A 114990-nucleotide genomic window follows, 5' to 3' on the forward strand; every position below is an offset into this window, starting at 1 on the left:
TCGTCCGGACCGGGCACCAGGCCGAGGTCGGCGACCGGCGGGTCGTCGGGGTGGGCGAACAGGTCGACGTGCCGGCCGGCCAGCTCCTCCGCCGTCCGGCCGGTGAGGGCGCACAGCCTCGGGTTGGCCACCAGGATGTGCCCGTCGAGGTCGACCAGGGCCTTGGGGATCGGCGCGGACAGGAACAGGGCCTGGAACAGCTGGCCGCGATCGGCGAGGAGCGTGTCGATGGCCCGCATGCGCTGCCCGACGGCGCTGCCGGTCGCGGCGGGCGTCCGAGGCGTCTCGGAGGCAGGAAGGCTCACTCCCACAGGGTCACCCATCGTGGGCGTGAAGTGACGGAACCGGGTCACGGAGAGTCGTGATCGTGCCGTCACACGCTGTTAGTTCTCGACGCGGGTTCGGCGGGTTGTGCCAAGTGGCGGGGACCGGCCCGTCACATCCCGCTCCCGCGGTCGCTCGGGGCCGTGCGCTGCTCCGTCGTCCGTGCCTGGGCGAGAGGGCAGTTGTGGTCGCCCGCCACGGCGTGTCCCCCCGTGTCGGCGACCACAACTGCACTGTCGCCGGCGGCGGCACCCGGGAACAGGCGGTGCGCGCGCTGCGCTTCCCCCCGCGTGGAGAAGAAGATCGGATTCCTGTCCTTCGGGCACTGGCAGCCCATCCCCGGGTCGCAGGTGCGCACCGGTCGGGACGCGCTGGTGCAGAGCGTGGAGCTGGCCGTCGCCGCCGAGGAGCTCGGCGTGGACGGCGCCTCCGTGCGGGTGCACCACTTCGCCCGGCAGCTGGCCTCGCCGTTCCCCCTGCTGGCCGCGATGGCCGCCCGCACCCACCGGATCGAGATCGGCACCGGCGTCGTCGACATGCGCTACGAGAACCCGCTGTACATGGCCGAGGAGGCCGCGGCGACCGACCTGCTCTCCGACGGCCGGCTGCAGCTGGGCATCAGCCGCGGCTCACCGGAGACGGCGTTGCGCGGCTCCGAGGCGTTCGGCTACGTGCCGCCGGAGGGGGTGAGCGACGCCGACCTCGCGCGCGACAAGACGGCGCTCTTCCTCGCCGCGATCGAGGGGCGGACCGTCGTCGACGCCGATCCCGGTATGACGGGAGGAGCCCGCGGCCGGCTGGCGGTCCAGCCGCAGTCGGAGGGGCTGCGCGACCGCATCTGGTGGGGGTCGGGCACCCGGGCGACGGCGGAGTGGACGGCGCAGCAGGGGATGAACCTGATGAGCTCGACGCTGCTGGTCGAGGACACCGGGGTGCCGTTCGACGAGCTGCAGGCCGAGCAGATCGCCCGCTTCCGGGCCGCGTGGGCGCAGGCCGGGTGGGAGCGCGAGCCGCGGGTCTCGGTCAGCCGCAGCGTGCTGCCGATCGTGAGCGACGAGGACCGCGCCTACTTCGGCGGCGAGCGCTCCGGTCAGGACCAGGTCGGCGTCCTCGAGGGCGTGCGGGCCCGGTTCGGGAAGAGCTACGCGGGCGAGCCCGACCAGCTGGCCGAGGAGCTGTCCAAGGACGCCGCCGTGCGCGATGCCGACACCCTGCTGATCACCGTCCCCAACATGCTGGGCGTCGACTACAACGCGCGGCTGCTGGAGAACATCGTGCAGCACGTCGCGCCCGCGATCGGCTGGGTGCACCCCGACCAGCGCTGACGACGACTCAGCCGCGGAGGTCGAACCCGAGGTCGAGCACCGGGGCGCTGTGGGTGAGCGCGCCGACGGCGAGGTAGTCGACGCCGGTCGCCGCCACCTCGTGCGCCCGGTCCAGGGACAGCCCGCCGCTGGCCTCCAGCCGGACACCGGACCCGCGCACGAGCTCCACCGCCGTCCGGGTGTCGGCGAGCGGGAAGTTGTCCAGCAGCACCAGCTCGACACCGGCCGCGATCGCCTCGCGCACCTGGTCGAGCGTGTCGCACTCGACCTCCAGGGTGACCCCCGGCGCGGCGGCCCGCACCGCGTCCACGGCGGCCCGGATCCCGCCGGCCGCGGCGACGTGGTTGTCCTTGACCAGGGCGGCGTCCCCGAGCGCCATCCGGTGGTTGACCCCGCCCCCGCACCGGACGGCGTACTTCTCCAGCGCCCGCAGCCCGGGCGTGGTCTTGCGGGTGTCGCGGACGGCGGCGTCCGTGCCGTCGACGGCGTCGACCCACCGGCGGGTCAGCGTGGCGATCCCGGAGAGGTGGCTGATCAGGTTCAGCGCGGTGCGCTCCGCGGTGAGCAGTGCCCGGGTCGGACCGGCCACGGTCAGCACCGGCTTCCCGGGTTCCGCGGCCGTCCCGTCACCGGCGCGGAGATCGACCTCGACGTCCGGCCCGCCGACCAGCTCGAACACCGCCGCGGCCACCGGCACCCCGGCCAGCACACCGGGTGTCCGCGGCACGACGTCACCGGTCGTCCGGGAGTCCGCCGGCACGGTGGAGTTCGTGGTGACGTCGGGGCCGAGCGCCAGGTCCTCGTCGAGCGCGCGGCGGATGACCCGCACCACCTCGGCCGGGTCCAGCCCGGCCACGGCGAGCGCGGCTGCCAGGGCGGGGCGCAGCGCGCCGTCGCCGGTCACGCCACCACCTGCGCCGCCGCGAGCAGCCGGACCGGCTCCGTGCGGGTGTGCACGGAGCCGCTCCGGTCGAGCCGGTGCACCAGGCGGACCTGCCAGTCGGGGCGGGTCTCCGGGGCGTCGAGGCGGCGGTGGCAGCCCCGGCTCTCGGTCCGTGCCAGGGCGGCGGCGGTCAGCAGGGTGGCCACGGTGTGCAGCGCCGTCGTCTCGACCGTCGCGGCGTCCAGGGCGGCTCCGGGGATGAGCCGGGGGAGTCCGCCGAGGAGGCCGGCCAGCTCGGCGAGGCCGTCTGCGTCCCGGACGACGCCGGCGTGCCGCGTGGTGGCGGCGGTGATCTCCGCGCGGGCCGCCGGGTCGACCGCGTCGACCGGGCCGCGCGGCGGCACCGGTGCTGCCGCGGCCGGCAGGTCCTCGGCCAGCAGCGCGGCGCAGCGCCGGGCCGCGACGAGGCCCTCCGTGATGGAGTTGGACGCCAGTCGGTTGGCACCCTGCACGCCGGTGCAGGCCACCTCGCCGACGGCGTACAGGCCCGGCACCGTCGTCCGCCCGTCCAGGTCGGCGACCACCCCGCCGCAGGCGTAGTGCGCCGCCGGCGCGACCGGCACCGGCTCGCGGGTCAGGTCGAACCCGGCCGCTGCGCAGGCGGCGGTGATCCCGGGGAAGCGCCGGGCGACGAAGTCCGCACCCAGGTGCGAGGCGTCCAGGAAGACGGAGTCCGCGCCGGTGGCCCGGAGGGAGGCGGCGATCGTCGCCGAGACGACGTCGCGCGGGGCGAGGTCGGCCAGCGGGTGCGCCCCGAGCATGATCCGCCGTCCGTCCGCGTCGACCAGCACGGCGCCCTCGCCGCGCACCGCTTCGGAGACGAGCACCTGCTGGCCCGCGGCGCCGGGCCCGGTCCACAGCACGGTGGGGTGGAACTGCACCATCTCGACGTCGGCGACCTCGGCGCCGGCCCGCAGCGCCAGGGCGAGCCCGTCGCCGGTGGCGCCCGCCGGGTTGGAGCTCGCGGCGTAGAGCTGGCCGTACCCGCCGGTCGCCAGGACGACGGCCCGCGCGTGCAGGTCCCCGGCGTCGACGAGCGCGCCGTCGGAGATCCGCGCGACCCGCAGGCCGGCGACCCGGCCGTCCGCGCTGAGCAGCGCGTCGAGGGCCGCGGTGTGCTCGAGCACCTCGATGCCGCGCACCCGCAGCGCGTCGCCGAGCGTCCGGGTCACCTCGGCGCCGCTGGCGTCACCCCCGGCGTGCACGATCCGGTCGCGGCTGTGCCCGCCCTCCCGCGTCAGGGCCGGACGGCCGGTCCGGTCCAGGTCGAGCCGGGCACCGAGCCCCTGCAGGTGCGCCACGGCGGCCGGCGCCTCGGCCACCAGGGTGCGCACGGCCTCCTCGTCGCAGAGGCCGGCGCCGGCGACCAGGGTGTCGTGCACGTGCAGCTCCGGGTCGTCGTCGGCGCCGAGCACTGCGGCGAGGCCGCCCTGGGCCCAGGTGGTGCTGCCGTCGCCGAGCGCGCCCTTGGTCACGACGGTGACTGCACGCCCGGCGTCGGCCAGCGCCACCGCCGTCATCAGCCCGGCGGCTCCGCTGCCGACCACGACGACGTCGGTGCCGCGGGTCCAGCCCGCCACCGGGAGCGGCAGCGCCGGGACGACGCGGGCAAGGTTCGTCGACACGTCACTCGCCGACCGGCGACGGCGTGCCGATGGCGACCATGGCCTCGACCGCCGCACGGGCCCGCGCGGCGATCTCCGGGTCGACGGTCACCTCGTCGCGGCCCTCGCGGAGGGCGCGCAGCAGCTTCTCCGGCGTCGACATCTTCATGTAGGGGCAGGCCGCGCGGGAGTTGACCGGCTCGAACGAGGTGCCCGGGTTGGCCTGGCGCAGCTGGTGCAGCATGCCGATCTCGGTGGCGACCAGGACGCGCTTCGCCGTCGTCCGGCGGGCCTCGTCGAGCATCCCGCCGGTGGAGAGGATGTGCACCCGTTCGGTGGGCAGCTGGCCGTCGGACACCATCCACAGCGCGCTGGTGGCGCAACCGCACTCGGGGTGCACGAGCAGCTCGGCGTCCGGGGCAGCCTCGACGCTGGCCCGGAGGTCGGTGGGGGAGATGCCCGCGTGGACGTGGCACTCGCCCATCCAGATGCGCATGTTCTGCCGGCCGGTGACCCGCTGGACGTGCGCGCCGAGGAACTGGTCGGGCAGGAACAGCACCTCGCGGTCGGCCGGGACGGATTCGACGACCTCGACGGCGTTGGACGACGTGCAGCAGATGTCGGTCTCGGCCTTCACCTCGGCCGAGGTGTTCACGTAGGAGACGACGACGGCGCCGGGGTGCTCGGCCTTCCACGCCCGGAGCTGGTCGGCGGTGATGGTGTCGGCCAGGGAGCAGCCGGCGTTCGCGTCGGGCACCAGCACGGTCTTCTCCGGCGCGAGGATCTTGGCGGTCTCGGCCATGAAGTGCACGCCGGCGAAGACGATGGTGCTCGCCTCGCTGGCGGCCGCGCGGCGGGAGAGGGCGAGCGAGTCGCCCACGTGGTCGGCGACGTCCTGGATCTCCGGGGCCTGGTAGTTGTGCGCCAGGACGACGGCGTCGCGCTCGGCGGCGAGCCGGCGGACCTCGTCACGCCAGGCATCCCACTGGTCCGGCGACCAGCTCGGAGCGGCAGGGGCGTTCAGCGTTGCGGTCACCGGGACCTCCGGAGGAGTGGGTTTCATACTCACAGTCGAAAACCTGTGGGACAGACCCTAGCATTCCCGTCGTGCCCTCCGTGTGGTCCTCGCCGGACCGACCCGCCTACCCGCACCACGCGCTCGCCGCGGTCCTGCAGGTCCGGACGGCGCGGGTGCACGTGATGCTGTGGCGGCGGGCGAACGAGCCGTTCGCCGGTACCTGGGCGCTGCCCGGCGGACCGCTGCTGCCCGACGAGCGCCTGGGCACCTCGATCGCCCGTCAGCTGGCGAGCAAGGTCGAGGTGCACCAGCTCGCCCACCTGGAGCAGCTGGAGACGCGCAGCGATCCCGACCGCGACCCCCGCGGGCGGACGGTGGCCACCGCCTACCTCGGCCTGGTGCCCTCCCACCTGGACCCGCTCCTGCCCGAGGACACCGCGTGGCACCCGGTCGACGCGCTGCCGGCCACGGCGTTCGACCACGGTTCGATCGTCGGGTCGGCGCTCGCCCGGCTGCGGGCCAAGCTGTCCTACACGAACGTCGGCTTCGCCCTGGCGCCGCCGGCGTTCACCATCGCCGACCTCCGCGAGATCTACGTCGCGGCGATCGGCTACGACGTCACCCCGACCAACCTCCAGCGGGTCCTGCTGCGCCGGGGCGTCCTCGAGGCGACCGGCGAGCTGTCGGCCCCGGGACGGTCGGGTGGGCGGCCCGCCATGCTCTACCGCTTCGCGTCGGCGAGCCTCGAGGTCACCGACCCGTTCGCGGTGTTCCGGCCGCCAACGGCACGGACGCCGCAGGCCTCACGGGCAGGTCGGGAGATCGGGCAGGAGGGGTAGGCCGAGCGGGCCGAGCAGCGTGCAGGTCACCCCGGGCACCAGCTCGGTCACGACCGGGGGTGCCGGGGGCGGGGGAGGAGCGGGTGCCGGGGCCGCAGGTACGGGGACCGGGACGGGCAGGGGCAGCGCCGGTGGTGCGGGGGCCGGTGCACCGCCGGCGGGTGCCGGCGGCGGGTCGGCCGGCCGCGGGGCCGGGTCGGCCGGCGGCGGCGGCGGCGCGGTCCCCTGCTGCGGCGTCGATCCGCTCGAACCGCTGCCCGGAGCCGGTTGCGCCGGCGCCCCGCCGCCGGTGGCGGCCGGCTGGGCCGGCGGGGCGGTCGAGGACTGCGGCCGGGAACCCGTGGTCTGCTCCGGCGGCGAGGTGGTCATGTCCTGGACGCCGATAGCCGGGCCGGGGGCGGCGGGGGCGCCGTAGAAGCCGGACGGCGGGGGCACCGGCCCGCTGGTGTCGCCGACCAGGGGCAGGTCGGCCACCGGGAGGCCGGTGGCGTAGGCCCGGGCGAGTGCGAGCACCTCCGCGACGTACTCGTCGGAGTGGTTGTAGGCGAAGACCGCCCGGCGCTGGCCGGCCGCCGTCCGCAGATCGCCACCGGCGACGCAGAGGTAGTTCGCCGAGGCGAGGGCGGCATCGTCGATGTCGAAGGGATCGGCGACGCCGCTCCCGTCGGCATCGATGGCGTAGGAGCGCCAGGTGGTCGGGATGAACTGCATGGGGCCCATGGCCCGGTCGTAGGTGGTGTCACCGTCCCAGACGCCGCCGTCGCTGTCCCCGATGTAGGCGAACCGCCCGCCGTCCAGGGCCGGGCCCAGGATCTTCGGCGTCGCGGAGCCGTTCGGGGCGAGGACCGCACCCCCGTACCGGCCGTGGTTGGACTCGACCCGCCCGATGCCGGCCAGGAGCGACCAGTCGATGCCGCAGCCGGGCTTCGCCGACGCCATGCGGGCCGCGGCGACGCGGTAGGCGTTGAGCGCCACGTTCGGGATGCCGTTGGCCGCCAGGCCGGTGACGACGGCCTCGGGCGCCGGCTCCGTGCCCGCCACCCGGGCGGGTGTGGCGGGCAGGGTCGTGGCTCCGCGGGGGGCGCCCTCGGAGAGCGCGGGGATGGCCCAGCGGGTGGAGAGCGCCCGCGGCACGGCGCCGTCGTCGGCGTGCCCGACCGCGACGAGGTCCGGCGAGTCTGCCGGCGGAGCCACCATCGCGGTGCAGGCGGCGACGACCCCGGCGGCCAGGACCCAGCGCCTCCGCGCCCGGCGGCGCAGCGGTGGCGTCGGGGCGTGCGCCCCGCCCGCGGCTCGGGTACGCGGACCGGACTTCCCGTTCGGCATCGACTGCCCCACCGTCACTCCCGACGATCCGTGGCTGGGTTCGCTGGCCCCGTGACCTGGCGAGGCGTCTACCCCGGTCGTTCGCGTGTAATGCACGACACAGCGACCCGGATTCACAGATAGCGGATCGACACGGGTAGTGGATCGACACGGGGTGCGGATCAACACGGGTAGCGGATCGACATCGTGCGGATGCGGTCCTCGTGCGGACACCTCGGGCTCCGCGGCCCCCGTCCGCCGGACGGGTCGCGGTCGGAGCGGGCCGGAGGGGATGCGGGAGCGTCCACACCGCCGGATGGGGTGCGCCCGGCAGGGATCGAACCTGCGACCAAGTGCTTAGAAGGCACCTGCTCTATCCACTGAGCTACGGGCGCTCGGCTGCAGATCATCGCACCGCGGGGTGTCCGGGACGTGACGGCCGCCGCCAGGACCGCCCCCTGCGGGGTGGTCGTCCACAGGGGCGGGCCTCGTCCACAGATGCACCGGCGGGCCCCACCCGGTGGCTCACCGGACCCAGGCTCGTGCACACACCGGCAGGTCGCCGGCCGCGCCACCCGGCGCAGCAGACCCGAGGAGCACCGTGAACGACACCATCGTCACCGTCGTCGGCAACGTCGTCGACTCACCCCGGCGCGTCAACCTGGAGAACGGCGCCGTCACCAACTTCCGGCTGGCGTCGACCGCCCGCCGGTACGACGGCGCCAAGCAGGAGTTCGTCGACGCCGGCACGTTCTGGGTCGACGTCGAGTGCTGGAACAGCCTGAGCGGCAACGTGTCGGCCAGCGTGAGCAAGGGCGACCCGGTCATCGTGCACGGGGCGCTGAGCACGCACAGCTGGGAGTCCGAGACCGGAACCCGCAGCAAGCCGCGGATCAAGGCGTTCGCCGTCGGGCCGAACCTGCAGAAGGGGCGGTCCCTCTTCACGCGGGACAAGACCGCACGCGGCAGCGACGGCGCGGACAGCGGTGCCGACGGCCAGTCCTCGACGGCGGGCGATCCCACCGGGACGGGCTACCCGGACGCCGAAGCACTCCTGTCGGGACGGGACTACGAGGACGGGGGTGCGACGTTGGAGGAGGGGAACCCCGCCGACCTCCCCCGGGAGCCCGCGCACGTCTAGTTGCCCGGGCTGGGAGGATCGGAGGCGAGAACGTACGGGGTGGGGCCGCCCGACGGTGGCCCCGCCCCCCGCTCGCACGACGACGGAAGGCTCCGAAGCCCAGTGGCTCAGTACATCTACACGATGGTCCGCGCGCGCAAGGCGCACGGCGACAAGGTGATCCTCGACAACGTCACCCTGTCGTTCCTGCCCGGCGCCAAGATCGGCGTCGTCGGCCCCAACGGCGCCGGCAAGTCGACGGTGCTGCAGATCATGGCCGGCATGCAGCAGCCCTCGAACGGTGAGGCGACGCTCGCCCCGGAGGCCACGGTCGGCATCCTGCTGCAGGAGCCGCCGCTCAACGAGGAGCTCGACGTGCGCGGCAACGTGGAGGAGGCCGTGAAGCCCCTCCGCGATGCGCTGACCCGGTTCGAGGAGGTCAGCGCGGCGATGGGGGAGCCCGACGCCGACTTCGACTCGCTGCTCGCCGAGCAGGGCGAGCTGATGGAGGTCATCGAGAACTCCGACGGCTGGGAGCTCGACGCCCGCATCGAGCAGGCGATGGACGCGCTGCGCTGCCCGCCCGGCGACGCCGACGTCACGGTGCTCTCCGGCGGTGAGCGTCGCCGCGTCGCGCTGTGCCGGCTGCTGCTCGAGGCGCCCGACCTGCTGCTGCTCGACGAGCCCACCAACCACCTCGATGCCGAGAGCGTGGCGTGGCTGGAGCAGCACCTGGAGAAGTACGCCGGCACCGTCGTCGCCGTGACACACGACCGGTACTTCCTGGACAACGTGGCCCAGTGGATCCTCGAGCTCGACCGCGGCCGGGCCTACCCCTACGAGGGCAACTACTCCACCTACCTGGAGACCAAGGCGGCCCGCCTGCAGGTCGAGGGCGCCAAGGACGCCAAGCGCGCCAAGCGGCTCAAGGACGAGCTGGAGTGGGTGCGCTCGGGCGCCAAGGCGCGGCAGGCCAAGAGCAAGGCGCGGCTGGCCCGGTACGAGGAGATGGCCGCCGAGGCCGACAAGTTCCGCAAGCTGGACTTCGAGGAGATCCAGATCCCGCCGGGCCCGCGGCTGGGCAGCGTGGTGGTGGAGACGAAGAACCTGACCAAGGGCTTCGGGGACCGCGTCCTGATCGACGACCTCTCCTTCACCCTGCCGCGCAACGGCATCGTGGGCGTCGTCGGCCCCAACGGCGTCGGCAAGACCACGCTGTTCAAGATGCTGGTCGGCGAGGAGAAGGCCGACGACGGCGAGATCAAGGTCGGCGAGACGGTCAAGCTCTCCTACGTCGAGCAGAACCGCAGCGGGATCGACCCGAAGAAGACGCTGTGGGAGGTCGTCTCCGACGGCCTCGACCACATCAAGGTCGGCAACGTCGAGATGCCCTCCCGCGCCTACATCGCGGCGTTCGGCTTCAAGGGTCCGGACCAGCAGAAGCCGGCGGGAGTGCTGTCCGGTGGCGAGCGGAACAGGCTCAACCTCGCGTTGACCCTCAAGCAGGGCGGCAACCTCCTGCTGCTCGACGAACCGACCAACGACCTCGACACCGAGACGCTCACCAGCCTCGAGGGGGCACTGCTGGAGTTCCCCGGCTGCGCCGTCGTCGTCAGCCACGACCGGTGGTTCCTCGACCGCGTGGCGACGCACATCCTCGCCTACGAGGGCGACTCGAAGTGGTTCTGGTTCGAGGGCAACTTCCAGGACTACGAGAAGAACAAGGTGGAGCGGCTCGGCCAGGAGGCGACCCGTCCGCACCGCGCCACCTACCGCAAGCTCGCCCGCGACTGACGAAGGACCCCGTCCTCCTCACCGCTCGCAGGCTCGCGGCGAGCCTCTGGACGGGGCCAGGGCCGGTCGGAGTTCCGCTCCGGCCGGCCGACGTCGTCTCAGGCCCTGGCGAACCGCGTCACGAACTCCCGCTGCCGCCGGGTCTCCACGGCCCGCGGTCGGTAGCGGCCACGCACGAACGTGACCGCCTCCTCCGCCGGGACGCCGTCCAGCACGGCCAGGCAGGCCAGCGCCGTACCGGTGCGCCCCGTCCCGCCGCGGCAGGCGATCTCCACCCGCTCGCCCGTCGACCTCTCCAGGGCAGCGCGCAGCGCGTCGCGGAGGTCGGCCGGGTCGGCGGGCAGGCCGAAGTCCCGCCAGCGCACCCAGCGCTGGTCCCACGCCGTCACCGGTGGCCGGCGGCCCAGCAGGTAGAGGCCGTGTTCGGGGAGCTGCCCCGGCGGCGTCTCCCGCAGGCCCCGCCCCAGCACCCGGCGCCCCGACGGCAGGACGAGCACGCCCGCCAGGTCCGCGGCCCAGGGTTCGCCCACCGGCTCACGGTAGGGCGGTCCGGGGGTCCGGGTGCGCGCCCGGACGGCGGTACGGCAGGGTGGCCGGCGTGAGACACACGGTGCACGTGCCGATGCGCTGGTCGGACATGGACGCCTACCAGCACATCAACAACGTGGCCTTCCTCGGCTACTTCGAGATGGCCCGCGTCAACCTGTTCTTCGACCACCCCACCCACGACGAGAAGACCGGCATGCGCCGTGGGCTCGTCGTCCACTCCCACGAGATCGCCTACAAGCACTCGGTGGTCTACGACGCCGACCCGCTGGAGATCCAGGTGTGGGTCTCCACCGTCCGGGCCGCCTCGTTCCGGTGCCACTACGAGCTGTTCGACCACGGGCGGCTGGCGGTCACCGGCAGCACCGTGCTCGTCCCGTTCGACTTCGCCCTCGAGCGGCCGCGGCGGATCACCCCCGAGGAGAAGGCGTTCCTGCTGCGCTACACCGACGAGCCCGACGCCTGAGCAGGCGCGGCCGAGCCGCCGCCCGTGTGCGCGGAACAGGGCGCCCGGCGGCGCGAGGAGCGGCGTCTCCCCGGCGATCGGCGGCGTCGTGCACCCGCCAGGAACGCAGCGGCCCCCTGACGCCGGAGCGCCAGGGGGCCGAGGAGCGGGCGGGACGTCAGCTGCGGCGGGCGAGCTTCCACGCCGTGCCGAGCACGGCGGCGGCGACGGCGGCCTTGACGATGCCGCCGAGGATGAACGGGTAGAAGCCGGCGTCGAGCGCCTGCGGCATCGACATGGCGGCGCTCGCGGCCAGCCACGGCACGCCCACCGCGAAGATGACCGCCTGGCCGGCGATGAACAGCGGGATGGCCTTCAGCGGGTTGCGGTCGGCGCCGTGCTTGGCGGCCAGCCCGATCAGGAAGGCGGCCGGGATGAAGCCGACGACGTAGCCGCCGGTGGCACCGAGGACGACGTCGACCCCGCCGCTGGCCTCGGAGTAGAACGGCAGCCCGACCAGCGCGGCGAGGATGTAGACCACCTGCACCGCGACCCCGCGGACCGGGCCCAGAGCGGCCGCGGTGAGCACGACCGCCAGCGTCTGCCCGGTGATCGGCACCGGCGAGCCCGGCACCGGCACCGCTACCTGCGCCAGCAGCGCGGTGAACAGCACCCCGAGCGCCACGAGGCCGGCGGTCCGGGCACGCACGGCCGGGACGAGGTCAGCGAGAACGAGCGGGCGCGACGGCAGCGCGGGCATCGAGGCGGTGGCCACGGATCCTCCTGGAACGGCTGGTGGGCGCCGGTGGCGCCGCTGATCACCGGAGAGTCTGCCCTACCGTCCCGACCGCTCGCCCCGCCGGTCGGGCAGGTCGCGGATCAGGCCCGCAGCCACACCGCGGCGTCAGGAGGCAGCGTGCCGCCGGCCACGTCGTCGCTCGCCAGCAGCACCTCGCCCTCCGGCAGCGGCACCGCCGCGGCCGAGAGGTTCACCAGGCACGCGAGGCCCCCGGGACGGCGGAAGGCGAGGCATCCGTCGGGCGACGGCAACCACTCCAGCCCGTCGCCCTCGAACAGCCCCGACCCCCGCCGCAGCCCCAGCGCCGTCCGGTACAGCGACTGCATCGAACCCGGGTCGGCGGACTGCGCCTCCGCGGTGAGCCCGGCCCAGCCGTCGGGCATGGGCAGCCAGGTGCCGGGTGTCGACGAGAACCCGTACGGCGGCGCGGAGCCCGACCAGGGCACCGGGATCCGGCAGGCGTCACGGCCCCGCTCGGTGCGGCCGGACCGCTCCCAGATCGGGTCCTGCAGCACCGCGTCGGGAAGGTCGACGTCCGGCATCCCCAGCTCGTCGCCGTTGTACAGGTAGGCCGCGCCCGGCAGGGCCAGCTGCAGCAGCGCGGCCGCCCGCGCCCGGCGCAGCCCCAGCTCGCCGCCGCCGTAGCGGGTGACGTGCCGGGGCCGGTCGTGGTTGGACAGCACCCAGCACGCCGGAGCGGGCGTGCCGGCGACGGCGGCGAGCGAGTCGACGACCGCGGCCCGCAGCGCGTCGGCGTCCCACTCCGCGGTGAGCAGCTTGAAGTTGAAGGCCAGCTGCAGCTCGTCGTCCCGGAGGTACTGGGCGAGCCGGACGTCGTCGGACACCCACACCTCGCCGACCGCCATCGTGCCCGGGTACCGGTCGAGGACGGTCCGGATGCGGCGGTGCACCACGTGCACCCCGTCCTGGTCGAAGCGGTGGTCGCCGGGGCCGTGGTCGGCGAGCAGCCCGGTGTCGTCCATCGGCACCATGTCCGGCAGACCCTCGGGCTTGGCCATCCCGTGCGCGACGTCGATCCGGAAGCCGTCGACGCCCCGGTCCAGCCAGAACCGCATGGTCTCCTCGAGGTCGGCCACGACCTCCGGGTTCGCGAAGTTCAGGTCCGGCTGCTCCGGCGCGAAGATGTGCAGGTACCACTGGCCGTCGGGCACGCGGGTCCACGCCGGTCCGCCGAAGACCGACGGCCAGTTGTTCGGCGGCTCGGCGCCGTCCGGGCCCCGGCCGTCGCGGAACAGGTAGCGGGCCCGTTCCGGGGACCCGGGGCCGGCGGCCAGCGCCGCCCGGAACCACTCGTGGTCGTGCGAGCTGTGGTTGGGCACCAGGTCGATGGTCACCCGCAGCCCCAGGGCGTGGGCGTCGGTGAGGAGGGCGTCGAACCCGGCGAGGTCGCCGAACACCGGCTCCACGTCGCGCGGATCGGCCACGTCGTACCCGTGGTCGGCCATGGGCGAGGGGTAGAACGGCGTGATCCAGAGGGCGTCCACGCCCAGCTCGGCCAGGTAGGGCAGGCGGGACCGGACGCCGATCAGGTCGCCGACCCCGTCCCCGTTGCCGTCGGCGAAGCTGCGCACGTAGACCTGGTAGAAGACGGCGTCGCGCCACCACTCGGGGGCAGGGGGTCCAGCAGCCGCGGTCACGGGTCTCCTCGGTAGGTCATGACGTGGTCCGGCCCCGTCCAGGGCACCGTCGCGAGCATGCGGAGGGTGGGAGGACGGGGTCGTCTTCAGGGGGTGAGGTCGCCGGCCGCGTCGTCGGGGAACCGGTTCTGCATGCTGCGCGCGGCCATCTCCAGGTAACCCCAGAGCGTCGCGTCCTGCTCGGCGGTCAGGCCGAGGGAGTCGACGGCGTCGCGCATGTGGGTCAGCCACGCGTCCCGCTCGGCCGGGCCGATCGCGAAGGGCGCGTGCCGCATGCGCAGCCGGGGGTGGCCGCGCTGCTGGGAGTAGGTGGTGGGCCCGCCCCAGTACTGCTCCAGGAAGGCGCGCAGCCGGACCTCGGCGCCCTCCCAGTCGTCCTGGGGGTACAGCGGCGCCAGCACCGGGTCGGTGCGCACGGCCGCGTAGAAGGAGGCGACCAGCTTCGTGAAGGTCGCGCTGCCGCCGACCTCGTCGTAGAAGGTGCGCGCCGAGGGCAGGGACCTGCTCGACTCGCTCATGCCCCCGATCGTCCCTCACCGGCCGCCGACGCCGCCACGGCGCCCCGGGTGCGGCGGAACGCGACGAGCACCGGGGCGACGGCGACCAGGCCGACGGCTCCGGACAGGGCGACCGCACCGCTGGCCGACACCCCTTCGGCCGCGAGCCCGGCACCCAGTGCTCCCAGGCCCTGCACGCCGTAGAGGCCGCTCACCGCCACCCCGAATGCCCGGCCCCGGAAGGAGGCCGGCACGGCCTGGACGAAGGAGACGTTGAGCGGGATCAGCCACGCGGCGCCGATGCCGGACACGAACAGCAGCCCCACCACGAGCCCGAAGGGCAGGCTGCCGGCCCCGAGCACGAGGCCGACGACGCCGGCGGCGAGGACCGGCACGAGGGAGAGCACGACGAGCGGCACCACGAGCCGTTCCCGCCGCTCCGGCCCGACCAGGCGGGCGATCACCAGCCCGCCGAGGGCGACGCCGAGTGGGTTGGCGGCCAGGAGCACGCCGAGCCCCGTGGCGTTCTGCCCCAGCTCGTCGGCCCACGGCGCGGCGACCCCCTCGGCCGCGTAGGCGAACAGCGTCCCCACCCACAGGACGCCGACGATCGCCAGCAGGCGGGGGGAGCGGCGGATCAGGCGCAGGCCGTCGCCGGTGTCGCGTAGCAGCGACTGGCGGATGTCCCCGGACTCGCTCACCGGCGCCGGGCGCGGGTGCAGGCCGGCCCACAGCCAGACCGCCGACACCGCGAACGTGACGGCGTCGATGAGCAGCGCCGCGGAGGGGCTCAGCGCCGCGACGAGGGCGCCGGCGACCAGGAAGCCGACCACCTGGGCCAGCTGGAGGGTGATGTTGGTGAGCGACGTCGCCACGGCGTACCGGTCGCCGTCCAGGACGTCGGCCATGAGCGCGGAGCGCGCCGACTCGAACGGCGGCGACCCCAGCGAGACGAGGAAGAGGAGGGCGAGCATGGCCGGGAGCGGCATCCCCGGGATGGCCATGCACGCCAGCAGCGCCGCCCGGCCGGCGTCGGTGACGATGAGCACCCGGTGGCGGGGGAGCCGGTCGGCGAAGGCGGACAGCAGCGGCCCGCCGAGCAGCCACGGCAGGTAGCCGAGGGCGAAGGTGAGCGCCGACAGCAGCGGTGAGGACGTGCGCTGGTAGACCAGCACCGTCAGGGCGACGCGGGCCAGCTCGTCGCCGGCGGTGGAGAGCAGGAACGTCCCGAACAGCGGCCGGAACTCCCGGACGGCGAAGACCTCGCGGAACGTGGCCTGCCGCAGCGGTTCGCCGGCAGGCGGCGGCCCCCCCGGCGCGGGGGCGGTCAGCGGGCGCCCGTCGCGGAGGTCCCCGCCAGCAGCGGCAGGGGGGTGCGGATGCCCTCGGCGACGAAGCGCTCCTTGAGCCGCATCCGCAGCTCGCGCCCGACGCGCCACTGGTCGGCGTTGGTGGAGCGGACCATCAGCCGCAGGAAGACGCCCTCGGTGGTGATCTGCTCGACGCCCAGCGACTCCGGCTCGGCCAGCAGGACGGCGGCCCACTCCGGTTCGGCGTACATCGCGTCGGCGACCTCCTGCATGATCGTCCGCGCGCGCTCCAGGTCGGTGTCGTGGGCGACGGGCATGTCGACGATCACCTGGGCGAAGCCCTGGCTCTTGTTGCCCACCCGCAGCACCTCGCCGTTGCGGACGTACCAGACCACGCCGTTGATGTCGCGCAGCCGGGTGATCCGCAGCCCCACCGCCTCGACGGTGCCGCTGGCCTCCCCGAGGTCGACGACGTCCCCGACGCCGTACTGGTCCTCGAGGATGATCCCGATCCCGGCGATGAAGTCCTTGATCAGGTTCTGCGCGCCGAAGCCGAGCGCGACCCCGACGACGCCGGCGCTGGCCACGATCGGCGCGAGGTTGAGCCCGAGCTCGCCGAGCACGAGCACCACGGCGATGCCGAGGATCACGATCGAGGCGAAGCTGCGCAGGACCGAGCCGATCGCCTCCGCGCGCTGGGTGCGTCGTTCGGCGGCCTGCTTCTCCAGGTCCGTCGGTGCGACCCGGTTGCGCAGCGGCCGCAGGATCGTCGGCATGGCGCCGGTCGCCGTGCGATCGGTCAGGCGGCGGATCGCCCGGTGGGCCAGCGCGCGGGCCACCGCGGCGAGCACGACGATGAGCAGGACGCGGGCGGGCGTCGCCACCAGGACGCGGGCGTTCTCGGCCAGCCAGTCCAGGCCGAACCAGTCGAAGAGCTTCTGGCAGAGCCAGTAGTCCGCGCAGTCGGGCATGACCGGGGACCCGTCGTCCGCGGCCAGCACTGTTGGTGATCGGCTCATCACCGGAAATCCTTGCAGGTGCCGGGGTCCGTGTCAGCGAAGCGGGGGTCGCGTCCTACCGAAGGGCCAGACCCGTGTGCTCGGCCAGGAACGCCAGCTGGTCGGCGGCCAGGCCCACGGTGCGGCTCACCGCCCGGGCACCGTGGCCCACGGACGTCTCCCGGCGGAGCACGACCGGGGCCTCGGCGGACGTGGCGTGCTGCAGGGCGGCGGCCAGTTTCCGGCCGTGCAGCGGGTGCACCCGGGTGTCGGACTCGAAGGTCGTGATCAGCGTCGCCGGGTACGCCGCCCCCTCCAGGACCGCGTGGTACGGCGAGTAGCCCAGCAGCCAGCCGAGCTCGGTGGGGTCCTGCGCCGTGCCGTACTCGTCGTTCCAGGTCCGGCCCAGCCCGAAGAGCTCGTACCGGACCATGTCCAGCAGCGGCGCGCTGCAGACGACGGCCGCCGCCAGCCCGGGGCGCTGGGTCAGGGTGGCGCCGACCAGCAGTCCGCCGTTGGAGCCGCCGAAGATCCCGAGCTGCCGGTGCGTGGTCCACCCCTGCGCGACCAGGTGCTCGCCGGCCGCGGCGAAGTCGTCGAACACGTTCTGCTTGCGCTCGCGCATCCCGGCCCGGTGCCACTCCTCGCCGTGCTCGGAGCCGCCGCGCAGGTTCGCCACGGCCCACACCCCGCCCGCGGCCACCCAGGAGAGGGCCTGGGCGCTGTAGGCGGGCGTGACCGGGACGTTGAACCCCCCGTACCCGTAGAGCACCGTCGGCCGCGGGACGTCGGGCGCGCCGGCACCGGACAGGACGAAGAGGTGGACCGGTGTCCCGTCGGCGGACGTCGCGTGCGTCTCCACCACCGTCAGCTCCGGAACCTCGCCGGCGACCGCCGCCTGCTCCCACGGCTGCAGCTCGGTCGGGGAGCCGGCGTCCCAGCGCAGCACCGACGGAGGGGTCGCGTAGTCGGTGTAGCCGACCCAGGCCGTCCCGCCGCCCTCGGGCGGCGAGCTGACCCCGGAGATGCTGCCGGCGCCCGGGCCCGGCACGTCGGCGAGCCGCCCCGAGCCGTCCGCGGCCCACACCGACAGCCGGTCGGTCGCGTCGACCGCGTGCACGGCGAGGACCTGCAGCGACCCGTCCGGCCCGTCGACCAGCGCCACGTCGGAGAGCACGGCGTCCGGGAGCTCGGGGACGACGTCCCGCCACGCCTCCGGCGCCCAGGTCGCCGGGTCCGCCGGGTCGGCCACGGCGAGCCGCCAGCGCGGGGTGCCCCGGTCGGACATCAGCCACAGCCGGCCGTCGCGGGCGACCCAGGCGGCGGTCTGCGCGTCGATCCCGACCTGCAGCTCGCGCAGCTCACCGCTCCCGGCGAGGTCCGCGAGCCAGACGTCGTCCCGGGGTGCGGTGCCGGCCGATCCCGAGACGACCAGCCAGCGGCCGTCGCGGCTGGTGTGCACGCCGAAGTAGGTCGTGGGGTCGCTGCCCTCGCCGTGCACCAGCTGGTCGCCGTCGGCCGGCGAGCCGACCCGGTGGCGCCACACGCGGCGGTGGAACTGCTCCTCCCCGGCCGGCACCTGGTCCGGGGCCAGCCGGCGGACGTAGAACAGCTCCTCGCCGCCGGGCAGCCAGGCGACGGGGGAGTAGCGGCACCGGTCGATCGGGCCGTCGATCACCTCGCCGGTGGCCACGTCCAGGACGTGCAGCCGGGACTCCTCGTCCCCGCCGGTGGACAGCTGGTAGGCCAGCCGGTCGCCCTCCCAGGAGGCCGACCAGGCGTCGAGCGTCGTCGTCCCCTCCGGGTCCAGCGCCATCGGGTCGACCAGCACCCGCACGGTGCCGTCGGGCTCTCGCACCCGCAGCACCGCGTGCTCCTGACCGGGGTCGCGCCGGGTGGAGAAGGCCCGGCCGCCCCGCCACACCGGGAGGCCCACCGCGCCCGAGCGCACCAGCGCCTCGAGGTGCGCGGTGAACGCGGGGCGCATCGGCAGCCCGCCGAGCAGGTCCCCGGCGAGGGTGTCCTGGGCCTCGCTCCAGGCCCGCGTGCGCGGGTCGGCGTCGTCCTCGAGCCAGCGGTAGGGGTCGGCGACGCGGTGTCCGTGCAGGTCCTCGACGAGGTCGAGCCGGGTGGCCTCGGGGTAGCGCATCGCACCCACGGTAGAGGCCGCCCGGGCACCCCGGCCCGGGATCCGCGGAAATCAGGCAGCGCCGATCGGCCGATCTCAGGTCAGAATGGGGCAGCCCGCGGGTCTCGGAGCCACCGGCGGTCCCGGGCGTCCGGAGGTGATCCGTGCCGCGTCCTGCGCCCGGGTCGTCGAGAGCGGGTCATCCAGGCCCGCGCCGCGACCCCGTCCCGTCGATCCATCCTGTGCCCTCGCCGGGTACCGCCGGCGCCACGCTGCTGCTCAACGCGACCTACGAGCCGCTCTGCGTCGTGTCCAGCCGGCGGGCCATCGTGCTCGTGCTCGCCGAGAAGGCCGAGCCGGTCGACTCCGCGGCGGACGTGGTGCACGCCGAACGGGTCAGCCTCCCGGTCCCCGTCGTCGTCCGGCTGACCCGATACGTCCGGGTGCCCTACCCGGCCTCGGTGCCGCTGTCCCGCCGGGCGGTCTTCACCCGCGACGGGCAGGTCTGCGTCTACTGCGGCGGGTCGGCCACGAGCATCGACCACGTCGTGCCGCGCAGCCGCGGCGGCACGCACACCTGGGACAACGTCGTCGCCGCCTGCCGCCGGTGCAACCACACGAAGGCCGACCGGTCCCTGGCCGAGATGGGGTGGGCGCTGCCGCACCCGCCCCGCACCCCGAGCGGGGCGGCCTGGCGGCTGCTGGGCACCCGGACCGTCGATCCGCGCTGGCGCGACTGGCTGGGCGTCCCCGAGAGCGTCAGCGCATGAGAGAGGGCCGATGACGTCACCGGGGACCGCCCGCCGGCTGTGGGCGCTGGCGGAGCCGTTCCACGCGCTGACCTACTTCGCGCAGGAGTGCCGTGACGCCGCCGGGCAGGTGGGGCTGCGCGGCTTCTGGAACGGCTACTTCGCCCAGCGCGCCGCCCCGCTGGGTGCCGTCGGCCCGCAGCTCGTGACGGCCGTCTTCCACAACTTCGCGCCGGACTTCGTGGCGCGCCGGGTGCCGTCGATCTGGGCGGAGGTGACGCCGGCCGCCGCACTCGATGCCCGGGTCATCGGGGTCGACGCGGCGGTCCGGCGGGTGTTCGGCGAGGAGTGGATCAAGGTCGAGGAGACGGTCGAGGCGAGCGAGCTGGCCGCCGCGGCAGCGGCGGCCGTCGACCTCCCCGGGCGTCCGCTCGCCGCAGCCAACACCGCCGTCGAGGTCCCCGACCAGCCGCACCTGCGGCTGTGGCAGGCGCTCACCACGCTGCGCGAGCACCGCGGGGACGGCCACACCGTCGCGCTGGTGCAGCGGGAGGTCGACGGCGTCACCGCGCACGTCCTCGCCGCGGCCGCCGGGCGGTCGGACCGGGAGTGGCTGATGCGGGCCCGCGGCTGGGACGACGCCGCCTGGGACGACGCGGTCGTCCGGCTCGTCGAGCGGGGGTGGCTGGCAGAGGAGGAGCTGACCGCGGAGGGGCTGGCGACGGTGGCCGCCATCGAGGCCGACACCGACCGGCTGGCGCTCGGCCCGTGGCTGGCGCTGGGCGACGCCGGGTGCGACCGCCTCGCCGAGCTGCTGGCACCCGTGCGCCGCGCGGTGGTGGCGGCGGGGGACTGGCCGGCGGGCAACCCGATCGGCGCACCCGATGCGGACTGACCGGACGGCGGAGCTAGCGTCCCGCCCGTGACCGAGCTGCACGACCGCACCGCGCTCGAGCAGGCCGCGGCCGTTCGCGCGAAGGAGATCAGCCCCACCGAGCTGGTGCGGCACGCCCTCGACCGCATCGAGGCGCTCGACGCCGGGCTCGGCGCGTTCCTCACCGTCACGCCGGAGCAGGCGCTGGCGGCGGCCCGCCGGGCGGAGGCGCTGGTCCGGCGGGGTGGTGACCTGCCGCCGCTGCTCGGCGTCCCGACGGCGATCAAGGACCTGAACAACACCGCCGGCGTCCGGACGACGTTCGGCGCGACCGTGATGGCCGACTTCGTGCCGACGACCGACGACGCCGTCGTCACCAAGCTGGCCGCCGCCGGGACGATCAGCCTGGGCAAGACCAACACCCCCGAGTTCGGGTTCCCCTGCTACACCGACAACGCCCTGGCCGGGCCAGCGCGCTGCCCGTGGGACCCCACCCGGCTCGCCGGTGGCTCCAGCGGCGGCGCGGCCGTGGCCGTCGCCGCCGGGATGCTGCCCTTCGCCCAGGGGAGCGACGGAGGTGGATCGATCCGCATCCCGGCGTCGATCAACGGCGTCTACGGGATCAAGCCGAGCCGCGGGCGGGTCAGCAACGCCCCGTTCGGCAGCGACGTGACGGGGCTGGGCACCAACGGGCCGCTCGCCCGCACCGTCCGCGACGCCGCGGCGATGCTCGACGCCATGGCCGGCCCCGTGCTCGGTGACGCCGCGTGGGCGGCCCCGCTGCCGGCCGGGGAGACCTTCCTGGCCGCCGCCGACCGCGAGCCCGGCCGGCTGCGGATCGGCCGCTACCTCGAGTCCCCGATCCCCGGCGTCGTCCTGGACCCGGAGGTGCTCGCCGCGTTCGAGGAGGCCTCGGCGCTGCTCACCGAGCTGGGCCACGAGGTGGTGGACGTGCCGACCGGGCTCCTCGGGCCGGAGGTGCTGCCGTCCTTCGAGCAGGTGTGGGCGCTGTCGGGGACGTTGCTGCCCGTCCCGGCCGACCGGGTCGGGGAGTTGCGCCCGCTCACCCGCGAGCTGCGCGATCGCGGCCTGGCCATGTCGGCCCGGGCGGCGATGGAGGCCATGACGGCGCTGCGGCTCTTCGCCCGCCGGTTCCTGCAGGCGACCGCCGGCCACGACGTGCTGCTGGCCCCGGTCTGCACCATGACCCCACGGCCGCTGGGCTGGTTCGACGCCGGCGGGAACGGCGCCGAGGACTTCGAGCGGCAGAAGCGCTACGCCGCCTTCACCGCCCTCTTCAACGTCACCGGCCAGCCGGCCGTCAGCATCCCGCTGCACTGGACCGGCGACGGTCTGCCGGTCGGCAGCATGCTCGTGGGGCGCCCGGCCGACGACGTCACCCTGCTCGCCCTGTCGGCCCAGCTGGAGGCCGCCCGCCCGTGGGCGCACCGGCACCCCGAGCAGTGGGAGTGGAGCGGTTGAAGCCGGTCCCTGCCGGTAAGTTGTCGTCCGTGAACACCGTCGAGGTCCTTCTCGTGCTCGCCGGCATCCCGCTGGCCATCATCGCGGTGCTGGCGCTGCTCACCCTGCGCGGTGGGCGCAAGCGCCTGCGGTACAAGCCCGGCCAGCCGTGGGACCACGCGCCGGTCTGGTATGAGCCGCACCCGGCGAACGGCGCCTCGGACAGCCACGGACCGGCCCCGGCCGCCGGGCCCGCGGCGGTGGGCGGCAGCTCCACGGCGGCCCTCGGGTCGTCGATGTACCCGGAGCAGGCCGGGGAGCGGGACGTGGACACCCACGGCACCGCCGTGGCGCACCTGGGCAGCGCCGGGGCGCACGGCGGCGATGGGCACGGCGGCGGTGCGCACGCGTCCGGTGCCGGTGCCGGCTACCCGCCGGTGGACGCCGGGCCGCTCGGCGGCGCCCGCGGCACCTGGTGACGACGGACCGGCGATGATGACCACGACCTGCTCCACGACCACTGTCCTGGGAGGACGACCATGACCAGCGCGGTGGAGACCGAGTCGCACGACACGGCCACGAACCGGACGGCGCCCGCACGGACCGACGAGTCCGAGCGTGGCGCGCTCGACGAGATCTTCTCCTTCCAGGAGCTCGCGCGGCTGGACGAGGCGCTGACCATGTCCTCCCGCGAGACCGGGCTGCGGTTCACCCTCTACATCGGTGACCTGGGCGAGCGCACCCGCGCCACCGCGGAGCAGCTGCACGCCCGCTCCGGCCACCACCCGACGGACTCGGTGCTGCTCGCGGTGTCGCCCGGGCAGAAGGTGGTCGAGGTGGTCACCGGGGCGGGTGCCGCGCGCCGGCTGCCCGACCGGGCGTGCGCGCTCGCCGTCCTGTCGATGACGACGTCGTTCGCCTCCGGTGACCTCGTCGGGGGGATCATCAACGGGCTCCGCCAGCTGTCGGACCAGGCCGGGCACCCCGCCTCCCTGCGCCAGCACTGAGCTCCTTGCGCCAGCACTGAGCTCCTTGCGCCAGCACTGAGCTCCTTGCGCCAGCACTGAGCTCCTTGCGCCAGCACTGAGCTCCTTGCGCCAGCGCTGAGCTCCTTGCGCCAGCGCTGATCTCCCTGCGCGGGCACTGAACGGCCCCGCTGCAGGGGCCGGCCGCGAGCTCGCGAGCGGTGGGGGCAGCGGGGTCCTTCCGCCGGTCGGGGGGCCTCCGGCCCCCGCGACCGGTCCACCGCGGTGGTCACCGACCGACCAGGTCGCCGCGTTCCCCGGGGAACGCCGCCGCGTTCCCCGGGGAACGCGACGCGCCTCGTCTCCGCTCAGAGGTGCGCGTCGGCGTCCTTCTCCCGGGCCCGCAGCGCCCGGGCGATCCCGTCCCGCCCCTCGGAGACCAGCCGGCGGAGCGGGGCCGGCTGCTCGGTGTCGGCCAGCCAGGCGTCGGCGGCGGCGATGGTCCGGGGCTCGACCACGGGCGGGAACAGGTACTGCACCGCGTTCTTCGCGATCTCGCCCGGCCGGCGTGCCCAGATCGGACCGATCTCGGCGAAGTACCGGTCGACGTAGCCGGCCGTGAGCTCCCGCTGGGCAGGGTGCCAGAAGCCCTGCAGGAGCGCCTCGTGCACGGCGTTGGGCACCTGCTCGTCGTGGAAGGCCCGCTGCCAGGCCTCCTCCTTGGCCTCCGCCGTCGGCCGCAGCGCCCGCGCGGTCGCCGCCCGCCGGACGCCGGTCGCCGTCGCGTCCTGCTCGGCCTCGGCGTCGATCTCGGCGTCCCCGGCGGCGCCGATCGCGACCAGCCCGCTCAGGAACGCCCACCGCGCGTCGGCGTCGACCTGCAGGCCCTCGACGGTGTGCGACCCGTCGAGCAGGCCGCGCAGCACGGCCGCGTGCTCCTCGGTGCGGGCCGCGCTGGCCAGCGTCCGGGACCACTGCAGCTGGGTGTCGCTGCCGGCCGGTGCCGCCCGCAGCGCGCCCAGGGCGTGGTCGGCCAGTGCCGCCCACCCCGTCGGCGCCCAGGTGGGGTCGGCGTAGGAGCTCAGGGCGGTCTGCACCCGCCCCAGCAGTGCCTGCACGACGCTGGTCTCGGTCTCGGCGTCGACCCCGGCGAGCACCAGCTGCACCCAGTCGCGCGCCGGCAGCTCGGCGTCCCGGGTCATGTCCCAGGCGGCCGACCAGCACAGCGCCCGGGCCAGCGGGTCGGGCATGGCGCCGATCCGGGCGCGCAGGGTGCGCAGCGAGCGCTCGTCCAGCCGCAGCTTGGCGTAGGTGAGGTCGTCGTCGTTGACCAGCACCAGGTCGGCGGCCGGGTGGCCCACCAGCTCGGCCACCTCGGTGCGGGCCCCGGCGACGTCCAGCTCCACCCGGTCGGTGCGGGTCAGCCCCTCCGGGTTCTCGCTGTAGAGGCCGACGGCCAGCCGGTGGTTGCGCAGCACCGGGTGCTCGGCGACCGCCGTCTGCTCGATCGCGAAGCTCGCGTACCGGCCGTCGTCGGTCAGCTCGAACACCGGCCGCAGCGTGTTCACCTGGCTGGTCCGCAGCCACTGCTCCACCCACTCGCCCAGGTCGCGGCCCGAGCTCTCCTCCAGCGGAGCCAGCAGGTCGGCCAGCGTGGTGTTGCCGAACTCGTGGGTGCGGAAGTACCGGCGCACCCCGGCGAGGAACTCCTCCCGGCCGACGTAGGCCACCAGCTGCTTGAGCACCGAGGCGCCCTTGGCGTAGGTGATGCCGTCGAAGTTGACCTCGACCGCCGCGACGTCGGGGATGTCGGCGGCGATCGGGTGGGTGGAGGGCAGCTGGTCCTGCGCGTAGGCCCACGCCTTCTCGGTGTTGGCGAAGGTCGTCCAGGCCGTCGTGTACTCGGTGGCCTCGGCCTGGCAGAGCGTGCTGATGTAGGTCGCGAAGGACTCGTTGAGCCAGAGGTCGTCCCACCAGCGCATGGTCACCAGGTCGCCGAACCACATGTGGCCCAGCTCGTGCAGGATCGTCTCCGCGCGCCGCTCGTACTTGGCGCGGGTGGCCTTCGACCGGAAGACGTAGTCCTCCAGGAACGTCACCGCCCCGGCGTTCTCCATCGCGCCGGCGTTGAACTCGGGCACGAAGAGCTGGTCGTACTTGTCGAACGGGTACGGGTAGTCGAACACCCGGTGGTAGAAGTCGAAGCCCTGCTTGGTGATGCGGAACAGCTCGTCCGGGTCGAGGTACTTCGCCAGGGACGCGCGGCAGTACAGCCCCAGCGGGATGCCCTCGTGGGAGTCGGTAACCTTGGCGTAGGGGCCGGCGATCAGGGCCACGAGGTAGGTGGAGATGCGCTTGGTGGGCTCGAAGTGCGCCAGCTGGGAGCCGGCCGGGCCGGCCTCGATCGTGCGCCCGCCGGTGTTGGAGACGACCTGCCAGTCGAACGGTGCGACGACGTGCAGCGTGAACGTGGCCTTGAGGTCGGGCTGGTCGAAGCAGGCGAACATCCGCTTGGCGTCGGCCGGCTCGAACTGGGTGTAGAGGTAGACCTGCCCGTCCTCGGGGTCGGCGAAGCGGTGCAGCCCCTCGCCGGAGTTGGAGTACCGGCAGTCGGCGGTGACCACCAGGGTGTTCTGCTCGGCCAGCCCGGTCAGCGGCAGGCCACCGGCCTCGGTGTAGGTGCTGACGTCGAGCTCGACGCCGTTGAGCGTCGCCGAGTGCACGGTGTCGGCGACCAGGTCGATGAACGTGTCCGCGCCGGCCCGGGCGGCGGTGAACTCCACCGTCGTCACGGAGCGGAACGTGCGCTCGCCGGGATGCCCGTCGCCGTCGGTGACGTCGAGCGAGAGGTCGTAGCTCTGCACGGCGAGGAGCTCGGCGCGGGCAGCGGCATCGGTGCGGGTCAGGTTCGGTACGGCCACCCCGGGAGCTTCCCATGCCGGGACGACGGTTCCCGCGGCCCTCCACCACGCGGGAACAAGCCGCCGCCGATCCTCATTGGCAGGTGCAGCAGGCGCGGCGACGGCCGCTGCCCACCCGATCGTCGAGGAGACCGAGGATGACCGAAGCAGTGCAGAGCGCGCCCACCTCCGCCCGCGTGGACTTCTGGTTCGACCCGCTGTGCCCGTGGGCGTGGCTCACCAGCCGGTGGGTGCTCGAGGCCGCCAAGGTGCGCGACATCGACCTGCACTGGCACGTCATGTCCCTCGCCGTCCTCAACCGCGGGCGGGACCTCCCCGAGGACTACCGCACGATGATGGAGCAGGCCTGGGGCCCGGTGCGTGTCGCTGTCGCCGCCGCCCAGCAGCACGGCGACGGGGTGCTCGGCGACCTCTACACGGCCATGGGCACCCTCCGGCACCACGAGGGCCGGGAGCTCGACGAGATCATCGCGCCGGCCCTCGAGCGGGTCGGCCTGCCGGCGTCCCTCGCGGAGGCGGCCACGTCGACCGAGTACGACCAGGCGCTCGAGAAGAGCCACCACGAGGGCATGGACCCGGTCGGCGACGACGTCGGCACGCCGGTCATGCACATCGACGGCGTCGCCTTCTTCGGACCGGTGATCAGCCGGGTGCCGACCGGTGAGGACGCCGGCAAGGCCTTCGACGGCGCCGTCCTGCTGGCCAACCTCCCCGACTTCTGGGAGCTCAAGCGCACCCGGCTCTCCGGTCCCGACATGGACTCCGTGCCCGCCGACGCCCTGGAGCTCACCGCCCGCCGCTGAGAACCGCCGGCGGCCTCAGTCGCGGCTGCCGGCGACATCGGTCTGCGGGGCGGGTCCGCCGTCCGTGAGCGGGGTCTCCGGCGGCCCGCCGGGGACGGGCGCGGCCCCCGGCGTGACGTCGGTGGCCAGCTCCTCGTGCCGGATGGACAGGCCCGCCACGATCACCACGGTGACGGCGGTCATCATCCAGATGGCCACGCCGAAGGCCTCCGACGTGCCGAACGCCTGCGCCTCGAGGGCGGTCGCCGGGCCGGGCTCGGCCCCGCCGGCAGCCAGCTCGGCGGTGCGCCGGCTGATCCCGTTCGCGAACACGGTGCCCAGGACGGCGATCCCGATGGCGCCGCCCACCTGCTGCACCGTGTTGAGCACCGCCGATCCCACGCCGGCGTCGCCGGGGTCGACCCGGCTGACCGCCGTGAGGGTGAGCGGCACGAACAGCAGGCCCATCCCGGCCGCCTGGACGACGATCCACGGCAGCAGGTCGCCGACGTAGCCGGCGCCCACGTCCATCCGGCTGTAGCCCCACATCGCCAGGACCGACAGCGCCCCGCCGGCGCCGGCGATCCAACGGGGGTCCACCCGGGAGGCCAGCGCCGAGGCGAGCTGCGCGGCGCCGACGATGCCGACGGTGAACGGCAGGAACGCGATGCCGGCCTCCAGCGGGCTGTAGCCGAGCACCTGCTGCACGAACAGCGAGACGAACAGGAACATCGAGAAGATCGCGGCACCGATGACGAGCATGACCGCGAAGCTCACCGCCCGCGTGCGGTCCGCGATCACCCGCATCGGCAGCAGCGCGTGCGGGGACCGGGCCTCGACCACGAAGAAGGCCACCAGCAGCACGAGGCCCGCGACGATCGGGCCGTACACCAGGGTGTCCGACCACTCCTGGGGCAGCCCCGTGTCGAGATCGGTCTGGGCCTTGCGGTTGAAGCCGTAGACGACGGCGGCCAGCCCGAGGGTCGCCGTCAGCGCTCCGGGCAGGTCCCAGCGGCCCGGCTGGGGCTCGGACTCGGCCAGGTACCGGGGGGCGAGCACCGCGACGGCGAGCCCGATCGGCACGTTGATCAGCATCGTCCAGCGCCAGGACGCCTCGGTGAGCGCGCCGCCGAGGATGAGCCCGACGGCCGCACCGGCGCCGGACATGGCCGCGTAGACGGCGAAGGCCCGGTTCCGGGGCGGGCCGGCCGGGAAGGTCGTGGTGATCAGCGCCAGCGCGGTGGGAGAGGCGGCCGCGGCACCCGCGCCCTGCAGGGCGCGGGCCGCGAGCAGCTGCCACTGCTCCTGGGCCAGCCCCGCCAGCAGCGAGCCCACGGCGAACACCAGGACGCCGGCGAAGAAGACCCTCCGCCGGCCCACGATGTCGCCCAGCCGGCCGCCGAGCAGCAGCAACCCGCCGAAGGCGATGGCGTAGGCGGTGACCACCCAGGTGAGGTCGGCGTCGGGGATGGCCAGCTGCTCCTGGATGCGGGGGAGCGCGATGTTCACCACCGACCCGTCGAGCACCACCATGAGCTGCACGGTGCTGATCAGGACGAGGGCCACCCACAGCGGGCGTCCGCCGGGACCCGTGCGGCGCTCCACCGCGGGTGCGACGGGCGGCGGCTGGTCCGCGGGGAGCCGTGGATCGGGGATGTGCGGGCGGTCGCTGGTCATGGATGTCCTCCGAGGAAGCCGGCCCCGTGCGGGTCGAGGAGGCGGCCCGGGCGACGCCGGCCGGGCTCGGCCTGATCGCGCGGGACGCTAGCCATGGAGACGCCGCGGCGGGCGCCTCCGTGACACGGCCGGTCCACCGGCCCCGGCGCGTGCTGCTGGGCCGCGACCGCCCGGTCACCCGGGGTCCGCCCGGCAGCTCCGGCGTCCGTGCCCGGCGCCCGCACCGCGTGCGGCATGCTGTCGCGGTGTCGAACCCCGCCCGTCAGCGCATCCTGATCACCGGCGCCAGCTCCGGCCTCGGCGAGGGCATGGCCCGCCGTTTCGCCGCCATGGGCCGCGACCTGGCGCTCGCCGCCCGCCGCACGGAGCGGCTCGAGTCGCTCAGGCAGGAACTGCTCGCCGCGCACCCCGGCATCCGAGTCGAGGTCGCGGCCATGGACGTCGACGACCCCGCATCGGTCGCCACCGTCGTCCCCGAGCTGGTCGGGCGGCTCGGCGGGCTCGACCGGTTCGTCGTCAACGCCGGCATCGGCAAGGGCGCGTCCATCGGCGGCGGCAAGCCCGAGGCCAACCGCGCCGTCCTGCACACCAACGTCCTCGGCGCGCACGCCCAGTGCGAGGCCGCCATGGAGGTCTTCCGCGCGCAGGGCGCCGGCCACCTGGTGCTGATCTCCTCGGTGGCCTCCGTCCGCGGCATGCCGGGCACCCGGACCGCGTACGGGGCCAGCAAGGCCGCGGTGAACGCCCTCGCGGAGGGCATCCGCTCCGACGTCTGGGGCAGCGGCATCGTGGTGACCACGATCCTGCCCGGCTACATCGCGACCGACATCAACGTCGGCCGTCGGGGCCCGTTCACCGTGGAGCTGGACGAGGGCGTCGACGCGCTGACGGCGGCGATCGAGCGCGAGCCGGTGAAGGCCTACGTGCCGGGATGGCCGTGGACGCCGATCGCCGCGCTGCTCCGCGTCCTGCCGCTGTCGGTGGTGCGCCGGCTCACCGGCTCCTGACGCCGGTCCGCGGGATGCGGTGAACGACCGGGGAGGACCTGCCTCGTCGAGGCCCGCGGAGGGCTTCCCGTCGAGGGTGGAGCCGCGCCGGCCGACGTCCAGCCGCGCCCTGACGCGGCTCCACGTCGTGCCGCGCGGCTGGACGGGCCCACCGAGCGCACCAGGAGGCGGCCCGGAAGCCGGATGCGTGCCGGCTCACCGCTACCAGCAGATGCGCATCGGGCGGCCCCGGCCGTCGACGGCGCCGTCGCCGACGCACTCGCCCTCGTCGCGGGCCAGGCGGGCGGCCGACCACGCGGCGGCACACGCGTCCAGCGCGTCGATCACCGGCACGCCCGCCGGGGCGCCGGCCAGGGCTTCCTCGACGTCCATGATCGCGCGCAGCGCACGCAGCCGCTGCACCGTCCCGCGGGCGCTGCCCTTCCGGTCGCGGACGTCGTCCGAGAGGGCGCGGAAGGCCAGCTCGGGGTGCACCTCGACCACCCGGTCGGTCGGCGGATCGCCCAGCGCGTCGTCCAGCGCACGGATGCCCTTCACCAGCTGGAACGCCTGGGCGGACGGCGCGCGGGGTGGGTCGGTGCAGGCCCGCGAGATCCGTCGGGCCTCGGCGTAGTCGTCGGTGGCGAGCACGGCGCGCACCGGTGCCGGGAAGATCGAGCTACCGAGCGGCCCCATCAGCCGGCGCGCCGCGACGTCGCAGGCGCGGGCACCGGTCTCCGACAGCCCGATCGGCATGTCGATGGCGATCAGCTCCACATCGGGGACGGCGAGCACGGCGGGGACGTCGTCCAGGGCCATCAGCCGCACCGTCCGGCCGTCCAGCAGTGCCCCCGCCCAGCGTCCGCGCCAGCCGTCGACCCCCAGCACCGCCACGGCCCGAGCCTGACAGACTCGGTTCCGTGCGCGTCTTCATCGGTACCGACCACGCCGGGCTCGAGTTCAAGGAGCACCTGAAGCGGGTGCTCGCCGACGCCGGCCACGAGCCGGTCGACTGCGGTGCGTTCAGCTACGACGCCCAGGACGACTACCCGCCGTTCTGCTTCGAGGTGGGGGAGCGGACGGTGACCGAGCCGGGGAGCCTCGGCGTCGTCATCGGGGGGTCGGGGAACGGCGAGCAGATCGCGGCCAACAAGGTGCCCGGGGTGCGCGCCGCGCTGGTCTGGAACACCGCGACCGCGCAGCTGGCCCGCCAGCACAACGACGCGAACGTCGTCTCCATCGGGGCGCGCCAGCACAGCCCCGAGGAGGCGGCGGACCTGGTGCTGGAGTTCCTGCGCACCGACTTCAGCGGCGACGAGCGGCACGTCCGCCGGATCGGCCTGATCAGCGACTACGAGCGCGACCGCCACCGTCCCGCCGGCGGTCAGCCGACCACGTGACCTGATGGAACGGCCCCGCTGCAGGGGCCCGCGCCGAGCGGAGCGAGGCGTGGGGGGCAGCGGGGTCCTTCATCAGAGCACCGAGAACCCCGCAGGCAGCCCCGGCCGGCCGGTCGCGGCCAGCAGCAGCGGACCGGCGCGGCCGCCCGCGACGGCGAGGTCGGCGACCAGGCGCAGGGCCTCGGCGGCGGCCGTCGGCGGGACCTCCGGGGGCAGGCCGAGCGCGCTCGCGAGGTCGGCGGTGTGCTCGGCCAGCTCGAACGTCCGCGTCGGCAGGTAGTCGGCCAGCCGCATGCCGCCGGCGATCGTCGTCACCGGCTCGCTGCCGTCCGTCGTCCCCACGAGGGCGAGCACGCGCCGGGCGATCCCGGCCACCGCGTCCGCCGGGTCGTCGCCGAGCGCGGCCCCGGCCGCGGTCCCGCGCTCGGCGACGGCCGCACCGGCGGCCATCGCGCTCGTGGCGCGGACGTACTCCACCGCCGAGCCGATCTCCACGGCGGGTGCCGGACGGCCGAGGTAGGCCTCGACGGTGAGCAGCGACCGGCTGGTGTGACCGACCAGGGCGCGCACGTCCCACTCACCCAGCCCCGGCTGGTCCCACCGGTCACCGACGAGCCCGGCCGTGGCGACGAACCACTGCGCCGCGTCGGCGAAGGCCCGGCGCGCGTCGTCCCAGGCGGCGGTCATGTCAGAAGTCGTCCGGGCACCAGGGGGCCACCGGCCAGCCGAACGCCGTGGACGCCAGCGTCACCGCGCCGGGGCTGATCTCGCGCACCCGCCCGGCCTGCTGCAGCGCGGCCATCGAGACCCCGCCCAGGTAGACGGCGGAGAGCTCCTCGATGCCCAGGGCGATGTCGGGGTCGCGGTCGGTGCGGTCGCAGAACGCGCCGGCCGGATGCCCCCACAGGTGCCAGCGGCCGCTGTTCCACGGGCAGAACGGGTCCTCGACCTCCAGCACCAGGTCGATCGGCGCGGGGTAGCGGCGGGCCGACAGCGCCGGACCGACGTCGACGACCCGCACCCACAGCCCGTCGACGGGGCGGGCGCGCAGCGCGCGCAGGTCGACCAGCTGGTGCCGGATCGGGTCGTCGTAGGGCTGCTGCGGCGCCTCGACGGTGCGCACCAGGTCGTGCGAGAACAGGTACCGCCACAGGGACGCGTAGCCCGCCGTCGTCATGGCGCGCACCTCACCGGCGATCAGCTTCCCGTCGGGCTCGGCCCCGTCGGTCCAGGCGGACTTCAGCCGGTAGGTGGCGTAGCCGGTCGGCGTGCCGTCGGCCTCGACGTGCAGCACGTGCTGGCGGGCCGTGGCGCCCCTGCGCTGGTCCGGCTCGTCGCGCAGCACCCGGTCCCACCAGTCACCGGTACGGGCCAGGTTGCCGGGGACGAACCGCCGCACCGTCTCGTACACGCCCTCGGCGGCCGGCCGGAACTCCTCGAGGTCGACCAGCCGCACGGTGCCGGTGCCGAGGTCGACGTCGGGGCGGATCCGCAGCCGCTCGGTGCGGCCGGTCCACCCGCCCTTCCAGGAGGCGGTGGCGTAGCCGAACCGGCCGTAGATCGACGCCTCGGCGGCCCACAGGGCGGCGACGGGCTCGCGGCCCGCCTCGTGGATCGCGTCGAGCTGCCGCCGCATGATCGCCGTCAGCACGCCCTGCCGGCGGTGCGTGGGGGACACGGTGATCCACGTGATGCCCGCGCAGGGCACGGGCGCCCCGCCCGGCACGCTCATCCGGAAGCTGTAGACGCCGGAGGTCGCCGCCACCCGGTCCCCGTCGAACAGGGCGAGGGAGCGGTCCAGCTCGGCGACCGCGGGCGGGGACCCGAACCACGGGCCGGTGGCGTCGTCGCCGAAGACGGTGACCATGGCGCGCGAGAAGCGCGGCCACTCGTCGGGGGTGATGGGGCGCAGCTGGTCGCGGAGATCGGGCACGGCATCTGTCTACCGGTCGGGTGCGACGGGACGCGATCGAGTTGCCGGGAGCCGGGACGCTGCCAGGATTCCCGCATGGTGGAGGAACGGCCCATCGCCTGGTGGGTCAAGCGGCTCGACGCGTTGCTCGAGGAGGCCGTCGACGCCGTCGTCACCGGCGAGGGCCTGACCCGCCGGCACTGGCAGCTGCTGCACGCGCTGGCCGCCGGGCCGGCCGACGAGGCCGCGGTCCGGGCGGCGCTGCCCGACGCCCCCGGCGACGCCGACGCCGTGCTCACCGACCTGGTCGCCCGCGGCTGGGTCGGCCGCCCGGTCGCCGATCGCGCCGGGCTCACCCCGGACGGCGCAGCGGCGCACGACCGCGTCGCCCGGGCCGTGGACCGCGTCCGCCGGCACGTCGCCGACGGGCTGTCCCGGCCGGAGTACGAGCGGACGATCCTCGTGCTCCGCCGGATGGTCAGCAACGTCGAGCGGGCGCTGGGCCGGGAATGACTCAGCCCCGCAGGTAGGCGAGGGTGGCCATCACGCGGCGGTGCTGGTCCTCGTCCTGGGCGAGGCCGAGCTTGGCGAAGATGTGCTGGGTGTGCTTCTCCACCGCTCCCGGCGTGACGACGAGGGCCCGGGCGATCGCGCCGTTGGAGTGGCCCTCCGCGATCAGCCCCAGCACCTCCCGCTCCCGCGGGGTGAGCCGGCGCACCGGGTCGTCGGCCCGCCGGCGGGCGAACAGCTGGGCCACCACCTGCGGGTCCAGCACGGTGCCACCGCCGACGACGTCCTCCAGCGCCTCGAGGAAGGTGTCCACGTCGGCCACCCGGTCCTTGAGCAGGTAGCCCACCCCGCCGGCACCGTCGGCGAGCAGCTCGTCGGCGTAGGCCACCTCCACGTACTGGGACAGCACGAGCACCGCCGTCCCGGGTGCCTCCCGGCGCGCCTCGACCGCGGCCCGCAGGCCCTCGTCGGTGTGCGTCGGCGGCATCCGGACGTCGACGACGGCGACGTCCGGGCGGTGCTCGCGCACCGCCCGGACCAGCGAGGGGCCGTCGCCGACCGCGGCGACCACCTCCGTGCCGGCCTCCTCGAGCAGGCGGACCAGGCCCTCCCGGAGCAGCACCGAGTCGTCGGCGATCACGACGCGCACGGCAGCTCCGCGGTCATCCGGGTCGGGCCGCCGCGCGGGCTGTCCACGGCGAGCGTGCCGTCGACCGCCTGCAGCCGGTCGGCCAGGCCGGCCAGGCCGTGCCCGGGCGCGAGCACCGCGCCACCGACGCCGTCGTCCTCGACGACCACCCGCAGCCGGTCGCCGGTGCAGGTCACCTCGACCCGGCAGGTGGTGGCGTCGCTGTGCTTGGCGGCGTTGGCCAGCGCCTCGCTGACGACGAAGTAGGCGGTGTTCTCGGTGACCGGCGCGAGCCGCTCGCCCGGCAGGTCGACCGCGAGGTCCACCGGGACGGGGGACCGGGCGGCGACGGCGGCCAGCGCCGCGGCCAGCCCCCGGTCGGCCAGCACGGGCGGCGCGATGCCACGGGAGAGGGCGCGGAGGTCCTCGAGGGTCTCCCGGGCCAGGCCGGCCGCCTCGCCCAGTGCCGCGCGGGCGGCCTCGGGGTCGCGCTCCATCGTCCGCTGGGCACGGGCGAGGTCCATGTTCAGCCGCACCAGCTGCTGCTGGGGGCCGTCGTGGATGTCGCGCTCGAGCCGGCGCAGTGCCACGGCCTCGGCGGCGACCGCGGCGTCCCGGCCCTGGGACAGCCGGCCAAGCTCGGCCTGGGTGGCCGCCCGGGAGGTGAGCAGGACGCGTCCGAGGGACGCCTGCAGCAGCGCGACGCCACGGACGGCGAACGGCAGGGCGGCGGCGAAGGCGACCCCGATCCCGGTGTAGAGCGCGATGCGGCTCCCGGCCGAGCTCTGCAGGCCGAGCAGCTCGAGCAGGTCGGTGTTGTCCGGGTCCCCCGAGGCGTCGGGCAGCGCCCAGTCCCAGGCGCCGTAGGTGAGGCCGCCCAGCGCGCCGGCCCAGAACGTGACCGCGACGACGAAGGAGAGGACGGCGACGGGCAGCCGGAGCACCGCGTGCAGCGCGTCGAGCCAGGTCTGCGGGTCGCGCAGCGGGGTGACCGTCCGCCGGATCACACCGCCCTCCCCGGCGCGGTAGGCCGGGACCGGCACCGGGCGGCCGAGCACGGCGGGCAGCTGGGCGCGCTCCAGCGCGGCGAACCCGCGGGCGGCCAGGAGCGTGCCGGCCAGGACGGCGACGCCCGCCCAGATCACCAGCAGCCCGGCGCCGACGGCCAGGCCGGTGATGACCACCACGAAGGCGGCGATCGCGACGGGGAAACCGACCAGGACGTAGCCGCTGTCGACGCCCAGCCGGCGCACGCGGGCGCGGAGGCCGGGGTGGGGCGCGGGCGCGGTGGTGGTCATCGGCGGGAGGACGGCGGTGCTCATGCCGTCGAGCCTGCTGCCGGCGACGGCGCCGACCCATCCCGCTGGCTGGCCGGTCGGGGATCGGGCCGGCCCGACTGTCGCGTGCTCATCTCGGCCGGGATGCTCCCGGCCGCGAGCGGCGGTGTCCAGCACCGACCCCCGGTAGGGTCGGCCGGGCTGGGTCTGCCGTCGTCGTCGTGCCCCTGCGCCACCGGCGTGCCCGGCGGACGGAGGATGCCCGTGCGCTCCCGCGCGCTGCCGATCGCCCTGACCGCCCTGCTCTTCACCGGTGCCTGCACCGGCTCCGGGGAGGGCGGGTCCGAGCCGGAGGAGCAGGTCGCGCAGGTCACCACCGCGGCGCCGGGGGAGCGGCTGACCCTCGTCGCGGACGAGGACCCGGTGGCCGCCGCGGTGAGCGCGAGCCGCACCTTCTTCGCCGTTGCCGGGGTGGCCGTCCTGGCCGCGGAGGACGACCGGGCCGGGATGCTGCTGGGTGCCTCGGCCGCCGTCGCGCTGGGTGTGCCGTTGCTGGTGGGTGCCGACGGGAACAGGGTGGAGGAGCCGGTCCTGGCCGAGCTGGACCGGCTCGGGACGACGACCGTGCTCGCCGTCGGGGACGCCGCGCCCGCGCCGGAGTCGGAGTCGGAGTCGGACTCGCCGTCGTCGTCCCCGTCGGAGGACGACGTCCAGGTCATCGGGGTGCCCGCCGAACCGGGTGCGGTCGCCGAGCTGCTCGGCCGGGACCTCGCCGGGACGGAGCCGGTCGCCGAGGGCGCCGACGTGGCCGCGGTCGCGGCGCTGGACCCCGACGACCCGGCCGCGCTCCTGCCCCAGGGCGGCGGACGGTCGGACGAGGACGGCGCGCGCGCCGCGGACGGCGAGCTCCCCGAGATCGAGGGCGGCGAGCCGCTGGCGAGCACCCTGGTGCTGGTCACCGGCGATCCTGCCGGGCTGGCCGGCACGGCCACGGCCCGCGCGGCCGGGGCCCGCGTGCTGGTCACCGACGGGGCCACCGATCCGCGCGCGTCGGAGGAGCTGATCAGCACCCTCGCCGAGGACGACGCCGAGCACGTGGTCGCGCTGGGGGCCGGCTTCGCCGCGGAGGACGGGCTGGACTGGAAGCTGGAGACGGCCGCCACCGGGACCCAGTTGCCCGGCGGCGGCCAGGTGCTCTTCCCGGGGAAGATGATGGTGGCGCTCTACGGCCACCCCGGCACCGGTGCGCTGGGCGTGATGGGGGAGCAGCCGGTGGAGGCGGCGATCGAGCGGGCGCGGGCGCACGCGGCCCCCTACCAGCCGCTGGTCGACGCCACGGTCGTGCCGGCCTTCGAGATCATCGCGACGGTCGCCTCGGCCTTCGCGGGGCCGGACGGCAACTACTCCAACGAGACCGACATCGCCGAGATCCGGCCGTGGGTCGAGGCGGCGGGAGCGGCCGGGCTCTACGTCGTCCTGGACCTGCAGCCGGGCCGCACCGACTTCGTCACCCAGGCCGAGCTGTACCGCCCGCTCCTGGAACTGCCGTACGTGGGGCTGGCCCTCGACCCGGAGTGGCGGCTCGGGCCCAACGACGTGCACCTGGTCCGGATCGGCTCGGTGGCGATCGAGGAGGTCAACGCGGTGGTGGCCTGGCTGGCGGACCTGACGCGGGAGAACGCGCTGCCGCAGAAGCTGCTGGTCCTGCACCAGTTCCGGATCGACATGCTGCCCGGTCTCGAGCGGCTGGACATGGGCCGTGACGAGCTGGCGATCCTGATCCACGCCGACGGGCAGGGGCCGCAGGGCTCCAAGCAGGCGACCTGGCAGGCGCTCCAGGGCAACGCTCCCGAGGGGGTGTACTGGGGCTGGAAGAACTTCTACGACGAGGACGTCCCGATGCTCACCCCGGAGCAGACGATCGCCCAGGTCAGCCCGCTCCCGGAGCTGGTGACCTACCAGTAGGACGACGGCCCTCCCGGATTGTCGGTGTCCTGTGGTGTGCTGACCGGCACATCGACTTCGAGGGGTGGTCTCCGTGACCAGCGTGGCGATCGGCCCGGCGGATCAGCTCGATCCCCGTCTGCTCGAGCACCGGCGGGAGCTGACCGGCTACTGCTACCGGATGCTCGGTTCGTCCTTCGACGCCGAGGACGCGGTGCAGGAGACGATGGTGCGGGCCTGGCGCGGGCTGGCGGACTTCGAGGGCCGGTCGGCGCTGCGGTCGTGGCTCTACCGGATCGCGACCAACGTCTGCCTCGACCAGCTGTCCGGCCGGCAGCGCCGCGCGCTGCCGATGGACCTGGCCGGCTCCCCGTTCCCGCCGGTGCAGGCCTCGCTCGCCGGGCGGCGCCCGGCCACGGCGTGGATCGAGCCGGTGCTCGACCGGCAGGTGCTGCCCGAGGACGGCGACCCGGCCGAGCAGGCGGTGGCCAGGGAGTCGATCCGGCTGGCCTTCGTCGCCGCGCTGCAGCACCTGCCACCGCGCCAGCGCGCCGTGCTGATCCTGCGCGAGGTGCTGCGGTGGAAGGCCGACGAGGTGGCCGAGCTGCTCGACACGACGGTCGCCTCGGTCAACAGTGCGCTGCAGCGGGCACGGGCCACGCTGTCCGCCGCCGGCGGTGCGCCCGCACCCCGGCCGCTGGACGCCGACGACCGGGAGCTGCTGGCCCGCTACGTCGACGCGTTCGAGCGCTACGACATCGACGCGTTCGTGAAGCTGCTGCACGAGGACGCCACCCAGCACATGCCGCCGTTCGAGATGTGGCTGAAGGGCCGCGACGACATCGGCGCCTGGATGCTCGGCCCGGGAGCGGCCTGCCGCGGCTCGGTGGTGGTGCCGATGAGCGCCAACGGCACGCCGGCGTTCGCGCAGTACAAGCCGCGCGAGGGGGGTGGTCGGGCACCGTGGGCTCTGCACGTGCTCGAGGTCGACGGCGGCCGGATCGCCCACATCTCGAGCTTCCTCGACCTCGACAACGACCTGTTCCAGACGCTCGGTCTGCCGACGCTGGTCGACTGACCCGCTGAGCGTCCCTACGCCCGACGGGCGCGGGTCCGGGGCGCGGCCGGGCGCCGCGGTGCCGGGAGCACTGCCGGCGCCTCGGGGCGGCCGAAGTGGTAGCCCTGGCCGAAGCGGGCGCCGAGCCGGCGCAGGGTCGCGGCCTGCTCGGCCGTCTCGATGCCCTCGGCGACGAGGGCGACGCCCATCTCCTCGGCGTAGCCGGCGATCGCGCGGGCGATCGCCCGGCAGGCCGGGTCGTGCTCGACGTCGCGGACGAACGCCACGTCCAACTTGATGATGTCGGGGGCCAGCTGGGTCAGATGCTGCAGGCTGGCGAAGCCGGCGCCGGTGTCGTCGATCGCGATCCGGAGCCCGCGCGCCCGCAGCCCGGCGAGTGCCTGGCGGAGCGTCGCGTAGTCCACCACCTCCTCGTGCTCGGTCAGTTCCACGACCAGGCGGCCGGGCGGGGTGCGGTCGAGCAGTGCGGCGGTCACGGGGTCGAGCAGCGTCGCGGGGGAGAAGTTGACCGACAGGTACGTGTCGGCCGGGAGCAGGGGCAGCAGCGCCAGGGCGGACCGGGCGGCCTGCTGCTCGAGGTAGACCTGGAATCCCAGGTCGCGGCTCTGGCGGAACACCTGGTCGGGTGCCACCGCCGCCCCGTCCGTCGACCGGAAGCGGGACAGCGCCTCGAAGCCGACCACCCGGCCGCCGTCGAGCTCGACGATCGGCTGGACGACCATGCTGCGCCCGGGGCCGTCGACCAGCGCACCGAAGGCGGCCCGGTCGGCGTCGCTCCGGCGTGCCGACTGCTCCTCCTGGGCCAGGCTGTGCCCGATGAGACCGGCGATGACCGTGAGGGCCTCGATCTGCCCGTGGGTCGGCGAGCTGCCGCTGTCGGTGCCCAGGCCGCAGAGGGTGCCGTACACCGAGCCGTCCGGCCGGCGGACCGGGACACCGCAGTAGGCACCCACGCCCAGGTCCGCGGTGACGGGCATGGCGCCCAGGAGCGGATGTGCCGGCACGTCCGGGACGGCCGCGGGGATGGTGCCGGCCAGGAGCAGCGTGCAGTACCCGTCGGCGGCGTCGATCGTGGTGCCGGGTGCCAGGTCGGGGCCGCCGTCGGCGTCCACCGCCACGAAGGTCTGCCGGTCGCCCTCGATCCGGGAGAGGAAGGTGAGTGGCATCCCCAGGACGGCGCGTGCGGTGGCCAGCAGGCGGTGCACGACCGGGGAGTACCCGTCGTCGTGCCGCGGGTCGTCGTCGGCCCGGCGCTCGGTGAGCCCCAGGCCGTCGAGCAGGTCCTGACCGGCCCGGTGCTGCCGCAGCCGGGTGAGCACGGCGCCGGCCTGACGGCCGAGTGCCTCGGCGACGCTCCGCTGCCGGGGGGTGAAGGGCCGCGCCCCGGCGGGCCGGCCGAGGGTGAGCTCGCCGACGGCCTGCCCCTGGGCGGTGAGGGGGACGAGGAGAGCGGTCGTCCGCGCGCCGGGGCACTCGGTCAGCCCGCGGTCGGTGTGCAGCGAGACGGCGCCGTCCGGACCGGTCAGGTGCCCGGCGGCCACGGGGGCGGCGCAGAGCGCCTGGGCCACCTCGAGGGTGCGCGACAGGACGACGTCCTCGGTCTCCGCCTCCGCGATCGAGGTGACCTCCGCGATGGCCGCTGCAATCCTCACGCACCGGTCATCGACCGGGGGCGGCAGCGGCTGCAGCCCACCGGCACGGACTCGCCCCTTGGGGGGAGGGAGAGGGGGGTGCCGCGTGTACGCCGCCGACCGCCGGTCCAGGGGCCGATGACTCGCGGTGCCCCGGCCGGTCCTAGCAGGAGGACCTTCGAGAGGGGACTTCCGATGCTCAGCGACAGCCCTGCCTTCAGCGGCTTCTCCGTGGACGACGCCGACGCCGCCCGCCACTTCTACCAGGAGACCCTCGGCCTGCGGGTCACCGACGAGGCCATGGACGGCATCCTCCGCCTCCACCTCGGCGGGGGGACCAGCGTGCTGGTCTACGCCAAGCCCGACCACGTGCCGGCGACCTTCACGGTGCTCAACTTCCCGGTGCCCGACATCGAGAAGGCCGTCGACGAGCTGGCCGCCCGCGGGGTCCGCTTCCAGCGCTACGAGTACCCGCCCACCGACGAGAAGGGCATCATGCGCGCCGGTGGCCCGCTGATCGCCTGGTTCACCGACCCGGCCGGCAACGTCCTCTCGGTGATGCAGGAGGGCTGACCGGCCGGGTCGGCGGCCGCCCGAGGGCTCCGGATCGGGTCCCAGGGCCCTCGTGGCCGGGGCCGGCACCCGCCACGATCGCCGGGTGCGCAGCTGGGTCCGCGACCACGCCGTCCTGACCTACGCCCTGCTGGCCTACGGGTCGTCGTGGGCGTGGTGGGTGCCGATGCTCGTGCGTGGCGACGTCGTCCGGCGGGGTGACGGGTGGCCCACCCACCTGCCCGGACTGCTGGGGCCGGCCGTCGCCGCCGTGGTCGTGACGGTGGTGATCGAGGGGCGCCCCGGGGTCGCCGAACTCGGCGCGCGGGTGGTGCGGTGGCGGGTCGGCTGGTCCTGGTGGCTGCTGGTCGCCGGCACGGCCGCGCTCGCCCTCCTCGGGCTCGTCGTCCCGTTGCTCACGGGGGACGACATCCCGGGGCTGCAGGCGTTCTCGCGCTATTCCGGAATGGGCGAGCTCGGGCTCGCCGGGATGCTCGTCGTCGCCTTCGTCGTCAACGGTCTCGGCGAGGAGACGGGCTGGCGAGGGTTCGCCGTCGAGAGGCTGCTGGCCCGGCGCGGGCTCACCGCGACCGCTGTGGTCGTCGGCGCGCTGTGGGCGGGCTGGCACCTCCCGCTGTTCTGGATCAACGACTCGTTCCGGTCGTTCGGCGCGCTCGGGATCCTGGGCTGGACGATCGGCCTCGCCGCGGGATCGGTGGTGCTGACCTGGATCTACCGCGGAGCCGGGCACAGCGTGCTGCTGGCGGCGGCGTGGCACACGGCCTTCAACCTGACGTCGGCCACCGAGGCCACCGGGGATGTCGTCCCCGCGATCAGCAGCACACTGGTCATCGTCGTGGCGGTCGCGGTCGTGCGGCGTGATCGAGGCCGGACGCGGCGGTCCGATCGGACGCCGCACGGAGGGAGGACCTCGCGCCGCGGCTAACGTGCGGCGTCATGTCCCACCCCCTTCCGACGGAGCATCGCCGCGAGCGGTGGGAGCGCGCCGCGGAGTGGCCGCTGACTCTCGCCGCGCTGGTCTTCCTCGCCGCCTACGCCTGGCCGATCCTCGACCAGGACCTGGCGGCCCCCTGGCCGCGGGTCTGCCAGGCGGCCACGTGGGTGGCGTGGAGCGCGTTCGCCGTCGACTACGCCGCCCGCCTCGCCCTGTCCCGACGGCGCTGGGCGTTCGTCCGGTCCCACCTGTTCGACCTGGCGGTCGTCGTGCTGCCGCTGCTGCGACCGCTCCGGCTGCTGCGCCTGGTCACGTTGCTGACCGTGCTCAACCGGCACGCCGGGCAGTCGCTGCGCGGCCGGGTGATCGTCTACGTCTGCGGGGCGACGTCGCTGATCATCTTCGTCGCCGCGCTGGCCCTGCTCGATGCCGAGGGCGATCACCCCGACGCCAATGTCGACGGCTTCGGTGACTCCCTGTGGTGGGCGTTCGCGACCGTCACGACGGTCGGCTACGGCGACCGGTACCCGGTGACGACGGAGGGCCGGGTGATCGCCGCGGGCCTGATGCTGGCCGGCATCGCGCTGCTGGGCGTGGTGACCGCGACCTTCGCCTCGTGGCTGGTCGAGCGGGTGCAGGAGGTCGGCGAGGAGAGCCAGACGGCCACCCGCCGCGACGTCCGTGCCCTGATGCAGGAGGTGACCGCGCTGCGGGCCGAGCTGTCGGCGAGACCGCGGGAGGCCCCCGCCGGGGTCGACGGGAACGGTGCTGCCGGCCGCAGCGGCTGACCGGCGCGGGTCCCCGCCTCGTCCGCTGCGGCGGCCGGGTGCGCACCGCACCATGGTGGGAACCACGGCCGGGGACTCGGCCGGGTCCGCACGTCGCGAGGAGCCCGTTGTGCGCATCACCGCCGCCGTCGTCGAAGAGCTGCACGGTCCCTTCGTGGTCCGACCCGTCGAGCTGGAGGACCCGGGGCCCGGTGACGTGCTGGTCAGGATCGCGGCGACCGGCTACTGCCACACCGACGGGATCGCCCGCGACGGCGACCTGCCGTTCCCGCTGCCCGGCGTCCTGGGGCACGAGGGTGCCGGCACGGTGGTCGCGGTGGGGGAGGGCGTCACCGGCGTCCGCGAGGGTCAGGACGTCGTCCTCGGCTGGCCGTACTGCGGGCGGTGCCGCAACTGCCTGGCCGGTGAGCCGCGCTACTGCCTGGACCTGGGGGAGCTCGTCGGCGCGGGCCAGCGCCCCGGAGGTCGCGGCTCGGCGCTGCGGACCCCCGACGGGGGCCCGCTGGGCAGCCACTTCTTCGGCCAGTCGTCGTTCGCCACGTACGCGATGACCTCGGCGTCCTCGCTCGTGCCCGTCCCGGCAGGGCTGCCGGTCGAGCTGATGGGGCCGCTGGCCTGCGGGCTGGCCACCGGCGCCGGCGCCGTGTTCAACACCCTGCGCCCGGAGCCCGGCTCGTCGATCGTCGTCTACGGCGCCGGCACCGTGGGGCTGGCCGCGGTGATGGCCGCCCGGTGCTCGCCGGCCACGACCATCATCGCCGTCGACCGGCACGCCGCCCGGCTCCGGCTCGCGGCCGACCTGGGCGCCACCCACACGATCGACGCCACGGACACCGATCCGGTCGGCGCGGTCAACGACATCTGCGGTGGCCCGGCCGACGCCGCGCTGGACTGCACCGGCGTCGTCTCCGTGCTGCGACAGGCGATCGACTCGGTGGGCATGCTCGGGACCGCGCTGCTCATCGGTGGCGCGCCGGCGGGGGCGGAGTTCAGCGCCGATCACCTGAGCACGCTGTGGGGCAAGACCATCCGGGGCACCCTCGGGGGCAGCGGCCAGGGGCAGGCGCTGATCACGTCCCTGATGGATCTGCACACCCAGGGGCGGTTCCCGTTCGACCGGCTGGTCCAGTTCTTCGCGCTGGAGGACATCGCCGACGCCGTCGAGGCCTCGCACAGCGGTGCGGTCGTCAAGCCCGTCATCCGCATGCCGCACTGACGGCCGCGGCGAACGGGCCGATATGTGGCCCTTGACACAATTGCGAGTTACCCGTCGAATGAGCCTGCCCGCTGTGCGGACGGTCGTCCGCGCCACTCGAAGGGACCTCGATGACTGCTCTCCCGCCGGACGCCGCTGTGCCCGGAGCCGCCGTGACCACCGACGTCCTGATCGTGGGCTCGGGTCCCGCTGGCGCCTCCGCGGCCCTCTTCCTCGCCACGTACGGGACGCAGGCGCTGCTGGTGACGAAGTACGGCCGGCTGTCCGACACCCCCCGCGCGCACATCACCAACCAGCGCACCATGGAGGCGCTGCGGGACGCGGGCCTCGAGGAGCGGCTGATGCGGGAGGCGACGCCCTGGGAGTCGATGGGGAACACGACCTTCTGCACGAGCCTGGCCGGTGAGGAGCTGGGCCGCATCCCCTCGTGGGGCACGGACACGGTGCGGCACGCGGACTACGAGCTGCAGAGCCCGTGCACGATGCTCGATGCCCCGCAGACGATCACCGAGCCGATCCTGGTCCAGGCCGCCCAGGAGCGCGGAGCGCGGGTCCGCTTCGACACCGAGTACGTCTCCCACGTCCTGGAGGACGACGGCGTCACCACGACCGTCCGCGACCGGCTGACCGGCACCGAGTACACGATCCGCTCGAAGTACCTCATCGGTGCCGACGGCGCCCGCAGCAAGGTCGCCGCCGACCTGGACCTGCCCTTCGAGGGTCCCGGCGCGGTGGCCGGCGCGCTGAGCATCATCTTCGAGGCCGACCTGTCGCGGTTCGTCGCGCACCGCCCGTCGGTCCTCTACTGGATGCTGCAGCCCGGCGCGGAGAAGGAGGGCGTCGGCCTCGGGGTGCTGCGGATGATCAAGCCGTGGACCGAGTGGATGCTCATGTGGGGCTACGAGGTCGCGGCCGGTCCGCCGGAGCTCACCGACGAGGTCGTCCGGGAGCTGGCGGTGCAGCTGGTCGGGAGCGACGACTTCGAGATGCGGGTCAAGTCCCGCTCGCCGTGGACGGTCAACCACCACTTCGCGACGACGATCGCGCGCGGACGGGTGTTCTGCGCCGGCGACGCCGTCCACCGCCACCCGCCGACGAACGGGCTGGGCTCGAACACCTCCATCCAGGACGCCTACAACCTGGCCTGGAAGCTCGCGCACGTCGTCGCCGGGACCGCCGCGCCGTCGCTGCTGGACTCCTACGACGCGGAGCGGGCCCCGATCGCCCGGCAGATCGTCGAGCGGGCCAACCAGAGCATCGCCGACACCGGGAAGATCATCAGCGCCCTCGACCTGGAGCACACCGAGGCCGAGGCGCTCGAGCGGCAGCTCGCGCTGTGGAAGTCGCCCGGGCCCGAGGGGGAGAAGATCCGCGCGGCGGTGCGCGAGGCGATCGCCTACAAGGCCTACGAGTTCGACGCGCACGGGGTCGAGCACAACCAGCGGTACGCCTCGTCGGCGGTCGTGCCCGACGGGACGCCGATGCCCGAGTACCGCCGCGATCCCGAGCTGTACGCCCAGCCGACGACCTGGCCCGGCGCCAAGCTCCCGCACACGTGGGTCACCGCGGACGGGCACCGGGTGTCCACGCTCGACCTGGTCGGGCGCGGCCGGTTCAGTGTCGTGACCGGTATCGGTGGGGCCGCGTGGCTCGACGCGGCTCGGGCTCTCGGCGAGGAGTTCGGCCTGGACATCACCGGGGTCTCGATCGGCCCGGGCGAGCAGTTCGAGGACCCGTACGGGACGTGGGCCGACCTCCGGGAGATCGAGGACGGCGGCGTGCTGCTGGTCCGGCCGGACCTGTACGTCGCGGCCCGGCACCTGTCCTCGCCGTCCTCGCCGGCCGACGCGCACGGCTGGCTGCGGGACGCGCTGGGTGCCGTCCTGGGCCGGACGGCCTGACCCTCGCCGCGCGGGACGACATGACCGGGTTCCCCGACGGGTTCGACATCGACGGGCTGCCCACGCGGGTGCTGTTCGGCACGGGACGCCGGGCCGAGGTGGCCGCGGAGGTGGCCCGCCTGGGGCGGTCGGCGCTGCTGGTGACCGGCCGTTCCCAGGCGGCGTTCGTCGCGGAGCTCGAGCAGGCGCTGGGCGGTGGGCACGCAGGCACGCTCGACGGCGCGGTCGAGCACGTGCCCGTGCCGCTGGCCGAGCGGGCTCGCGCGGTCGCCCGCGAGACCGGTGCCGACGTGCTGGTCGCGGTGGGCGGTGGCTCGTCGGTGGGGCTGGCGAAGGCGATCGCGCTCACCGGCGGCCAGCCGGTCGTCGCGGTGCCCACCACCTACTCCGGCTCGGAGATGACCCCGATCTGGGGCACCTCGGAGGGCGGGCGCAAGACGACCGGGCGGGACGAGCGGGTGCGTCCGCGGGTGGTGCTGTACGACCCCGAGCTCACCCTGGACCTGCCGGCGGCGACGTCCGCCGCGAGCGGCATGAACGCGGTGGCGCACTGCGTGGAGGCGCTGTGGCTGGCGCCGGCCAACCCGCTGGTCGGGGCCCTGGCGGAGGAGGGTCTGCGCGAGCTGGCGGCCGCGCTGCCCGTCCTGCGGCGGTCCCCGCGGGACGTCGCAGTGCGGGGCGGGGCGTTGCGCGGTGCCTGGCTCGCCGGCACCGTCCTGGCCGCGGCGGGGACCGGGCTGCACCACAAGATCTGCCACGTGCTCGGCGGGCTCGGCCTGCCGCACGCCCAGGTGCACGCGGCGGTGCTGCCCGCGGTGACCGCCTTCCTGGCCGACGCGGCGCCGGGCGCCGTCGCGCGCATCCGGCGGTCCCTGGGTGTCGCCGACGCCGCCGAGGGGTTGTGGCAGCTGGCGGCCGACGCCGGCGCACCGACGTCCCTCGCCGACCTGGGACTGGCGCCGGAGCAGGTCGACGAGGCGGCGGACCTGGTGGCGCAGGCGGGCCCGGCGGCCCCACGGCGCGTCACCGCGGACGACGTGCGGTCCATCCTGGGCACGGCGCTGGCGGGCCGGCCGTGACCCGATTTCTGAAGACGATCATCGCGGGGGCGAGCCGACGCTGACGTTCCTGGTGGGAAGCACCCAGTCCAGCGCTCTCGATGTCGTCCGCTCTCGCGGTCGGCACCAGGAGCCTTGACCGATGATCTCCGGTATCGGGACGCGGCCTGTCAGGGTTGTGAGCGAAGGGGAGCGGTGACGACTTCGTCAGGTGGCGGGCAGCAGGACGCTGGGGAATTCACGAGCATCGCGTTGGGAGCGGCGGCGATTGCCTCGGCCGCGCCGTGGTCGAGGCCGTGCGGAGCGGCCGGGCATGCACGACCCGGGCTCGAAGCGGTGCGAATGCTGCTGCCCGTCGCCCAACACGCATGGCGCACCGTCGATGCAGTGGCCGGGTCCGTCGAGCCGGAGCTCATGATGCGCAGTGGCACAGATGACGCTGGAGCCGTCGGGGAACTGCTCCAGGTGGCTGGTGACGTCGACCTGCTCGCCTACGCCGCACTCACCCTTACCGCCGACGGGGACGAGCTCAGCCCCGACGAGCGGGTGGTCCGGACGTTCCTCGACGCACCGTCGACGGCCCGCCTGAGCCTTCCGGAGTTGCTCGTGGAATTGCGAAGGAAGGCAGCGCACGACAGGCTGCGCGCAGAGGCCGCTGCGCTGGCCGCCGATGACGGTGACCGTGCCGAGGCGGCTGAGGTCCTCCGGGACATGGAGTCGCTGCGTGCGTGGTGAGGTGTATCGCCTTCGCTCCCCCCGGGGCGCCCGGGGCCATGGGCAGGCCGGCGGCCGCTTGCGATCGTCGTCCAGTCTGCTCTGCTGCCGCTGTCGACCTGGCTGGTCGCGCCGACCTCCACCTCGGCACGCGCGACCACGTTCCGTCCCGAAATCTCCCTCGAGGGCCGCTCCACCCGGGTGCTGGCCGAGCAAACCGGTGCCGTGGATCCGCGGCGCTTGGGGGAGTCGGCCGGTCACCTCACCTTCGATGAACTGCGCCAGGTAGACGCTGCGTTCGGTCTCGGCCTCTAACGGACACCCAGGACGTCGCCCCCCAGGAGCCCGCTACCCCGCGCGCGAGCCCTCTGTGATTGTTGTTCATGGTTGGGGTCTCGGCGCGGCGTCGTCCGGTCTGTGGGCGACGCTGGCCGAAAGCGGTGCCGGGCGCTCGGCCTGCGGTCCCTCCGGATGTCGCCGATCCCCCGGAACGGGCTGCGCGCCGGGCATTGCGAGCGGCCTGTTCCGCCTGCTTCAGGCGCTCGGGAGCATTCACCGTCAGGTAGGTGCTGCCGCTCTGACCGAAGTGGGACCACCTGTACCGGTGCTCCCCGATCGTCCACGTCGCCGCCATGTGCGCCCCACGGTCGACACGTTCGACGGGGAGCGTGTAGGCACGCCCTTCCTCCAGCGGGAACCGGAAGAACTGACCGGGTGGCACGATCACGTCGCGGCACCACTCGACGACCGGGGGCAAATCTCGCTGCGCGTAGTCATGCCCGGACCAGTCCTCGGTCAACGCGAGCCGCACCTCGAGGGAGGCGAGCGGCCATCCAGGCCGTTGCACCGCTCGACGGCCACGGACTGCTGACCCTCAACGTCGGGACTGCAGCAGTCCCGACCATCAACCCTAGGATGAGTGCATGACGATCGTCGTCGGATACATCCCGACCCCTGAAGGTGAAGCCAGTTTGGTTGCAGCGGTGGAGGAAGCGCGCCGCAGGGATGAGCCGCTGCACGTGGTGAACGTCCGAGCAAGCGACTCCTCCGAAGATCGCCGTTACCTCGAAGAGCCGGAGGTGGAACGTCTCACCGGCAGACTCGCGGGCATGGGTGTGATCTTCGAGGTCCAGCAGCTTGTCAGAGGCAAGGAGCCAGCCGAGGAGATCGTCGGCGCCGCCGAGCGGTTGAAAGCCAGCCTCATCGTCATCGGCATTCGACGGAGAAGGCCGACCGGTAAACTGATCTTCGGCAGTCAGGCCCAGCGCATCCTCCTCGATTCGGAGTGCCCAGTGCTGGCAGTGAAGCCCTCCACCTGACCGGCGTGGGCTGGACGCCCGCGTCCATCAGCAGCTGGAGGCCGGGCCGGTGTCGAGCAGGTGAGCCTGGTTCGAGCTGCGGCCCAGAGTGCGCCGACGTGCGTGGTCCTCGGTCGCGAGTAGTTCGGCCGTTTGTGGCCCGAGGCCGGCTATTCGCAGCCGGGCCCCTTCCATCGTCGAGATGGTTGCAGCTTCTGAACCTGGCGCCCGAACTCGACGTCGCTTCTTGACTACCTCGAGGACGCTGAACAGGTGGGACCAAACACGCCCCGCGGGCCAGGGCTGGCCGAATGGTGCCTCCGAAATCGGCAGCACGAGGACACGCTCGCGCCGATCACGGCCAAGGATGCCGTGCGGGCGATCGCCACGGCGCATGTGTGCCTGGGTCCACGAGGGTCTCGCTGCTGTCGTGGATGGCAGGCAGCAGTGAGGACGCTGCTCCGGTCTGAACCGGGTCACTACCCGAGGCGCTTGTAGGGTTCGGCAATGCGTAACCCGAAGACGTTCTTCCGCCCGTTGGCCGTCGGTGCGCCGGCTCCGGTGCGGGAGGTGCCCTTCCGTCCCTCCCGAATGCTGCACTTCTTCGACCCCTCGAACGCGAAGATGGTCGCCAAGCTGCCCGATCTGGCCAGCAAAGTCGACGTGTTGCTCGGCAACCTCGAGGACGCCGTCCAGGCGGTGAACAAGGACGCCGCCCGCGCGGGCCTGGTCGACGTGGCCCGGACGGTGGATCTGGGCGGTACTCAGCTGTGGACGCGGATCAACAGTTTGGACTCCCCGTGGGCGCTCGACGACCTCACGACCCTGGTCACCGAGATCGGCAACGAGCTCGACGTCATCATGGTGCCGAAGGTGGAGGGTCCGGAGGACATCCACTACGTGGACCGGCTGCTGGCGCAGCTGGAGGTCAAGGGTGGCGTTCGCAAGCCGTTGCTGGTGCACGCCATCCTCGAGACGGCCTCCGGCGTGGCGCAGGTAGAAGAGATCGCGCTGGCGTCCCCGCGCATGCAGGGCATCAGCCTCGGGCCGGCCGACCTGGGCGCCGATCGTCGGATGAAGACCACCCGGGCCGGCGGTGGGCACCCGTGGTACCTCGTCCGGGAGGACCCTGTTGACAGCGACGTGCACGCCCCCCGGGCGACCTACCTGCAGGACGTCTACCACTACACGATCGGCCGGATGGTCGACGCCTGCGTGCAGGCCGGCATCTATCCCTACTACGGCCCGTTCGGCGACATCGGCGACGTGGTCGCCTGCGAGGACCAGTTCCGCAACGCCTACCTGATGGGATGCGTGGGGACCTGGTCCCTCCACCCGGTGCAGATCGACATCGCCCGCCGCGTCTTCTCGCCCGACGTCTCGGAGGTCGCCTGGGCGCGCCGGGTCGTCGATGCCATGGGCGACGGCACCGGCGCGGTCATGATCGATGGCAAGATGCAGGACGACGCCTCGGTGAAGATGTGCCGCGTCACCCTCGACCTCGCCGCCGAGCTCGCCGAGCGTGACCCCGAGCTCAAGGAGCTCTACGGCCTTTGAGCCCGCCGATGCGCCGCCGAGGGCGCCAGTCTGACTTCGGCGGCGATCGCCACCGGCCCGGGCCGCTGCTTCCAACGCAGGTGCACGATCTTTGCGCACCATCGGCTGGGGCGTGCGCCGCGGCGAGGAACGGGGCCGGCTGGAGCGGTCCACCATGCCGGCGGGGCCGAACTCGAGGTAGCAATCCCGCCACCTGGCCGCCGTGGGGCACGAGACCTCAAACCGCTCCGCCGCCCGGACTACGGGCCAGCCCTGGTCGACGATGCAGCAGGCCAGCCGAAGCCGGCCGGTCTCGGTGAGCGGCGCATTGCGGTGAATCAAGGGGGACCTCCTGGGTCGGAGTGGGTGCCTGGCGGTTCCCACAGCCAAACCCGGAGGTCCCTCCCTGCCTCAAGATCAGCCTCATCCGCAGGTAGTGCACCAACCTGTCCGAGCAGTACACCTAGCCCGCGGGCCTAGGTCGAGCGGCGCGGCCGGAGCCCGATCAACGTCGCCGCGCTGGCCACCAGGGCGGGTACCCCCGGCGGCGTCGCCGGGACGAGGGCCAAGGCGATGGCCCCGCCCAGCAGCGCGACGGTCGCCCGGCGCCGGTCGCGGATCTCGGCGAACAGCAGCCCGAGGAAGAACGCAGGGAAGACCGCGTCCAGTCCGAGCGCGTTCGCGTCGAGCGGGGGAGCGAGGACGCCGGCCACCGTGCCGCTCACCCAGCCGGCGTAGTGGATGGCCGCGTGCCCGATCAGACGCTCGCGCTGGAAGCTCCCACCGGGCTCGGCGGCCAGCACCCACGCCGACGTGACGACCGCCTGACCTTCGAATGCACGCCGAACGCGGCCTCCTCGCAACGAAGAGCCGACCGCGAAGCCCATGGGGACGAAGCGGGAGTTCACCAGCGCGGCGGCGCTGACGGCTGCGCCGAGCCCGCCGCCGGCGACGAGGATTCCGACGGCGGCGAACTGCGCCGCACCGGCGTGCATGAGCACCGACATCGCGATGACGGCGGCGGGGGGCATCCCGGCCGCGCTCGCCACGACCCCGAAGGACAGTGCGAGGGCGAAATTCGCTGCCGTGTAGGGCACGCCTTCCCGCATGCCTCGGCGCCACTCGTTCACCCGCGCCCCTTCCCTCGGCCCGGTGGTGCTCCTATTGTCGGACATTAACCGCCCGGGTCTCACGTTCCTGCTTCTGCGGGCCGCGTCCGCCCGAGATGTCGCCCGCCCGTCGCCGACCGCAGGGGTCCCCGGTGCTCGAGATCACGACATTGCTCTACGTGCCGGCCAACCGCCCGGACCGGATCACCACCGCCTGCCTCAGCGGCGCCTCGGGGATCGCGGTGGACCTCGAGGACGCCGTTGCCGTCGAGGCGAAGGCCGCCGCCCGCAACGCACTGCCCGACGTGCTGCGCCGGCACCTGCGCCCCGGCTGCGTGGTCGCCGTCCGGATCAACGCGCTGGACACCGGTCTCGCGGAGGCCGACCTCACCGCGCTCGGGCCGGTCCTGGGAGCGACCGACCTCGTCATCGTCCCGAAGGTCGCGACGGCGGATGACCTGCGCTCGGTGAGCGCGCGCCTGGCCGAACTGGAGGGAGCGCACGGTGTACCGGCGGGTCGCACACGCCTCCTGGCCCTCATCGAGACCGCGCGGGCGGTCCTGCACGCGGAGGAGATCGCTGCCGCCGGAGAGCGCGTCCTGACCCTCGGCTTCGGCGCCGCCGACCTCAGCGGCGAACTGGGCATCGAGCCCGCGCCGGGGAGCCTCGCGCTGGTTCAGGCCCGCTCCCAGGTGGTTCTCGCGGCCGCGGCGGCCGGCCTGCCGGCACCGCTGGACGCGCCGCACCTGCGGCTGCGCGACCCGGTGGGCCTGCGGAGGTCGGCCGAGCACGCCCGAGCACTCGGGTTCGGCGGGACACAGGTGATCCACCCGGAGCAGCTCGGCACGGTCCACGAGGTGTTCGCGCCGACCCCCCAGGAGACGGCGTGGGCACGCGAGGTCCAGGAGGCGTTCGACCGCGCTGAGGCCGAAGGAACGGCGAGCATCCGGCTCGCCGACGGCACGTTCGTCGACTACCCGGTGGTGCGGCGGGCTCGGCGCATCCTCGCGGCGTCGGGCGAGGAGGCGGGGCGATGAGCGCCGGCGCAGGCGGCGCCCGACCGCTCGAAGGCGTCGTCGTCGTGACCCTCGAGCACGCCGTGGCCGCTCCCTTCGCCACTCGCCAGCTCGCCGACCTCGGGGCCAGGGTCATCAAGGTCGAACGGCCCGGCGTCGGCGACTTCGCGCGCGGCTACGACGAGACCGTCCGCGGGACGTCCAGCGTCTTCTTCTGGCTGAACAGGTCCAAGGAGTCCCTGACGCTCGACGTCAAGCATCCTCGGGCGCCGGAGCTGCTGGACCGGCTGCTCGAGCGCGCGGACGTCTTCGTGCAGAACCTCGCCCCGGGGGCGGCCCAGCGGCTGGGCCTGGGGGGCGACGAGCTCCTGGCCCGTCATCCGCGGCTCGTGGTCTGCAACATCTCCGGCTTCGGCGACGCCGGACCGTATCGGGACCGGAAGGCCTACGACCTGCTCATTCAGGGAGAGGCGGGGGTCATCTCGGTCACCGGCACCGAGGACGTCCCGTCGAAGGTCGGCATCTCGGTCGCCGACATCGCCGGGGGGATGTACGGCTTCTCGGGGATCCTCGCCGCCCTCCTCCAGCGGAGCCGGACCGGTCGCGGCGACGTCCTGGACATCTCGCTGTTCGACGCGCTCATCGAGTGGATGGGGCATCCCTTGTACTACACCGAGTACGGCGGCACCCAGCCCGTGCGCATGGGTACGGCCCACCCGATCATCGCGCCCTACGGCGCCTTCGCGACCCAGGAGGGCGACGAGATCCTCGTCGCGGTGCAGAACGAACGCGAGTGGCGGGCGTTCTGCACCGTCGTGCTCGGCGATCCAGCCGCGGCGTCGGATCCGAGCTGGTCGACCATGAGCGGCCGGGTGGCCGACCGGACGGCGCTCGACGCGATGATCGGCGACCGGTTCGCGCAGCTGGGGTCCGGGGAGGCGCTCCGCCTGCTGGACGAGGCCAGCATCGCCTCCGCGCGGGTCAACCAGCTCCGCGACGTCGCCCGGCACCCGCAACTGGTGGACCGGGACCGGTGGCAGGACGTGGCAACCCCGTTCGGGCCCGTGCCGGGACTGCTCCCCACCGGCCTGCCGCGCGGTGCTTCGCCGCGCATGGACCCGGTGCCGGCCCTCGGCGAGCACACCGAGCAGGTCGTCGAGTGGCTCGGCTTCTCGGCCGAGGACAGAGCAGCGATGCGAGCGGACGGACTGTTCGAGTGAATCGATGGGGAGAGGGCGCGGCATGAGGCACACCGGCTGGCAAGGGCGGTACTTCGAGGACTTCGTGGTGGGAGACGTCTACGAGCACCCGCTCTCGCGGACGATCACCTCCGCGGACAACATCTGGTTCACCTTGTTGACGCAGAACACCGCCTCGGTCCACTTCGACCACGTCTACGCCGCGCAGACCGAATTCGGGAAGCCGCTGGTCAACTCCACCTTCACGCTCGCGCTGGTCGCGGGGCAGAGCGTCTCCGACGTCTCGCAGAACGTGTTCGCCAACCTCGGCTGGACCGACGTGACGATGCCCGCCCCGGTCTTCGAGGGGGACACCGTGTCCTCGTGGTCGGAGGTTCTCGAGCTGCGTGAGTCGAGGTCCCGTCCCGACGTCGGCATCGTCACTGTCCACACGGAGGGCGTGAAGCAGACCGGCCAGACGGTCCTCGTGTTCACGCGGTCGGTGATGGTCTACAAGCGCGGGCACGGACCGTCACGCCGCGTGCCGACGGCTGAGAACGGCCCCCTTTCCCCCGGACGGACGGAGCAGTCATGACCCAGCCCGACACCGATGTGCGCAAGGACCTGCGGGATCTCGTAGCCCGGGTGTGCGCCGACTTCCCCGACGACTACTGGCGACGCATCGACGAGGAACGCAGCTATCCGGAGGCGTTCGTCGACGCGCTGACCGGCACCGGACTGCTCGGTGCGCTGGTGCCCGAGGAGTACGGGGGCCTGGGCCTCGGGCTCGGGGATGCGTCGGTGATCCTCGAGGAGATCAACTACCGGGGCGGTAACGCGGCCCCGGTGCACGCCCAGCTCTACACGATGGGAGCCCTGCTCCGGCACGGGTCGGCTGAGCAGAAGGAGCGGTATCTGCCGGGGATCGCCGCCGGCAGCATCCGCCTGCAGTCCTTCGCGGTGACCGAGCCGGGGGCGGGCACGGACACCACGAACCTCAGCACCCGGGCGGTCCGGGACGGCGACCGCTACGTCGTGAACGGGCAGAAGATCTGGACGTCCCGCGTCCAGCACTCCGACCTCATGCTCCTGCTGGCACGCACCACGCCGAAGGAGGAGACGACCAAGCGATCCCAAGGGCTGTCGCTGTTCCTCGTCGACATGCGGGATCTGAAGGGCCTCACCGTCCGGCCGATCCACACGATGGTCAACCACGAGACCAACGAGCTGTTCTTCGACGACATGGAGATTCCGGCCGACACCCTCATCGGTGAGGAGGGCAACGGGTTCAAGTACGTGCTCGACGGGATGAACGCCGAACGCATCCTGATCGCCTCCGAGTGCATCGGTGACGGGCGATGGTTCGTCGAACGGGGTGCGGCCTACGCCGGGTCCCGGACCGTCTTCGGCCGGCCGATCGGCCAGAACCAGGGAATCCAGTTCCCGCTGGCGCGGGCCTACGTCAACGTGTCGGCGGCGAACCTGATGCGCTGGAAGGCCGCGGACCTGTTCGACCAGCACCAGCCCTGCGGAGCCGAGGCGAACATGGCCAAGATGCTCGCGGCCGACGCCTCCTGGGAGGCCGCCAACGCCGCGCTGCAGACCCACGGCGGCTTCGGCTTCGCCAGCGAGTACCACGTCGAGCGGAAGTTCCGGGAGACGCGCCTGTACCAGGTCGCCCCGGTGTCCACGAATCTGATCCTGTCTTACATCGGCGAGCACGTGCTCGGAATGCCTCGGTCCTTCTGACCCGTCGCTCGGGATGCGGATCCCTACCGTCCGGTAGTGACCTGACACACTTTCGTTACGTCAGACCATTGCGTCTGGTGGTGTCCGTCACTACCGTCGTGGTACGTCGTTCCGCATGGCGGGCCGATGAACGGGGTTCCGATAGCGGGCTGAGGCCCCCTGGCGGAGCGGCAGAGCAGAGCAAGGCAGGGCGGTGGAACGACCGCGGTCATGCGGTCAGCGCGGCCCAGCTGGTCCGACGTCCGACGACACGTTGTCCCCTCGTCCTCAGGAGAGACTGTGCAGCCCTCGCGCAACCACATCCGGCGTACCCGCATCGCCATCGCCTCCCTCGGCGTCGTCGTCACCGCAGCCGCATGCGGCGGCGACGGCGGCTCCGGCGGCGACGGCTCAGGCGGCGACGGCTCAGGCGGTGGCACGTACACGGTGGGGGCCGTCATCCCCCTCTCGGGCACGAACCAGGTCTACGGCGACGACTACCGCGTCGCCATCGACCTCTGCACGACCTACGCGAACGAGAACCTCGTCGAGGGCGAGCTCGAGATGGAGTACGCGGACGGCGAAGGTCTGCCCGCGCCGTCGGTGACCGCCATGAACCAGGTGGTGAACGTCCAGGACGCGATTGCCGTGCTCACCGGCTTCAGCGCGCCCACCAAGGCCCTGGCGCCGATCGCCAACCAGCTGAAGGTGCCGCTGTTCAACGGTGGCGCGAGCTCCCCCGACCTGCAGGGCCTGGGCGAATACGTCTTCAACAACATCCCGCTCGCCGACCAGCAGATCCCCGGCTCGACGACGTACGTGATCGAGGACCTCGGTGAGGAGTCGTGGTTCGTCATCTACTCGAACGAGACGCTCGGACTGAGCATGCTCGACGCCCTCGAGGAGGCCGTCCCCGAGCAGGGCGGCGAGATCGTCGGCACGGCGGAGGTCAGCTCCCAGGCGACCGACTTCGGTGCGCAGGTCGCCGCCATCCGCAACGCCCAGCCCGACGCGGTCTTCCTGGCCACGACCAGCGGTGCCAGCGTCCCGACGATCATCCGGCAGATCCGTGACGCCGGCGTCGACGCCCAGCTGGTCTCCTACGCCGGCATGGACATCCCCGAGACCCTGGCCGAGCCGGGCGCCGAGGGGATGCTGTTCTCCTCGCAGAGCATCGACTACGAGACCGACAACGAGATCACGAAGTACTTCGTCGAGGAGTTCGAGGCGCAGAACCCGGGGGAGCGCCCGACGACCCTGCAGGCGAACTACTGCAGCGAGATGTCGATCATCGGCACCGCCATCGCCTCGCTCGAGGAGAGCGGCGACGAGGTGAACGGCGAGAACCTGATGACGGAGATCCGGGACATCGCCACCTTCGACGTCGTCGGTGGCGAGGTCACCTTCGCGGACGACGGCACGGTGAACCTGCCCATCGACGTGCGCGTGGTCGAGGACGGCGAGCTGAACGTCGCCTACACCTACACCCCCGAGGACTGAGACCGGCGACTCGAGGCGCGGGAGGGGTGCGGTAAGTGCTCGCACTGCAGTTGTTGATCAACGGCATTGCCGTGGGCGCGCTCTACGCGCTCGCGGCGGTGGGAGTGGCGCTGATCTTCTGGTCGACGAGGGTCTTCCACATCGCGCACGGGGCTACGTACCTCATCGCGGCGTACACCTACGTGGCGCTGTACGAGACGTCGATGCTCCTGGCGCTGGTGGCCAGCGTGCTGGCCGCCGCGTTGTTCGGGTGGGGACTGAACAAGTTCGTCTACCGGCCGATCCAGCGGTCACGGGAGTCGTTCTTCACGCTCTTCGTGGCGTCCTTCGGGACGCTGATCGTCGTCGCCAACGTGATCTCGCTCTGGGCCGGCTCGGGGCCGAAGTCGCTCCCCACGCTCTTGGGGCGGGTGCACATCGGTTTCCTGCAGATCACGTGGGTGGCGATCATCGCGATCGTCGTCGCCGTGGTCTTCCTGCTCGGCCTCCAGTTCTTCCTGGAGAAGACCGAGACCGGAGTCGGGTTGCGGGCGATGGCCGACAACGTCGAGCTGGTCGAGCTGCTGGGGCTGAACCGGCGGCGGTTCGCCGCCGTCGCGTTCATCCTCGGGTCGGTCCTCGTGGTGCCGGCGGCGATCCTCACCACGTACGTGCAGGGGCTGACCCCGCAGTTGGGGCTGAAGATCGCGACGATCGCCTTGATCGTGTCGATCGCGGGGGGCGTCGGCAGCCTGGCCGGCGCGGTCGTCGGGGCGATCCTGCTGGGCGTGGTCGAGAACGTGTCGACGCTCTGGGTGAATGCCTCGTGGGGGGAGGCGGTCGGTTTCACCGTCCTGCTGGCGATCCTCGTGTTCCGTCCGTCCGGCATCATCCCGCGGGCCTCCGCGACCTAGCGCGAACCAGAAAGGGAGGGAGGGCTCGTGCTGGACTTCCTGATCAACCTGTTCATCATCGCGTCGATCTTCGCGATCGTGGCCAGTTCACTGAACCTGCTCATCGGCTTCACCGGCGTGTTCTCGATCGCGCACGCCATCTTCTACGGCGTCGGCGGGTACGCGGCCGCATTGACGTCCCTGCACCTGGGGACGTCGCTGCTGCTGGCCCTGCTCATCGCCATGGTTGCGTCCGCACTCTTCTCGGTCCTGCTGGCACTACCGGCGGCGAGGGTCACCGGTGAGTACTTCGTGGTGGTCTCGCTGGCGTTCGCGCTGGTCGCGTTCACCGTGTTCAGCCAGTGGACACCGGTGACCGGTGGGCCAGCGGGCCTGGTGGGGATCCAGCGCGTCACGCTCCTCGGGATCCCGCTGGACAGCAACGAGGCCTATCTCGGGTTGGCCGTGGTGATGCTGGTGCTGGTGACCCTGGTCCTCTACGTGATCATCCGGCGCACCCCGCTCGGGCGGTCCCTGCAGGCCCTGCGGGACGACCCGCTGGCCGCGCAGGCCCTCGGCAAGAACCCGTTCCGGTTGCGCCTGACCGCGGTGCTGATCTCTGCGGCCCTCGCCTCCACCGGCGGCGTCATCTACGCCGGGTACGTGTTCTTCATCAATGCCGACAGCTTCAGCGTCGACTACGGCGTGCTCTTCATGGCGATGGTCATCCTCGGTGGGGCCGGAACCCTGTCCGGCCCCATCATCGGAGCCTTCTTCATCACGCTGTTCCCGGAGGCGCTGGAGTTCGCGGACCTGCCCAGCGAGCTCAAGGGGCCGCTGGAGCAGATCATCTACGGTGCGGCGCTGGTCATCCTGATGCTGGTCCGGCCCTCGGGCATCGCCGGCATGTTCTCGGGTCTGTTGCCGAAGAACCGCCGGAAGGGCGGTCCACCGGATGCGCCCGAAGGACAGCCGGCCGCCGGGGGCCCGGTCACGGGTGCGGCGACCGCGACGGGAGGTGTGGCATGACCTCCCCGATGCTGGAGCTGACCGGGGTGAAGAAGTCCTTCGGCGGCAACCACGTCATCCCCGGGCTCGACCTGACGCTCAAGGCCCACGAGGTGACCGCGCTGATCGGCCCCAACGGGGCGGGCAAGACGACCATCTTCAACCTGATCACCGGGTTCCTCAAGCCGGACGAAGGAACGGTCGTCTACAAGGGCCAGGGGCTCACCGGCCTGACCCCGGAGAACGTCTTCCGGAAGGGAATGGTGCGCACCTTTCAGGAGGTCCGGGTCTTCGGCGGCATCACCGTCCTGGAGAACGTCCTCGTCGGCAGGGAGCACGGCTTCGGGTCGTGGCGCAAGACGAAGGAGAACAAGCAGGCGGCGATGGAGACGCTCGCGCTGGTCGGCCTGGACGGCAAGGCCCACACCGAGGCGCGCGACCTGTCCTACGCCGAGCAGAAGTTCCTGAGTCTGGCGCGCGTGCTCGGATCGGACGCCGAGCTGCTCCTGCTCGACGAGCCGACGTCCGGGCTCGACGGCCGGTCGCTGGATGTGGTCACCGGCCTGATCCCGCGGCTCAAGGAGATGAACCGCACCGTGCTGATCATCGAGCACAACCTCGACGTCGTCCGATCCATCGCCGAGCGCATCGTCTTCCTCGAGAGCGGGCGGGTCATCGCGACCGGCACGGGCGACGAACTGTTCGCGCGCCAGGACCTGGCCGACATCTACTTCGGCGGGGGGACGGTCCAGTGAGCCTGTTGGAGGTCAAGGACCTGACGGCGGCCTACGGACGGCACACCGCGATCCGCGACGTGTCGGTGAAGGCCGAGGCGGGCGAGGTCACGGCGATCGTCGGCCACAACGGCGCCGGGAAGACCACGCTGCTCAACAGCGTCGCGGGCGTGCTCCGCAACGTGCGGGGCAGCGTCGTCTTCAACGGTACGGAGACCCTGCGAGGAAGCCATCGCGGGCGCCCGCCGGGGCTGGCGATGGTGCCGCAGGGCATCGGCGTCTTCCCCAGCCTGACCATCGGTGAGAACGTCAAGCTCGGGATCACCGCGGGGGGCAAGGTTCCCAAGGAGGTCGCCGACGAGCGCATCGCGGTGGCCCAGCGCTACCTCCCGCTGCTCGGCGAGCGCTGGGACGAGCGCGGCGGCCGGCTCTCCGGCGGTCAGCGGCAGATGGTGAGCATCGGCCGGGCCCTCGTCTCGGGGGCGTCCTGCATCCTGCTCGACGAGCCGTCGGTCGGGCTCTCGCCCAAGCTCGTCGAGGCGATGATGGAGGTCTTCGGGACGCTGCGGGACGACGGCCTGGCCATCGTGCTGGTCGAGCAGAACGTGAAGCAGGCGCTCACCATCGCCGACCGGGTCGTGGTCATGAAGGCCGGCCGGGTCATCGTCGACAGCAGCGCCAGCGAGTTCTCGTCGCGCGAAAGTCTGTGGGAGCTCTTCTGACCACCCCGGCCCTGGCCGGCCCCCGGCCGGCCAGGGCCGCTCCTCTCTCCCCCGACCGGAGGTTCGCATGACCGTGCCCGAGACGATGCTGGACCTACTCCGCAGCAGTGCGGCATCGCACGGGTCCGCCGAGGCGCTGCGCATGTGCGACGGCGACGAGCACGTGACGTACGAGGAACTCCTGGCCCGCGTCGAGACCGTCGCCGCCGGGTTGCACGCCGCCGGGTTCCGGCGCGGGGACAGCATCGCCTTGTGGCTGCCCAGCAGCATCGAGTGGGTCGTCCTCGAGTTCGCCGCGGCGGGGCTCGGCATCCTGGTCGTCCCGCTGAACACGCGGTACAAGCCGGCCGAGGTGGCCCACCTGCTCGGCGTGGGACGCGCCGATGCGCTGATCTTCTCCCCGGGCTTCCACGACATCGACTTCGCCGGGATGGTCAGCGACGTTCTCGCCACCACCACCGACGAGGTCCGGGCCCGGCTCCGGCTGCTGGTGACGGTCGGCGACGACCTCCCGGCCGGCTTCGACACCAACGGCCGGACCGTCCTCCGCTTCGAGACCCTGATGGCCACGGAGGCCATCGACGTCCCGTGGGCGGGGCAGCCGGACGACCTCGTGAACGTCTTCGGCACGTCGGGCACGACGTCGTTCCCCAAGCTCGCCAGCCAGGACCAGAAGACGATCGTGCGGCACGCGCGCACCGCCGCGCGGGCGCTGCACCTGGGTCCGGCGGACCGCATGCTGTGCTTCCTGCCGTTCTGCGGCACGTTCGGATTCGTCGCCCTCATGGCGACCCTGGCAGGTGGCGGCCGGGCGGTCGTGCAACCGGTGTACACCCACGACACCGCCGTCGAGGTCGTCCGCACCCACGGCGTCACGGTGCTGCTCTCCACCGAGGCGATCGTCCGGGGCATGTTCGCCGCCCCCGGCGCCGGTCCGGACGCGTTCGCGACGTGGAACCGCGGCGTGGTCGCCGGGGTGAACGTGCGCGACCTCATCGACCGGGCGGCAGCGTGGGACCTCACGCTGTTCAACGTGTACGGCTCCTCGGAACTGTTCGCCGTGATGGCGGTCTGGGACCCGACGGACCCGGCGCACGTCCGCGCGATCCCCGGTGGCCGGCTGGTCGACGGCGACATCCACGTGCGGGTCGTCGAGCCCGGAACCGGGGAGCCGGTGCCGGAGGGCGAGCCGGGGGAGCTGCAGTTCAGCGGCTACAACGTGACGCGCGGCTACCTCTCCAACGAGAAGGCCAACGCCGCCGCGTTCACCGCCGACGGGTGGTACCGCTCGAACGACCGAGGGCGTGTCCTGGAAGGCGGCCGCGCGTTCGAGTACCAGGCCCGGCTGGCCGACACTTTGCGCCTGCGCGGCTACCTGGTCAGCCCGGGGGAGATCGAGGAGTTCCTCGTCTCCGCCGAATCGGTCGCCGAGGCGCAGGTCGTCGGGGTCCGCGACGACTCCACCGGCGACGACCGCGCGGTCGCCTTCGTCAAGGCCGCTCCTGGTTCGTCGCCCGACCCCGAACAGCTGCGGGCGGCCTGCCGGGAGTCCCTGGCCGGTTGGAAGATCCCCGACGTGATCGTGCTCGTCGAGAGCTATCCGACGACGCCGAGCGCCAACGGGGAGAAGGTCCAGAAGGTCCGGCTGCGTGAGATGGCAGTCGAGGCGCTCCTCGCCAAGCAGGGCTGACCGGGTCCGTCCCGAGTCGGCCGCCACCGTCCGTCCGCCGGTCACCCGGCACCGAGAAAGGCATCGCCGTGAGCCCGAGAAGTCTTCCTCCAGTGCGGTCCGACATCGCCTGGAGCAACGCCGAGACGATCGTCATCCGCGGTCACGACCTGGTCGAGGAACTGCTGGGGAAGGTGAGCCTCGGCGATTTCGGCTTCCTCGAGCTGTTCCACCGGCTGCCCGACGAGTCGGAGTCGGTCGTGTTCAACGCGATGCTGGTGAGCCTCGCGGAGCACGGCATGACGGCGAACGCGATGGTGGCGCGACTGACGTACCTGGGTGCGCCGGAGTCGCTGCAGGGTGCCGTCGCGGCCGGCCTCATGGGCCTGGGCACGACCTTCGTCGGGACCATCGAGGGCACCGCGAAGATGCTCCAGGGGGTCTCCGGGGACGACGCCTGGCGCACCGACGACGCCGCGCTGGAGGAGCTGGCGACCGGGATCGCCGAGGGCTTCGTGACCGCCCGCACGCCGGTCCCGGGCATCGGTCATCCGATCCACAAACCGGTCGACCCGCGAGCGGAGAAGCTCTTCCGGCTGGCCCGCGAGCACGGGCTGGACGACGCCTACGAGCGCCTGCTCCGGGCCGTCAAGGCCGTCGCCGAGGACCGGCTGAACCGCGAGCTGCCGATCAACGTCACCGGTGCGATCGGGGCGCTCGCCACCACCATGGGCCTGCGCTGGGAGGTCAGCCGCGGCCTCGGTGTGATGGCCCGCGCCGTCGGTCTCGTCGGGCACATCCTCGAGGAGCTCGACCAGCCGATCGCGCGGACGGTTCAGCACGAGACCGAGAGGACGGCGTCCGCGCACCTGGTGGAGGGGAACTCCCACGGCTGAGAACCCGGGGCCCGCGGCGAACGGCCGGCCGGACGAGGCCCCTCCCGAGGACGACCACGTCGTCGTCACGACGTCATCGGACGGCGTGCGGACCCTCCGGCTGAACCGACCGGCGTCGCGCAATGCGCTGAGCGTTCCGCTCCGGGCGGCGCTCATGGCCGCCCTGGCCGGGGCCGCTGCTGATCCGGATGTCCGCTGCGTGATCCTCCGTGGTGACCAGCGCGCGTTCTGCGCCGGCGGTGACGTGAAGAGCATGGACCCGTCCGAGGCCCCGCTGGCCACGGTGCGCCGGATGGACGCCGCCGGGGCCATGGTCCGGGCGGTGTACGACCTGCCGAAGCCCGTGATCGCGGCGGTCGAGGGCCCGGCGGTGGGCGCCGGCTTCAGCCTCGCGCTGGCCAGCGACATCGTGATCGCGTCGGACAGCGCGACGTTCGGCGCGGCGTTCGTCAAGCGTGGCCTCGTGCCGGACACCGGGCTCAGCTACCTGCTGGCCCGGTCGATCGGGGTGGCCCGGACCAAGTACCTGGTCATGACCGGCGAGATGTTCGGCGCCGAGGCCGCGGAGGCGATGGGCATCGTCGCGGTCCGCTGCGGGACGGCGGAGTTCGAGGACCGGCTGGCCGCCCTGGCGTCGAGCCTGGCGGCGGGAGCGACCGGCGCCCTCGGCATGGCCAAGCGGATGCTCAACCGGGCGCTGGAGACCGACCTGGAGTCGGCTCTCACTCTCGAGGCCTTCGGCCAGGCCGTGGCGCGCACCACCGAGGACCACAAGGCGAGCGTGCGCAGCTTCAAGGCCAAGGAGCCGCCGCACTTCACCGGCCGCTGACCCGGCGACTGGACGCGGGCCGGGGGTCCCGGAACGGACGAGAGGGAGGCACGACGTGGTGCAGCAGACGGCCCTACCCGCGGAGATGGACGCCGTGCGCCTCTCGGCGTTCGGCCCCCCGGAGGTGCTCGTGCCCGAACGGGTGCCGACGCCTCTGCCGGGAGACCAGGACGTCGTCATCGAGATGGCGTACTGCGGCATCTGCCGGCACGACGTGCTCAGCCGGCAGGGCGCGTTCCCGACCGTCCATCCGCCGATCACCCCCGGGCACCAGATCAGCGGGCACGTGGTGGCCGCCGGCGCCGACGTCCCGCCCGGTCTGCTCGACCGGCCGGTCACCACGATGCTGACGGTCGGCTGCGGGCACTGCCCGGCCTGCCTGGCCGGCGACCCCGCCAACTGCGCCACCGGCAGGCCCGCCTTCCTGGGCGACGACCGCGACGGCGGCTACGCCGAGTACGTCACCGTTCCGCACCACGCGGTCGTCCCGTTGCCCGACGGGATGGACCTCCTGCAGGCGGCCGTCGTGAACTGCACCCTCGGCACGGCCTACCACGCGATGGTGCGGGGCGGTTTCGCGGCGGGGGAGACCGTCGTGGTCACCGGCGCCAGCGGCGGGGTGGGCATCCACGCGGTGAAGCTGCTCGCGCACGCCGGCGTCCGGGTCCTGGCCGTCACGTCGCGGGAGGCGAAGGCGCCACTGCTGCGCACGGTCGGCGCGGCCGAGGTGATCGTGGCCCCCGATCTCGAGTTCGCGAAGCCCGTGCGGGAGCTGACCGGCGGTGCGCGCGCCGACGGCGTCCTGGACATCGTCGGCTCGCGCAGCCTGAACGAGTCGCTGCGCGCGCTGCGTGACGGCGGGCGCGTGGTGGTCCTCGGGAACGTCGACGGTGGGTCCACCACCGTGAAGCCGGCGCTGCTCATCCTGCGCGAGCTGTCGATCCTCGGCACGCGGTCGGCCACGAAGGCCGAGCTGGCGGCCGTGCTCGACCTCGTGTCGTCCGGTCGGATCGAGGTCGAGGTCGGCGGTGTCTTCCCGTTCCGCGAGGCCGCGCGGGCGCACGCCGCGATGGAGGACGGCGGGCTCGAGGGCCGAGCCGTGCTCACGATGCCCGGCTCCTGAGCCCGCAGCACCAGTCGTCACGAGTCATCCCGGCCGCCGATCGCGCGAGCCGTTCGTCCGATGAGAGGAAGCGAAGATGGCACAGCAGGAGAGCGGCGCAACGGGGTCGCGCGTCCGCGTCGAGGAGCACGGTCCCTACGTCCGAGTCGTCACCATCGACAACCCCCCGGTCAACGCGCTGGACAGCGCCGCCTACCAGCAGCTCCTGCAGGCGTTCGAGGAGATCTCGGTGTCGAAGGACGTGCGCGCGGTGGTGCTCACCGCCGCCGGCCAGAGGGCGTTCTGCGCGGGCACCGACATCCGCGACTTCGGTCACCAGCACCTCGATGAGCCGCTCGAGCCGGTGCGTCACTCCAAGCTGGTCAAGAGCGTCTTCGACGCGATCTGGGACTGCCCCGTCCCGGTCATCGCGTGCATCAACGGCCCGGCGATGGGAGCTGGGGTCGGGCTCGCGTCGTCCTGCGACGTCATCATCGCCGCCGACGACGCCGTCCTGGCGCTCCCGGAGATCAACGTCGGCGTTCTGGGCGGTGCGCGCGCACTGGCCCGGCTGGTTCCTCCACAGCGGGTCCGGCTGATGATGTACACGGGCCGGCGCATCCCGTTCAGCGACCTTGTGCCGTACGGATCCGTCCTGGCCACGGTGCCGGTCGACGACCTGCTGAAGACCGGCCTCGAGCTGGCCACGGAGATCGCCGGAAAGAGCCCGACCGCGATCCGGTTGGCGAAGAAGGGCCTCACCCACCTGGAGGTCGCCGACCTCAGCCCCAGCGACGGCTACAAGTACGAGCAGTCGCTCACCGAGCAGCTGGCGCACCACCCGGACGCCGCCCGCGCCGCCGCCGCCTTCTTCGAGGGCAAGACCGCAGTCTTCGACTGAGGGACCCGATGACCATCGAGGAGAGCGGCACCGACATGGATCTGTTGCGGACGGTGTTCCGCCCGTCGTCGATCGCGCTGATCGGGGCGTCGGAGACCCCGACGAAGCTCATCACCTACCGGCCCATCGAGTACCTCCGGCGCTACGGGTACGCCGGTGGGATCTACCCGGTCAACCCGAAGTACGAGTCGGTGCAGGGGCTGCCGGCCTACGCGACGGTGGGCGCCGCCCCGGCGCCGCCCGAGATGGTGATCGTCGCGCTGCCGCGCCAACACGTGCTGGCCGCCCTCGAGGAGTGCGCCGCGGTGGGCACGAAGGTCGCCATCGTGTACTCCTCCGGGTTCGCGGAGGTGCCCGACGGCGTCGGCCTCCAGCAGGAGGTCGCCGACCTGTCCCGGCGCACCGGCCTGCGGGTGATCGGCCCGAACTGCCAGGGGATCGCCAACCTGGCCGAGGGGGTGTTCCCCTGCTTCTCGACCGCGTTCGCGACGGACGCTCCCGAGAGCGGGCGGGCCGCCATCATCTCCCAGTCGGGCGCGGTCGCCGCGATGATCTACAACTCGTGGACGGCCGTCGGTGGGGGCGCCAAGTACTGGGCGTCGACCGGCAACGAGGCGGACCTGACGGTGGCGCAGCTCGCCCGTGCCGCCGTGGAGGACCCGGACGTCGACCAGCTGCTGCTCTACCTGGAGAGCGTCCGGGACGCCGAGGTGCTCAGCGCGCTCGCCGACCGAGCGGCGGAGCTGGGCAAGCAGGTCGTCCTCTACCGGTCCACCCGGTCGGAGCACGGCTGGGCGGCGGCCGGGCGGCACACCGGGGCCGGCGCGACGGGCTCCGACCGGCTCGCCGACACGGTGCCCGGGGGTACGCACCTGCTGCACGCCGACTCGCTCGACGAGCTGATCGCCCTCGCGCAGGTGGGGCGATGCGGCAAGCCGGTCGCCGGCCCCAGGATGGCCGTGATCAGCAACTCCGGCGGCCTCGGCGTGATGACGGCGGACGCGGCGACGGCCGCGGGGTTCACCCTCGAGGACCTCACCCCGGGCAACCGCGACGCGCTGGCCACGCTCCTGCCCGGCTTCGCATCGGTGCAGAACCCGGTCGACGTGACGGCGCAGCTGCTCAACGACCCGGCTCTGCTCGAGTCCGCGCTGCCGGTGATGCTCAGCGACACCGGGGTCGACGCGCTCGTGGTCGCTCTCGGTGCGGTCGGCGACGGCTACGACGTGGAGCAGATCTGCCGGGACGTGCTGCGCGCGCACGAGGAGTCGAGCAAACCGGTCGCCGTCGTGTGGGTCGGCAGCCGGATCGATGTCCGTCGCCGGCTCGGAGCCGCCGGGGTGCCGGTGTTCACGAGCGTCACCGAAACGGTCGCCGCCCTGGCCCGGCAGCGGGACGCCGCGCTCCGGGCGCCGGCAACCGTGGGACGGGGGTGAGTCCCGTGCGTCCCTTCGAGCCCTACTACTTCGAGGACCTCTCGGTCGGGCAGGAGTTCGAGACGGCCCGGCGGACGGTCACCGAGACCGACCTGATGGTCTTCGCGATGCTGTCCAGCGACTGGAACGCCGTGCACACCGACGCACTGGCGGCGGGGGACTCCGAGTTCGGCGGGCGGATCGTGCACGGAGCCCTCGGCCTCATGATCACCACCGGTCTCGTGCAGCGCTCCGGCATGTTCGAAGGCTCGGCGGTCGCCCTCCTCGGCTTCTCGGGCTGGGCCTTCGACCGGCCGTTGCGGGTGGGGGACACCGTCTTCACCCGCCTGCGGATCGCAGGTCTGCGTCGCACCAGCCGGGGAGACCGGGGGGTCATCAACCGCGAGCTCGAGCTGATCAACCAGGACGGCGACGTCGTCCAGCACGGCCGCAGCGACTTCATGGTGCGCTGCCGGGACGCCGGAGAGCTACCTGCACCGACCGGATAGGCGACCTCGGGAAAGCGCCGGAGGTCGTTGACGGACGCTAAATGTCTGACATATATTCGTCCCGTCGCGGACACCGAGACGGGGAAGTCTCACGCTCGATGCAGCGGTTCGCGACCGGAGACGAGAGGCATGGGCTGACGGTGACGGCTGACGGCGGCAACGGGCATCCCTCGCCGGGGAGCCCGGTGCTCGAGGGCATCCGGGTGCTGGACCTGACCCAGCAGCTGTCGGGTCCCTACGCGGGGATGATCCTGGCCGACCTCGGAGCCGACGTCATCAAGGTGGAGGCGCCGCACCGGCCGGACCCCGCCCGCGTGGTTCCCGGCCAGCGCGTCGGCGGGCACAGCTCCTACTACCTGAGCCTGAACCGGAACAAGCGCAGCATCGCCCTCGACCTCAAGGATCCCTGCGACCACGAGGCGTTCATGCGGCTGGTCGAGGAGTCCAACGTCGTCCTGGACAACTTCCGGCCGGGGGTCACGACACGACTCGGTGTCGACCGCGCCGCCCTCGAGGCGCGCAACCCGGCGATCGTCACCTGCAGCGTGACCGGGTTCGGTGAGACCGGCCCGGAACGGAACCGCCCGGCCTACGACTACCTCATGCAGGCTCTCGCCGGCTCGATGGGCCTCACCGGCGAGCCCGACGGGCCGCCCACCAAGTACGGCCTCTCGGTGGTCGACCACGTCGGCGGGCTGTTCGCGGTCATCGGGGTCCTGGGGAGCTTGCTCGGCCGGCGTGATCCGCAGGCGCCCGGCCGGCACGTCGACGTGTCGCTCCTGGACAGCCATCTGTCGATGTTGTCATACGTGGCCGCCGACCTCCTGGCCGGCGGTGAGCCGCCGGTGCGCCAACGACTGTCCTCCCATCCGAGGGCCGTGGCGGCCCGGGTCTACCGCACCGCCGACGGCTGGGTGGTCCTCATGCCCCTCGCCGAGCACTTCTGGCCCCGGCTGTGCGCCGTTCTCGGCGCCGACGAGCTCGCGGACGACCCGCAGTTCGTCGACGCCGAGGCCCGCCTCGCACATCGCGACGAGCTCTTCGCGATCCTCGAACCGCTCGTGGCATCGCGTACCACCGCCGAGTGGATGGACCTCATGGTCGCCGCCGACGTCCCGGCCGCGCCGGTCCAGTCTGTCGCCGAGGCCATCGCGATGCCCCAGACGACCGCCCGCGAGATGGTGGTCGAGCTCGCGCACCCGGCGTACGGCGCCTACCGCGCCATGGGCAATCCGGTGAAGATCTCCGCGTCCGGACCCGCGCTGGTGCGCGGCGCACCGGAGCTCGGCGAGCACAACGGCGAGATCCTGCACGCCCGTGGGATCCCGGTGCACGACCGGGCGACGCCGTGCCTCCCCGTCGAGCTCCCCGCCGTGGCCGAGCAGTGAGCGCCCGGGCGGCCGGCGCCGCGGAAGAACTCGTCGTCGAGCGGCGCGGACGGGTGCTCGAGCTGACGATCAACCGGCCCGACCGGCGCAACGCCCTCACGCCGAGCCTGATCGGGGCCCTCACCGGTGCGCTCACCGCGGGCGCCGCCGATCCCGAGGTACGGGCCGTCCTGCTGACCGGACAGGGCCGCAAGGCCTTCTGCGCCGGCTTCGACCTCGGTCACTTCGACGACGCGGGCGCCGCGCCCGGCGGTGAACGCGACCTCGTCGACGGCCTGGCGACGACGCTGCGCGCGCAGCCCCTGCCGGTCATCGCGGCCGTGAACGGTGCGGCCGTCGGCGCCGGCTGCGACCTCGCCATCGCCTGCGACCTGCGGATCGGTCACCCCGGCACCCGTTTCGGCATGCCGACGGCGAAGCTCGGCTTCCTGTACGGCACCCGCGGCATCGAGCGGCTGCTGCATACGGTCGGCCTGCCGCTGGCCAAGGAGATGCTGCTGACCGGCAGTCTGCTGCCGGCGCCCCGGGCCCTGCAGTGCGGCCTGCTGTCGGCGGTGGTCCCCGAGGAGGACCTGCTGTCCGTGGCCCGCGACGAGGCCGATGTCATCGCCGAGAACGCACCCCTCTCGATGTCGGCGAGCAAGCGCATCGTGGACGTCCTGGCCACCGCGGCGCTGACCGAGCAGGACCACGCCGAGATCGTCGCGCTCCAGGACCAGGTGTGGCGCAGCCAGGACGTCGTGGAGGGCCAACGCGCCCACCGCGAGCGTCGTCCCCCGATCTTCACCGGGAGGTGAGCTCAGCCGTGGACCGAACCCCGGAGCACCGGACCGCATCCGGCCTGCCGATCGAGCCCAGCTACGGGCCCGAGAGCGGCCGCGACCTCGACCGCATCGGCAGCCCGGGGGAGTTCCCCTACACCCGCGGCGTGCACCGCGACATGTACCGCGGCCGGCTGTGGACGATGCGCCAGTACTCCGGCTTCGGCAGCCCCGAGGCGACGAACGAGCGCTACCGCTTCTTGCTGGACCAGGGCCAGACCGGGCTCTCGGTGGCCTTCGACCTGCCGAGCCAGATCGGCTACGACTCCGACGACCCGGACGGGGAGGAGGAGGTCGGCCGGGTGGGCGTGCCCATCGACACCCTCGCCGACATGGAGATCGTCTTCGACGGCATCCCGCTGGACCGGGTGAGCACGTCGTTCACCATCAACGGGACGGCCGCGATCATGCTGGCGATGTACCTCGTGGTCGCCGAGCGCCAGGGTGTTCCGCAGGAGAAGGTCACCGGCACGATCCAGAACGACATCCTCAAGGAGTACGTGTCACGGGGGACGTGGATCTTCCCGCCGGACCCGTCGCTGCGGCTGATCGTCGACACGATCGAGTACTGCGCCGAGCGGGTGCCGCGGTTCAACCCGGTGAGCATCGCCGGAGCCCACTTCCGCGACGCGGGCGCGACGGCGGTGCAGGAGCTCGCCTTCACCATCGCCGACGGCATCACCTACGTCGAGCGGTGCGTGGCGCGGGGGATGGACGTCGAGCTCATCGGGAGCCGACTGTCCTTCTTCTTCTACACGCACATGGACTTCTTCGAGGAGATCGCCAAGTACCGCGCCGGCCGCCGGATCTGGGCGCGGATCATGAAGGAGCGGTTCGGCGCCACCGACCCCCGGGCGATGATGTTCCGGGCCGGCGTCGTCTGCGGAGGTAGCTCGCTCACCGCCGAGCAGCCGCAGAACAACATCGTCCGCGTCGCCTACGAGGCGATGGCGTCGGTGCTCGGCGGCGTGCAGTCGATCTTCACCGCGGCCTGGGACGAGGCGCTGACTCTGCCGTCGCAGGAGACCGCCGAGCTGGCGCTGCGCACCCAGCAGGTGCTCGCGCTCGAGACCGGCGTCCCCTCGGTCGCGGATCCGCTCGGTGGCTCCTGGTACGTCGAGGAGCTGACCGACCGGTTCGAGGCCGCGGTCCTCACCATCGTCGACCGGATCGACGAACTCGGCGGCATGGTGGCGTGCATCGAGTCCGGCTGGGTGCAGTCGGAGATCGGCCAGCGGGCCTACGAGGACCAGCACGACCTGGAGTCCGGGCGGCGCCCGGTGGTCGGGGTCAACCGGCACGCGCGCGAGGAACCGCCACCGACGGTGGAGTTCTACGAGACGCCACCGGAGGAGGTCGAGCGCCAGCGGGAGCGGCTGCGCCGGGTCCGCGCCGAGCGGGACGACGGACGGGTACGGGCCGCCCTGGACGCGCTGGCGGCCACAGCCGAGTCGACCGACAACATGATGCCCGCCCTCCTCGAGTGCGTCCGCGCGTACTGCACGGTCGGGGAGATGACCGCGACGATGCGGTCGGTCTTCGGCGACTTCCAACAACCCCTGGTGGTCTGACCATGACTGTTCTCCGGGTCCTCGTGGCCAAGCCGGGCCTCGACGGCCACGACAAGGGCGCCAAGGTCGTCGCGCGCGCCCTGCGCGATGCCGGGATGGAGGTCGTCTACATGGGGCTGCGCAACAGCCCGGCCAAGATCGCGGTCACCGCGGTGCAGGAGGACGTCGATGTCGTCGGCCTGTCCGTCCTCTCGGGGGCGCACCTGTCGCTGAGCAGCAAGGTGCTCGCCGCGTTGCGCGAGTCCGGCGGCGACGACATCCCCGTCGTGGTCGGCGGGACGATCCCTCCGGCCGACGTCCCCCGGCTCATCGAGCTCGGCGTCGCCGCCGTCGTCCCGACGTCGACACCCCTGGAGTCGGTCGTATCGGCCGTGCGCGCGGCGGCGTCATCGTGACCGGGCGGTTCCGTTCGGCGGCCGTTCTCTCGCTAGGCTAGGCCGTGATCCGCGAATCGTGGCCCCACGGGGACGTGTCCATCGACCCGGAAGAGGAAGGCGCCGGACCCGCCTACAAGCAGGTCGCCGCCCGCCTCCGGGCACTCATCCTCAGCGGCGAACTCGTGCCCGCTGACCGCCTGCCCTCGGAGGCGGAGCTCTCCATCCTGTTCAAGGTCAGCCGGAGCACGACGCGGGAGGCCCTGCGGCTGCTGTCCTCCGAGAACCTCATCGTGACCAGTCGTGGACCCACCGGTGGCAGTTTCGTCGCTCATCCCGAGCCGGGGCACATCCAGGACTTCCTGCAGCTCAACCTGGGGCTGCTGGCCGCCGGCTCCCCGGTGACGGTGCACGCCCTGTTCGAGGCGCGCGAGCTGCTGGAGACCCCAGCCGCCGGCATGGCGGCGACCCGGCGGACGCCCGAGCAGCTGGAGAAGCTGCGTGCCTGCGTGCGGCCGGCGGGCGGCGACGACGACCCAGCGCAGCTGTTCGAGATGAACCGCGCCTTCCACGTCCAGCTGCTCGAGGCGGCCGACAATGTCGTGCTGACCACGCTGGCGCAGCCGGTGTTCGGCGTCATCCGGGGCCGGTTCGGCCGCAACGACGCCGACGAGGCGTTCTGGGGACGGGTCGTGCACGACCACGAGGAGATCCTCGCCGCCATCGAGGCGGGCGATGCCGACCGGGCCCAGGCCGAGATGCGCCGGCACATCGCCCACCTCGAGACCGCGTACAGCGGCATGGAGCAGCACCTCGCGGGCGGGCCCCCGGGCGACTGAACCACAGCGCCGGCACGGGGCCGGCCGAGAAGGAGGGCACGTGCAGTCAGCCAGGCCGGTTCCGTCCGCGGACGGCGGACAGATCCTGTTCGTCGGACTGGGGGCGATGGGCGCCCCGATGGCCTCCCGGCTCGCCCGGGCCGGTCACCGCGTCCGTCTCTGCGACGCCGACGACGACCGGGCCGGCGCGCTGGCCCGCGACCTCGGGGTTCCCTCCCTGCCGCATGCCGAGCTGACCGGGGCGCCGGAGGGCGTCGCCACCGTGATCCTCATGCTGCCCGACACCCCGGCCGTGGAGGGGGTGCTCGAAGGGGTGGGCCTGCTCGCCGCGCTCGCCCCCGGAACCACCGTCGTCGACATGGGGTCCTCGAAACCCGGCAGCACGGTGCGGCTGGCGGCCGCGGCCGCCGCCCGCGGGGTCCCGTTCGTGGACGCGCCCGTCTCCGGGGGCGTGGCGCGCGCGGTCACCGGTGAGCTGGCGATCATGGTGGGCGCGGTGCCGGAGGCGTTCGCCGCGGTCCGGCCGATGCTGGAGCACCTCGGCGCCGCCGTCTCGCATGTCGGGGCGCCGGGTGCCGGGCACGCCATGAAGGCGCTCAACAACCTGCTCTCCGCCGTCGGTCTCGCGGCCGCGTCCGAGGTGCTGGCCGTGGGCCGCAACTTCGGCCTCGACCCCCAGGTGATGCTCGACGTCCTGAACTCCTCGTCGGGCCGCAACCAGGCGACGGAGGTCAAGATGGCGCGCTTCGTCCTCTCGCGAGCCTTCGACTCGGGCTTCGCCCTGCGGCTGATGGTGAAGGACCTGCGCACCGCGCTCGACCTCGCCCACGAGACCGCCACTCCTGTGCCGCTGGGCGCCAGCTGCCTGGAGGAGTGGACCGCCGCCGCCCGCTCCCTGCCCGACGACGCCGACCACACCGCGATCGCCGCGTACGTCGAGGCGAGGGCAGGGACGGAGCTGCGCTGAGCCACCGGGCGGGACCGCCGCCGGTGGACGAGGACGACGACGAGAGGTGCTCCGGATGGCCGACGAGAACGAGAAGCAGCAGTACATCGACGACATGGCACGCAAGCGCGGCTACGTCCTCGACTACCACAAGGTGATGGCGCGCCACGACTACGACGTCCTCCTCGCCGCCAACGGCCTGGTCAACGCCGCGTACCTCGCCCCGCGGCTGCTCGACCGGAAGACCAAGGAGCTGATCTTCATCGTCAGCCTCACGGTCATGCGGGCGTCGAAGGGCCACATCCAGAGCCACATCCGGGTCGCGCTCGAGCTGGGTCTGTCGCCCCAGGAGATCCTCGAGGCCATCGAGATCTCGCTCCCCGAGGCGGGCATCGTGGCCTTCCAGGGCGGGTTGGAGGCGTGGCGCGAGGTCATCGGCGCCGAGGGGCTCGAGCCCACCGTGTCGGTGTTCGAGGGTGGCTCCGGCAGCGACTGAAAACCCTCGAACTCGCCGGTCAGGGCTTGACTCGGCTCCCTTCGTCGACCACTGTCTGACGTATATGTGGAACGGTGTTCCATTTCGGTGGTCGCCGCACCTCCAGCGGTGGAGAGGGGCAGAGGTGGACACGCTCGCAGCACCCGAGGACGTCCGGTCGGCGACGGGGGTGGCGGCCGGGGGGCTGACCCGCCATCTCGCCGACGCTGCGCGCGCCTCCCGCTTCGAGGACCTGCCCGGTCCCGTCGTGCGGGTCGCGAAGCACTGCATGCTCGACTGGCTGGGGGTCGCACTCGCCGGTGCGCGCGAGCCCGCCGCGCGGCTGCTCCGCGACGAACTCGTCGAGCCGGGCAGCTCGGGCCCGTGCACCCTGCTCGACGGGAGCACCGGCGGTGCGCGGGAGGCCGCCCTGGTCAACGGGACGGCCGGACACGCGCTCGACTTCGACGACGTCGTCTGGGTCATGACGGGACATCCGACGGCTCCGCTGCTGCCCGCCGTCCTGGCCGTGGGCGAGCTGGTCGACGCGAGCGGCCGTGACCTGCTGACCGCCTTCGTCGCCGGGTTCGAGACCGAGTCGCGGATCGGTGCCGCGGTGGCGCCGGGCCACTACGACGCCGGTTTCCATGCCACGGCGACGCTGGGCACCTTGGGTGCGGCGGCCGGCTGCGCGCGGCTGCTGGACCTCGACGAGGACCAGTGGCAGCACGCATTCGGGATCGCCGCGACGTCGGCCGCGGGCCTGAAGTCGATGTTCGGGTCGATGTGCAAGCCGATGCACGCCGGCAACGCCGCTTCCCAGGGCGTGCTCGCGGCACGGCTGGCCGCCCGCGGCTTCACCGCCGCGACCGATGCGATCGAGCGGCCGCAGGGCTTCGGGCCCACCCACACCGCGACGTTCCACCCCGAGGCGGGGCAGACCCCGTTCGGGGATCCCTGGTACGTGCGCGAGGTCCTCTTCAAGTTCCACGCCGCTTGCTTCCTCACCCACTCGGCCATCGAGGGGCTGCTGCGGCTCAAGGAGGCAGAGGGTCTCGCGGCCGACGACGTCGACGCGGTGCTGCTTCGGGTGGAGCCGGGGCACCTGGCCGTCTGCAACATCCCGGAGCCGCGCTCCGGCCTCGAGGCGAAGTTCAGCCTTCGGTTCACCGCCGCGATGGCGGTGCTGACCGGCCGCACCGACGAGGCGGCCTTCACCGACGACGTCGTGCGCGACCCGCGCTTCACCACCCTGCGCGACCGGGTGACCGTCGTCCCCGAACCGGGCCGGCCGGCCCACGAGACCGACGTGCAGGTGCGGACCCGCGACGGGCGCACCCTGCGCACCCGGGTGGACATGCAGCAATGGGCGGCCGACGACGAGATCGACGCCCAGGAACGACGACTCGTCGCCAAGTTCCGCTCGCTGGTCGGTACCGGAGACGCGGCCGAGCGGCTGCTCGAGGCCGTCCTGCGGGTGGACGAATTGTCGTCGGTGCGCGAGCTGACCCGGCTCGTGGCCGACGTGGCACGGGCGGCGAACGGCGCCGAGGGAGGACCAGCGTGACGACGGCCGCCGAACTACGGTCCCGGGCCACGCTGTGGCCGAAGGGCAACTACTTCGAGGACTTCGCGGTCGGGAAGGTCTTCGAGCACCACTGGGGCCGCACCCTCACCGAGTCCGACAACATCCAGTTCAGCGCCCTGACGCTGAACTACCACCCGGCCTACTTCAACGTGCCCTACGCCCGGGCCCTGGGTCATCCCGGGGCGGTGGCCAATCCGATGCTGGTCTTCCTCGTGGTCTTCGGGCTGTCCGTGGAGGACCTTAGCGAGATCGGCGGCGCCTTCCTGGGTGTCCGGGCACTCACCTTCCACCGGCCGGTCGCGGTGGGGGAGACCCTGACGGCGCGCAGCACGGTCACCGCCGTCCGCGAGTCGGACTCGCGGCCCCGCGAGGGGATCGTCACCTGGCACACCGAGGGCTTCGACGAGCACGGCGAGCTGCTCATCGACTTCCTGCGCACCAACCTGATCTCGAAGCGCCCGAACGGAGACCTCGCATGAGCAGCAGCCAGGACGGCTTCATGACCGAGGAGCGGCGCGCCATCCAGGCGATGGCCCGTGAGTTCGCCATGAAGGAGGTGCTGCCGATCGCCAACGAGCTCGACCCGGTCAACGGTGAGATCCCCATGGAGCTGCGCGACAAGATGAGCGAGCTCGGCTTCTTCGGGATCATGATCCCCGAGGAGCACGGTGGCCTGGGCCTGGGGGCGTTCGAGTACTGCCTGGTGGCCGAGGAGCTGGCCCGGGCGTGGATGAGCGTCGCGAGCATCATGGCGCGCGGCAACGGCCTCGTCGGCGGGTTCAGCGAGGAGCAGCGCGCCCGGCTGCTGCCAAAGATGGCGCGCGGCGAGTTCCTCGGCGCGGTCGCGCTTTCGGAACCGGAGGCCGGCTCCGACGTCGCCAACATCAGCTGCCGTGCCACCCGCACCGACGGCGGCTGGCTGATCAACGGTCAGAAGATGTGGTGCACCTTCGCCGACGGGGCCGACTACCTGGCGATCTTCGCCCGCACCGGTGCGGAGATCGATCCCCGCCGCCGGCACGCCGGGATCAGCGCCTTCGTGGTCGAGAAGGAGCGGGGCACCCTGCCGGACGGCATCAGCGGCAATACGGTGCGGAAGATCGGCTACCGCGGTTGGAAGACCTGGGACCTCTCCTTCGACGACTTCTTCGTGCCGGAGGACGCCATGCTCGGTCAGGAGGGCCGCGGCTTCTACGGCGCGATGAGCTTCCTCGAGGTCGCCCGCGCGCACACCGCGGCCCGGGCCATCGGGCTGGCCCGCGGCGCGCTGGAGGACTCGATCGCCTACGCCCGGCAGCGGGTGCAGTTCAACCAGCCGATCGGCAACTACCAGGCGATCCGGTTCAAGATCGCGAGCATGGCCACCGACATCGAGGCGGCGCGCCAGCTCATGTATTCCGTGTGCGCGGCCATCGACAGCGGTCGGCGGTGCGACACCGAGGCGTCGATGGCCAAGCTGTTCGCCAGCGAGATGGCCGAGCGGGTCACCAGCGAGGGGCTGCAGATCCATGGCGGGGCCGGCTACACCACCGACTTCGCCGTCGAGCGGCACTGGCGGGATGCGCGACTGACGAAGATCTTCGAGGGGACCTCGGAGATCCAGCACCGGATCATCTCCGACTCCCTGCTCGGCAAGGTCGCGGAGGCCCGGTGACTCTCGACTCCCTGACCGGCTCGAACAACTACTTCGAGGACTTCACCGTCGGCGACGTCTACCGCCATGCGCGGGGCAAGACCGTCACCGAGATGGACAACGTGCTGATCACCAACCTGGTGATGAACACCGCGCAGGGTCATTTCAACGAGGACTCCATGGCCCGCACCGAGTTCGGTCAGCGGATCACGTTCGGCGGGATCACGGCCGCCATGGTGATCGGGCTGGCCAGCCAGGACACGGGGGAGAACGCGATCGCCGAGCTCGGCCTGGACGGGATCACCTTCCGGTCGCCGGTCTTCCACGGCGACACCCTCTACGCGTTCACCGAGGTGCGTGCGAAGGAGAACGGTGACCGACCGGACGGCGGCATCGTCGAGTTCGCCCACTGGGGGGTGAACCAGCGCGACGAGGTGGTCTTCGAGGGCGTGCGGCGCGTGCTGGTCCGGCGGCGCGGCGCGGCGGAGCGGCGGTGACCGGGGGCGGAGCGGCTCCCCGCCGGGGGCCGCTGTCCGGACTGAGGGTGATCGACCTGACGCAGATGCTGTCGGGTCCGTTCGCGACGATGCTGCTCGCCGACATGGGGGCCGACGTCGTGAAGGTGGAGCCGCTCATCGGGGACGACACACGCCGGGCCGGGCCGTGGCTGGAGGGCGACACGCTGCGCTCCTACGGCGGCTACTTCCAGAGCGTCAACCGGAACAAGCGCAGCATCGCGCTGGACCTCAAGACCGACGCCGGACGCGAGGCGCTGCTGCGGCTCGTCGACGGAGCGGACGCCGTCCTGGAGAACTACCGGGTCGGCGTGATGGAGCGGCTGGGGCTGTCCTACGAGACGCTCCGCGAGCGCAGGCCGGGGTTGGTGTACACGGCGATCCGCGGCTTCGGCGATCCGCGCAGCGGCGAGTCGCCGTACATGAACTGGCCCGCCTACGACGTCGTCGCCCAGGCGATGGGCGGGATCATGGGGATCACCGGCCCCGGGCCGGGGCAGCCCACGAAGGTGGGGCCCGGCATCGGCGACGTCTTCCCCGCGTGCCTGGCCGCCGTCGGGACCCTGGCCGCTCTCCTGCACGCGCGCGAGACCGGCCGCGGCCAGTTCGTCGACGTGGCGATGTACGACAGCATCCTCGCGCTGTGCGAGCGACTGGTCTACCAGTACTCCTACACGGGCGAGGTCGCCGAACCGCACGGCAACGGCCACCCGCTGCTCTGCCCGTTCGACGTCTTCCCGGCGCGGGACGGCTGGGTCGCCCTGGCGGCGTTCCGGGACCACCAGTGGCGGCTGCTCTGCGACCTGATCGGCTCCCCGGAGTCCGGCGCCGACCCGAAGTTCGCGACCAACGCCGCTCGCGTCGAGCACAGCGGTGAGGTGCGGGCGGTGCTGTCCGCCTGGACCGCGGTCCGGACCCGGCAGGAGATCACCGACGTCCTCGGCGGGCAGGTCCCCGTCGGCCCGGTGAACTCGGCGGACGCGATCTTCCAGGATCCGCACGTGGCCGTGCGGCGCATGCTCGTGGAGGTCGAGCAGCCGGGCGCCGACCGGACGGTCACCATCGCCGGCACCCCGATGAAGTTCATCGGGACGCCGTCGGCCGATCCGCGGCGCGCGCCGGTGCTCGGGGAGGACCGCGAGGCGGTGCTGCTCGAGGCCGGCTGCTCGCCGGCGGAGGTGGAGACCTGGCGGCTCGGCGGTGCGTTCGGCGAGCCGTCGGCCCCGCCAGGACCGGAGATGCCGGAGGCGCTGACCTGAGCGGGGGCAGGCGGCCCGGCCGCTCCTGCGGGTCAGGGCAGGCTCTTCGCGACCTCCTGCGCCGACTCCATCAGGAGACCGGAGTACCGGGGCAGGTCCTCGTCGCGGAAGCGGAACGCCGGCATCGAGATGCTGATCGACCCGACCGGCCGGTCGTCGGAGCCCAGGATCGGGACGCCGACGCCGAAGATGTCGCGGCGCCACTCGCCGCGGTTCACCGCATAGCCCTGCTCGCGGATCCGCCGGAGCTCTTCCTCGAGCGCATCGACGTCGGACAGGGTGGCGTCGGTGAACCGGGCGAGACCGGCCTCGATCGTGGCGGCCACGTGCACGTCCGGAAGGTGGGCGAGGATCGCCTTGCCGGCTGCCGGCCCGTGCAGCGGCGTGGCCGTGCCCAGCGCGGTGTACGTCCGCACCATCTGCCTGCTGTCGACGCGCTCGATGATGATCGCGTCCAGGCCGTCGAGGGCGGTGAGGTGCACAGTCTCGTCGAGCGTGTCCCGGATCCGGTGGAGCGCCGGGAGCGCGGCCTCGCGGAGGGTGGCGTACTCCGACGTGCTGCCGGCGACAGCCCACACCCTGGCGGTGATCGACCACCGGACCGGCGGATCGGAGGAGTGGCGGGTCCAGCCGGCCTTCTCCAGCGTCTCCAGGCAGCGCTGCACAGTCGTCTTCGGCAGCTCCACCAGACGGGCCAGTTCGCTGACCCCCACCGGCTGATGCTCGGCCACGGCCTCGAGAACGGTGACGGCGTTGAGGACGCTGCGCACTCGGGCCTCCGTGGGGTGCCGGTATCGATCCGTGGTCAGCCCGCTCGTGTCCTTGACCCTGGCACGAGGCAGTCCTAGGTTGATCAGTGTACCGCCATGTGAAACGCCGTTCCATACCTCGATGGAGGTGGGTCGGGCCGCAGAGGACGGGGACAGGCTTACATGAGAACGGCAGTCATCGCAGGGGTCGCCGACCACCCGTTGCGCGACGGGAAGCTCGAGCCCGGCGGATCGGTCCTCGCGGCCCAGGCGCGCGTGGCCGCCGCCGCCCTCGCCGACGCCGGCGCCTCCTGGAGCGACGTCGACGGGCTGCTGAGCACGGGCATGTGGGGCATCCCGGGCGTCGGCCAGTTGCCCACCGTGACCCTGTCGGAGTACCTCGGCCTGCAGCCGCGGTTCACCGACTCGTCGAACATCGGCGGCTCGTCGTTCGAGTCGCACCTCGCGTCGGCGGTGCGGGCGATCGAGCGGGGCGCCTGCGACGTCGCGCTCATCACCTACAGCAGCACGCAGCGCAGCGACCGGAGCCGCACCCTCGGCGGGCGGGCGCCGGTCCTGACCATGCAGTACGAGACGCCGTACGGCATGCCGACGCCGGTCGGCGGTTATGCGCTGGCGGCCATGCGGCACATGCACGAGTACGGCACCACGAGCGAGCAGCTCGCCGAGATCGCCGTGGCCACGCGTGCGTGGGCGGCCCTCAATCCCGCCGCCACCCGGCGAGAGCCGCTCACCGTCGACGACGTGCTGGCCAGCCCGATGATCAGCGATCCGCTCCACCAGCTGGACAGCTGCCTGGTGACCGACGGCGCCGGGGCGGTCGTCGTCACCACCGAGGAGCACGCGCGGGCGTGCGGCGCGACGCCGGTCCACGTGCGCGGCTACGGCGAGGCGCAGTCGCACTGGACGATCGCGGCCATGCCCGACCTGACCGTGCCGCCGTCCGCGGCCAGCGGCCGCCGTGCCCTCGAGATGGCGGGCATCGGCGTCGACGACATCGACGTCGTCGAGCTCTACGACAGCTTCACCATCACCGTGCTGCTCACCCTCGAGGCGCTGGGCTTCTGCCGCCCGGGCGAGGGCGGCGAGTTCGTGTCGGGGCAGCGGACGGCTCCGGGGAGGGAGTTCCCGATGAACACCAACGGCGGCGGTCTGTCGTACGCCCATCCGGGGATGTACGGCATCTTCCTGCTCGTCGAGGCGGTGCGTCAGCTGCGCGGCGAGTGCGGCCCTCGGCAGGTGGCCGGCGCCCGCACGGCGCTGGTCAACGGCACCGGCGGCACGCTCTCCAGCGCCTCGACCTGCGTGCTGAGCGTCGCGTGAGCGCGCCACCCGCCGGGCGGCCGCTGCCGGTCGTCGACGCCGACAGCGCCCCGTTCTGGGCCGCGCTGCGCGACCGCAGGCTGATGGTGCAGTGGTGCGGCACGTGCGACCGGCACGTCTTCTACCCGCGGGCGCTGTGCCCGCACTGCCACGCCGAACTCGCCGAGTGGGTGGAGTGCTCCGGCAGCGGGACGATCCACTCGTACACGGTGGCCCGCCGCCCGGCCGGGCCGGCGTTCGCCGCCGACGTCCCGTACGTCGTCGTGCTCGTCGATCTGGACGAGGGGGTGCGGATGCTGAGCAACCTGGTGACCGACGACGTCGACAGTGTGCGGATCGGGGCGCGGGTCGCCGTCCGCTTCGAGGACGTGACCGACGAGATCACGCTCCCGCTGTTCGAGCCGGCTCCCGACGCATGACCGGTACGGGTTCAGGGCTGTCGGTGACCGACGACCCGCGCATCCGCGCGCTGCTGGAGCGGCCCAACCACGCGGTCGTCTCGACGGTGAACGCCGACGGCACGATCCACGCCGCCGTGGTGTGGGTGGCGGTCGAGGACGGGCGGCTGGCGCTGAGCAGCGTGGTGAACCGGGCGTGGGCGGTCAACCTGGTGCGGGACCCGAGGGTCACCGTCGTCGTGGCCGACCAGTCCAACCCCTACGACTACGTCGAGGTGCGCGGCACCGCCGTCCGGGACGCGGTCGACCCGGAGGAGCTGGCCGACCGGCTGGCGCAGAAGTACCTGGGGGAGGCGGTCTACCCCTTCCGTGCCGAGGGTGACGAGCGGGTGTCCTTCGTCGTGGAGCCGTCCCGGGTGCGCTACCGGAGCGCCCCGGCCGGAGGCGGCCGGCAGCCGACCGCCCCGGCCTAGCCTGTTCCGGCCAGGGACAGTCCGCGGCGCCGGTCGACCCGGAGGACGGTCGGGAGCCGGAGCAGCCGTGCCTCCAGGAGGTCGGCGTCCCGGTCGTCGGCCGTGCAGTCGAGCGCCAGGCGCCACGACCCGGACCCTGCCTCCTCGGCCTCGAACCGGGTGATCCGGTACGCGCGCCCGGTGAGCAGGACGAGGACGCGTTGGACGCTCGCCAGGTCGGAGACCGTGACGTAGAGCTTGAGGCTGCAACTGGCAACCGATGAGCGGTGCTGGGGGAACATAGCGGTCCTCCGGGCCTGCGCGGCCCTGACTGGGATGGTGCTCCCGGCGCCGCGCCACGGATCCGCCGGTTCGGGAGTCAGCTCCCGGCGGACCCGCCCCGAATTCGCCGACCAGTCATGCCGTGCACCTTAACCCTCGGATGCACGTCAGGACAGGAGCGGCACGACGTCGCGGGCCAGCCGCGCGCGCTGCTCGGTCAGGTCGACGACGGGGTGCAGGACGAGCTCCGTGACGCCCTGCGCGCGGAGGCGGGCGAGGTGCTCGGCGACGACCTCGGCGGGCCCTACGACCGCGCAGTGGTCGGCGAGCTCGGGCTTGCCGTACTCGTGGTCGAACCAGGCCCGGACCGCATCCCAGTTGGCCGTGGTGGGCTCGCCCACGTGCAGGTAGACCCGCTTGGCGAGGGTGAAGCCGGCCGGGTCGCGCCCGTGCTCGTCGAGCAGCTCGCGCACCTGGCCGAGCGCCGTCTCGAAGTCGGCGAGCGTCATGGAGCCCGCACCGATGAAGCCGTCGCCGAGGCGGACGGCGCGGTCGAGGGCGGCCGGCTGCCGCGCGCCGTACCAGATCGGCGGAGTCGGCGACTGCACCGGCAGCAGCGGCCGCTCGACGTCCTCGAGCTGCCACCACGGCTCCACCGACGTCACGCGGTCCTCGCCCAGCAGCCGGCGCAGCAGGGCGGTGCCGGCCTCGAAGTGGCGGCCGCGGTGGTCCACCGACAACCCGTAGCGGGCGTACTGACCCGGGTCGTTGCCCAGGCCCACGCCCAGGGTGAAGCGGCCGTTGCTGAGCCGGTCGAGAGAGGCGATCTCGCGGGCCAGCTGCAGCGGCGGCCGGAAGCCGGTGAGCAGGATGGCCACCCCGAGCCGCGCCCGCGTGGTAGCCGCCGCCGCGAAGGTGAGGACCGACAGCGGGTCGAGCGCGCCGGGGACGCTGCTCTCCAGCACCCACAGCGACGAGAAGCCCTCGGCCTCGGCCTCGGTCGCAAAGGTGCGCAGCTCGCCGGCGTCCCCGATCGTCGTGATGTCCTGCGGCAGGTTGATGCCGATCCCGGGAATCATCGCGATCCTCCTCCGTTCAGGCCCGCGGCGTCATGCCACGGCGAAGTGGTGCACGCCGTCGGCGACGGACGTGCGGAGCCGGCCCTGGGCCACGAGCAGCTCCAGGTGGGCGGTCGTCTCGAGGACGGCGAGCATCCGGTTGAACGGGTCGAGGTCGGCCAGCTCCCTCTCCCGCCGGGTCCAGCGGAGGATGCCCGCGACCTCGAACGGCGTGGAACTCCCGCGCCGGACGGCGTCCTCGGTCTGGTCCAGGCGTTGGCCGTGGTGGGCGACCAGCTCGTCGACGCGGGCGTGCGCGCTGGGTGCCACCGGCCCGTGCGCCGGCAGCAGCAGGGCGTCGGGCCGGCTGCGGACCCTCGCCAGCGAGCTCAGGAAGTCGGCCAGCGGGCTCGGCGAGAGAACCGGCTCGAAGCCGATCGACGGCGTGATGGTGGGGAGGACGTGGTCGCCGGCGAACAGCACGCGCTCGTCGGTGTCGTGGAAGACGACGTGCCCCTGCGTGTGCCCGGGGGTGGGGACGACGTCGAGGTTCCGCCCCCCTGCCGAGACGGTCGTGCCCGGCTGCAGCCAGTCGTCCGGGAGCTCCCAGATGGGCTCGTCCACGTCGAGGTGGCGACGGAACCGGTCGCCGAGAAGTTCCACGAGGTGGCCGGCGCCGAGGGACGGCAGCCGGGTCAGCTGGGCCTCCATCGGCAGCCGGTCGGGTCGCATCGACTCCTCGAGGGAGGCGCGCTCGTCCACCCCGAGACTCACGCGCATGCCGAACTCGCGGCGCAGCAGCACGGCCTGGGTGTAGTGGTCGCGGTGCACGTGGGTGACCAGGAACCGCCGGACGTCGGGCAACCCGTGGCCGAGGCCGGCGAGCGCGTCGACCAGGGTGTCGCGAGCGTTGGCCAGTGCCCAGCCCGAGTCGACGAGATCCACGCCGTCGGGACCGGTCAGGGCGTAGACGTTGACCGCCTTGAGCGCGTCGTTCGGCAGCGGCAGCGGGATCCGGTGGACTCCGGGCGACACCTCCACCGCGCCGGGGGTCGACCAGTCGTCGGCGCTCGCCGTGCCGGCGGTCATCGGGCCCGGGCGGCGTCTTCGGCCAGCGTCCGCAACCATCCGTCGGCGACGGAGGCGAAGTCGTCGACCTCCTCCATCGGGTAGTGACCGATCCCCTCGAGGACGAGGGTGCGGGCGCCCTGGATCTGGCTCCCGGTCCACGCGACCTGGTCGAGATCGAGCCAGAAGTCGTCGTCGCCGACGACGAGATAAGTCGGGCAGGTGATGTTCGCCAGTCCGGCCCGGATGTCGTGGCTGAACCATCCGATGAGGTCCGACGTCGTGATGATCGGGTCCTCGCGGCGGTGCATGGCCGCGATCATCTCGACGCGTTCCGCCGGAACGGTCCGGCCGCAGACGGCCAGGGTTCCGTAGTAGGTCCGGTCCGTGCGGCTGGGTGACGACGCGTCCTCCATGCCACGGTCGAGCGCCGCGGCGCCGCCGGGCTTGGGGGCGTTCACCTCGGCGGCCATCGCGACCACGCCCGACAGCCGGTCGGAGATGCGCGTGGCGATGTCCAGCGAGATCTTCCCGCCGATGGAGCAGCCCATGACGTACGGGCGGTCCAAGCCGAGTTCGTCGATCAGGTCGATGCACCACTCGGCGTAGCGCCCCAGGTCGCGCACCGGTCCGCCGACAGCCGGCTCCGACCGCCCGTGGCCGGGGAGGTCGGGGACGATCACCCGGTACCCGAGGGCCGCCAGGCCGGTCAGCGTGTGCCGCCACTGGACGCCGCTCTGGCCGGCGGTGTGGATGCAGAGGACGGCGGGGCCCTCGCCGGCGGCCTCCACGTAGGCGAGGCTGCCGCCCAGGTCGACGTACTGCGACTCGATCACACCGGTGCTCCCGCCATCTCGCGTGCCGTCTCCCAGATGCGCATCAGGGCCTTGGTCAGCCGCAGGTAGTCGTAGCCGCTGCCGGTCAGGCTGAACTCGCCGCGCAGGGTCCGGGGGATGAAGTCGTTGCGCGGGCCGGTCATCAGCTGCGCCCACACCAGCTCGCTGGCCTGCACGGTGAACGTGGGGCCGAGCAGCGCCTTCGGCGCGGCCTCGAGGATCGCGCCCTTGTAGATCCGCAGGCTGGTGGGCACGGTGCCCGCCTGCAGCCCGATCGTGCCGTCGAACGAGCGCGTGGCGGCGACGAACTCCTCGTCCTGACCCAGCCGGGCGGCGAGGTCCTTGGTCCACCCGGGGCCGCAGAAGTCCAGCGCCGAGGGGTCGGACGAAGGGTCGGCCGAGGTGCGTGCCTGGACCATGAAGGCCGTCGTGCCCTCCTGGACGACGGTGCCGTCGTCTCGCTTGAGGAGCACGTGCCGGTTGATCACGCCCCGGTCGCGGGCGCTGGTGCGCCGGCACCGCGTGATGGTGATGTCGAAGATCAGCGTGTCGCCGACGAAGACTGGCTTGAGGTAGCGCCAGTTGGTGTCGAGCAGCCCGATCACCGTCGAGTCGACGATGTGCAGATCGTGCAGCGCGCCGAAGAACCGGGCCAGGCCGTAGGGCCCGTGCACGAGCCGCTGACCGAACTGGGTGCCGGCGGCGTAGTCGGCGTCGACGTGGATGGGGGCCTTGTCGCCGGAGACCTCCGCGAACTGCAGCAGGGCCCCCTCGGTGACCTCGTGCGGAGGGCTCTGAAAGCTCTGGCCCACCCGGAAGTCCTCGAAGTACATGTCGTTCGCCTCGGCCGGGCCGGGGGTTGCCGCCATGCTGTCTCCTCACCTGCCTGAGCCTTCGGAACGCGGTGCCCGGTCGAGTGCCGGTGGCGGTCCACGCCTCGTCGCCGCACGCTAGCGCATTCGTCTGACATATGTCGCCTCCCGTGGTAGAACAACCCGCAGTCGGCCTCCGCCCGGTGGTGGCGACCGGCGTACCGGCCCGGCACGAGGTCGTTCGTGCGGGCGAGGAGACGAGCCCGCGGGGGAGTGGTGCAACCAGCCCGGCCCCGTGCGGACGAGCCCTGGCGCCGTGGCGTCCGGGACTCCCTCCCGTTCGCCACCGCGTCGTTCGTGCTGTCCCTGTCCTTCGGCGTCGTGGCCGTGGAGTCCGGCTTCTCCCCGGTGGCCGCGGTGGTCATGTCGGCGGTGGTCTACGGCGGTGCCGGGCAGTTCGCGCTCGTGGGCATCCTGTCCGCGGGGGGCGCACTGGGCTCCGCGGTCGGGGCCGCTGCCCTGGTGAACGGCCGCTTCGTGCCGATGGGGTTCGCGCTCGGCCCCTCGCTGCGGGGTGGTCCGGTGCGCCGCGCGCTGGAGGGGCAGACCTCGATCGACGTGTCGTGGACCATGGCGGCCCGCGGCGACGGGACCTTCGACCGCACGTACCTGTTCGGCCACAGCGCCGTCCAGTACGTGGCCTGGGTGGCCGGCACGCTGGCCGGTGTCCTGGTGCCCGGGATGGACGCCCGCGCGCTCGGGCTGGACGTCATCTTCCCGGCCTTCTTCCTCGCCCTGCTGGTCAAGGAGGTGCGCAACGGCCGCCGGCTGGTCGTGGCGCTCCTCGCCGCCGCGATCGCGTTCGCTCTGGTGCCTGTCCTGCCGCCGGGTGCGCCGGTTCTGGTGGCCAGTGTCGCGGCTCTGGTCGGGCTCCGAGAGAACTGGAGGTAGGCATGGACACCACGACCGTGTGGCTGGCCATCGGCCTGTGCGCGCTGATCACCTTCGCCGAGCGGGCCGTTGGGCCGGTGGCGACCGGGGGGCGCGAGCTGCCGCCCGTCGTCACCCGCGTGGTCGTCCTGCTCGCCTCGGCGCTCCTGGCCGCGCTGGTGGTCACCCAGGCCTTCGCCGACGGGGATCGCTGGCACGTCGGCGCGGACACCGCCGGCGTCCTGGTGGCCGGCGTCCTGCTCTGGCGCCGGGTGCCCCTGCTGGTCGTCGTGCTGGTGGCCGCGGTCGTCACCGCGCTGCTGCGGCTGGCGGGTGTGCCGTGATGCCGCTGAATTCGCGTACGGACCTACGCGTGGACGGGAGAACCGCATGACCCGGGACGACGACTGGGAGCCCACGACGCTCCATGCCGTGCTGGACAGAGGGATCGCGACGTACGGGGCGTCGAACGTCGCGTTCAGCTACGTCGACGAGCAGCGCGATCTCACCCTGGGCGAGCTGCGCGCGGACGCGGAACGGTGGGCGGTCGCGCTCGCCGCTGCCGGGGTGGACCACGGCGATCGCGTCGCCGTGCTGCTCCAGGGGCACTCGACGTGGCCCACCCTGCAGGTGGCCTGCAGCCGGCTCGGCGCCGTCCTGGTGGGGGTCAACACGCGGTACCGCAGCCATGAGATCGACCACCTCATGACCGTGATGCAGCCGAGCGTCGTGGTCTCAGGCCCCACGTGGCGGGACATCCCCTTCGTGCGGTTGATCGACGAATCCGTGCAGCGCCTGCTGCCCGACGGCCGACTGGCAGCGGCGCCGGTGCGCGTGACCATCGGTGCCGACGGCGAGGGGGCCTTCGTGCCCGCGGAGGAGTTCCTCGCCGGTGCCGCCGGCCAGGCCCTCGCTGAGCGCGAGGTGACGCCCGACGACATCGCGCTCATCCAGTTCACGTCGGGCTCGACGGGGGCGCCCAAGGGGGTGCGGCTGAGCCACGACGCCGTTCTCCGCCCCGCCCACCAGACGATCCGGGCGATGAACTGGACACTGGACGACGTCGTCTACAGCGCCCTGCCCTTCTACCACGTGGGCGGATCGGTCTTCACCGGTCCGGTGGCCGTCCTCTCCGGGGCGCGGATGGTCGTCCCGGACACGTTCGGCGCGCGCGAAGCGGTCGAGCACAACGTGACCTGGCGGTGCAACGGTCACCAGGGCCACGCCGCGATGTACACGATGTTCCTGGACGCCGCCCGCGAGGCGGGAGCGTTGTCCGACCTGCGCATCGAGAAGGCGTGGGCGGTGGCGCCGCCGTCGGTGCTGCGCCGGATCGCCGCCGAGCTGCGGACCGACGGCGTGGTGTCCCTGTACGGCATGAGCGAGCATCCGCTGTCGACCATCTGCGGGCTCGACGAGCCGCTCGCCAAGCGCTTCGAGACCGTGGGGCGGCCCGCGCCGGACGTCGAGCTGCGCATCGACGCCGACGGCCCCGACGGGGTCGGGGAGATCCAGCTGCGCGGCCCGGCGGTGATGAGCGGCTACCACGAGGACGAGGCGGCCACGCGGGATGCCTTCACGCCCGACGGATGGCTGCACACCGGCGACCTCGGCACGTGGGACCCCGACGGCTACGTCGTCTTCGCCGGCCGTCTCAAGGACATGCTCAAGCCCGGTGGCGAGAACGTGTCCGCCCAGGAGGTCGAGGAGTTCCTGATGCTCCACCCGGGGGTGGTGAACGTGGCCGTCTTCGGCGTGCCGGACGACCGCCTGGGGGAGGCGCCGGTCGCCGTGGTGCAGGCCCGCTCCGACGCGGACCTGACCCAGGAGGACCTGCTGGAGTTCTGCCGCGACCGGATCGCGGGGTTCAAGACGCCGAAGCGGATCCACCTGGTGCCGGAGCTCCCGCTGCTGCCCAACGGGAAGCTCGACAAGGTGTCCCTCCGGTCGGAGTTCTCCTAGTTCCGTCGGGCCGTACCGGCCCGTGCGTTCGTACGCATTCATCCCACCGAACGAGAGCGAGTCCTGAAGATGCGCGTGTTCACCGGCCCCGACGACCTGCTGGCCAGCATCGGCACCGAGATCGGGGTGAGCGACTGGCTGACCATCGAGCAGGACCGGATCGATCTGTTCGCCGAGGCCACCGGCGACCACCAGTGGATCCACGTGGACGTCGAGCGGGCGAAGGCCGAGAGCCCTTTCGGCGCTCCGATCGCGCACGGCTACCTGACCCTGTCGCTGCTGGTGCCACTCCAGAAGCTGGTGTTTCGCGTCGAGGGCGTGCGGATGGGCGTCAACTACGGCCTGAACAAGGCGCGCTTCCCCTCCCCGGTGCCGGTCGGCAGCCGGCTGCGCGACCGGATGGAGCTCGTCGATTGCGTGCCGGTCGAGGGTGGCGGTGTCCAGGTGACGTTCCGGCACACGGTCGAACGGGACGGCGCCCCGAAGCCGGCGCTCGTCGCGGAGAGCATCGTCCGCTACTACTTCTGAACCGCACCGGGCACGAGCGGCTCCGGTGAGCGGGCACCAGGGGGACGGCGGGCCGCGCAACTCGTTCGCGCTCCTGCTGGACAGCGCGGTGGGGCCGTTGTTCGTGGCCAAGCTGCTGGGCAACTCCGGTATCTGGATCCAGAACATCGCGGGCGCCAGCCTGATCTACGAGATCACCGGGTCGGTCTTCCTCGTCGGCCTGATCAGCTTGGCCCAGTTCGCCCCGCAGGTGCTCTTCTCCCCGCTCAGCGGGGCGATGGCCGACCGTGGCGACACGCGACGGCAGCTGGTGCTGGGACGGTCGTTCTGCTTTCTCGGGGGAGCGGTCCTCGCCGGTTGGATCTGGGCCACGGGTGATCTCGAGGCCGTTCCCGCCTGGCTGGTGATGGCGGCGGCGTCCCTCGTCGGCATCGGGTACACGATCGGCAGCCCGGCCCTGCAGGCGCTGATGCCGACGCTCGTGCGCCCGGGGGAGATGGGCCGCGTCGTAGCGCTGGACAACCTGACGTTCGCGGTCGGCCGTGCCGTCGGTCCGGCCGTCGGCGGGGTGCTCGCTGCCACCGCCGGCTACGCCGTGGCCTTCGCGGTGGCTGCGGCGGCACAACTGGTCTTCGTCGTCGTCGTGGCGACGGTCAGGATCCCGGGCGCCGTCCGGGTGGAGGGCGCTAGCTACTCGGTCCGCGACGGGCTGCGCTACGTGCGGACCGATCCGGTCGTCGCACTGGTCATCGCCGGCGTGGCGGCCGTGGGGGTGGGGGCCGATCCGGCGATCACGCTGGCGCCCGCTCTGTCGGATTCCCTGGGCGGCGGGCCCGGGCTCGTCGGATCGTTCGCCTCCGCCTTCGGCGTCGGTGCGATCGTCGGCTTCTTCCTGCAGGTGGGACTGCTCCGGTTCCTGGACTACGCCCGGCTGGCGCCGCTCGGACTGGTGCTCCTCGCCGGAGGCTCGGCCGCGCTCCCGTTCGCCACCGATGCCAGGGCGGCCGTCGCGGCGTTCGGAGTGGGGGGCGTGGGGATGACCCTGGCGCTGACCGGCTTCACGACGTTGCTCTACGACCGGGTTCCGCGCCAGTACCTCGGCCGGATCATGGCGCTGTGGATGGTCGGGTTCGTCGGGTCCCGGCCGCTGGCGGCAGCCCTCGGCGGCGGCCTGGCGGATCTGTTCTCGGCGGACGTGGCGCTGGCGGGGACCGCGGTCGTGGTGCTGGTGGTCGCGTTCGTCACCCGGCCGGCGGTGCTGCGACGTCCGGTACCGGGCCGGTGACGGAGACCGGAGGGTCAGCGCCGCCGAGTCGGTCCGAGCCGGCGGACGGCGATGTTCTCGGTGCCCAGCCGGTGCTCGTCGCTGGTCCGGACCAGCTCCCGGGCGTCCCTGTTCCGGACGGCCTGGATGATCTGCTCGTGCCCGACCACGATGTCGTGGGACGACTGGATCTCGTGCAGGTACAGGGACCGGTAGAAGCTGGACATGTACCAGAGCCGCGAGACCTCCTCGCGGATCAGCTTCAGCGGCGAGTACTCGAACAGCGCGAAGTGGAACCGGCTGTTCAGCTCCTGGAACCGGTCCTGTTCCTCGTCGGGGTCGGTCTGCCGCAGCTCGCCGTTGAGCCGGACGAGTTTGGGGACGTCGACCTCGGCCAGGTCGATCGAACGCAGGATCTCGGTCTCGAGCAACCGGCGCATGAGGTAGATCTCGGACAGGTCGTCGCTGCTGAAGCGGGACACCCGGTAGCCGGTGTTCGGCTTGTAGTCCAGGACCCCCTCGGCGGCGAGGGTGGAGAGCGCCTCGCGCAGCGGGATCCGGCTGACGTTCAGCTGCTCGGCCAGCTCCGACTGGTGCACCTTCTCGCCCGGGAGCAGCGCCCCGGAGAGGATCAGTTTCCGGATCGCGCCGAGGCACCGGAGAACGCTGGTCTCCGCACCGGCGACGTCGTGCTGGAACACCGAGGATCTCCTGCCTGCCTGCCGGTTCGAGCCGAACAGTATACAAAGTTGCATGTTCTGCTTATGGTCAGACAGAAGGGCTGCCACCCACGGAGGTGGCGGCAGCCGGAGGCGTTCGCCGGGGCCCCAGTCCCCGCCCGCGGCAGCTGCACCGGCTCGCACGGGAACCGTGCGCGGACCAGACCGCCGCAGGGAGGATGGCAGGGCGATGGGTGCCGAGGAGTACGGCGAGCGGTTCTCGGAGGGCCCGGTGCTGGCGTCCTGCGACGCGGGCGGGATCCTGCGGATGACCCTCAACCAGCCGGCCCGCAAGAACGCCATGAGCCTCGAGGCGTGGGAGGCGATGTTCGACGTCCTCCGGCTGGCCGAGTACGACCCTGACGTCCGGGTGCTGGTGATCACGGGGGCCGGCGGCGACTTCTGCGCCGGCGCGGACATCTCGTCGGCGGCGGCGGGTCACCCGCTGAGCCGCATCCAGCACATCGCGAAGACGCCGATCCTGCTGCACGACTTCCCGAAGCCGGTCCTGGCGCAGGTCGAGGGCGTCGCCGTGGGCGCCGGCTGGAACATCGCGCTGGCGTGCGACCTGGTGGTGGCCTCCACCACGGCGCGGTTCGCGCAGCTGTTCGTCAAGCGCGGGCTGTCGGTGGACTGGGGCGGCTCGTGGCTGCTGCCGCGAATGGTCGGGCTGCAGCAGGCCAAGAGGCTGACCATGCTCGGCGACTTCGTCTCCCCGCAGGAGGCCGAGCAGCTCGGCCTGGTCACCTGGGTGAAGAGCCCCGAGGAGATCGGCCCGTTCGTCGACGAGCTGGCCGCGCGGCTGGCGGCCGCCCCGCCGATCGCCCTGTCGCAGAGCAAGTCACTGATCGACCAGGGGACGATGTCGTCCTTCACCGACGCGCTGGCCAACGAGGCACGGGCTCAGGCCGTCAACCACGCCACCGCCGACGCCGCGATCGCGCGGCAGGCATTCGCCGCGAAGAGCGAACCGGAGTTCACCGGGAAGTGGGCAGTTCGATGAGTGCAATGGAGCAGATCGACTACGAGGTCGCAGGCAGCGTCGCCACGATCACCCTGAACCGGCCCGAGAACGGCAACGGGTTCACCCAGGTCATGCGGCGCGAGCTGATCGACGCTCTCGAGCAGGCCGACAGCGACGACGACGTCCGGGTGGTGATCGTGACCGGGGCCGGGCGGCACTTCTGCGTCGGCGCCGACGTCAGCAGCGGGAAGTCCGACCAGCCGTTCGCCTACGGCCCGGGCGAGGACACCGGCCCGGTGCCGATGAGCGTCGACGGCATCCCCCGCGACGGCGGCGGCATGGTGGCGCTGCGGATCGCCGAGATGCAGAAGCCGGTGATCGCCGCGATCAACGGTGCGGCCGTCGGGGTGGGGGTCACCATGACCCTGCCGATGGACATCCGGATCTGCGCGGAGTCCTCCCGGTTCGGGTTCGTCTTCGCCCGGCGCGGGATCGTGCAGGAGGCGGCATCGAGCTGGTTCCTGCCCCGGCTCGTGGGGATCTCGCAGGCCATGGAGTGGGTGGCCACCGGGCGGCTGATCCCGGCCGCCGAGGCCCGGGAGGGGCGGCTGGTGTCGCGGGTGGTGCCCGACGGCGAGGTGCTGGCCGCCGCGCGTGAGATCGCCGCGGAGATCGTGGAGAACACCTCGAGCCTGGCGATCGCCGCTGCCCGCCGGCTGCTGTGGGCCTCGCTGTCAGAGCCCTCGCCGTGGACCGCGCACCAACACGAGACCCGGCTGATCAGGGAGCTGAAGCAGGGGCCGGACTACTCCGAGGGCGTCGCCTCCTTCCTGGAGAAGCGCCCGCCTGCCTTTACCGGCCGGCTCAGCAGCGACCTGCCCGACCTACCTGATTGGCCGGCCCGGCCGGCAACGACGTCGGCGCCCGACGGCGCCGGAACCGGAGGAACCGCGTGATCCGCACCCGCTTCACCGAACTGGTCGGCATCGAGCACCCCATCGTGCAGGGGGGCATGCAGTGGGTCGGCCGGGCCGAGCTGGCCTCGGCTGTCTCCAACGCCGGTGGGCTCGGGATTCTCACCGGGCTGACCCAGCCGACCCCGGAGGCGCTGGCGGCGGAGATCGCGCGGTGCCAGGAGATGACCGACAAGCCGTTCGGGGTGAACCTGACGATCCTGCCGACGATCAACCCGCCGCCCTACGACGAGTACCGGCGGGCGATCGTGGAGTCAGGGGTGAAGGTGGTGGAGACCGCGGGCAACAACCCCGTCAACCACCTCCCGGACTTCCACGAGGCGGGCATCAAGGTGGTCCACAAGTGCACCAGCGTGCGGCACGCGGTGAAGGCCGAGGAGGTCGGCGTCGACGCGGTCAGCATCGACGGCTTCGAGTGCGCCGGCCATCCGGGCGAGGACGACATCCCGCTGCTCGTGCTGCTGCCGCGCACCGTCGACTCGGTGTCGATCCCGGTGATCGCCTCGGGTGGGATCGGTGACGGCCGGGGCATGGCCGCCGCGCTCGCCCTCGGTGCGGAGGGGGTCAACATGGGCACCCGCTTCATGGCCACGGTCGAGGCGCCGGTGCACCGCACGGTCAAGGAGCAGCTGGTGGCCAACAGCGAGCGCGACACCGATCTGCTGTTCCGGCCGCTGCGCAACACCTCGCGGGTGGCGCGCAACGCGATAAGCCAGCGGGTGGTCGCGATGCTCGACGAGGGGGCGCAGTTCCCCGAGGTCCGGGACCTGGTGGCCGGCGTGCGGGGGAAGACCGTGTTCGAGACCGGCGACCTGGACGCCGGGATCTGGACCGCCGGGATGGTGCAGGGGCTGATCTACGACATCCCGACGGCCGCCGAGTTGCTCGAGCGGATGGTCGCCGAGGCCGAGGACATCATCCGCGGCCGGCTGGAGAAGCTGATCGGCTGAGGTGGTCGAGACGCCGAAAGGGGCGCGGACCTGTCCGGTCCTCGCCGCCTTTCGTCGTGCGGCGCCGATCAGCGCATCATGACCCGCCCGCCGTCGACGGACAGGACCTGGCCGGTCATGTAGCTGACCTCCTCGGAGGCGAGGAAGACGTAGGCGCCCGCGATCTCGTCGGGCTCGGCCCAGCGGTGCAGCGGAATCTCGGCGAGGTACTTGGTGCTGAATCGCTCCTCGGTGCGGATCTTCTCGGTCATCGGCGTCGCGGCGGCCGGGGCGACGGCGTTCACGATGATGTTGTCGCCGGCGAGCTCGCGGGCCGCCGATCGGGTCATCCCGAGGAGGCCGGACTTGGCGACGGAGTAGTTGATCTGGCCGATGGTGCCCTGGATGCCGGCTGCGGATGTGGTGAAGATGACCCGGCCCCACTTGCCGGCGCGCATGCCGTCCACGACCGCCTGAAGCCAGTAGAAGCTGCCGTTGAGATGGGTGTCCATGACGTCGGACCACTGCTGGTCCGTCATCTTCCACAGCATTGCGGGGCGGGTCACGCCGGCGTTGGCGACGAGGATCTCGATCGGCCCGAGCTCAGAGGCGATCCGCTGCGCCGCGTCGTTGACGGACTGGCGGCTGGCGACGTCGTTGACGACGGCGATCGCGGTTCCGCCAGCGGCGGTGATCTCGTCGCTGACCGCCTTGGCGTTGTCGATATTGATGTCGGCGACGGCGATCTTGGCGCCCTCTTCGGCGTAGCGCAGCGCAATGCCGCGGCCGATGCCCTGACCGCCACCCGTGACGACCGCGACCCTGCCGCTCAGTCTTCCCGTGCTCATGCTGTACCTCCGTATGTCGAAGAGCCATGACCGCTCGGACTGCGAGTCATTCGCCGGAGTGACGACGCTCTGCAGAGGGCTCACCGGGCCCGTGGGGTGCGCCACCACCCATGCCGTTCGGCGGCGAGCGACGTCCATCAGGCGCTGCACCCTCGCCAGCGCACGGTAGCGTATGTGTCTGACATTTGACCGTGGGCGTTCGATTTGTGGCCTAGCTCACTCGCGTGAGGGGCGTCGACTTGCCATGCGAATCGCGCTGGTCCGCGCTGGCCTCGCACGAGGCGGCCCTGCAGCTGTACGAAGGTGCTCGACGTCGAGGTCATTCACGGCCGGCGCGTCCCCTAATCGTGCCTTCGAAGCGCCGGCCAAGGCCGGTGGCCAGCGGTCAACAGGGGGGCAGCACCGCCACGGCACAGAAGGAGCGGTGCTGCCCGGCTGAGCTGCGCGAACGGACATCCGGGCTGGTCAGGACGTGGAGCGGGTGACCGGGATCGAACCGGCATGGCCAGCTTGGAAGGCTGGGGCTCTACCATTGAGCTACACCCGCGAGACCTGCGAGAGGTCCGGAAAGAGCCTAGCGCGGCGGTCGCCGGCCGACCGCCAGGGGCCGGGCCGGCTCACCCCACCGGGGCGAGCGCCTCGACGGCCGGCAGGAAGACCTGCTCCCGGTGCACGTCGCTGCGCGCCGGGCTGGTGGTCAGCTGGATGACCAGCAGCCCCTCCGGACCGTCGGCCAGCGCCAGCTCGACGCTCTGCCCCAGGTCGTCCAGCTGGTAGAGCTGCCAGGTGAACGCGTCGGTCGCCAGCTCGCCGACCGGCTGCGGCGGCTCGGCCAGGCCCAGCTGCACGCCGACCTGCTGCAGCAGCTGCTCGGCGGTGGCCCCGGGCACGACCTGCTGGATCAGCGTCACCAGCGCCGACTCCTGCCAGATGCCGGGGATCACCTCGGTCCAGTCCTCGGGCCGCACCCCCGTGAGACCCAGGTCCTCGTTCTCGAACGAGGTCATCTCGATCTGCACGTCGTCCGCGGTGAAGGCCGGCGGCTCGACGTCGTCGACGCAGTCCGTCGCCGGTTCGCTGCCGGGGTCGTCCAGGAACTCCTCGACGATCTGCACCGCGCAGTCGTGGCTGGGCACCGAGCCGTGCCCGGTGAACGGGAACCGCACGAAGTAGCTGGTGGAGAACTCCTCGGCGATCTCCTCGCCCCACCGCGGGGGCGTGATCGGGTCCAGGTCGCCGGCCAGCACCAGCGCCGGGATGTCGCTGGTCACGGGGTCGTTCGCCCCGTCGCCCGGCTCGCCGGCCTCCCACGAGTCGCACACGTCGAAGACGCCCGGGCCCAGGGTCGGCGCACCCTCGAAGAAGCCCTGGACCAGCGGGTGCTCGGCGGCGGCGGCGGCCACCTCCCCCTGGGTGCCGAACGCGACCTCCTCCTGGCACTGGATCGCCAGCTGCTGGGCGACGCTGACCAGATCCAGCTGCTGGGAGAGGGCGCCGAGCAGAAGGCCGATCGTGCCGAACTCCCCGTCGTCCGCCGCGGCGATCACCTCCGGGAGGTGCGCGATCAGCTCGGTGGAGTAGAGGGTCTGGAAGAGGAAGCCGACGAGCGAGTCCCCGTCCAGCTCGTCGTCCAGGCGCTGCCCGTTCGTGGGGTCGACCACGGTGATCGGCGCAGGGGCGGCGTTCAGCTCCTCGACGAGCGTCGTGAACCGCTGCTCCAGGTCGGGGTACGCGGCCGCGCACGCGGGGTCGTCGGCGCAGGTGGCGAACAGTTCCTCCATGGCCCGGACGGCGTTGCCGGGCGTCTCCGCGTAGAGGTCGGCGTCGACCGGGTAGGCGGCGTCGAGCACCACCGACCGGATGCCCTCGGGGTGGTCGCGCATCGCGGCCTGCGCCAGCCGGGTGCCGTAGGAGATCCCGTAGAGGTTCCACTCGTCGTAGCCGAGCGCGACCCGCAGGTCCTCGAGGTCGGCGGCCGACGCAGCGCTGTTGTAGTCGGCGAAGTCGATGCCCTCGTCGGCCAGCCGCTGCCGGCACTCCTCCAGCTCCTGCACCGCCTGCGCCTCCAGCTCCTCCGCGGGCAGGTCGGAGCCCAGCGACTCCCGCACCCAGGAGCTGTACTCGTCGCAGGCCAGCGACGGCTCGGTCAACCCGGTGCCCCGCTGGTCGACGAGCACGAGGTCGCGGTTAGCGGTGAGCGGCTCGTAGAGCTGGCCGAAGGCCTGCGGCACGAGCTCCAGCGTGCTCTGGCCCGGCCCCCCGGACAGGTAGACGACGGGATCGTCGGCCGGGTCGTCGGCGTCGCTGCGGACGATGCCGAAGGCCAGCTGGATCTGCTCGCCGTCCGGGTCGTCGCGGTCGGCCGGGACGGGCAGGGTGCCGCACTCGATGTCCACGCCCGCCGGCACGTCGAAGTCGCACGCCCCCAACTCGACGCTCGCGGCCGTGGTCTCGGGGGAATCGTCGCTCCCGTCCGAGCCCGTGCAGGCACCCAGGCCCAGCAGTGCGACCAGGAACAACGCTGCTCGACGACCGGCCATGGCCCCTCTCCGTGTCCGTCGGAGGACCGTGCCCGTGGGGGCCCACAGCGCCCGACCGTCTCCGCGGGCCACCCGGCGGCCCCACCCCATCCTTGCGGACGGCGTCGGTCACGTGCACGCGGCATTACCGGAACGGAGTACCCGCCGCGGCTACCGGTCCCGGGCGCGCCGCGCGGCCGGCCCGAGACGGGCCTCCAGGGCGTCGGCCGGCAGCACGACCTGCTCCGTCGTCCCGCGCCCCAGTTCCCGGCCCTCCGCGTCGACCACCGTGCACGCGCAGTTGAGCCGGGTTCCGAGCAACCCGGTGCACCGGGCGGTGACCGTCAGGGCGTCGCCGACCCAGGCCGGGGACAGGTGCTCGACGGCGACCGCGCTGCCCACCCCGGCCTCGCCCGGCTCGAGGTGCGGGACGAGCAGCTTGCGTCCGGCCTCCTCGAAGTGCTTGGCCATCGAGTAGGTCGCGTAGACCGGGTGGACCGCGCCCAGCTCGTCGAAGTCGACCGTCATCTGCGGGGTCACGACGACATGCAGCGTCGCCGTCTCCCCGACCGTGAAGGGCCGCATCTCACGCCGTCCCTTCCGCGCGATTCCGCGCCCCGGTCCACTCCTCGCTCGCTGTGGCACCGGTCGCCTCCGCGGTCGCTCCGCTCCTCGCTCGCTGGCGCTCGCTGCGATGCTCACTCCCTGTCGGCTCCGTCGCTCGCTGCGATGCCCCCGCGACTGTCATCACGCGTCGTAGTCGACGGTGACCGACTCCGACACCGGCAGGCTCTGGCAGGTCAGCACGTAGCCCGCTGCCACCTCGGCCGCTTCCAGCGCGTAGTTCCGCCGCATCGTCACCTCGCCGTCGGTGACCCGCGCCCGACATGTCCCGCACACGCCGCCCTTGCAGGCGAAGGGCAGGTCGCCGCGCACCTTCTGCGCCGAGTCCAGCACCGGCATGCCCCGGGGCAGCGCGAGCGTCGTCGTCCGGCCGTCGAGGACGACGGTCACCTGGGCGCTCGGCCCGTCGACGGTCTCCTCGTCGCCCCGGACCGGCTCGGGCGGGACGTCGTCGACGTAGAACAGCTCCTGGTGCACCTTCGCCGCCGGCACCCCGAGCTCGGCGAGCAGCTCCCGGGCGTCGGAGACCATCCCGTGCGGACCGCACAACCACCAGTGGTCGACATTCGGAGCATCGACCAGGTTGTCCACCAGCGTCCGCAGCCGGTCGCCGTCGAGCCGGCCGCTGGTCAGCTCGGCGTCGCGCGGCTCGCGGGAGAGCACGTGCACCAGCTGCAGGCGGGTGCCGTAGCGGTCCTTCAGGTCGGCCAGCTCGTCGGCGAACATGACCGTGTTCGTCCGGCGGTTGCCGTAGAAGACGGTGACCGTGGACTCGCCGTCGCGCAGCACCGTGCCGGCCAGCGAGAGCGCCGGGGTGATGCCGGAGCCGGCGACGACGAACACGTGGTCCCCGGGCACCGAGAGGTCGGCGGTGAAGGTGCCCGACGGCGGCAGCACCTCGATCTCCTCGCCCGGCTGCACCTCGTGCACCAGGTAGGAGGAGAAGAAACCGCCCGGCACCTCGCGGACGCCGACCCGCGGCGCGGCCCCCATCGGCGCGCAGATGGAGTAGGAGCGGCGCTCGTCGCGTTCGCCGTCGACCCGCCGCAGGGTCAGCGCCTGCCCGGGCCCGAAGGCGAAGTCCTCGGCCAGCTCCGGGGGGACGTCGAAGGTCACGGCGACGGCGTCGTCGGTCAGCCGCTCCACGGCCGCAACCCGCAGCGGGTGGAACCGCGGCCGGCGCCGCGTCGGTGGGGCGACCACTCAGATCTCCTTGACGTGCTCGAAGGGCTCGCGGCAGCTGCGGCAGCGGCGCAGGGCCTTGCACGCCGTTGCGCCGAACTCGCTCAGCTCCTCGGTGTCGGTCGAGCCGCACAGCGGGCAGTCCGCCGTGCGCCGGCTGGGGCCCAGCTGCAGCGGGACCGGGCCCGTCGCCGGCTCGGGCGCCTTGCCCGGCGGTGCGATGCCGGCGACGGTCAGCTTGCGGCGGCCCTCCTCGCTGATCCAGTCGGTGCTCCAGGCGGGGGAGAGGACGGTGCGGACGTCGACGTCGCCGAACCCGGCGCTGTGCAGTGCGTGCACCAGGTCGGCCCGCATCACGCCCATCGCCGGGCAGCCGGTGTAGGTGGGAGTGATGTCCACGACGACCGTGCCGTCGTCGGTGACCCGGACGTCGCGCAGCACGCCGAGGTCGGCCAGGGTGACCATCGGCAGCTCGGGGTCGGTGACCGATGCGGCCACCTCCCGCGGATCCACCTCCTGCTGCACGCGGTTCACCACGTGGCCGCCGGGTGCTCGCGGGCCAGCCCCTGGAGGGTGCCGAGCAGTTCGGCCGTCTCGGGGCCGTGCTCGCCGCGCCGGCCGCGCGGGAGGACGTCGGCCGGCCAGGCGGGCACTCGCAGGGTGGCCTGGTCCAGCACCTGGGTGAGCACGGTGACGACCTCCTCCCGGACGGCGGCCGGGTCGACGGCGATGCCGGCGGCGGCGAGCCGGGACTCGACCTCGGTGGGGGAGAAGAGCTCGGCCAGCAGCGGCCACACCGCGTCGGCGCCGTCCTGCGCGCGGCGGTGCGACTCCGCCGTGCCGTCCCCGAGGCGCAGGACCCAGCGGGCCGCGTGGTCCCGGTGGTAGGCGAGTTCGTTGACGCCCTTCGCGGCGATGGCGGCCAGCACCGGGTCGCGCGACTCGCGCAGCCGGGCGAGGACCGCCACGCGGACGGTGGACGCGGCGAGCAGGCGGACCATCGTCCGCGCGAAGTCGCCGTTCGGCGCCTCGACCAGCGCGGTGTGCCGGAACTCGTCCGGGTCGCGGAAGTAGGCCAGCGCGTCCTCGTCGGGGATGGACGCCGTCGCCCGCTCCCGGCTGCGGCCGAGGACGCCGACCGATCCGGCGCGGGCCAGCAGCAGCCGCGCCTGGCCCAGCAGGTCGAGGGCGAGGTTGCCGATCGCCACCTCCTCCTCCAGCTCGGGGGCGGCGGTGATCCACTGGGTGAGCCGCTGGGCGAGCAGGAGGGCGTCGTCGCCGAGCATCAGGCAGTACTCGCCGAGGTCGGCCGCGTCGACGCCGTCGGGGACCGTGGTGTCGACGCCGGCCAGCGGCTCGTCGAACCCGGTGCCGAAGGCCCACTGCCCCCCGTCGTCGTGCGCATTGGTCAGCGCGTCGTACACGGTCTCCTCGTGCGCCATGCGAAACCTGCCTTTCCGGGCACGGAGTGCTCGGCCGTCGGCCTGCCTCCAGGGGCCCGCCACGAGGAACGAGTGGTGGGGAGGAGGCAGGTCCTTCAGATGTGCGGGACGTTCTCCGGGATCTCGTAGAACGTCGGGTGGCGGTAGACCTTGTCGCCGCTGGGGGCGAACATCGGGTCCTTCTCGTCCGGGCTGGAGGCGGTGATGTCGGCGGCCTGGACCACCCAGATGCTCACGCCCTCGTTGCGCCGGGTGTAGAGGTCGCGCGCGGCGTGCACGGCCATCTCGTCGTCCGGGGCGTGCAGCGAGCCGACGTGCACGTGGTTGAGGCCGCGCTTGCCACGCACGAACACCTCGTACAGCGGCCAGTCCCGTCGGGTCGCGGCCGGCAGCTTCTCGGGGGCGACCTCGACCGGCACCTCCGGCCCGGTCGGGACGGCGCCGTGGCCGCCCTCGCTGGTCATGCTCACGAGTGCTTCTCCGGGCTGGATGGCTCGACTCCGGACTCGTTCCGCTCCTCGGTCGCTGTCCCCCGCAAGCGGGAGGTGCCCCCAGCCTGGGGCGATGCTCGCTCGCCCGTCCTCTTCGCGGCGTACGCGGTGGCCGCTTCCGTGACCCACGCGTTGTCGTCGCGGGCGGCCCGGCGCCGGGTGATGCGCTCGACGTTGCACGGTCCGCCGCCGCTGATCACCCGCTTGAGCTCGTCCCAGTCGATCGCCCCGAACCGGTAGCGGCCGGTCTCCGGGTCGAGGGAGAGCTCGGGGTCGGGCAGCGTGACGCCGAGGAACTCCGCCTGCGGCACGGTCATGTCCACGAAGCGCTGGCGCAGCTCGTCGTTGCTGTGCCGCTTGATGCCCCACGCCATCGACTGCGCCGAGTTCGGGCTGTCGGTGTCGGGCGGGCCGAACATCATCAGCGACGGCCACCACCACCGGTCGACGGCGTCCTGCACCATCGCCCGCTGCGCGTCGGTGCCCCGCATCATCGTCATCAGCAGCTCGTAGCCCTGCCGCTGGTGGAACGACTCCTCCTTGCAGACCCGGATCATCGCGCGGGCGTAGGGGCCGTAGGAGCTGCGGCACAGCGGCACCTGGTTGCAGATCGCCGCGCCGTCGACCAGCCAGCCGATCACGCCGACGTCGGCGTAGGTGAGCGTCGGGTAGTTGAAGATCGAGCTGTACTTCTGCCGGCCCTCGATCAGCTTGTCGGTGAGGTCGGCCCGGTCGGCGCCCAGCGTCTCCGCCGCCGAGTACAGGTAGAGGCCGTGGCCCGCCTCGTCCTGCACCTTGGCCAGCAGGATCGCCTTGCGGCGCAGGCTCGGCGCGGCCAGCAGCCAGTCGCCCTCGGGCTGCATCCCGATGATCTCGGAGTGCGCGTGCTGGGCGATCTGCCGGATCAGCGTCTTCCGGTAGCCCTCGGGCATCCAGTCGCGCGGTTCGATCCGGTGCTCGGCAGCCACCGTGGCGTCGAAGTGCGCCTGCAGTGCGGTGTCGTCGGCGGGGCGTTCCAGGGGAGGCGCGGACATCGGGCTCCTCGGAGGTATTTCCTGACCGGACGGTCGGTAATAGTGTGCCCGAGCGTGACGCAGCACACAAGGACGGCGGGAGAGCCTCGATGACGACGGCAGCGAGCGGGGCGGCCCCGACCTTCGGGGAGCCGCCCCCGGCGGCGCTCCTGGACGACGCCGAGACCCTGGGCGTCGACGAGCTGCGGGCCCTCCAGCTCGCGCGGCTGCAGGAGAGCCTGCGGCGCGCCTACGACCACGTGCCGCACTACCGCCGGGCGTTCGACGCCGCGGGCGTGCATCCCGACGACTGCCGCGAGCTGGCCGACCTGGCCAGGTTCCCGACCACCAGCAAGGCCGACCTGCGCGACAACTACCCGTTCGGCATGTTCGCCGTCCCGCAGCCGCAGCTGCGCCGGGTGCACGCCTCCTCCGGCACCACGGGGCGGCCGACCGTCGTCGGGTACACCGAGCGCGACCTCGACACCTGGGCGACGGTGATGGCCCGGTCGATCCGGGCCGCGGGCGGGCGGCCCGGCGACGTGCTGCACAACGCCTACGGGTACGGCCTGTTCACCGGGGGGCTGGGCGCGCACGACGGCGCGCAGAAGCTCGGCTGCACCGTCGTCCCGGTCTCCGGCGGCATGACGCCCCGGCAGGTCCAGCTCATCCAGGACTTCCGGCCCCGCGTGGTCATGATGACGCCGTCCTACGTGCTCACCGTCATCGACGAGTTCGAGAACCAGGGCATCGACCCCCGCTCGTCGTCGCTGGAGATCGGCATCTTCGGCGCCGAGCCCTGGACCGAGCAGCTGCGCCGGGAGATCGAGGAGCGCCTCGGCATCCACGCCGTCGACATCTACGGGCGATCCGAGGTCATGGGCCCGGGCGTCGCCCAGGAGTGCGTGGAGACCAAGGACGGCCTGCACATCTGGGAGGACCACTTCTACCCGGAGGTGCTCGACCCGATCACGGGGGAGGCGATGCCGGAGGGGGAGGAGGGCGAGCTGGTCTTCACGTCCCTCACCAAGGAGGCCATGCCGGTCGTGCGCTACCGCACCCGCGACCTCACCCGGCTGCTCCCGGGGACCGCCCGGCCGGGCATGCGCCGGATGGAGAAGATCACCGGCCGCACCGACGACATGATCATCCTGCGCGGCGTGAACCTGTTCCCGACCCAGATCGAGGAGATCGTGCTCCGGACGCCCGGCCTCTCGCCGCACTTCGCCCTCGAGCTGACCACCGCGGGCCGGATGGACCACCTCGTCGTGCGGATCGAGGCGCGGCCCGACTGCCCTCCGACGCGACGGCCGGCCGCCGCCTCCGAGGTGGCCACCGGGGTCAAGGACACCGTCGGCACCAGCGTCGAGGTGCTCGTCGTCGACCCGGAGACCCTGCCGCGATCTGTCGGCAAGCTGCAGCGGCTCACCGACAACCGGGACCGCGGGTGACGGCGGCCCCTGTCCGGCGCGGCCGGCCGGGCCACTCGCTGGACTCCCTCCTCGACGTCGCCGTCGCCGCCTTCAACGAGCGCGGATACGACGCGACGAGCATGGAGGAGCTGGCGGCGCGGCTCGGCGTCACCAAGTCGGCGATCTACCACCACGTGCCCGGCAAGGTCGAGCTGCTCCGGCTCGCCCTCGACCGCGCGCTGGACGCGCTGTTCGCCGTCACCGAGGAGCCGGAGGCGACCACCGGCCGGGCCGTCGACCGCCTCGAGCACGTCGTCCGCCGCTCCGTGCAGGTGCTCGCGGCGGAGCTGCCGTCGGTCACCCTGCTCCTGCGGGTGCGGGGCAACTCGGCGGTGGAACGGGTGGCGCTGCAGCGGCGCCGAGAGCTGGACCGCATCGTCACCGACCTGGTCCGCGCCGCCGTGGCCGAGGGGGACGTGCGCCCCGACGTCGATCCGGCCGTGACCAGCCGGCTGCTGTTCGGCACCGTCAACTCGCTCACCGAGTGGTACCGCCCGGACGGCGGGCTCGGCGCCGACGACCTCGCCGACGCGCTCGTCGCCAGCACCTTCCGGGGGCTGCGCACCCGGTCGTGATCGTCGGTGGTGACCGCTAGCGTGCGGACCCGTGACCGACCCCACGTGGCTGGACGCCACCGCACAGGCAGAGCTGGTCCGCAGCGGCCAGGTGAGCCCCGCCGAGCTGGTCGAGGCCGCGATCGAGCGCGTGCAGCGGGTGGACCCGCAGCTCGACGCCGTCGTGCGCGACCGGTTCGACGCCGCGCGGGCGGAGGTCGCCGCGGGGCTTCCCGACGGGCCGTTCCGCGGCGTCCCGATGCTGCTCAAGGACATGGGCTGCCACGTGGCCGGCGAGACGACCCACTACGGGACGTCGTTCCTCCGCGACGCCGGCTGGCGCTGGCCGACCGGCAGCTACCTGGCGCAGCACTTTCGATCGGCCGGGTTGGTACCCATCGGCCGCACCAACGTGCCGGAGTTCGGCACCACGGTGACCACCGAGCCGGCCGCCCACCGCCCGGCGCGCAACCCGCACGACCCCGGCCGCTCGACCGGTGGGTCCAGCGGCGGGTCGGCGGCCGCCGTGGCGGCCGGGCTGGTGCCGGTCGCGCACGCGAGCGACGGCGGTGGCTCCATCCGCATCCCGGCGAGCGAGTGCGGCCTCGTCGGCCTCAAGCCCACCCGGGCCCGCGTGAGCCAGGGCCCCGACATCGGCGAGAGCTGGGCCGGGGCGACGATCGACGGCGTCGTCACCCGTTCCGTGCGGGACACCGCCGCCGTCCTGGACGTCATCGGCCGGCCGATGCCCGGCGACCCCTACATCGCGCCGCCGTTCGCCCGCCCACTGGTCGAGGAGGTCGACGCCCCCGTGGGCCGGCTGCGCGTCGGGCTGCTGGACGTCGACCCGGGGGAGGCCTACCTGGACCACCCGCAGTGCCGCGTCGCCGTGGAACACGCCGGACGGTTGCTGGAGGAGCTCGGCTGCTCCGTCGAGCCCGGCACCCCCGAGGCGATGTTCGACCCGCTGTTCCCGCGGTTCTTCAACGCCACCATCGCCGCCGACACGTCCCTGACGATCTCCGCCTTCGAGCGGGTCCTCGGCCGGCGGGTCCGCGACGACGAGCTCGAGCCGCGCAACGCGGCCTACCGCGCGGCCGGGAGGACGATGACGGCGGAGGACTACCTCGGCGCCCGGTTCATGCTCGGTGGCTGGGTCCGCCGGATGGCCTCCTTCTGGGCCCCGGCCGACGACGGCGGTCGCGGCTTCGACCTGCTGGTCACCCCGACCGTGGGCGCCCCGCCGCCCGAGCTCGGCTGGTTCACCGCGGACGGCGAGCGCCACGAGGGTCGCCGGATCAGCAGCTTCATCCCGTACACGGCGCAGTTCAACGTGACCGGCCAGCCCGCGGTCAGCCTGCCGCTGCACTGGACCGACGACGGCCTGCCGGTCGGCGTCCAGCTGGTCGCCGCCTACGGCCGGGAGGACGTGCTGGTGCGGGTCGCCGCCGCGCTGGAGCAGGCGGCTCCGTGGGCCCACCGCCGTCCGGCCGTCTCCGCCTGACCACCGCGTCCGGGGGCGGCGCGGCCTCCGGAGACCCGCGCCCGTCGGGGACGCCGGCCGACCGGCCTAGACTCGGGCGGCCGCGGGGTGTGGCGCAGCTTGGTAGCGCACCTGCTTTGGGAGCAGGGGGCCGCAGGTTCAAATCCTGTCACCCCGACCAGGTCGTGCTGGAGGGTTCACATCCTGCCGCCCGACCGGAGTGTGCCGCGGGGTTCGCATCCCGCCACCCCCAGGCGGCCCACCCGTCTCTAGACTCGTGGGCAGCCCGGCGTCCGCATGTCCGCGGAGCGCCCGAGTCCCCTGCTGTCTGTACCGAGGAGCACTGCCGCTGTGAAGAGCACCATCGAGGAACTGGGCCCCACGCGGGTCCGGATGGCGATCGAGGTGCCCTGGGGGGACCTGGACCACGCATTCGGTGAGGTCTACAAGGAGCTGGGCAAGCAGGTGCGCGTCCCCGGCTTCCGCCCGGGCAAGGTGCCCAACCGCGTGCTCGACCAGCGGATCGGCCGGCCGGTCATCCTGGAGCAGGTCGTCCAGCACGCCGTCCCGGAGGTCTACTCCGAGGTCGTGCGCGAGAACCAGGTCCGCGTGCTCGGCCAGCCCGACATCGAGGTGACCCGCCTCGACGACAACGACACCCTGGCGTTCACCGCCGAGGTCGACGTCGCCCCGCAGCTGGAGCTGCCGTCGCTGGACGGCCTCGCCGTCACCGTCGACGACGTCGAGGTCACCGACGAGGAGATCGACCAGCAGGTCGACGTCATGCGCGAGCGCTTCGGCATGCTCACCGGCGTCGAGCGCCCGGCCGAGGACGGCGACTTCGTCTCCATCGACCTCGAGGCGACGCTCGACGGCGAGGTGCTGGAGGACGGGTCCACCACCGGCATGTCCTACGAGGTCGGCTCCGGCAACCTCATGGAGGGCCTCGACGACGCCGTCCGCGGCCTGTCCGCCGACGAGACGAAGACCTTTCCCACCGCGCTGCTGTCCGGCCCGAACGCCGGTCAGGACGCCGAGGTCACCGTGACCGTCCGCTCGGTGAAGACCAAGGAGCTGCCCGAGCTGGACGACGAGTTCGCCCAGACCGCCAGCGAGTTCGACACCCTCGCCGAGCTGCGCGAGGACGTCCGCACCCGGCTGGCCCGCACCAAGACCCTGAGCCAGGGCGCCCAGGCCCGGGACAAGATCGTCGAGCACCTCATCGAGACCGTCGAGGTGCCCATGCCCGAGAACCTGGTCGAGCGCGAGATCGAGTGGCGCAACCAGGCCTTCGAGCGCGAGCTGCAGCAGGCCGGCATGGACTGGGACAGCTTCCTGCAGATGTCCGGCGGCCAGAACCGCGAGGAGTACGACGCCGAGCAGCGCACGAACGTCGAGCAGGCGGTCAAGACGCAGTTCATCCTCGACGCGATCGCCGACGCCCGTGAGGTCACCGTCGACAACGACGACCTCTCCGCGCAGATCATGGCGCAGGCCCAGCGCAGCCGGATGAGCCCGGAGCAGTACGCCCAGCAGCTGCAGCAGGGCGGCAACATCGCCGAGTTCGTCGCCGACGTGCGCCGCACCAAGACGCTCGCCCAGCTCCTCGAGGCGGCGACGATCACCGACGCCTCGGGCAACGTCGTCGACCTGGAGGCCCTGCGCCCGCAGACCGTCCGGGCCGCCACGCCGGCCGACGCCGACGCCGACGCGAGTGCCGACAGCGCGGACAGCGCCGACAGCGCGGACAGCCCCGACGAGGCCGAGGACGACGCGAAGGCGTAGTCCCGCGCACCGACCGACGACGCCGTCCTGCCCACCCGGGCAGGGCGGCGTCGTTCGATTCCGGCCTTTCCGCTGCGCCGTCGGCGAACACCGCCCCGAGCGGGACTGTGTCGTCGGAGGTCCGCGTTAGGGTCGACAGGACTCAGGCGATCGCCGGGGGGTACCGCCTCCCGGAGGGCCGTTCCAGCCCGCACCAATCCACCGAGACCGACTGCTCAGACAGTTCTACGGAGGTCACCGCACCCGTGAGCATTACCGACCCGAACCCGGCGAGCGCGCCGCTGATGCGTGCCGCAGCCGGGGGGATGAACCTCAACGACTCGGTCTACGAGCGCCTGCTGCGCGAGCGGATCATCTTCCTGGGCAGCCAGGTCGACGACGTGATCGCCAACCAGCTGGCCGCCCAGATGCTGCTGCTGTCCGCCGAGGACCCCAAGCAGGACATCCACCTCTACATCAACTCGCCCGGCGGCTCCGTGACGGCCGGCATGGCCATCTACGACACGATGCAGTTCATCGACTGCGACGTGGCCACCTACGGCATGGGCTTGGCCGCCTCGATGGGCCAGTTCCTGCTGACGGCCGGCGCCAAGGGCAAGCGCTACGCCCTGCCGCACGCCCGGATCCTGATGCACCAGCCGTCGGCCGGCGTCGGCGGTACGGCGTCGGACATCGCCATCCAGGCGGAGCTGTTCCGCAGCACCAAGCAGCAGCTCAACGAGCTGCAGGCCCTGCACACCGGGCAGACGGCGGAGCAGATCGAGAAGGACTCCGACCGCGACCGCTGGTTCACCGCGCAGGAGGCCCTCGAGTACGGCTTCGTCGACCACGTGGTGAGCAAGGCGGCCATGACCGACAACGCGAACCCTGTCGCGGACAACTGACGGTTCGGAGGAACTGACATGAGCTTCGAGATGCCCTCCAGCCGGTACATCCTGCCCTCCTTCGTGGAGCGCACGAGCTACGGCATGAAGGAGTCCAACCCCTACAACAAGCTCTTCGAGGAACGGATCATCTTCCTCGGCGTGCAGGTGGACGACGCCTCGGCCAACGACGTCATGGCCCAGCTGATCACGCTGGAGTCCGCTGACCCCGACCGCGACATCACCATCTACATCAACTCGCCCGGTGGCTCGTTCACGTCGCTGATGGCCATCTACGACACGATGATGTTCGTCCGGCCCGACATCATGACCGTCTGCATGGGCCAGGCGGCCTCGGCCGCCGCCGTCCTGCTCGCGGCCGGGACGCCGGGCAAGCGCCTGGCCCTGCCCTACTCCCGGGTGCTGATCCACCAGCCCTCGGGCGAGTCCGGTGGCCAGGTGTCCGACCTGGAGATCCACGCCGCCGAGATCCAGCGGGTGCGCGTGCAGATGGAGGAGATCCTGGCCCGGCACACGGGGCAGACCGTCGACCAGGTCCGCCTCGACATCGAGCGGGACAAGATCCTGACCGCGCCGGAGGCCAAGGCCTACGGCATCGTCGACGACGTCATCCAGAGCCGGAAGCTCAACGCCCTTCCGCCGCTCTGACGCCGGCCGGTGCGGGTCGGGGGTCGCGCGTGTCGCGCCTCCGGCCCGTACCGTCGACAGGGTCGGGGACCGCGGGGCGCAGGACGCTCCCGGGACGGATGTGGGACGGTCGCGGAACCGGGTGAGTCATTGCCCGGAGACGTCGGCAGCGGGGGTTACGGTCTGCGGACGCCCGATCCCCGGCAGGTGACACCGGGAGGCGAGCCTCGCGGCAGCAGCCCGGAACATGAGGCCGATCAGGGGCTGAGCAGACAGAATCACGACGCAGGCTCCTGATGTCAGGACCGGCACAATCACAGGTGGAGGTCAGCAGGTGGCACGAATCGGTGAGAGCGGTGACCTGCTCAAGTGCTCGTTCTGCGGGAAGAGCCAGAAGCAGGTCAAGAAGCTCATCGCGGGCCCCGGGGTCTACATCTGCGACGAGTGCATCGATCTCTGCAACGAGATCATCGAGGAAGAGCTCTCGGAGTCCTCGGACCTGAAGTTCGACGAGCTCCCTAAGCCCAAGGAGATCCACGACTTCCTCGAGCAGTACGTGATCGGCCAGGACAAGGCCAAGCGGACGCTCTCGGTGGCCGTCTACAACCACTACAAGCGGATCCAGGCCGGCGGTGACCGCCGCGACGAGGGCGTCGAGCTGGCCAAGTCCAACATCCTGCTGATGGGCCCCACCGGGTGCGGCAAGACGCACCTGGCGCAGACCCTGGCGCGGATGCTCAACGTGCCCTTCGCGATCGCCGACGCCACGGCGCTGACCGAGGCCGGCTACGTCGGCGAGGACGTCGAGAACATCCTGCTGAAGCTGATCCAGGCCGCCGACTACGACGTGAAGCGCGCCGAGACCGGCATCATCTACATCGACGAGGTCGATAAGATCGCCCGCAAGAGCGAGAACCCGTCGATCACCCGCGACGTGTCCGGCGAGGGCGTGCAGCAGGCGCTGCTGAAGATCCTCGAGGGGACGACGGCGTCGGTGCCCCCGCAGGGTGGCCGCAAGCACCCGCACCAGGAGTTCATCCAGATCGACACCACGAACGTGCTGTTCATCGTGGGGGGCGCGTTCGCCGGCCTCGAGAAGGTCATCGAGGACCGCACGACCAAGCAGGGCATCGGCTTCGCCGGTCAGGTCCGCGGCAAGGCCGAGATCGCCGAGGCCAACGCGTTCGCCGAGGTCATGCCCGAGGACCTGCTGAAGTTCGGCATGATCCCCGAGTTCATCGGCCGCCTGCCGGTGATCACCAGCGTGCAGAAGCTCGACCGCGAGGCGCTGATCAACATCCTCACCGAGCCCAAGAACGCGCTGGTCCGCCAGTACCGCAAGCTCTTCGAGCTCGACGGGGTGGAGTTGGAGTTCACCGACGACGCCCTCGAGGCCATCGCCGACCAGGCGATCCTCCGCGGCACCGGCGCCCGGGGCCTGCGGGCGATCATGGAGGAGGTGCTCCAGTCGGTGATGTACGACATCCCCAGCCGGGAGGACGTCGCCTCCGTCGTCATCACCAAGGAGGTCGTCCTGGAGCACGTGAACCCGACGATCGTCCCGCGCAAGCCCACCCGCGAGCGCCGCGAGAAGTCCGCCTAGTTCGATCCGCCGACGAGCCCGTCCCCGCGCAGGGGGCGGGCTCGTTCGCGTTCCGGGTCCTGCGCACCGTTGAACTCTGGCGACCCGAACAGCTCGCCGTCCTGGGTCATGCGGGTTCACCGGTCGGCCAGCCGGTGGCGAAGGACTGCCACGATCTCCCGCCGGCACCCCGCCGGATCGCCGACCAGGCGCGCGTAGCTGAAGCGCAGCACCACCCAGCCCAGCGCCGCGAGCGCGCTGTCGCGGCGCAGATCACGCTCCCGGGCCTCGCGGCTCCCGTGGAAGGCGGCGCCGTCGAGCTCCACGGCGACCCTGGCCTCCGGCCATGCCGCGTCCAGCTCGGCGGCCCGCCCGTCCGGGAGGACGACCCGGTGCTGTTGGACGTACGCCGGCACCCCCGGTGGCCCCGGCAGCACGTGCCGGACGCCGAAGACCTCCAGCTCGCTCTGGCACCCGCCCGCGACGAGCTCGAGCAGCGCGACGAGCTCGGCCCGGCCGGGGTGACGCGGCATCCGGTCGGACTCACGCCGTACTCCCGAGACGCGTACCACCCGTGTCCGCACCGCCTCGACGACCGCCTGCCGCACCAGAGGGCGCTCGGCCGCGGCCCGCCCGTTGCGGACCGGCGACCACGCCCACCACCACGCGTCGACCAGGCTCCGCGCCGGCTCGACGACTTCGAGGCCGTCGGAGCGGATCGTCGCGAGGCGCCGTCCCGAGCGGTGCACGACGACGTCCCGGGCGTCACGGAGGCAGCGTCCCAGCCCGACAGTCACGTGCAGCGGCCCGGCCGTCCGACGTACGAGGCCGGCCGCCGAGAGCGCCGACAGGTGGCTGAGCGGGGCGTCCGCGTAGAGCATCGCGGCCTGGGCACGAACCGCCCAGCTGTCCGCGCGACCGGGCAGGGCGACCACCCCGGGGGCCACCAGCAGCAGCTCACCTCGGGCCAGCCAGCGGCCCACGGTGCTGGTGCTGGTGAGCGCGGCGACCTCCGAGCGGCGCGCCACCCCGGAGGGGAGGAGGTCGACCGGCCGGGGCACGCCGAAAGGTTCGCCGATCCGCGGCACCTGCCGTGGACGGCCTGTGGATGGCGCCGACCGGTGAACCCAGACGACCCAGGGGAGCGCCGGTAGTGGGTCTCCACGGTTCAACGCTGGGATGGCGGCCGCACGTTACGGTCGCCGGGTGACCACGCGCTACGTCGCGCTGCTCCGGGCGATCAACCTCGGCGCCACCCGCAGGGTATCCATGCCGCGGCTCCGGGAGGTGCTGAGCTTCCGCGGGTACGGCGACGTCCGGACCCATCTGGCCAGCGGCAATGTGCTGCTCGACAGCGATCTCCCCGAAGCCGCCCTCTCCGCGGCGCTCACCCGGGCGATCGGCGAGGAATTCGACCTCGACGTCCCGGTCGTCGTCCGGACCGCGCAGGAACTGGGGGACGTGTTGGCCGCCGATCCGCTGGGAGAGCTCGTCACAGACCCCTCCCGCTACTCCGTCACTTTCTTCGCCGAGCCGCTGGACCCGGATCGGGTCGCCGCGGCGCCCGCCTACGAGGGTGCGGTCCTCGCGCTGCGGGACCGCGAGCTGTACCTGTGGCTCCCGGACGGCTTCCGCGCCGGCCCCGCCGCCGGTGTGCGCTGGGACCGCGTCCTGGGGCAGGCCGGCACGAACCGCAACTGGAACACGGTCCGGACTCTGGTCGAGCTGGCGGCCTGAACAGTCCGAGCCCGGAGGCGAGCGGCCGCAGCCTTCTCAGGCGTCGGGAACGGGGGCGAGGACGACCTGGACGGTCAGCGGGCCCTCGCCGGCCAGCACGGACAGGTCGGCGATGCGCCCGGCGTCGGTCAGGTCCGACCGGGCGGCCTCCAGCGCCGCCACCTGTGCCTCCGGCGCGATGACGGTCGCGGTCTCGACGTCGGCGCGCATGGACACCTTGGCGTCGGACTTGGCCTTGCGCACCCCCGCCAGCGCCTCGGCCGTGACGGCGACGACGGCCGGGTCGCCGCCGGTCGGCAGCTCGGTGGCGGCCGGCCAGAGCGCCCGGTGCACCGAGCCGCTCTGCCACCAGGACCAGACCTCCTCGGTCACGAACGGCAGCACGGGCGCGAACAGCCGCAGCTGCACCGACAGGGCCAAGGCGAGGGTGGCCTGCGCCGACTCCGCCCCGGAGTCGGAGCGGTAGGCGCGGGACTTCACCAGCTCGACGTAGTCGTCGCAGAACGACCAGAAGAAGGTCTCTGCGACCTCGAGCGCCCGGGTGTAGTTGAACGCCTCCATCGCGGCGGTCGCCTCGTCCACGACCTTCGCCAGCGCGGCGAGCAGACCGCGGTCGATCGGCTCGGTGATCCGGTCGGCGGCGGAGGCGAGGTCCACGTTCTCCGCGCCCAGCCCCAGGACGAACTTGCCGACGTTGAGGATCTTCATGGCCAGCCGCCGGCCGACCTTCATCTGCGCCTCGTCGAACGGCGAGTCCGCACCGGGGCGCGCGCCGGCGGCCCGCCAGCGGACGGCGTCGGTCCCGTAGCGCTCCAGGACGTCGATCGGCGTGGTGGCGTTGCCCTTCGACTTCGACATCTTCTTGCGGTCGGGGTCGACGACGAAGCCGGAGATGGTGGCGTGCGTCCAGGGCACCGTGCCGTGCTCGAAGTGCGCGCGGACGACGGTGGAGAACAGCCAGGTGCGGATGATGTCGTGCGCCTGCGGCCGCTGGTCCATCGGGAAGACGGCCGCGAACAGCTCCGGGTCGGTGTCCCAGCCCGAGGCCACCTGCGGGGACAGCGACGACGTCGCCCAGGTGTCCATGACGTCGGGGTCGGCGATGAACCCGCCGGGCTCGCCGCGCTGCGACTCGTCGAAGCCCGGCGGGACGTCGGAGGACGGGTCGACCGGCAGCGACGCCTCGGGTGCCAGGATCGGCTCGTCGTGGATCGGCTCGCCGGCGTCGTCCAGGCGGTACCAGACCGGGAACGGGACGCCGAAGAACCGCTGGCGGCTGATCAGCCAGTCACCGTTGAGGCCCTCGACCCAGTTGTCGTAGCGGTGCCGCATGTGCTCGGGCACCCACTGGATCTCCTTGCCGCGGGCCACGAGCGCATCGCGCAGGTCGGCGTCGCGCCCGCCGTTGCGGATGTACCACTGCCGCGTGGTGACGATCTCCAGCGGGCGCTCGCCCTTCTCGAAGAACTTCACCGGGTGGGTGATCGGCTTCGGCTCGCCGTCCAGGTCGCCCGATTCCTTCAGCAGCTCCACGATCCGCTGCTGCGCGCTGAACACCGTCTTGCCGGCCAGCTCGTCGTAGGGCTGGGCCGGGACGCCGGGCGGCGGGTCGGCCAGGATGCGCCCGTCCCACCCGACGATCGCCCGGGTGGGCAGCTGCAGCTCGCGCCACCAGGTGACGTCGTTGAGGTCGCCGAAGGTGCAGATCATCGCGATGCCCGAGCCCTTGTCCGGCTCCGCGAGGCGGTGCGCCACGACCGGGACCTCGACGTCGAACAGCGGCGTCCGCACCGTCTTCCCGAACAGCGGCCGGTAACGCTCGTCGTCGGGGTGGGCGACCAGGGCGACGCAGGCCGGCAGCAGCTCGGGCCGGGTGGTCTCGATGAAGACGGGGCCGTCGGGGCCGGAGAAGGAGATCCGGTGGTAGGCGCCGGGCCGCTCCCGGTCCTCGAGCTCGGCCTGGGCGACGGCGGTGCGGAAGGTGACGTCCCAGAGGGTGGGTGCCTCCTGCGCGTAGGCCTCACCGCGCGCCAGGTTCTGCAGGAACATCCGCTGGGCCGTGGCCCGAGAGGACTCCGAGATGGTCCGGTAGACGTTCGACCAGTCCACCGACAGGCCCACGCGGCGCCAGAGCTTCTCGAACTCCGCCTCGTCCTCCTCGGTCAGCTGCATGCACAGCTCGACGAAGTTGCGCCGGGAGATGGGCAGCTGGTTCTTGTCCGGCGTGGCCGGCGGCTCGAAGGACGGGTCGTAGGGCAGCGACGGATCGCACCGCACGCCGTAGTAGTTCTGCACCCGGCGCTCGGTGGGCAGGCCGTTGTCGTCCCAGCCCATCGGGTAGAAGACGTGCTTGCCGCGCATCCGCTGGTAGCGGGCGACGAAGTCGGTGTGGGTGTAGCTGAAGACGTGGCCCACGTGCAGCGAGCCGCTCGCCGTCGGCGGGGGAGTGTCGATGGACCAGATCTGCTCGCGCGGCCCGGTCAGGGCGGCGGCGCGGTCGAAGCCGTAGGTGTCCTCGGCGGACCAGCGCTCGACCCACTTCTCCTCGAGCCCGTCGATCGAGGGCTTCTCGGGTACGCCGACGGTCGCTCCCGGGGCAGGGGTGTCCGGGGTCGCGATGTCGGGAGCCATGCCCTCCATCCTAGGAAGGCCCGGCAACGAGGTTCCGCGCACGCCGGGAACCTCGCCCCCGCGTCGTCCGTGAGCCTGGCATGGACACGCTGCGCCTGCTGCTCAACCTCGTCTGGCTCGTCCTGCAGGGCTGGATCCTCGCGCTGGCCTACCTGGTGGCCGGCGTCCTGGCCTGCCTGCTGGTCGTGACCATCCCGTTCGGCATCGCCTCGTTCCGCCTGGCGGCCTTCGTCGTCTGGCCGTTCGGCCGGACGACGGTGCGCGCACCCGGCGCCGGCGTGGCGTCGGCGGTCGGCAACCTGCTCTGGTTCCTCGTGGCCGGCTGGTGGCTGGCGGTGGTCCACGTGGTCGCGGGCATCGGGTTCTGCCTGACGATCATCGGCATCCCCTTCGGCGTGGCCTCGTTCAAGCTGGCCGCCGTGGGGCTGTTCCCCCTGGGCAAGCGGGTGGTGGAGACCGCCCCGCCGCGGAACTGGATGCACGCGGGCAGCGGCGTGGTGGACGGCGGGGCCCGAGCGCGCGCGGGGGCGTACTGAGCGGCTGGCATCCTGGGCCGGTGAACAGCGGCAGCACCGGGGACAGCCCCCGAGACATGGCCCGGGTCGAGCAGGAGCTGCTGGCCCGGTGGCCGGAGAGCCGCCTCGAGCCCTCGCTCACCCGCATCTCGGCCCTCGTCGACCTCCTCGGGTCCCCGCACCGCGCGATGCCGGTGGTCCACGTCGCCGGCACCAACGGCAAGACGACGACGGCGCGGATGATCGACGAGCTCCTGCGCGGCTTCGGCCTGCGGGTCGGCCGGTTCACC

113 protein-coding genes, 3 tRNA genes and 1 pseudogene (2 of these 117 running past the window's edge) are annotated in these 114990 nt (G+C 72.8%); 76 read left to right on the forward strand and 41 right to left on the reverse strand.

The genetic code is table 11. From position 1 onward, the window contains the following. On the reverse strand, positions 1 to 305 hold the 5' portion of the coding sequence (locus BM142_RS04690; protein ID WP_254790542.1) for a putative bifunctional diguanylate cyclase/phosphodiesterase. It extends 1630 nt beyond the left edge of the window; only the first 305 of its 1935 coding nucleotides appear in the window; it begins with the start codon at positions 303 to 305; its stop codon lies off the left edge, out of view. 309 nt (positions 306 to 614) lie between these two features. On the opposite strand from BM142_RS04690, the gene BM142_RS04695 reads away from it, so the two are divergent. Next, positions 615 to 1649, forward strand: a complete 1035-nt coding sequence (locus BM142_RS04695) for an LLM class flavin-dependent oxidoreductase (protein WP_092195627.1) — start codon at positions 615 to 617, stop codon at positions 1647 to 1649. Between the two features lie 7 nt (positions 1650 to 1656). Here BM142_RS04695 and nadC read toward each other — a convergent pair whose 3' ends face one another. From nadC to nadA, 3 genes are read right to left on the reverse strand one after another with little or no spacing between them, the layout of a single operon-like run. Continuing rightward, positions 1657 to 2553 (reverse strand): carboxylating nicotinate-nucleotide diphosphorylase, encoded by an 897-nt coding sequence (gene nadC, locus BM142_RS04700; RefSeq protein ID WP_092195628.1) that lies wholly within the window; start codon positions 2551 to 2553, stop codon positions 1657 to 1659. Further along, positions 2550 to 4217, reverse strand: coding sequence for an L-aspartate oxidase (locus BM142_RS04705; protein WP_092195629.1), 1668 nt, complete (start codon positions 4215 to 4217; stop codon positions 2550 to 2552). The genes nadC and BM142_RS04705 overlap by 4 nt, the downstream gene beginning before the upstream one ends. Before the next feature lies 1 nt (position 4218). Beyond that, a complete protein-coding gene (gene nadA, locus BM142_RS04710; RefSeq protein WP_217640572.1) occupies positions 4219 to 5232 on the reverse strand; it encodes a quinolinate synthase NadA in 1014 nt (337 codons plus the stop codon). A 71-nt stretch (positions 5233 to 5303) separates the two neighbouring features. Here nadA and BM142_RS04715 point away from each other — a divergent pair, with 71 nt between their 5' ends. Next, positions 5304 to 6053 (forward strand): NUDIX hydrolase, encoded by a 750-nt coding sequence (locus BM142_RS04715; protein WP_092195631.1) that lies wholly within the window; start codon positions 5304 to 5306, stop codon positions 6051 to 6053. On the opposite strand, the gene BM142_RS25480 is transcribed toward BM142_RS04715, so the two are convergent. Both BM142_RS25480 and BM142_RS04725 read right to left on the reverse strand, forming a co-directional pair. After that, a complete protein-coding gene (locus BM142_RS25480) occupies positions 6018 to 7397 on the reverse strand; it encodes a lytic transglycosylase domain-containing protein (RefSeq protein WP_092195632.1) in 1380 nt (459 codons plus the stop codon). The genes BM142_RS04715 and BM142_RS25480 overlap by 36 nt on opposite strands. 283 nt (positions 7398 to 7680) lie before the next feature. Continuing rightward, a tRNA-Arg gene (locus tag BM142_RS04725) sits at positions 7681 to 7753 on the reverse strand. A 206-nt stretch (positions 7754 to 7959) separates the two neighbouring features. On the opposite strand from BM142_RS04725, the gene BM142_RS04730 reads away from it, so the two are divergent. Next, a complete protein-coding gene (locus BM142_RS04730; RefSeq protein WP_092195633.1) occupies positions 7960 to 8499 on the forward strand; it encodes a single-stranded DNA-binding protein in 540 nt (179 codons plus the stop codon). Positions 8500 to 8601: 102 nt separating this feature from the next. Then, positions 8602 to 10272, forward strand: a complete 1671-nt coding sequence (ettA, locus tag BM142_RS04735) for an energy-dependent translational throttle protein EttA (protein ID WP_092195634.1) — start codon at positions 8602 to 8604, stop codon at positions 10270 to 10272. Between the two features lie 98 nt (positions 10273 to 10370). Here ettA and BM142_RS04740 read toward each other — a convergent pair whose 3' ends face one another. Then, positions 10371 to 10802: a protein-tyrosine phosphatase family protein gene (locus BM142_RS04740; RefSeq protein WP_092195635.1), complete on the reverse strand. Its 432-nt coding sequence runs from the start codon at positions 10800 to 10802 to the stop codon at positions 10371 to 10373. A 68-nt stretch (positions 10803 to 10870) separates the two neighbouring features. Between BM142_RS04740 and BM142_RS04745 the strand changes: the two genes are divergently transcribed. Further along, positions 10871 to 11284, forward strand: a complete 414-nt coding sequence (locus BM142_RS04745; RefSeq protein WP_092195878.1) for an acyl-CoA thioesterase — start codon at positions 10871 to 10873, stop codon at positions 11282 to 11284. Positions 11285 to 11441: 157 nt separating this feature from the next. On the opposite strand, the gene BM142_RS04750 is transcribed toward BM142_RS04745, so the two are convergent. The 6 genes from BM142_RS04750 to BM142_RS04775 all read right to left on the reverse strand — a co-directional run bounded on the left by BM142_RS04750 (position 11442) and on the right by BM142_RS04775 (position 18674). After that, positions 11442 to 12038: a biotin transporter BioY gene (locus BM142_RS04750; RefSeq protein ID WP_217640573.1), complete on the reverse strand. Its 597-nt coding sequence runs from the start codon at positions 12036 to 12038 to the stop codon at positions 11442 to 11444. A gap of 104 nt (positions 12039 to 12142) precedes the next feature. Next, complete coding sequence (locus tag BM142_RS04755; RefSeq protein ID WP_092195636.1) at positions 12143 to 13720, reverse strand: glycoside hydrolase family 13 protein; 1578 nt, start codon at positions 13718 to 13720, stop codon at positions 12143 to 12145. Positions 13721 to 13806: 86 nt separating this feature from the next. Continuing rightward, the gene (locus BM142_RS04760; RefSeq protein ID WP_092195637.1) at positions 13807 to 14238 is read right to left on the reverse strand and encodes a globin; all 432 of its coding nucleotides are present in this window, start codon (positions 14236 to 14238) and stop codon (positions 13807 to 13809) included. Further along, positions 14235 to 15656, reverse strand: coding sequence for an MFS transporter (locus BM142_RS04765; protein WP_254790544.1), 1422 nt, complete (start codon positions 15654 to 15656; stop codon positions 14235 to 14237). Before BM142_RS04765 ends, BM142_RS04760 begins: the two co-directional genes overlap by 4 nt. Next, positions 15545 to 16546 carry a mechanosensitive ion channel family protein gene (locus BM142_RS04770; protein ID WP_092195638.1) on the reverse strand — a complete coding sequence of 334 codons (1002 nt, stop codon included), beginning with the start codon at positions 16544 to 16546 and terminating at the stop codon, positions 15545 to 15547. Before BM142_RS04770 ends, BM142_RS04765 begins: the two co-directional genes overlap by 112 nt. Positions 16547 to 16601: 55 nt before the next feature. After that, positions 16602 to 18674: a prolyl oligopeptidase family serine peptidase gene (locus BM142_RS04775; protein WP_092195881.1), complete on the reverse strand. Its 2073-nt coding sequence runs from the start codon at positions 18672 to 18674 to the stop codon at positions 16602 to 16604. A 221-nt stretch (positions 18675 to 18895) separates the two neighbouring features. Here BM142_RS04775 and BM142_RS04780 point away from each other — a divergent pair, with 221 nt between their 5' ends. Genes BM142_RS04780 through BM142_RS04800 form a run of 5 tightly spaced genes read left to right on the forward strand, consistent with a single transcriptional unit; the run spans position 18896 to position 22744 of the window. Next, on the forward strand, positions 18896 to 19423 hold the full coding sequence (locus tag BM142_RS04780) for an HNH endonuclease (protein WP_092195639.1): 528 nt from the start codon (positions 18896 to 18898) through the stop codon (positions 19421 to 19423). Between the two features lie 10 nt (positions 19424 to 19433). After that, complete coding sequence (locus tag BM142_RS04785; RefSeq protein WP_092195640.1) at positions 19434 to 20297, forward strand: SCO6745 family protein; 864 nt, start codon at positions 19434 to 19436, stop codon at positions 20295 to 20297. Between the two features lie 27 nt (positions 20298 to 20324). After that, on the forward strand, positions 20325 to 21758 hold the full coding sequence (locus tag BM142_RS04790; protein WP_092195641.1) for an amidase: 1434 nt from the start codon (positions 20325 to 20327) through the stop codon (positions 21756 to 21758). 29 nt (positions 21759 to 21787) lie between these two features. Then, positions 21788 to 22216, forward strand: coding sequence for an aa3-type cytochrome oxidase subunit CtaJ (ctaJ, locus tag BM142_RS24365; RefSeq protein WP_175527097.1), 429 nt, complete (start codon positions 21788 to 21790; stop codon positions 22214 to 22216). Positions 22217 to 22276: 60 nt separating this feature from the next. After that, positions 22277 to 22744 (forward strand): DUF5130 family protein, encoded by a 468-nt coding sequence (locus tag BM142_RS04800; RefSeq protein WP_092195642.1) that lies wholly within the window; start codon positions 22277 to 22279, stop codon positions 22742 to 22744. Between the two features lie 326 nt (positions 22745 to 23070). On the opposite strand, the gene pepN is transcribed toward BM142_RS04800, so the two are convergent. Further along, on the reverse strand, positions 23071 to 25623 hold the full coding sequence (gene pepN, locus BM142_RS04805) for an aminopeptidase N (RefSeq protein ID WP_092195643.1): 2553 nt from the start codon (positions 25621 to 25623) through the stop codon (positions 23071 to 23073). 137 nt (positions 25624 to 25760) lie between these two features. On the opposite strand from pepN, the gene BM142_RS04810 reads away from it, so the two are divergent. After that, positions 25761 to 26426, forward strand: a complete 666-nt coding sequence (locus BM142_RS04810) for a mycothiol-dependent nitroreductase Rv2466c family protein (RefSeq protein WP_092195644.1) — start codon at positions 25761 to 25763, stop codon at positions 26424 to 26426. Between the two features lie 15 nt (positions 26427 to 26441). On the opposite strand, the gene BM142_RS04815 is transcribed toward BM142_RS04810, so the two are convergent. Beyond that, the gene (locus BM142_RS04815) at positions 26442 to 28082 is read right to left on the reverse strand and encodes an MFS transporter (RefSeq protein WP_092195645.1); all 1641 of its coding nucleotides are present in this window, start codon (positions 28080 to 28082) and stop codon (positions 26442 to 26444) included. 245 nt (positions 28083 to 28327) lie between these two features. Between BM142_RS04815 and BM142_RS04820 the strand changes: the two genes are divergently transcribed. After that, the gene (locus BM142_RS04820; protein WP_092195882.1) at positions 28328 to 29089 is read left to right on the forward strand and encodes an SDR family oxidoreductase; all 762 of its coding nucleotides are present in this window, start codon (positions 28328 to 28330) and stop codon (positions 29087 to 29089) included. A 201-nt stretch (positions 29090 to 29290) separates the two neighbouring features. On the opposite strand, the gene BM142_RS04825 is transcribed toward BM142_RS04820, so the two are convergent. Then, entirely contained in the window at positions 29291 to 29962 is a 672-nt protein-coding gene (locus BM142_RS04825) for a DUF429 domain-containing protein (protein WP_092195646.1), read from the reverse strand. A gap of 26 nt (positions 29963 to 29988) precedes the next feature. On the opposite strand from BM142_RS04825, the gene BM142_RS04830 reads away from it, so the two are divergent. Then, a complete protein-coding gene (locus BM142_RS04830) occupies positions 29989 to 30468 on the forward strand; it encodes a ribose-5-phosphate isomerase (RefSeq protein WP_092195647.1) in 480 nt (159 codons plus the stop codon). Positions 30469 to 30540: 72 nt separating this feature from the next. On the opposite strand, the gene BM142_RS04835 is transcribed toward BM142_RS04830, so the two are convergent. Both BM142_RS04835 and BM142_RS04840 read right to left on the reverse strand, forming a co-directional pair. After that, the gene (locus tag BM142_RS04835) at positions 30541 to 31155 is read right to left on the reverse strand and encodes a DinB family protein (RefSeq protein WP_092195648.1); all 615 of its coding nucleotides are present in this window, start codon (positions 31153 to 31155) and stop codon (positions 30541 to 30543) included. 1 nt (position 31156) lies between these two features. After that, positions 31157 to 32401, reverse strand: coding sequence for a GNAT family N-acetyltransferase (locus BM142_RS04840; RefSeq protein WP_092195649.1), 1245 nt, complete (start codon positions 32399 to 32401; stop codon positions 31157 to 31159). Between the two features lie 75 nt (positions 32402 to 32476). On the opposite strand from BM142_RS04840, the gene BM142_RS04845 reads away from it, so the two are divergent. Beyond that, positions 32477 to 32893, forward strand: coding sequence for a hypothetical protein (locus tag BM142_RS04845; RefSeq protein WP_092195650.1), 417 nt, complete (start codon positions 32477 to 32479; stop codon positions 32891 to 32893). A 1-nt stretch (position 32894) separates the two neighbouring features. On the opposite strand, the gene BM142_RS04850 is transcribed toward BM142_RS04845, so the two are convergent. Continuing rightward, positions 32895 to 33539: a response regulator transcription factor gene (locus BM142_RS04850; protein WP_092195651.1), complete on the reverse strand. Its 645-nt coding sequence runs from the start codon at positions 33537 to 33539 to the stop codon at positions 32895 to 32897. Then, entirely contained in the window at positions 33527 to 34840 is a 1314-nt protein-coding gene (locus BM142_RS04855; RefSeq protein WP_217640574.1) for a sensor histidine kinase, read from the reverse strand. Before BM142_RS04855 ends, BM142_RS04850 begins: the two co-directional genes overlap by 13 nt. A gap of 213 nt (positions 34841 to 35053) precedes the next feature. On the opposite strand from BM142_RS04855, the gene BM142_RS04860 reads away from it, so the two are divergent. Next, positions 35054 to 36760 (forward strand): hypothetical protein, encoded by a 1707-nt coding sequence (locus BM142_RS04860; protein WP_254790546.1) that lies wholly within the window; start codon positions 35054 to 35056, stop codon positions 36758 to 36760. A 73-nt stretch (positions 36761 to 36833) separates the two neighbouring features. Beyond that, complete coding sequence (locus BM142_RS04865) at positions 36834 to 37817, forward strand: sigma-70 family RNA polymerase sigma factor (protein ID WP_092195884.1); 984 nt, start codon at positions 36834 to 36836, stop codon at positions 37815 to 37817. A gap of 14 nt (positions 37818 to 37831) precedes the next feature. On the opposite strand, the gene BM142_RS04870 is transcribed toward BM142_RS04865, so the two are convergent. Continuing rightward, on the reverse strand, positions 37832 to 39469 hold the full coding sequence (locus BM142_RS04870; protein ID WP_092195653.1) for an EAL domain-containing protein: 1638 nt from the start codon (positions 39467 to 39469) through the stop codon (positions 37832 to 37834). 174 nt (positions 39470 to 39643) lie between these two features. Between BM142_RS04870 and BM142_RS04875 the strand changes: the two genes are divergently transcribed. The 10 genes from BM142_RS04875 (at position 39644) to BM142_RS04920 (ending at position 49487) form a co-directional block, all read left to right on the forward strand. Further along, complete coding sequence (locus BM142_RS04875; RefSeq protein ID WP_092195654.1) at positions 39644 to 40021, forward strand: VOC family protein; 378 nt, start codon at positions 39644 to 39646, stop codon at positions 40019 to 40021. 85 nt (positions 40022 to 40106) lie between these two features. Continuing rightward, positions 40107 to 40946 (forward strand): CPBP family intramembrane glutamic endopeptidase, encoded by an 840-nt coding sequence (locus BM142_RS04880; protein WP_139228768.1) that lies wholly within the window; start codon positions 40107 to 40109, stop codon positions 40944 to 40946. A gap of 11 nt (positions 40947 to 40957) precedes the next feature. After that, positions 40958 to 41743 (forward strand): potassium channel family protein, encoded by a 786-nt coding sequence (locus BM142_RS04885; protein ID WP_092195656.1) that lies wholly within the window; start codon positions 40958 to 40960, stop codon positions 41741 to 41743. Positions 41744 to 41852: 109 nt separating this feature from the next. After that, a complete protein-coding gene (locus tag BM142_RS04890; RefSeq protein WP_092195657.1) occupies positions 41853 to 42959 on the forward strand; it encodes an NAD(P)-dependent alcohol dehydrogenase in 1107 nt (368 codons plus the stop codon). Positions 42960 to 43111: 152 nt separating this feature from the next. Next, positions 43112 to 44860 (forward strand): FAD-dependent oxidoreductase, encoded by a 1749-nt coding sequence (locus tag BM142_RS04895; protein ID WP_254790547.1) that lies wholly within the window; start codon positions 43112 to 43114, stop codon positions 44858 to 44860. 20 nt (positions 44861 to 44880) lie between these two features. Then, the gene (locus BM142_RS04900) at positions 44881 to 45939 is read left to right on the forward strand and encodes a maleylacetate reductase (RefSeq protein WP_092195659.1); all 1059 of its coding nucleotides are present in this window, start codon (positions 44881 to 44883) and stop codon (positions 45937 to 45939) included. 321 nt (positions 45940 to 46260) lie between these two features. After that, positions 46261 to 46653, forward strand: a complete 393-nt coding sequence (locus BM142_RS04905; protein ID WP_217640604.1) for a hypothetical protein — start codon at positions 46261 to 46263, stop codon at positions 46651 to 46653. Positions 46654 to 46743: 90 nt separating this feature from the next. Beyond that, positions 46744 to 46947, forward strand: coding sequence for a type II toxin-antitoxin system PemK/MazF family toxin (locus tag BM142_RS04910; protein WP_335340770.1), 204 nt, complete (start codon positions 46744 to 46746; stop codon positions 46945 to 46947). Between the two features lie 608 nt (positions 46948 to 47555). After that, entirely contained in the window at positions 47556 to 47951 is a 396-nt protein-coding gene (locus tag BM142_RS04915) for a universal stress protein (protein WP_092195660.1), read from the forward strand. 486 nt (positions 47952 to 48437) lie between these two features. Further along, positions 48438 to 49487 carry an HpcH/HpaI aldolase/citrate lyase family protein gene (locus BM142_RS04920; protein ID WP_092195661.1) on the forward strand — a complete coding sequence of 350 codons (1050 nt, stop codon included), beginning with the start codon at positions 48438 to 48440 and terminating at the stop codon, positions 49485 to 49487. A 174-nt stretch (positions 49488 to 49661) separates the two neighbouring features. On the opposite strand, the pseudogene BM142_RS25595 reads toward BM142_RS04920, so the two are convergent. Next, a pseudogene (locus BM142_RS25595) lies at positions 49662 to 49850 on the reverse strand (hypothetical protein); the annotation flags it as partial. Positions 49851 to 49942: 92 nt separating this feature from the next. Next, complete coding sequence (locus BM142_RS04930) at positions 49943 to 50563, reverse strand: AzlC family ABC transporter permease (RefSeq protein WP_254790548.1); 621 nt, start codon at positions 50561 to 50563, stop codon at positions 49943 to 49945. A 164-nt stretch (positions 50564 to 50727) separates the two neighbouring features. On the opposite strand from BM142_RS04930, the gene BM142_RS04935 reads away from it, so the two are divergent. The 28 genes from BM142_RS04935 (at position 50728) to BM142_RS05075 (ending at position 78063) form a co-directional block, all read left to right on the forward strand. Continuing rightward, on the forward strand, positions 50728 to 51612 hold the full coding sequence (locus tag BM142_RS04935; protein ID WP_217640575.1) for an HpcH/HpaI aldolase/citrate lyase family protein: 885 nt from the start codon (positions 50728 to 50730) through the stop codon (positions 51610 to 51612). Further along, positions 51609 to 52811, forward strand: coding sequence for a CaiB/BaiF CoA transferase family protein (locus BM142_RS04940; protein ID WP_092195664.1), 1203 nt, complete (start codon positions 51609 to 51611; stop codon positions 52809 to 52811). The genes BM142_RS04935 and BM142_RS04940 overlap by 4 nt, the downstream gene beginning before the upstream one ends. Before the next feature lie 22 nt (positions 52812 to 52833). Then, positions 52834 to 53364 carry a MaoC family dehydratase gene (locus BM142_RS04945; protein WP_092195665.1) on the forward strand — a complete coding sequence of 177 codons (531 nt, stop codon included), beginning with the start codon at positions 52834 to 52836 and terminating at the stop codon, positions 53362 to 53364. After that, the gene (locus tag BM142_RS04950) at positions 53361 to 54518 is read left to right on the forward strand and encodes an acyl-CoA dehydrogenase family protein (protein WP_092195666.1); all 1158 of its coding nucleotides are present in this window, start codon (positions 53361 to 53363) and stop codon (positions 54516 to 54518) included. The genes BM142_RS04945 and BM142_RS04950 overlap by 4 nt, the downstream gene beginning before the upstream one ends. A 279-nt stretch (positions 54519 to 54797) precedes the next feature. Further along, entirely contained in the window at positions 54798 to 55997 is a 1200-nt protein-coding gene (locus BM142_RS04955) for an ABC transporter substrate-binding protein (RefSeq protein ID WP_175527098.1), read from the forward strand. Positions 55998 to 56032: 35 nt separating this feature from the next. Beyond that, positions 56033 to 56890 (forward strand): branched-chain amino acid ABC transporter permease, encoded by an 858-nt coding sequence (locus BM142_RS04960; protein ID WP_092195668.1) that lies wholly within the window; start codon positions 56033 to 56035, stop codon positions 56888 to 56890. A 27-nt stretch (positions 56891 to 56917) separates the two neighbouring features. Next, a complete protein-coding gene (locus BM142_RS04965; protein ID WP_092195669.1) occupies positions 56918 to 57898 on the forward strand; it encodes a branched-chain amino acid ABC transporter permease in 981 nt (326 codons plus the stop codon). Continuing rightward, positions 57895 to 58632 (forward strand): ABC transporter ATP-binding protein, encoded by a 738-nt coding sequence (locus BM142_RS04970; RefSeq protein ID WP_092195670.1) that lies wholly within the window; start codon positions 57895 to 57897, stop codon positions 58630 to 58632. The genes BM142_RS04965 and BM142_RS04970 overlap by 4 nt, the downstream gene beginning before the upstream one ends. Beyond that, positions 58629 to 59333, forward strand: coding sequence for an ABC transporter ATP-binding protein (locus BM142_RS24370; RefSeq protein WP_175527099.1), 705 nt, complete (start codon positions 58629 to 58631; stop codon positions 59331 to 59333). The genes BM142_RS04970 and BM142_RS24370 overlap by 4 nt, the downstream gene beginning before the upstream one ends. 67 nt (positions 59334 to 59400) lie before the next feature. Beyond that, positions 59401 to 61023 carry an AMP-binding protein gene (locus BM142_RS04985; protein ID WP_092195672.1) on the forward strand — a complete coding sequence of 541 codons (1623 nt, stop codon included), beginning with the start codon at positions 59401 to 59403 and terminating at the stop codon, positions 61021 to 61023. A 92-nt stretch (positions 61024 to 61115) separates the two neighbouring features. Next, entirely contained in the window at positions 61116 to 61898 is a 783-nt protein-coding gene (locus tag BM142_RS04990; RefSeq protein ID WP_217640576.1) for a citryl-CoA lyase, read from the forward strand. Positions 61899 to 61983: 85 nt separating this feature from the next. After that, the gene (locus BM142_RS04995; RefSeq protein WP_092195674.1) at positions 61984 to 62727 is read left to right on the forward strand and encodes an enoyl-CoA hydratase/isomerase family protein; all 744 of its coding nucleotides are present in this window, start codon (positions 61984 to 61986) and stop codon (positions 62725 to 62727) included. A gap of 55 nt (positions 62728 to 62782) precedes the next feature. Continuing rightward, positions 62783 to 63850 carry a zinc-binding dehydrogenase gene (locus tag BM142_RS05000; protein WP_092195675.1) on the forward strand — a complete coding sequence of 356 codons (1068 nt, stop codon included), beginning with the start codon at positions 62783 to 62785 and terminating at the stop codon, positions 63848 to 63850. Positions 63851 to 63926: 76 nt separating this feature from the next. Beyond that, positions 63927 to 64730: an enoyl-CoA hydratase-related protein gene (locus BM142_RS05005; RefSeq protein ID WP_092195676.1), complete on the forward strand. Its 804-nt coding sequence runs from the start codon at positions 63927 to 63929 to the stop codon at positions 64728 to 64730. 8 nt (positions 64731 to 64738) lie between these two features. Next, positions 64739 to 66166: an acetate--CoA ligase family protein gene (locus BM142_RS05010; RefSeq protein WP_092195677.1), complete on the forward strand. Its 1428-nt coding sequence runs from the start codon at positions 64739 to 64741 to the stop codon at positions 66164 to 66166. 5 nt (positions 66167 to 66171) lie between these two features. Further along, positions 66172 to 66654 (forward strand): MaoC/PaaZ C-terminal domain-containing protein, encoded by a 483-nt coding sequence (locus tag BM142_RS05015; protein ID WP_092195678.1) that lies wholly within the window; start codon positions 66172 to 66174, stop codon positions 66652 to 66654. A gap of 140 nt (positions 66655 to 66794) precedes the next feature. Then, entirely contained in the window at positions 66795 to 68042 is a 1248-nt protein-coding gene (locus tag BM142_RS05020) for a CaiB/BaiF CoA transferase family protein (protein WP_175527100.1), read from the forward strand. After that, positions 68039 to 68839, forward strand: a complete 801-nt coding sequence (locus tag BM142_RS05025) for an enoyl-CoA hydratase/isomerase family protein (RefSeq protein WP_175527101.1) — start codon at positions 68039 to 68041, stop codon at positions 68837 to 68839. The genes BM142_RS05020 and BM142_RS05025 overlap by 4 nt, the downstream gene beginning before the upstream one ends. A gap of 8 nt (positions 68840 to 68847) precedes the next feature. Beyond that, positions 68848 to 70434, forward strand: coding sequence for an acyl-CoA mutase large subunit family protein (locus BM142_RS05030; RefSeq protein ID WP_092195681.1), 1587 nt, complete (start codon positions 68848 to 68850; stop codon positions 70432 to 70434). A gap of 2 nt (positions 70435 to 70436) precedes the next feature. Further along, positions 70437 to 70829, forward strand: a complete 393-nt coding sequence (locus BM142_RS05035; protein ID WP_092195682.1) for a cobalamin B12-binding domain-containing protein — start codon at positions 70437 to 70439, stop codon at positions 70827 to 70829. 74 nt (positions 70830 to 70903) lie between these two features. Then, positions 70904 to 71647, forward strand: a complete 744-nt coding sequence (locus tag BM142_RS05040; protein WP_092195886.1) for a FadR/GntR family transcriptional regulator — start codon at positions 70904 to 70906, stop codon at positions 71645 to 71647. A gap of 40 nt (positions 71648 to 71687) precedes the next feature. Further along, positions 71688 to 72614, forward strand: coding sequence for an NAD(P)-dependent oxidoreductase (locus tag BM142_RS05045; RefSeq protein ID WP_175527102.1), 927 nt, complete (start codon positions 71688 to 71690; stop codon positions 72612 to 72614). 55 nt (positions 72615 to 72669) lie between these two features. Continuing rightward, positions 72670 to 73089: a carboxymuconolactone decarboxylase family protein gene (locus tag BM142_RS05050; RefSeq protein WP_092195887.1), complete on the forward strand. Its 420-nt coding sequence runs from the start codon at positions 72670 to 72672 to the stop codon at positions 73087 to 73089. A gap of 124 nt (positions 73090 to 73213) precedes the next feature. Next, positions 73214 to 74635 (forward strand): MmgE/PrpD family protein, encoded by a 1422-nt coding sequence (locus BM142_RS24820; RefSeq protein ID WP_217640577.1) that lies wholly within the window; start codon positions 73214 to 73216, stop codon positions 74633 to 74635. Further along, positions 74632 to 75135 carry a MaoC family dehydratase gene (locus BM142_RS05060; protein WP_092195685.1) on the forward strand — a complete coding sequence of 168 codons (504 nt, stop codon included), beginning with the start codon at positions 74632 to 74634 and terminating at the stop codon, positions 75133 to 75135. The genes BM142_RS24820 and BM142_RS05060 overlap by 4 nt, the downstream gene beginning before the upstream one ends. Then, on the forward strand, positions 75132 to 76310 hold the full coding sequence (locus BM142_RS05065) for an acyl-CoA dehydrogenase family protein (RefSeq protein WP_092195686.1): 1179 nt from the start codon (positions 75132 to 75134) through the stop codon (positions 76308 to 76310). The genes BM142_RS05060 and BM142_RS05065 overlap by 4 nt, the downstream gene beginning before the upstream one ends. Continuing rightward, positions 76307 to 76786, forward strand: a complete 480-nt coding sequence (locus BM142_RS05070; RefSeq protein WP_092195687.1) for a MaoC family dehydratase — start codon at positions 76307 to 76309, stop codon at positions 76784 to 76786. The genes BM142_RS05065 and BM142_RS05070 overlap by 4 nt, the downstream gene beginning before the upstream one ends. Continuing rightward, on the forward strand, positions 76783 to 78063 hold the full coding sequence (locus tag BM142_RS05075) for a CaiB/BaiF CoA transferase family protein (RefSeq protein ID WP_305764362.1): 1281 nt from the start codon (positions 76783 to 76785) through the stop codon (positions 78061 to 78063). The genes BM142_RS05070 and BM142_RS05075 overlap by 4 nt, the downstream gene beginning before the upstream one ends. A 32-nt stretch (positions 78064 to 78095) precedes the next feature. On the opposite strand, the gene BM142_RS24375 is transcribed toward BM142_RS05075, so the two are convergent. Then, positions 78096 to 78833 carry an IclR family transcriptional regulator gene (locus BM142_RS24375; RefSeq protein WP_175527103.1) on the reverse strand — a complete coding sequence of 246 codons (738 nt, stop codon included), beginning with the start codon at positions 78831 to 78833 and terminating at the stop codon, positions 78096 to 78098. 162 nt (positions 78834 to 78995) lie between these two features. On the opposite strand from BM142_RS24375, the gene BM142_RS05095 reads away from it, so the two are divergent. From BM142_RS05095 to BM142_RS05105, 3 genes are read left to right on the forward strand one after another with little or no spacing between them, the layout of a single operon-like run. Then, positions 78996 to 80156, forward strand: a complete 1161-nt coding sequence (locus tag BM142_RS05095; RefSeq protein WP_092195689.1) for an acetyl-CoA acetyltransferase — start codon at positions 78996 to 78998, stop codon at positions 80154 to 80156. Beyond that, positions 80153 to 80575 carry a Zn-ribbon domain-containing OB-fold protein gene (locus BM142_RS05100; RefSeq protein WP_217640579.1) on the forward strand — a complete coding sequence of 141 codons (423 nt, stop codon included), beginning with the start codon at positions 80153 to 80155 and terminating at the stop codon, positions 80573 to 80575. The genes BM142_RS05095 and BM142_RS05100 overlap by 4 nt, the downstream gene beginning before the upstream one ends. Next, a complete protein-coding gene (locus BM142_RS05105; RefSeq protein WP_092195690.1) occupies positions 80572 to 81027 on the forward strand; it encodes a TIGR03618 family F420-dependent PPOX class oxidoreductase in 456 nt (151 codons plus the stop codon). The genes BM142_RS05100 and BM142_RS05105 overlap by 4 nt, the downstream gene beginning before the upstream one ends. On the opposite strand, the gene BM142_RS05110 is transcribed toward BM142_RS05105, so the two are convergent. The 5 genes from BM142_RS05110 to BM142_RS05130 all read right to left on the reverse strand — a co-directional run bounded on the left by BM142_RS05110 (position 81024) and on the right by BM142_RS05130 (position 85119). Next, positions 81024 to 81308: a hypothetical protein gene (locus tag BM142_RS05110; RefSeq protein ID WP_092195691.1), complete on the reverse strand. Its 285-nt coding sequence runs from the start codon at positions 81306 to 81308 to the stop codon at positions 81024 to 81026. The two genes, BM142_RS05105 and BM142_RS05110, sit on opposite strands and share 4 nt — an antisense overlap. Before the next feature lie 147 nt (positions 81309 to 81455). After that, positions 81456 to 82367 carry an LLM class flavin-dependent oxidoreductase gene (locus tag BM142_RS05115; RefSeq protein ID WP_092195692.1) on the reverse strand — a complete coding sequence of 304 codons (912 nt, stop codon included), beginning with the start codon at positions 82365 to 82367 and terminating at the stop codon, positions 81456 to 81458. A 30-nt stretch (positions 82368 to 82397) separates the two neighbouring features. Then, a complete protein-coding gene (locus tag BM142_RS05120; RefSeq protein WP_092195693.1) occupies positions 82398 to 83435 on the reverse strand; it encodes an MBL fold metallo-hydrolase in 1038 nt (345 codons plus the stop codon). After that, on the reverse strand, positions 83432 to 84250 hold the full coding sequence (locus BM142_RS05125) for an alpha/beta fold hydrolase (protein WP_092195694.1): 819 nt from the start codon (positions 84248 to 84250) through the stop codon (positions 83432 to 83434). The genes BM142_RS05120 and BM142_RS05125 overlap by 4 nt, the downstream gene beginning before the upstream one ends. Next, positions 84247 to 85119, reverse strand: coding sequence for a MaoC/PaaZ C-terminal domain-containing protein (locus BM142_RS05130; protein WP_092195695.1), 873 nt, complete (start codon positions 85117 to 85119; stop codon positions 84247 to 84249). Before BM142_RS05130 ends, BM142_RS05125 begins: the two co-directional genes overlap by 4 nt. A 216-nt stretch (positions 85120 to 85335) precedes the next feature. Here BM142_RS05130 and BM142_RS05135 point away from each other — a divergent pair, with 216 nt between their 5' ends. The 5 genes from BM142_RS05135 to BM142_RS05155 all read left to right on the forward strand — a co-directional run bounded on the left by BM142_RS05135 (position 85336) and on the right by BM142_RS05155 (position 89746). Next, positions 85336 to 86013, forward strand: coding sequence for an AzlC family ABC transporter permease (locus BM142_RS05135; protein WP_092195696.1), 678 nt, complete (start codon positions 85336 to 85338; stop codon positions 86011 to 86013). 2 nt (positions 86014 to 86015) lie between these two features. Continuing rightward, on the forward strand, positions 86016 to 86336 hold the full coding sequence (locus tag BM142_RS05140; protein ID WP_092195697.1) for an AzlD domain-containing protein: 321 nt from the start codon (positions 86016 to 86018) through the stop codon (positions 86334 to 86336). 46 nt (positions 86337 to 86382) lie between these two features. Continuing rightward, positions 86383 to 87954, forward strand: a complete 1572-nt coding sequence (locus tag BM142_RS05145) for a class I adenylate-forming enzyme family protein (protein WP_092195698.1) — start codon at positions 86383 to 86385, stop codon at positions 87952 to 87954. Between the two features lie 69 nt (positions 87955 to 88023). Then, positions 88024 to 88482, forward strand: coding sequence for a MaoC family dehydratase (locus BM142_RS05150; protein WP_092195699.1), 459 nt, complete (start codon positions 88024 to 88026; stop codon positions 88480 to 88482). A gap of 25 nt (positions 88483 to 88507) precedes the next feature. Beyond that, a complete protein-coding gene (locus BM142_RS05155; protein WP_092195700.1) occupies positions 88508 to 89746 on the forward strand; it encodes an MFS transporter in 1239 nt (412 codons plus the stop codon). A gap of 14 nt (positions 89747 to 89760) precedes the next feature. Here the strand turns inward: BM142_RS05155 and BM142_RS05160 are convergent, their stop codons facing one another. Beyond that, complete coding sequence (locus BM142_RS05160; protein WP_217640580.1) at positions 89761 to 90426, reverse strand: GntR family transcriptional regulator; 666 nt, start codon at positions 90424 to 90426, stop codon at positions 89761 to 89763. A 208-nt stretch (positions 90427 to 90634) separates the two neighbouring features. Between BM142_RS05160 and BM142_RS05165 the strand changes: the two genes are divergently transcribed. From BM142_RS05165 to BM142_RS05175, 3 genes are read left to right on the forward strand one after another with little or no spacing between them, the layout of a single operon-like run. Continuing rightward, positions 90635 to 91447: an enoyl-CoA hydratase/isomerase family protein gene (locus tag BM142_RS05165; RefSeq protein ID WP_092195702.1), complete on the forward strand. Its 813-nt coding sequence runs from the start codon at positions 90635 to 90637 to the stop codon at positions 91445 to 91447. A gap of 5 nt (positions 91448 to 91452) precedes the next feature. Further along, positions 91453 to 92364 carry an enoyl-CoA hydratase-related protein gene (locus tag BM142_RS05170; protein WP_092195703.1) on the forward strand — a complete coding sequence of 304 codons (912 nt, stop codon included), beginning with the start codon at positions 91453 to 91455 and terminating at the stop codon, positions 92362 to 92364. Next, positions 92361 to 93332 (forward strand): NAD(P)H-dependent flavin oxidoreductase, encoded by a 972-nt coding sequence (locus BM142_RS05175; protein ID WP_092195891.1) that lies wholly within the window; start codon positions 92361 to 92363, stop codon positions 93330 to 93332. Before BM142_RS05170 ends, BM142_RS05175 begins: the two co-directional genes overlap by 4 nt. A gap of 68 nt (positions 93333 to 93400) precedes the next feature. On the opposite strand, the gene BM142_RS05180 is transcribed toward BM142_RS05175, so the two are convergent. The 9 genes from BM142_RS05180 to paaA form a co-directional block, all read right to left on the reverse strand. Then, a complete protein-coding gene (locus BM142_RS05180; protein ID WP_092195704.1) occupies positions 93401 to 94159 on the reverse strand; it encodes an SDR family NAD(P)-dependent oxidoreductase in 759 nt (252 codons plus the stop codon). A 473-nt stretch (positions 94160 to 94632) separates the two neighbouring features. Then, positions 94633 to 94706 (reverse strand) — tRNA-Gly (locus tag BM142_RS05185). A gap of 70 nt (positions 94707 to 94776) precedes the next feature. Next, on the reverse strand, positions 94777 to 96699 hold the full coding sequence (locus BM142_RS05190) for an alpha/beta hydrolase (protein ID WP_139228772.1): 1923 nt from the start codon (positions 96697 to 96699) through the stop codon (positions 94777 to 94779). Between the two features lie 150 nt (positions 96700 to 96849). Next, positions 96850 to 97263, reverse strand: a complete 414-nt coding sequence (locus BM142_RS05195) for a thioesterase family protein (protein ID WP_092195706.1) — start codon at positions 97261 to 97263, stop codon at positions 96850 to 96852. A gap of 162 nt (positions 97264 to 97425) precedes the next feature. Further along, entirely contained in the window at positions 97426 to 98505 is a 1080-nt protein-coding gene (gene paaE / locus BM142_RS05200; RefSeq protein WP_092195707.1) for a 1,2-phenylacetyl-CoA epoxidase subunit PaaE, read from the reverse strand. After that, the gene (gene paaD / locus BM142_RS05205; protein ID WP_254790550.1) at positions 98506 to 99009 is read right to left on the reverse strand and encodes a 1,2-phenylacetyl-CoA epoxidase subunit PaaD; all 504 of its coding nucleotides are present in this window, start codon (positions 99007 to 99009) and stop codon (positions 98506 to 98508) included. It lies immediately after the preceding gene. A 5-nt stretch (positions 99010 to 99014) separates the two neighbouring features. Then, on the reverse strand, positions 99015 to 99926 hold the full coding sequence (paaC, locus tag BM142_RS05210; protein WP_092195708.1) for a 1,2-phenylacetyl-CoA epoxidase subunit PaaC: 912 nt from the start codon (positions 99924 to 99926) through the stop codon (positions 99015 to 99017). Between the two features lie 95 nt (positions 99927 to 100021). After that, positions 100022 to 100390: a 1,2-phenylacetyl-CoA epoxidase subunit PaaB gene (paaB, locus tag BM142_RS05215; protein ID WP_092195709.1), complete on the reverse strand. Its 369-nt coding sequence runs from the start codon at positions 100388 to 100390 to the stop codon at positions 100022 to 100024. Between the two features lie 2 nt (positions 100391 to 100392). Continuing rightward, positions 100393 to 101451 (reverse strand): 1,2-phenylacetyl-CoA epoxidase subunit PaaA, encoded by a 1059-nt coding sequence (gene paaA, locus BM142_RS05220; protein ID WP_254790552.1) that lies wholly within the window; start codon positions 101449 to 101451, stop codon positions 100393 to 100395. An 89-nt stretch (positions 101452 to 101540) separates the two neighbouring features. Here paaA and paaK point away from each other — a divergent pair, with 89 nt between their 5' ends. The 8 genes from paaK to clpX all read left to right on the forward strand — a co-directional run bounded on the left by paaK (position 101541) and on the right by clpX (position 109838). Beyond that, positions 101541 to 102881 carry a phenylacetate--CoA ligase PaaK gene (paaK, locus tag BM142_RS05225; RefSeq protein ID WP_092195710.1) on the forward strand — a complete coding sequence of 447 codons (1341 nt, stop codon included), beginning with the start codon at positions 101541 to 101543 and terminating at the stop codon, positions 102879 to 102881. Then, positions 102878 to 103477, forward strand: coding sequence for a TetR/AcrR family transcriptional regulator (locus BM142_RS05230; RefSeq protein WP_092195711.1), 600 nt, complete (start codon positions 102878 to 102880; stop codon positions 103475 to 103477). Before paaK ends, BM142_RS05230 begins: the two co-directional genes overlap by 4 nt. A gap of 31 nt (positions 103478 to 103508) precedes the next feature. Continuing rightward, positions 103509 to 104960, forward strand: a complete 1452-nt coding sequence (locus BM142_RS05235; protein WP_092195712.1) for an amidase — start codon at positions 103509 to 103511, stop codon at positions 104958 to 104960. Positions 104961 to 105043: 83 nt separating this feature from the next. Continuing rightward, positions 105044 to 105120: transfer RNA gene (locus BM142_RS05240), tRNA-Pro, on the forward strand. A gap of 170 nt (positions 105121 to 105290) precedes the next feature. Next, complete coding sequence (gene tig / locus BM142_RS05245) at positions 105291 to 106724, forward strand: trigger factor (protein WP_092195713.1); 1434 nt, start codon at positions 105291 to 105293, stop codon at positions 106722 to 106724. A 245-nt stretch (positions 106725 to 106969) separates the two neighbouring features. Continuing rightward, positions 106970 to 107608 (forward strand): ATP-dependent Clp protease proteolytic subunit, encoded by a 639-nt coding sequence (locus BM142_RS05250; RefSeq protein ID WP_470277703.1) that lies wholly within the window; start codon positions 106970 to 106972, stop codon positions 107606 to 107608. Between the two features lie 18 nt (positions 107609 to 107626). Continuing rightward, the gene (locus tag BM142_RS05255) at positions 107627 to 108256 is read left to right on the forward strand and encodes an ATP-dependent Clp protease proteolytic subunit (RefSeq protein ID WP_092195714.1); all 630 of its coding nucleotides are present in this window, start codon (positions 107627 to 107629) and stop codon (positions 108254 to 108256) included. A 313-nt stretch (positions 108257 to 108569) separates the two neighbouring features. Further along, entirely contained in the window at positions 108570 to 109838 is a 1269-nt protein-coding gene (clpX, locus tag BM142_RS05260) for an ATP-dependent Clp protease ATP-binding subunit ClpX (protein ID WP_092195715.1), read from the forward strand. 116 nt (positions 109839 to 109954) lie between these two features. Here clpX and BM142_RS05265 read toward each other — a convergent pair whose 3' ends face one another. Next, complete coding sequence (locus BM142_RS05265; protein WP_139228773.1) at positions 109955 to 110878, reverse strand: DUF559 domain-containing protein; 924 nt, start codon at positions 110876 to 110878, stop codon at positions 109955 to 109957. 145 nt (positions 110879 to 111023) lie between these two features. Between BM142_RS05265 and BM142_RS05270 the strand changes: the two genes are divergently transcribed. After that, positions 111024 to 111554, forward strand: coding sequence for a DUF1697 domain-containing protein (locus BM142_RS05270; protein WP_175527105.1), 531 nt, complete (start codon positions 111024 to 111026; stop codon positions 111552 to 111554). Between the two features lie 36 nt (positions 111555 to 111590). Here BM142_RS05270 and valS read toward each other — a convergent pair whose 3' ends face one another. Then, positions 111591 to 114185, reverse strand: a complete 2595-nt coding sequence (valS, locus tag BM142_RS05275; protein ID WP_092195718.1) for a valine--tRNA ligase — start codon at positions 114183 to 114185, stop codon at positions 111591 to 111593. An 80-nt stretch (positions 114186 to 114265) separates the two neighbouring features. Here valS and BM142_RS05280 point away from each other — a divergent pair, with 80 nt between their 5' ends. Together BM142_RS05280 and BM142_RS05285 are read left to right on the forward strand one after the other, a co-directional pair. Next, positions 114266 to 114721, forward strand: a complete 456-nt coding sequence (locus tag BM142_RS05280) for a YccF domain-containing protein (protein WP_092195719.1) — start codon at positions 114266 to 114268, stop codon at positions 114719 to 114721. Positions 114722 to 114741: 20 nt separating this feature from the next. Further along, positions 114742 to 114990, forward strand: the beginning of a protein-coding gene (locus BM142_RS05285) for a bifunctional folylpolyglutamate synthase/dihydrofolate synthase (RefSeq protein WP_254790554.1). It continues 1119 nt past the right edge of the window; 249 of the gene's 1368 nt are visible here — the first part of the coding sequence; it begins with the start codon at positions 114742 to 114744; the stop codon falls past the right edge of the window.

This window comes from Blastococcus tunisiensis (assembly GCF_900112815.1).
Taxonomy (GTDB): domain Bacteria; phylum Actinomycetota; class Actinomycetes; order Mycobacteriales; family Geodermatophilaceae; genus Blastococcus_B; species Blastococcus_B tunisiensis.

Coding starts and splice junctions, on each gene's coding strand:
- BM142_RS04760 (WP_092195637.1), bottom strand. CDS start 14,238: ATGAGCGAGTCGAGCAGGTCCCTGCCCTCGGCGCGCACCTTCTACGAC.
- BM142_RS04770 (WP_092195638.1), bottom strand. CDS start 16,546: ATGAGCCGATCACCAACAGTGCTGGCCGCGGACGACGGGTCCCCGGTC.
- BM142_RS04775 (WP_092195881.1), bottom strand. CDS start 18,674: ATGCGCTACCCCGAGGCCACCCGGCTCGACCTCGTCGAGGACCTGCAC.
- BM142_RS04785 (WP_092195640.1), top strand. CDS start 19,434: ATGACGTCACCGGGGACCGCCCGCCGGCTGTGGGCGCTGGCGGAGCCG.
- BM142_RS04800 (WP_092195642.1), top strand. CDS start 22,277: ATGACCAGCGCGGTGGAGACCGAGTCGCACGACACGGCCACGAACCGG.
- BM142_RS04810 (WP_092195644.1), top strand. CDS start 25,761: ATGACCGAAGCAGTGCAGAGCGCGCCCACCTCCGCCCGCGTGGACTTC.
- BM142_RS04815 (WP_092195645.1), bottom strand. CDS start 28,082: ATGACCAGCGACCGCCCGCACATCCCCGATCCACGGCTCCCCGCGGAC.
- BM142_RS04835 (WP_092195648.1), bottom strand. CDS start 31,155: ATGACCGCCGCCTGGGACGACGCGCGCCGGGCCTTCGCCGACGCGGCG.
- BM142_RS04845 (WP_092195650.1), top strand. CDS start 32,477: ATGGTGGAGGAACGGCCCATCGCCTGGTGGGTCAAGCGGCTCGACGCG.
- BM142_RS04855 (WP_217640574.1), bottom strand. CDS start 34,840: ATGAGCACCGCCGTCCTCCCGCCGATGACCACCACCGCGCCCGCGCCC.
- BM142_RS04860 (WP_254790546.1), top strand. CDS start 35,054: ATGCCCGTGCGCTCCCGCGCGCTGCCGATCGCCCTGACCGCCCTGCTC.
- BM142_RS04875 (WP_092195654.1), top strand. CDS start 39,644: ATGCTCAGCGACAGCCCTGCCTTCAGCGGCTTCTCCGTGGACGACGCC.
- BM142_RS04885 (WP_092195656.1), top strand. CDS start 40,958: ATGTCCCACCCCCTTCCGACGGAGCATCGCCGCGAGCGGTGGGAGCGC.
- BM142_RS04900 (WP_092195659.1), top strand. CDS start 44,881: ATGACCGGGTTCCCCGACGGGTTCGACATCGACGGGCTGCCCACGCGG.
- BM142_RS04905 (WP_217640604.1), top strand. CDS start 46,261: ATGCTGCTGCCCGTCGCCCAACACGCATGGCGCACCGTCGATGCAGTG.
- BM142_RS04915 (WP_092195660.1), top strand. CDS start 47,556: ATGACGATCGTCGTCGGATACATCCCGACCCCTGAAGGTGAAGCCAGT.
- BM142_RS04920 (WP_092195661.1), top strand. CDS start 48,438: ATGCGTAACCCGAAGACGTTCTTCCGCCCGTTGGCCGTCGGTGCGCCG.
- BM142_RS04940 (WP_092195664.1), top strand. CDS start 51,609: ATGAGCGCCGGCGCAGGCGGCGCCCGACCGCTCGAAGGCGTCGTCGTC.
- BM142_RS04945 (WP_092195665.1), top strand. CDS start 52,834: ATGAGGCACACCGGCTGGCAAGGGCGGTACTTCGAGGACTTCGTGGTG.
- BM142_RS04950 (WP_092195666.1), top strand. CDS start 53,361: ATGACCCAGCCCGACACCGATGTGCGCAAGGACCTGCGGGATCTCGTA.
- BM142_RS04970 (WP_092195670.1), top strand. CDS start 57,895: ATGACCTCCCCGATGCTGGAGCTGACCGGGGTGAAGAAGTCCTTCGGC.
- BM142_RS04985 (WP_092195672.1), top strand. CDS start 59,401: ATGACCGTGCCCGAGACGATGCTGGACCTACTCCGCAGCAGTGCGGCA.
- BM142_RS05005 (WP_092195676.1), top strand. CDS start 63,927: ATGGCACAGCAGGAGAGCGGCGCAACGGGGTCGCGCGTCCGCGTCGAG.
- BM142_RS05010 (WP_092195677.1), top strand. CDS start 64,739: ATGACCATCGAGGAGAGCGGCACCGACATGGATCTGTTGCGGACGGTG.
- BM142_RS05035 (WP_092195682.1), top strand. CDS start 70,437: ATGACTGTTCTCCGGGTCCTCGTGGCCAAGCCGGGCCTCGACGGCCAC.
- BM142_RS05050 (WP_092195887.1), top strand. CDS start 72,670: ATGGCCGACGAGAACGAGAAGCAGCAGTACATCGACGACATGGCACGC.
- BM142_RS05065 (WP_092195686.1), top strand. CDS start 75,132: ATGAGCAGCAGCCAGGACGGCTTCATGACCGAGGAGCGGCGCGCCATC.
- BM142_RS05095 (WP_092195689.1), top strand. CDS start 78,996: ATGAGAACGGCAGTCATCGCAGGGGTCGCCGACCACCCGTTGCGCGAC.
- BM142_RS05105 (WP_092195690.1), top strand. CDS start 80,572: ATGACCGGTACGGGTTCAGGGCTGTCGGTGACCGACGACCCGCGCATC.
- BM142_RS05110 (WP_092195691.1), bottom strand. CDS start 81,308: ATGTTCCCCCAGCACCGCTCATCGGTTGCCAGTTGCAGCCTCAAGCTC.
- BM142_RS05115 (WP_092195692.1), bottom strand. CDS start 82,367: ATGATTCCCGGGATCGGCATCAACCTGCCGCAGGACATCACGACGATC.
- BM142_RS05120 (WP_092195693.1), bottom strand. CDS start 83,435: ATGACCGCCGGCACGGCGAGCGCCGACGACTGGTCGACCCCCGGCGCG.
- BM142_RS05130 (WP_092195695.1), bottom strand. CDS start 85,119: ATGGCGGCAACCCCCGGCCCGGCCGAGGCGAACGACATGTACTTCGAG.
- BM142_RS05140 (WP_092195697.1), top strand. CDS start 86,016: ATGGACACCACGACCGTGTGGCTGGCCATCGGCCTGTGCGCGCTGATC.
- BM142_RS05145 (WP_092195698.1), top strand. CDS start 86,383: ATGACCCGGGACGACGACTGGGAGCCCACGACGCTCCATGCCGTGCTG.
- BM142_RS05150 (WP_092195699.1), top strand. CDS start 88,024: ATGCGCGTGTTCACCGGCCCCGACGACCTGCTGGCCAGCATCGGCACC.
- BM142_RS05165 (WP_092195702.1), top strand. CDS start 90,635: ATGGGTGCCGAGGAGTACGGCGAGCGGTTCTCGGAGGGCCCGGTGCTG.
- BM142_RS05170 (WP_092195703.1), top strand. CDS start 91,453: ATGGAGCAGATCGACTACGAGGTCGCAGGCAGCGTCGCCACGATCACC.
- BM142_RS05180 (WP_092195704.1), bottom strand. CDS start 94,159: ATGAGCACGGGAAGACTGAGCGGCAGGGTCGCGGTCGTCACGGGTGGC.
- BM142_RS05190 (WP_139228772.1), bottom strand. CDS start 96,699: ATGGCCGGTCGTCGAGCAGCGTTGTTCCTGGTCGCACTGCTGGGCCTG.
- BM142_RS05195 (WP_092195706.1), bottom strand. CDS start 97,263: ATGCGGCCCTTCACGGTCGGGGAGACGGCGACGCTGCATGTCGTCGTG.
- paaC (WP_092195708.1), bottom strand. CDS start 99,926: ATGGCGCACGAGGAGACCGTGTACGACGCGCTGACCAATGCGCACGAC.
- paaB (WP_092195709.1), bottom strand. CDS start 100,390: ATGACCAGCGAGGGCGGCCACGGCGCCGTCCCGACCGGGCCGGAGGTG.
- paaA (WP_254790552.1), bottom strand. CDS start 101,451: ATGTCCGCGCCTCCCCTGGAACGCCCCGCCGACGACACCGCACTGCAG.
- paaK (WP_092195710.1), top strand. CDS start 101,541: ATGACGACGGCAGCGAGCGGGGCGGCCCCGACCTTCGGGGAGCCGCCC.
- BM142_RS05255 (WP_092195714.1), top strand. CDS start 107,627: ATGAGCTTCGAGATGCCCTCCAGCCGGTACATCCTGCCCTCCTTCGTG.
- valS (WP_092195718.1), bottom strand. CDS start 114,185: ATGGCTCCCGACATCGCGACCCCGGACACCCCTGCCCCGGGAGCGACC.
- BM142_RS05280 (WP_092195719.1), top strand. CDS start 114,266: ATGGACACGCTGCGCCTGCTGCTCAACCTCGTCTGGCTCGTCCTGCAG.